The sequence below is a fragment of the Microbacterium sp. EG9 genome, from assembly GCF_059759475.1.
Map to the genome: position 1 here is coordinate 2,985,042 of NZ_CM186217.1, position 113,376 is coordinate 3,098,417.

101 protein-coding genes (1 of these 101 cut by a window edge) are annotated in these 113,376 nt (G+C 68.8%); 45 read left to right on the forward strand and 56 right to left on the reverse strand.

The features are described 5' to 3' along the window. From AC6CQV_RS14050 to AC6CQV_RS14060, 3 genes are all read right to left on the reverse strand, one after another. Window positions 1–701, reverse strand: the 5' portion of a protein-coding gene (locus AC6CQV_RS14050; RefSeq protein WP_498259792.1) for an MFS transporter. 595 nt of this gene lie to the left of the window's left edge; the window shows 701 of its 1,296 coding nt (coding positions 1–701); it begins with the start codon at window positions 699–701; the stop codon falls past the left edge of the window. Further along, window positions 694–1,806 (reverse strand): cytochrome P450, encoded by a 1,113-nt coding sequence (locus AC6CQV_RS14055; protein WP_492492031.1) that lies wholly within the window; start codon window positions 1,804–1,806, stop codon window positions 694–696. Before AC6CQV_RS14055 ends, AC6CQV_RS14050 begins: the two co-directional genes overlap by 8 nt. A 1,386-nt stretch (window positions 1,807–3,192) precedes the next feature. Continuing rightward, window positions 3,193–3,438: a helix-turn-helix transcriptional regulator gene (locus AC6CQV_RS14060; RefSeq protein ID WP_498259793.1), complete on the reverse strand. Its 246-nt coding sequence runs from the start codon at window positions 3,436–3,438 to the stop codon at window positions 3,193–3,195. Between the two features lie 183 nt (window positions 3,439–3,621). Between AC6CQV_RS14060 and AC6CQV_RS14065 the strand changes: the two genes are divergently transcribed. The 4 genes from AC6CQV_RS14065 to AC6CQV_RS14080 all read left to right on the forward strand — a co-directional run bounded on the left by AC6CQV_RS14065 (window position 3,622) and on the right by AC6CQV_RS14080 (window position 7,689). Beyond that, window positions 3,622–4,020 carry a hypothetical protein gene (locus AC6CQV_RS14065; RefSeq protein WP_498259794.1) on the forward strand — a complete coding sequence of 133 codons (399 nt, stop codon included), beginning with the start codon at window positions 3,622–3,624 and terminating at the stop codon, window positions 4,018–4,020. A 2-nt stretch (window positions 4,021–4,022) separates the two neighbouring features. Further along, complete coding sequence (locus AC6CQV_RS14070; RefSeq protein WP_498259795.1) at window positions 4,023–6,749, forward strand: phosphoribosyltransferase-like protein; 2,727 nt, start codon at window positions 4,023–4,025, stop codon at window positions 6,747–6,749. 308 nt (window positions 6,750–7,057) lie between these two features. Beyond that, a complete protein-coding gene (locus AC6CQV_RS14075) occupies window positions 7,058–7,216 on the forward strand; it encodes a hypothetical protein (RefSeq protein WP_498259796.1) in 159 nt (52 codons plus the stop codon). 32 nt (window positions 7,217–7,248) lie between these two features. Continuing rightward, on the forward strand, window positions 7,249–7,689 hold the full coding sequence (locus AC6CQV_RS14080; RefSeq protein WP_498259797.1) for a zinc ABC transporter ATPase: 441 nt from the start codon (window positions 7,249–7,251) through the stop codon (window positions 7,687–7,689). A gap of 112 nt (window positions 7,690–7,801) precedes the next feature. On the opposite strand, the gene AC6CQV_RS14085 is transcribed toward AC6CQV_RS14080, so the two are convergent. Continuing rightward, complete coding sequence (locus tag AC6CQV_RS14085; RefSeq protein ID WP_498259798.1) at window positions 7,802–8,374, reverse strand: TnsA-like heteromeric transposase endonuclease subunit; 573 nt, start codon at window positions 8,372–8,374, stop codon at window positions 7,802–7,804. Window positions 8,375–8,639: 265 nt separating this feature from the next. Between AC6CQV_RS14085 and AC6CQV_RS14090 the strand changes: the two genes are divergently transcribed. After that, window positions 8,640–8,957 carry a hypothetical protein gene (locus AC6CQV_RS14090; RefSeq protein WP_498259799.1) on the forward strand — a complete coding sequence of 106 codons (318 nt, stop codon included), beginning with the start codon at window positions 8,640–8,642 and terminating at the stop codon, window positions 8,955–8,957. A gap of 1 nt (window position 8,958) precedes the next feature. Here the strand turns inward: AC6CQV_RS14090 and AC6CQV_RS14095 are convergent, their stop codons facing one another. The 7 genes from AC6CQV_RS14095 to AC6CQV_RS14125 form a co-directional block, all read right to left on the reverse strand. Then, a complete protein-coding gene (locus AC6CQV_RS14095; protein ID WP_498259800.1) occupies window positions 8,959–12,543 on the reverse strand; it encodes a YobI family P-loop NTPase in 3,585 nt (1,194 codons plus the stop codon). A gap of 284 nt (window positions 12,544–12,827) precedes the next feature. Further along, window positions 12,828–14,357 (reverse strand): multicopper oxidase family protein, encoded by a 1,530-nt coding sequence (locus AC6CQV_RS14100; protein WP_498259801.1) that lies wholly within the window; start codon window positions 14,355–14,357, stop codon window positions 12,828–12,830. Continuing rightward, window positions 14,350–16,950 carry a heavy metal translocating P-type ATPase gene (locus AC6CQV_RS14105; RefSeq protein ID WP_498259802.1) on the reverse strand — a complete coding sequence of 867 codons (2,601 nt, stop codon included), beginning with the start codon at window positions 16,948–16,950 and terminating at the stop codon, window positions 14,350–14,352. The genes AC6CQV_RS14100 and AC6CQV_RS14105 overlap by 8 nt, the downstream gene beginning before the upstream one ends. Next, a complete protein-coding gene (locus tag AC6CQV_RS14110) occupies window positions 16,947–19,400 on the reverse strand; it encodes a phosphoketolase family protein (protein ID WP_498259803.1) in 2,454 nt (817 codons plus the stop codon). The genes AC6CQV_RS14105 and AC6CQV_RS14110 overlap by 4 nt, the downstream gene beginning before the upstream one ends. Before the next feature lie 58 nt (window positions 19,401–19,458). Next, on the reverse strand, window positions 19,459–20,319 hold the full coding sequence (locus AC6CQV_RS14115; protein WP_498259804.1) for a F510_1955 family glycosylhydrolase: 861 nt from the start codon (window positions 20,317–20,319) through the stop codon (window positions 19,459–19,461). Window positions 20,320–20,436: 117 nt separating this feature from the next. Beyond that, window positions 20,437–21,051 carry a DUF305 domain-containing protein gene (locus tag AC6CQV_RS14120; RefSeq protein ID WP_056207384.1) on the reverse strand — a complete coding sequence of 205 codons (615 nt, stop codon included), beginning with the start codon at window positions 21,049–21,051 and terminating at the stop codon, window positions 20,437–20,439. 99 nt (window positions 21,052–21,150) lie between these two features. Further along, window positions 21,151–21,621 carry a DUF6153 family protein gene (locus AC6CQV_RS14125; RefSeq protein WP_498259805.1) on the reverse strand — a complete coding sequence of 157 codons (471 nt, stop codon included), beginning with the start codon at window positions 21,619–21,621 and terminating at the stop codon, window positions 21,151–21,153. Window positions 21,622–21,785: 164 nt separating this feature from the next. Between AC6CQV_RS14125 and AC6CQV_RS14130 the strand changes: the two genes are divergently transcribed. The 9 genes from AC6CQV_RS14130 (at window position 21,786) to AC6CQV_RS14170 (ending at window position 30,093) form a co-directional block, all read left to right on the forward strand. After that, window positions 21,786–22,241, forward strand: a complete 456-nt coding sequence (locus AC6CQV_RS14130) for a DUF6153 family protein (protein ID WP_498259806.1) — start codon at window positions 21,786–21,788, stop codon at window positions 22,239–22,241. A 394-nt stretch (window positions 22,242–22,635) separates the two neighbouring features. Beyond that, entirely contained in the window at window positions 22,636–23,307 is a 672-nt protein-coding gene (locus AC6CQV_RS14135; RefSeq protein WP_498259807.1) for a M23 family metallopeptidase, read from the forward strand. Continuing rightward, window positions 23,307–24,197, forward strand: coding sequence for a prolipoprotein diacylglyceryl transferase (gene lgt / locus AC6CQV_RS14140; protein ID WP_498259808.1), 891 nt, complete (start codon window positions 23,307–23,309; stop codon window positions 24,195–24,197). The genes AC6CQV_RS14135 and lgt overlap by 1 nt, the downstream gene beginning before the upstream one ends. Continuing rightward, window positions 24,175–25,821: a cytochrome c biogenesis protein ResB gene (resB, locus tag AC6CQV_RS14145; RefSeq protein ID WP_498259809.1), complete on the forward strand. Its 1,647-nt coding sequence runs from the start codon at window positions 24,175–24,177 to the stop codon at window positions 25,819–25,821. Before lgt ends, resB begins: the two co-directional genes overlap by 23 nt. Then, window positions 25,805–26,803 (forward strand): c-type cytochrome biogenesis protein CcsB, encoded by a 999-nt coding sequence (gene ccsB, locus AC6CQV_RS14150; protein WP_005049590.1) that lies wholly within the window; start codon window positions 25,805–25,807, stop codon window positions 26,801–26,803. Before resB ends, ccsB begins: the two co-directional genes overlap by 17 nt. Before the next feature lie 27 nt (window positions 26,804–26,830). Further along, entirely contained in the window at window positions 26,831–27,106 is a 276-nt protein-coding gene (locus AC6CQV_RS14155) for a hypothetical protein (protein WP_498259810.1), read from the forward strand. Window positions 27,107–27,125: 19 nt separating this feature from the next. Beyond that, window positions 27,126–27,755, forward strand: coding sequence for a TlpA family protein disulfide reductase (locus AC6CQV_RS14160; protein ID WP_036286053.1), 630 nt, complete (start codon window positions 27,126–27,128; stop codon window positions 27,753–27,755). Next, on the forward strand, window positions 27,755–28,483 hold the full coding sequence (locus tag AC6CQV_RS14165; protein WP_045245724.1) for a cytochrome c biogenesis CcdA family protein: 729 nt from the start codon (window positions 27,755–27,757) through the stop codon (window positions 28,481–28,483). Before AC6CQV_RS14160 ends, AC6CQV_RS14165 begins: the two co-directional genes overlap by 1 nt. A gap of 326 nt (window positions 28,484–28,809) precedes the next feature. Further along, window positions 28,810–30,093: a hypothetical protein gene (locus tag AC6CQV_RS14170; RefSeq protein ID WP_498259811.1), complete on the forward strand. Its 1,284-nt coding sequence runs from the start codon at window positions 28,810–28,812 to the stop codon at window positions 30,091–30,093. Between the two features lie 183 nt (window positions 30,094–30,276). On the opposite strand, the gene AC6CQV_RS14175 is transcribed toward AC6CQV_RS14170, so the two are convergent. Further along, window positions 30,277–32,190 (reverse strand): multicopper oxidase domain-containing protein, encoded by a 1,914-nt coding sequence (locus tag AC6CQV_RS14175; RefSeq protein WP_060960784.1) that lies wholly within the window; start codon window positions 32,188–32,190, stop codon window positions 30,277–30,279. 424 nt (window positions 32,191–32,614) lie between these two features. Here AC6CQV_RS14175 and AC6CQV_RS14180 point away from each other — a divergent pair, with 424 nt between their 5' ends. The 3 genes from AC6CQV_RS14180 to lnt all read left to right on the forward strand — a co-directional run bounded on the left by AC6CQV_RS14180 (window position 32,615) and on the right by lnt (window position 35,953). Continuing rightward, entirely contained in the window at window positions 32,615–33,061 is a 447-nt protein-coding gene (locus tag AC6CQV_RS14180; RefSeq protein WP_036286063.1) for a hypothetical protein, read from the forward strand. A gap of 268 nt (window positions 33,062–33,329) precedes the next feature. Continuing rightward, entirely contained in the window at window positions 33,330–34,349 is a 1,020-nt protein-coding gene (locus AC6CQV_RS14185) for a flavin-containing monooxygenase (RefSeq protein WP_498259812.1), read from the forward strand. Next, on the forward strand, window positions 34,346–35,953 hold the full coding sequence (lnt, locus tag AC6CQV_RS14190; RefSeq protein ID WP_498259813.1) for an apolipoprotein N-acyltransferase: 1,608 nt from the start codon (window positions 34,346–34,348) through the stop codon (window positions 35,951–35,953). The genes AC6CQV_RS14185 and lnt overlap by 4 nt, the downstream gene beginning before the upstream one ends. 28 nt (window positions 35,954–35,981) lie before the next feature. Here the strand turns inward: lnt and AC6CQV_RS14195 are convergent, their stop codons facing one another. The 6 genes from AC6CQV_RS14195 to AC6CQV_RS14220 all read right to left on the reverse strand — a co-directional run bounded on the left by AC6CQV_RS14195 (window position 35,982) and on the right by AC6CQV_RS14220 (window position 40,752). Next, a complete protein-coding gene (locus AC6CQV_RS14195; protein WP_498259814.1) occupies window positions 35,982–36,389 on the reverse strand; it encodes a hypothetical protein in 408 nt (135 codons plus the stop codon). Window positions 36,390–36,834: 445 nt separating this feature from the next. Next, window positions 36,835–37,452, reverse strand: a complete 618-nt coding sequence (locus tag AC6CQV_RS14200; protein WP_498259815.1) for a hypothetical protein — start codon at window positions 37,450–37,452, stop codon at window positions 36,835–36,837. Between the two features lie 30 nt (window positions 37,453–37,482). Further along, window positions 37,483–37,761, reverse strand: a complete 279-nt coding sequence (locus AC6CQV_RS14205) for a YHS domain-containing protein (RefSeq protein WP_005049577.1) — start codon at window positions 37,759–37,761, stop codon at window positions 37,483–37,485. A gap of 25 nt (window positions 37,762–37,786) precedes the next feature. Next, window positions 37,787–40,075, reverse strand: a complete 2,289-nt coding sequence (locus AC6CQV_RS14210; protein ID WP_344227050.1) for a heavy metal translocating P-type ATPase — start codon at window positions 40,073–40,075, stop codon at window positions 37,787–37,789. After that, on the reverse strand, window positions 40,072–40,422 hold the full coding sequence (locus tag AC6CQV_RS14215; protein ID WP_498259816.1) for a heavy-metal-associated domain-containing protein: 351 nt from the start codon (window positions 40,420–40,422) through the stop codon (window positions 40,072–40,074). Before AC6CQV_RS14215 ends, AC6CQV_RS14210 begins: the two co-directional genes overlap by 4 nt. 45 nt (window positions 40,423–40,467) lie before the next feature. Beyond that, window positions 40,468–40,752 carry a metal-sensitive transcriptional regulator gene (locus AC6CQV_RS14220; protein ID WP_363566410.1) on the reverse strand — a complete coding sequence of 95 codons (285 nt, stop codon included), beginning with the start codon at window positions 40,750–40,752 and terminating at the stop codon, window positions 40,468–40,470. A 60-nt stretch (window positions 40,753–40,812) separates the two neighbouring features. Between AC6CQV_RS14220 and AC6CQV_RS14225 the strand changes: the two genes are divergently transcribed. From AC6CQV_RS14225 to AC6CQV_RS14245, 5 genes are read left to right on the forward strand one after another with little or no spacing between them, the layout of a single operon-like run. Then, window positions 40,813–41,400: an AAA family ATPase gene (locus AC6CQV_RS14225; RefSeq protein WP_036286077.1), complete on the forward strand. Its 588-nt coding sequence runs from the start codon at window positions 40,813–40,815 to the stop codon at window positions 41,398–41,400. Continuing rightward, window positions 41,400–43,055 (forward strand): ABC1 kinase family protein, encoded by a 1,656-nt coding sequence (locus tag AC6CQV_RS14230; protein WP_498259817.1) that lies wholly within the window; start codon window positions 41,400–41,402, stop codon window positions 43,053–43,055. The genes AC6CQV_RS14225 and AC6CQV_RS14230 overlap by 1 nt, the downstream gene beginning before the upstream one ends. A gap of 39 nt (window positions 43,056–43,094) precedes the next feature. Further along, complete coding sequence (locus AC6CQV_RS14235) at window positions 43,095–44,138, forward strand: type II glyceraldehyde-3-phosphate dehydrogenase (RefSeq protein ID WP_498259818.1); 1,044 nt, start codon at window positions 43,095–43,097, stop codon at window positions 44,136–44,138. Beyond that, complete coding sequence (locus AC6CQV_RS14240) at window positions 44,135–44,401, forward strand: DUF2933 domain-containing protein (RefSeq protein ID WP_375236790.1); 267 nt, start codon at window positions 44,135–44,137, stop codon at window positions 44,399–44,401. The genes AC6CQV_RS14235 and AC6CQV_RS14240 overlap by 4 nt, the downstream gene beginning before the upstream one ends. Further along, window positions 44,398–45,306: a DMT family transporter gene (locus AC6CQV_RS14245; RefSeq protein WP_498259819.1), complete on the forward strand. Its 909-nt coding sequence runs from the start codon at window positions 44,398–44,400 to the stop codon at window positions 45,304–45,306. The genes AC6CQV_RS14240 and AC6CQV_RS14245 overlap by 4 nt, the downstream gene beginning before the upstream one ends. 310 nt (window positions 45,307–45,616) lie before the next feature. Here the strand turns inward: AC6CQV_RS14245 and AC6CQV_RS14250 are convergent, their stop codons facing one another. Both AC6CQV_RS14250 and AC6CQV_RS14255 read right to left on the reverse strand, forming a co-directional pair. Beyond that, on the reverse strand, window positions 45,617–46,402 hold the full coding sequence (locus AC6CQV_RS14250) for a TIGR02391 family protein (RefSeq protein WP_412923049.1): 786 nt from the start codon (window positions 46,400–46,402) through the stop codon (window positions 45,617–45,619). A 179-nt stretch (window positions 46,403–46,581) separates the two neighbouring features. Continuing rightward, window positions 46,582–47,571, reverse strand: coding sequence for an Abi family protein (locus AC6CQV_RS14255; protein ID WP_056207437.1), 990 nt, complete (start codon window positions 47,569–47,571; stop codon window positions 46,582–46,584). A 198-nt stretch (window positions 47,572–47,769) separates the two neighbouring features. On the opposite strand from AC6CQV_RS14255, the gene AC6CQV_RS14260 reads away from it, so the two are divergent. Continuing rightward, the gene (locus AC6CQV_RS14260) at window positions 47,770–48,231 is read left to right on the forward strand and encodes a hypothetical protein (RefSeq protein WP_056518829.1); all 462 of its coding nucleotides are present in this window, start codon (window positions 47,770–47,772) and stop codon (window positions 48,229–48,231) included. A gap of 69 nt (window positions 48,232–48,300) precedes the next feature. Here AC6CQV_RS14260 and AC6CQV_RS14265 read toward each other — a convergent pair whose 3' ends face one another. From AC6CQV_RS14265 to AC6CQV_RS14285, 5 genes are read right to left on the reverse strand one after another with little or no spacing between them, the layout of a single operon-like run. Further along, the gene (locus tag AC6CQV_RS14265) at window positions 48,301–48,618 is read right to left on the reverse strand and encodes a hypothetical protein (RefSeq protein ID WP_156454719.1); all 318 of its coding nucleotides are present in this window, start codon (window positions 48,616–48,618) and stop codon (window positions 48,301–48,303) included. A gap of 7 nt (window positions 48,619–48,625) precedes the next feature. Next, a complete protein-coding gene (locus tag AC6CQV_RS14270; RefSeq protein WP_498259820.1) occupies window positions 48,626–50,773 on the reverse strand; it encodes a TniQ family protein in 2,148 nt (715 codons plus the stop codon). Further along, entirely contained in the window at window positions 50,770–51,930 is a 1,161-nt protein-coding gene (locus AC6CQV_RS14275) for an AAA family ATPase (protein WP_498259821.1), read from the reverse strand. Before AC6CQV_RS14275 ends, AC6CQV_RS14270 begins: the two co-directional genes overlap by 4 nt. Beyond that, a complete protein-coding gene (locus AC6CQV_RS14280) occupies window positions 51,927–54,080 on the reverse strand; it encodes a TnsB C-terminal domain-containing protein (RefSeq protein ID WP_056518834.1) in 2,154 nt (717 codons plus the stop codon). The genes AC6CQV_RS14275 and AC6CQV_RS14280 overlap by 4 nt, the downstream gene beginning before the upstream one ends. Further along, on the reverse strand, window positions 54,077–54,820 hold the full coding sequence (locus AC6CQV_RS14285; RefSeq protein ID WP_200934394.1) for a TnsA-like heteromeric transposase endonuclease subunit: 744 nt from the start codon (window positions 54,818–54,820) through the stop codon (window positions 54,077–54,079). Before AC6CQV_RS14285 ends, AC6CQV_RS14280 begins: the two co-directional genes overlap by 4 nt. A gap of 332 nt (window positions 54,821–55,152) precedes the next feature. On the opposite strand from AC6CQV_RS14285, the gene AC6CQV_RS14290 reads away from it, so the two are divergent. Beyond that, entirely contained in the window at window positions 55,153–55,473 is a 321-nt protein-coding gene (locus AC6CQV_RS14290) for a hypothetical protein (RefSeq protein ID WP_156454721.1), read from the forward strand. 213 nt (window positions 55,474–55,686) lie between these two features. Here AC6CQV_RS14290 and AC6CQV_RS14295 read toward each other — a convergent pair whose 3' ends face one another. From AC6CQV_RS14295 to dnaB, 4 genes are all read right to left on the reverse strand, one after another. Beyond that, on the reverse strand, window positions 55,687–57,462 hold the full coding sequence (locus tag AC6CQV_RS14295; RefSeq protein WP_498259822.1) for a ThiF family adenylyltransferase: 1,776 nt from the start codon (window positions 57,460–57,462) through the stop codon (window positions 55,687–55,689). Further along, complete coding sequence (locus tag AC6CQV_RS14300; protein WP_056518837.1) at window positions 57,459–58,451, reverse strand: SMODS domain-containing nucleotidyltransferase; 993 nt, start codon at window positions 58,449–58,451, stop codon at window positions 57,459–57,461. Before AC6CQV_RS14300 ends, AC6CQV_RS14295 begins: the two co-directional genes overlap by 4 nt. Further along, a complete protein-coding gene (locus AC6CQV_RS14305; RefSeq protein ID WP_082486273.1) occupies window positions 58,451–59,488 on the reverse strand; it encodes a CBASS cGAMP-activated phospholipase in 1,038 nt (345 codons plus the stop codon). The genes AC6CQV_RS14300 and AC6CQV_RS14305 overlap by 1 nt, the downstream gene beginning before the upstream one ends. A 306-nt stretch (window positions 59,489–59,794) precedes the next feature. Beyond that, window positions 59,795–61,177: a replicative DNA helicase gene (dnaB, locus tag AC6CQV_RS14310; RefSeq protein ID WP_060960798.1), complete on the reverse strand. Its 1,383-nt coding sequence runs from the start codon at window positions 61,175–61,177 to the stop codon at window positions 59,795–59,797. 480 nt (window positions 61,178–61,657) lie between these two features. On the opposite strand from dnaB, the gene AC6CQV_RS14315 reads away from it, so the two are divergent. Continuing rightward, window positions 61,658–62,611 (forward strand): hypothetical protein, encoded by a 954-nt coding sequence (locus tag AC6CQV_RS14315; protein ID WP_498259823.1) that lies wholly within the window; start codon window positions 61,658–61,660, stop codon window positions 62,609–62,611. Between the two features lie 83 nt (window positions 62,612–62,694). Beyond that, a complete protein-coding gene (locus AC6CQV_RS14320) occupies window positions 62,695–63,834 on the forward strand; it encodes a hypothetical protein (protein ID WP_498259824.1) in 1,140 nt (379 codons plus the stop codon). A 211-nt stretch (window positions 63,835–64,045) separates the two neighbouring features. On the opposite strand, the gene rplI is transcribed toward AC6CQV_RS14320, so the two are convergent. From rplI to rpsF, 4 genes are all read right to left on the reverse strand, one after another. Next, window positions 64,046–64,498, reverse strand: a complete 453-nt coding sequence (gene rplI, locus AC6CQV_RS14325) for a 50S ribosomal protein L9 (protein ID WP_036288929.1) — start codon at window positions 64,496–64,498, stop codon at window positions 64,046–64,048. Between the two features lie 12 nt (window positions 64,499–64,510). After that, window positions 64,511–64,765 carry a 30S ribosomal protein S18 gene (rpsR, locus tag AC6CQV_RS14330; RefSeq protein WP_005054609.1) on the reverse strand — a complete coding sequence of 85 codons (255 nt, stop codon included), beginning with the start codon at window positions 64,763–64,765 and terminating at the stop codon, window positions 64,511–64,513. Between the two features lie 149 nt (window positions 64,766–64,914). After that, window positions 64,915–65,421: a single-stranded DNA-binding protein gene (locus tag AC6CQV_RS14335; RefSeq protein WP_060960800.1), complete on the reverse strand. Its 507-nt coding sequence runs from the start codon at window positions 65,419–65,421 to the stop codon at window positions 64,915–64,917. 5 nt (window positions 65,422–65,426) lie between these two features. Beyond that, a complete protein-coding gene (gene rpsF / locus AC6CQV_RS14340) occupies window positions 65,427–65,765 on the reverse strand; it encodes a 30S ribosomal protein S6 (protein WP_060960846.1) in 339 nt (112 codons plus the stop codon). 196 nt (window positions 65,766–65,961) lie between these two features. Between rpsF and AC6CQV_RS14345 the strand changes: the two genes are divergently transcribed. Then, the gene (locus tag AC6CQV_RS14345; protein ID WP_498259825.1) at window positions 65,962–67,527 is read left to right on the forward strand and encodes an MFS transporter; all 1,566 of its coding nucleotides are present in this window, start codon (window positions 65,962–65,964) and stop codon (window positions 67,525–67,527) included. A gap of 25 nt (window positions 67,528–67,552) precedes the next feature. Next, complete coding sequence (locus tag AC6CQV_RS14350) at window positions 67,553–68,770, forward strand: hypothetical protein (RefSeq protein WP_498259826.1); 1,218 nt, start codon at window positions 67,553–67,555, stop codon at window positions 68,768–68,770. A 52-nt stretch (window positions 68,771–68,822) separates the two neighbouring features. On the opposite strand, the gene AC6CQV_RS14355 is transcribed toward AC6CQV_RS14350, so the two are convergent. The 6 genes from AC6CQV_RS14355 to AC6CQV_RS14380 form a co-directional block, all read right to left on the reverse strand. Then, window positions 68,823–69,221: a VOC family protein gene (locus AC6CQV_RS14355; protein ID WP_498259827.1), complete on the reverse strand. Its 399-nt coding sequence runs from the start codon at window positions 69,219–69,221 to the stop codon at window positions 68,823–68,825. A 191-nt stretch (window positions 69,222–69,412) separates the two neighbouring features. Beyond that, window positions 69,413–71,074, reverse strand: a complete 1,662-nt coding sequence (locus tag AC6CQV_RS14360) for a dipeptide ABC transporter ATP-binding protein (protein WP_498259828.1) — start codon at window positions 71,072–71,074, stop codon at window positions 69,413–69,415. Then, window positions 71,074–72,066 carry an ABC transporter permease gene (locus tag AC6CQV_RS14365; protein ID WP_060960805.1) on the reverse strand — a complete coding sequence of 331 codons (993 nt, stop codon included), beginning with the start codon at window positions 72,064–72,066 and terminating at the stop codon, window positions 71,074–71,076. The genes AC6CQV_RS14360 and AC6CQV_RS14365 overlap by 1 nt, the downstream gene beginning before the upstream one ends. Window positions 72,067–72,080: 14 nt before the next feature. After that, a complete protein-coding gene (locus tag AC6CQV_RS14370; RefSeq protein WP_101305179.1) occupies window positions 72,081–73,172 on the reverse strand; it encodes an ABC transporter permease in 1,092 nt (363 codons plus the stop codon). Between the two features lie 119 nt (window positions 73,173–73,291). After that, a complete protein-coding gene (locus tag AC6CQV_RS14375; protein ID WP_498259829.1) occupies window positions 73,292–74,938 on the reverse strand; it encodes an ABC transporter substrate-binding protein in 1,647 nt (548 codons plus the stop codon). Between the two features lie 151 nt (window positions 74,939–75,089). Continuing rightward, a complete protein-coding gene (locus tag AC6CQV_RS14380) occupies window positions 75,090–75,776 on the reverse strand; it encodes a helix-turn-helix transcriptional regulator (protein WP_191009281.1) in 687 nt (228 codons plus the stop codon). A gap of 146 nt (window positions 75,777–75,922) precedes the next feature. Here AC6CQV_RS14380 and AC6CQV_RS14385 point away from each other — a divergent pair, with 146 nt between their 5' ends. Genes AC6CQV_RS14385 through AC6CQV_RS14400 form a run of 4 tightly spaced genes read left to right on the forward strand, consistent with a single transcriptional unit; the run spans window position 75,923 to window position 79,449 of the window. Then, window positions 75,923–76,828, forward strand: a complete 906-nt coding sequence (locus AC6CQV_RS14385) for an ABC transporter ATP-binding protein (protein WP_101305177.1) — start codon at window positions 75,923–75,925, stop codon at window positions 76,826–76,828. After that, the gene (locus tag AC6CQV_RS14390; protein WP_498259830.1) at window positions 76,825–77,658 is read left to right on the forward strand and encodes an ABC transporter permease; all 834 of its coding nucleotides are present in this window, start codon (window positions 76,825–76,827) and stop codon (window positions 77,656–77,658) included. Before AC6CQV_RS14385 ends, AC6CQV_RS14390 begins: the two co-directional genes overlap by 4 nt. 25 nt (window positions 77,659–77,683) lie before the next feature. Next, window positions 77,684–78,847, forward strand: a complete 1,164-nt coding sequence (locus tag AC6CQV_RS14395; RefSeq protein WP_498259831.1) for a sensor histidine kinase — start codon at window positions 77,684–77,686, stop codon at window positions 78,845–78,847. Continuing rightward, window positions 78,844–79,449 carry a response regulator transcription factor gene (locus AC6CQV_RS14400; RefSeq protein ID WP_498259832.1) on the forward strand — a complete coding sequence of 202 codons (606 nt, stop codon included), beginning with the start codon at window positions 78,844–78,846 and terminating at the stop codon, window positions 79,447–79,449. The genes AC6CQV_RS14395 and AC6CQV_RS14400 overlap by 4 nt, the downstream gene beginning before the upstream one ends. Here the strand turns inward: AC6CQV_RS14400 and AC6CQV_RS14405 are convergent. Next, window positions 79,446–79,889 carry a MarR family winged helix-turn-helix transcriptional regulator gene (locus AC6CQV_RS14405; RefSeq protein ID WP_060960813.1) on the reverse strand — a complete coding sequence of 148 codons (444 nt, stop codon included), beginning with the start codon at window positions 79,887–79,889 and terminating at the stop codon, window positions 79,446–79,448. The two genes, AC6CQV_RS14400 and AC6CQV_RS14405, sit on opposite strands and share 4 nt — an antisense overlap. A gap of 58 nt (window positions 79,890–79,947) precedes the next feature. On the opposite strand from AC6CQV_RS14405, the gene AC6CQV_RS14410 reads away from it, so the two are divergent. Further along, window positions 79,948–80,316 (forward strand): VOC family protein, encoded by a 369-nt coding sequence (locus tag AC6CQV_RS14410; RefSeq protein ID WP_498259833.1) that lies wholly within the window; start codon window positions 79,948–79,950, stop codon window positions 80,314–80,316. Window positions 80,317–80,342: 26 nt separating this feature from the next. On the opposite strand, the gene AC6CQV_RS14415 is transcribed toward AC6CQV_RS14410, so the two are convergent. The 3 genes from AC6CQV_RS14415 to AC6CQV_RS14425 all read right to left on the reverse strand — a co-directional run bounded on the left by AC6CQV_RS14415 (window position 80,343) and on the right by AC6CQV_RS14425 (window position 83,086). Next, window positions 80,343–80,726, reverse strand: a complete 384-nt coding sequence (locus tag AC6CQV_RS14415; protein ID WP_060960814.1) for a DUF779 domain-containing protein — start codon at window positions 80,724–80,726, stop codon at window positions 80,343–80,345. Between the two features lie 83 nt (window positions 80,727–80,809). After that, complete coding sequence (gene exaC, locus AC6CQV_RS14420; RefSeq protein WP_060960815.1) at window positions 80,810–82,357, reverse strand: acetaldehyde dehydrogenase ExaC; 1,548 nt, start codon at window positions 82,355–82,357, stop codon at window positions 80,810–80,812. 237 nt (window positions 82,358–82,594) lie between these two features. Then, the gene (locus AC6CQV_RS14425) at window positions 82,595–83,086 is read right to left on the reverse strand and encodes a MarR family winged helix-turn-helix transcriptional regulator (protein ID WP_498259834.1); all 492 of its coding nucleotides are present in this window, start codon (window positions 83,084–83,086) and stop codon (window positions 82,595–82,597) included. A gap of 55 nt (window positions 83,087–83,141) precedes the next feature. Here AC6CQV_RS14425 and AC6CQV_RS14430 point away from each other — a divergent pair, with 55 nt between their 5' ends. After that, window positions 83,142–84,080, forward strand: a complete 939-nt coding sequence (locus tag AC6CQV_RS14430) for a DMT family transporter (protein ID WP_498259835.1) — start codon at window positions 83,142–83,144, stop codon at window positions 84,078–84,080. On the opposite strand, the gene malQ is transcribed toward AC6CQV_RS14430, so the two are convergent. The 4 genes from malQ to AC6CQV_RS14450 all read right to left on the reverse strand — a co-directional run bounded on the left by malQ (window position 84,052) and on the right by AC6CQV_RS14450 (window position 90,926). Then, a complete protein-coding gene (gene malQ, locus AC6CQV_RS14435) occupies window positions 84,052–86,187 on the reverse strand; it encodes a 4-alpha-glucanotransferase (protein WP_498259836.1) in 2,136 nt (711 codons plus the stop codon). The genes AC6CQV_RS14430 and malQ overlap by 29 nt on opposite strands. Window positions 86,188–86,340: 153 nt before the next feature. Then, complete coding sequence (locus AC6CQV_RS14440) at window positions 86,341–87,672, reverse strand: GAF domain-containing protein (RefSeq protein WP_498259837.1); 1,332 nt, start codon at window positions 87,670–87,672, stop codon at window positions 86,341–86,343. A gap of 183 nt (window positions 87,673–87,855) precedes the next feature. Next, on the reverse strand, window positions 87,856–89,295 hold the full coding sequence (locus AC6CQV_RS14445; RefSeq protein WP_498259838.1) for a CCA tRNA nucleotidyltransferase: 1,440 nt from the start codon (window positions 89,293–89,295) through the stop codon (window positions 87,856–87,858). A gap of 59 nt (window positions 89,296–89,354) precedes the next feature. After that, window positions 89,355–90,926, reverse strand: coding sequence for a DUF7059 domain-containing protein (locus AC6CQV_RS14450; RefSeq protein WP_498259839.1), 1,572 nt, complete (start codon window positions 90,924–90,926; stop codon window positions 89,355–89,357). A 180-nt stretch (window positions 90,927–91,106) separates the two neighbouring features. Between AC6CQV_RS14450 and AC6CQV_RS14455 the strand changes: the two genes are divergently transcribed. The 4 genes from AC6CQV_RS14455 (at window position 91,107) to trxA (ending at window position 96,397) form a co-directional block, all read left to right on the forward strand. Continuing rightward, window positions 91,107–93,296 carry a DUF6049 family protein gene (locus AC6CQV_RS14455; RefSeq protein WP_498259840.1) on the forward strand — a complete coding sequence of 730 codons (2,190 nt, stop codon included), beginning with the start codon at window positions 91,107–91,109 and terminating at the stop codon, window positions 93,294–93,296. Next, a complete protein-coding gene (murJ, locus tag AC6CQV_RS14460) occupies window positions 93,289–94,899 on the forward strand; it encodes a murein biosynthesis integral membrane protein MurJ (protein WP_205281920.1) in 1,611 nt (536 codons plus the stop codon). Before AC6CQV_RS14455 ends, murJ begins: the two co-directional genes overlap by 8 nt. A gap of 103 nt (window positions 94,900–95,002) precedes the next feature. After that, complete coding sequence (gene trxB, locus AC6CQV_RS14465; protein WP_191009270.1) at window positions 95,003–95,983, forward strand: thioredoxin-disulfide reductase; 981 nt, start codon at window positions 95,003–95,005, stop codon at window positions 95,981–95,983. 90 nt (window positions 95,984–96,073) lie between these two features. After that, entirely contained in the window at window positions 96,074–96,397 is a 324-nt protein-coding gene (trxA, locus tag AC6CQV_RS14470) for a thioredoxin (protein WP_498259841.1), read from the forward strand. A 72-nt stretch (window positions 96,398–96,469) separates the two neighbouring features. On the opposite strand, the gene AC6CQV_RS14475 is transcribed toward trxA, so the two are convergent. The 9 genes from AC6CQV_RS14475 to rpmH form a co-directional block, all read right to left on the reverse strand. Then, entirely contained in the window at window positions 96,470–96,811 is a 342-nt protein-coding gene (locus AC6CQV_RS14475) for a hypothetical protein (RefSeq protein ID WP_060960823.1), read from the reverse strand. Between the two features lie 9 nt (window positions 96,812–96,820). Continuing rightward, a complete protein-coding gene (locus tag AC6CQV_RS14480; protein WP_498259842.1) occupies window positions 96,821–97,846 on the reverse strand; it encodes a ParB/RepB/Spo0J family partition protein in 1,026 nt (341 codons plus the stop codon). Continuing rightward, on the reverse strand, window positions 97,846–98,781 hold the full coding sequence (locus AC6CQV_RS14485) for a ParA family protein (protein WP_101307108.1): 936 nt from the start codon (window positions 98,779–98,781) through the stop codon (window positions 97,846–97,848). Before AC6CQV_RS14485 ends, AC6CQV_RS14480 begins: the two co-directional genes overlap by 1 nt. Window positions 98,782–99,781: 1,000 nt before the next feature. Continuing rightward, window positions 99,782–100,435 carry a 16S rRNA (guanine(527)-N(7))-methyltransferase RsmG gene (gene rsmG, locus AC6CQV_RS14490; RefSeq protein WP_498259843.1) on the reverse strand — a complete coding sequence of 218 codons (654 nt, stop codon included), beginning with the start codon at window positions 100,433–100,435 and terminating at the stop codon, window positions 99,782–99,784. 4 nt (window positions 100,436–100,439) lie between these two features. After that, window positions 100,440–100,946 (reverse strand): Jag family protein, encoded by a 507-nt coding sequence (locus tag AC6CQV_RS14495; protein ID WP_060960826.1) that lies wholly within the window; start codon window positions 100,944–100,946, stop codon window positions 100,440–100,442. A gap of 28 nt (window positions 100,947–100,974) precedes the next feature. After that, window positions 100,975–102,096: a membrane protein insertase YidC gene (gene yidC / locus AC6CQV_RS14500; protein ID WP_082734276.1), complete on the reverse strand. Its 1,122-nt coding sequence runs from the start codon at window positions 102,094–102,096 to the stop codon at window positions 100,975–100,977. A 3-nt stretch (window positions 102,097–102,099) separates the two neighbouring features. Next, entirely contained in the window at window positions 102,100–102,486 is a 387-nt protein-coding gene (gene yidD / locus AC6CQV_RS14505; protein WP_240191143.1) for a membrane protein insertion efficiency factor YidD, read from the reverse strand. Then, window positions 102,483–102,821: a ribonuclease P protein component gene (gene rnpA, locus AC6CQV_RS14510; RefSeq protein ID WP_101305164.1), complete on the reverse strand. Its 339-nt coding sequence runs from the start codon at window positions 102,819–102,821 to the stop codon at window positions 102,483–102,485. Before rnpA ends, yidD begins: the two co-directional genes overlap by 4 nt. Before the next feature lie 10 nt (window positions 102,822–102,831). Further along, window positions 102,832–102,969 (reverse strand): 50S ribosomal protein L34, encoded by a 138-nt coding sequence (rpmH, locus tag AC6CQV_RS14515; protein ID WP_005054680.1) that lies wholly within the window; start codon window positions 102,967–102,969, stop codon window positions 102,832–102,834. 327 nt (window positions 102,970–103,296) lie between these two features. Here rpmH and dnaA point away from each other — a divergent pair, with 327 nt between their 5' ends. The 7 genes from dnaA to AC6CQV_RS14550 all read left to right on the forward strand — a co-directional run bounded on the left by dnaA (window position 103,297) and on the right by AC6CQV_RS14550 (window position 113,327). Then, window positions 103,297–104,715, forward strand: a complete 1,419-nt coding sequence (gene dnaA, locus AC6CQV_RS14520; RefSeq protein ID WP_498259844.1) for a chromosomal replication initiator protein DnaA — start codon at window positions 103,297–103,299, stop codon at window positions 104,713–104,715. A 472-nt stretch (window positions 104,716–105,187) separates the two neighbouring features. After that, window positions 105,188–106,330, forward strand: a complete 1,143-nt coding sequence (dnaN, locus tag AC6CQV_RS14525) for a DNA polymerase III subunit beta (protein ID WP_060960830.1) — start codon at window positions 105,188–105,190, stop codon at window positions 106,328–106,330. 49 nt (window positions 106,331–106,379) lie between these two features. Beyond that, a complete protein-coding gene (recF, locus tag AC6CQV_RS14530; protein WP_498259845.1) occupies window positions 106,380–107,576 on the forward strand; it encodes a DNA replication/repair protein RecF in 1,197 nt (398 codons plus the stop codon). Next, the gene (locus tag AC6CQV_RS14535) at window positions 107,569–108,066 is read left to right on the forward strand and encodes a DciA family protein (RefSeq protein ID WP_060960832.1); all 498 of its coding nucleotides are present in this window, start codon (window positions 107,569–107,571) and stop codon (window positions 108,064–108,066) included. Before recF ends, AC6CQV_RS14535 begins: the two co-directional genes overlap by 8 nt. Window positions 108,067–108,189: 123 nt before the next feature. Beyond that, window positions 108,190–110,229 (forward strand): DNA topoisomerase (ATP-hydrolyzing) subunit B, encoded by a 2,040-nt coding sequence (gyrB, locus tag AC6CQV_RS14540; protein WP_060960833.1) that lies wholly within the window; start codon window positions 108,190–108,192, stop codon window positions 110,227–110,229. Window positions 110,230–110,352: 123 nt separating this feature from the next. Beyond that, entirely contained in the window at window positions 110,353–112,929 is a 2,577-nt protein-coding gene (gene gyrA, locus AC6CQV_RS14545) for a DNA gyrase subunit A (RefSeq protein WP_498259846.1), read from the forward strand. Then, complete coding sequence (locus AC6CQV_RS14550; RefSeq protein WP_060960835.1) at window positions 112,926–113,327, forward strand: DUF3566 domain-containing protein; 402 nt, start codon at window positions 112,926–112,928, stop codon at window positions 113,325–113,327. Before gyrA ends, AC6CQV_RS14550 begins: the two co-directional genes overlap by 4 nt. Window positions 113,328–113,376: the final 49 nt, after the last annotated feature.

The following is a 113,376-nucleotide window of genomic DNA, read 5'->3' on the forward strand; positions in this document are numbered from 1 at the left end:
GCCGTGCTGATCACGATGAGTCGGACGGGCCTGTTGCCCAGACTGAATCGCAGTCCGGTACCGAGTGCGCGGTAGTAGGGCTCCGCGCGCTCATCGACACGCTCCGGCAACCCTCGCAGTCTGAAAGCCAGAATGGAGGAGAGCACCCGAGCGACCGACGAGATCAGCAAGACGAAAGGGGCGGCGACCCATCGCAGCACCTGCCCCACGACGAAGGGGGCGACGATGTCGATCGCGGTGGTTGCGCTCTCTTGACGAGAGTAGGCAAGCGCGACGTTGTCGTCATCGACGATGTCTGGCAAGACGCTTCGACTCGCGATGCTGAACAGCATCCCCGCGCATCCCGAGACGAAGGTGACGAGCAGAAGTTGCCAGTACTCAAGGATCCCCAGCATGAACGCAACCGGAATCCACAGCAAGGCAACGGCGGCGAGCAGCTCAGCGAACCCCATGATCGCGCTCTTGCGCATGCGGTCGACGAGCACACCGACCGGAACACTCAGGACGAGATACGACACGGTCCCCACCGCATTGATCAGTCCGACTTCAAATGCGGATGCCTGCAGAGTGATGACCGCGACGAGATCCAGTCCAATACCCGCGGCGCCAGCCGACACCGCACCGAAAGCGGATGCGCCCAGCAGCCGGCGATAGTTCGCGTTCTTGAGCAAGCCCGGGCGTTCCGAGCGTGTCTTACTCACTAGAAGTCCCTCGTTCCCGTCGGGTGATGCGGATACGTCGACGTGGCGGCGCGAACAGTATGTGCGCGCGGGGCAGGGAGCGACGCGCTCCGATATCGATGATGTAGTCGTCGCGGAGAGTGTCGAGCGCCACACAGAGCACATCCAAGGCGAACTGCCTCGCGGGGCAGAGCATCGCTCCTCTCCCGAACGGAAGGAAGTTCGCCGTCGTCGGCGTACTGGGAGACTCCCATCTGCCCGGGAGAAACTCCAGCGGCTTCTCCCAATGCCGACTGCTTCTGTGCACAGCGGACGTCATCAACACAACGTGGCGATAGCTGCCCTCGGCACCCTCGATCGGTTGTTCTCTAATGAGCTTCCACGCCGCTGGCGCGAGGCGCTGACTCTCGTCGACGATTGTTCGGGCAGCGAACTTGTCGAGTGCTCTAGACCCATCCTTCGCTCTCCGCATGCCGAGCGTAACCGCCCACTCAAGCCCGATCCCGGTGAAGCCAACCATCGAGAGCACCATGCGGGAGTAAACCTCCGGGAGCTCTCGGGGTGAGAGACGTCTGCGAACACGAAGTGCCACATCAATCAGATCGTCATGAGTTCCCGGTGACAGATGCAGAATATGGGGCAACATCCTGGCCCATATGTCACCACTCACGCGCGTGCGTTCCTTCTTCCTGAACCCGCGCACACTGGATCCGACGACCACCCGACGGACGTACTCACGCGTCAGCAGTTGCAGGGCAGGGTCTCGTCGCCCGCAGATCAGCGGAAACAGCATCTCAAGAATGGCCTCGACACCCCACCCTTGCGTCCGGAAGGCGCCAGTAGCGAAGCGGGGCGCAGCGATGGCATCCCGCGCCTCCTGACTGTTCACAAGGCGGATGATGCCTCCCCTGAGATCCTTACGCAGATCTTCCGGAAGCGGATCACGCGCGTACGTGCGGAAGAACGCGGTCTGCGGTCTGAACTCGCGGGGATCGGCAGTGGTGACGTCAGCGATATCGACGGAGTCCAGGACGATCGTGGCGCCGCCGTTTTCAAAGGAAGCCGTGTCGCGCTCGGCAATCCGATCGAGCCGTCTCAGGTCGAGATAGAGGTTCTTCTCACGCATGATTCGCACGAACCGGGGGTCGCCTGAACGACCCCCGAACCGGAAGAACTCAGATCCCGTACTTCTGCGCGTACCCAGAGCGGCGGAGGATGGAGCCTGCGATCAGTCGGCGGCGAATCTTTGTGAGCATCAATAGCCTCATTCGTGTGAAATCGATACCTGCTCAGTTGAACAGATGTCGATCACTCTATCGAATTTCGCAGGCGGCACTTTCCGCTTGCGAAATATCTGGTGATCGCCGCCTGGTGCTGGCGCGCACCTCCGACGTAGAGAGCGTCCCGCTACCGTCGTCTGGGAGGTGTTTCCGGCAATAGGCCATCAGTTCCGGAGCCGAACCGCGATGCCATCGATGATGTCGCCCTATCCAGCCTGACTGCAGATCGGGAGGCTGTCTGCGAACGCCTCGTCCGGAGATCTGACCGCCCATCCGACGCTCGCCACCGACGTGCTGCGGAGACTTCTCCTGGCCGACCAGGGCGGCGCGTAGCGGGCTGCGGGGTGCGTCGTCGGACGACGTAACGGAGTGGACCGTAGCCCGCTCGGCATCCGAAAGGTCGGCCTCCGCAGCTACCATCCCCGTTCCGTCGCCAGCATCGCGGTCCGGGATGTGCCGAGGTATCCGCAGGATCGGCCGAAGCCCTGCTCCGACTGTGACCTGGCGTCCTCGATCGTGTGCAGGATCTGTCCACCGGCCAGCTGAGTACCCGAACGATGGACAGGTCGTTCGGGTACGGCCCGACGAGTGGGCGCGCACCATCTGGGCTGACCCCTCAGGCGTACATTCGTGGGCAGGAAGCAGTTCGCGTCAGACCATCGACCCGAATGACGCATCCGCGCCGATCACGCTCCCGAATTGCCGCTTGGACATTCGGTCTGCGAAGTGGAAAAGTCAATCCGGAACCTGCAACAACTTCCCTTAGGCTCACGCGTACTACTGTATGCTCCCGCTCGATATGGCGGGCAATGCCGCGATTCCACGGTTGTTGGCAGTGGTCTCGCGGCCAAGATTCCACGAGAAGTGGCGGATTTCCACACCGTCCACGTTCGGAACTCATCAGTCGTCACCCTTCCCTGCGTGCGCCGAATCAGCTGGCAGGCGCGAGCTCCGACTTGGCGAACGGGGCTCGAACTAGTCACCTCGGCCGAGACGTCGATGTCATTTCGGCGCGGAACCGACGCGTACTGTAGGTTCTCGATGGAGATGGCGGAGGATCCCAGGATTCCAGGATATTTGGCGGTGGTTTCGTGCTTAGGATTCCACGGGAGATGGCGGATTCCTACAGGCAGGCGCTGAGCCAAGCCCAGACTTGAAGGTACGCACTCACCGTCCCTCGCTGCCGGATGCGACGGGTGTGGTTCACCGCGCATGCCGACGACTACCATCCCTCAGGCCGGCGTAGCGCGATTGATATCGACCCCAAGCGCCTTCGCGATCGCTAGCACCGTGAAGTAGCCCGGTTCCACACACTGGCCAGACTCGACGTTGCGCACCGTGTTCAACGACACATCCGCTTCCCGTGCCACCGCCTCCTGCGTCATTCCGGCCCGGGCCCGCGACTCGCGAAGGCTCGTGGCCAGCAACCGCGACTGCGCGATGTACTTGCTTTCCTCTCGGCGGCGACGATTGGGCATGCGCACGAAACTACCAGAGAAGTAGTGCCATAGTTATGGCGAATGTCGTCCGTGGCGGTCTATGATGGGAGGTGACGACGACACTTGGCCGGTTAGTCGTTCCCGGCGAGGCGCGACAATGAGCGTCTCGCGCGCGATATGTTCGCCGCGTCGCGTATGACGCACAACGATCTAGGAGCAGCGATGAGCAAATCCGATCTGACGCTGGACGACTTCATGACCGGCCTGATCGCGGGACTTGCAGAGCTGGACATTGAGGTCGTCAGCATCCGAGGCAACTCCTTCTACCGTGCAGTGATCGAGGCGTTCAACGCGTTCGAGGCCAAAGCGGTGGAGGCGCATGTCCGTCCGCGGTTCTGGCTCACGCTGAACCGTGTCTACGGCGACTCTCCGGACGTGCGTGACGCGCTCACCCGTGCTGTACAGCGAGACCTCGTAAGCCTCGACAATCCCGAGTACCAGGACATGCGCCTGAAGATCAACGCCAGCGAGGCCGAGATGTACTTGGATCACCTCCCCGGCAACCCGGACCTATACGTGAACGCCGCCCGAGCCTTCAGGTCGACGTACGCTGCGGCCTGACCATGAATGCGACCCCGGCCGGGGGATCGGCAACCGTCGAGGATGACGGCCTGGCGCAGTACGTCACGCGCATCGATGCCCTCACCGAGGACCTACTTCGGCCATACCTCGACCGATTGGGCAAATTGCCAGCGCTCGCCATCGCCGGCAAGGAGTTCAACGATGCGGTCTGGGGAACCATCGCGCTGGAGAGCGCTGAAGTCGTGGTGCTGGACAGTCCGATCCTGCAGAGGTTGCGACGGATCCGGCAGTTGGGTGTCGCGCAGCTTGTGTACCCGGGCGCCAACCACACCCGACTTGAGCACAGCCTGGGGGTGACCCACCAGGTCAGCCGTCTCATCGCTGGCGTCAACGCACACCGCGACGAGCCGCACTTCGCCGGGATCACCGAGCCGTGGAAGCACACCTTGCGGATGGCGGCGCTTTGCCACGATGTCGGTCATGGGTTGATGTCGCACGTCGTAGAGAACGCTCTGCGCAGCAACGAAGCCTGCGAGGACGTGATCCTCGCATTCCAGCGTCACCTACAGAAGGACACGGCCTCACAACTGTCCGAGATCGCTGCGTACTACATGGTGCGCAGCCCCGCCTTCCGGGAGTTGCTGGCGCAAGCAAACCGCATCGGCGGCCGTGCAGAGATCACGACCATGGCTGATCGGGTTTCGGAGTGCATCGTCGGCATCTCCACGGACGATGACTATCCGCTGATTCACGAAGCGATCAGCGGACCATTCGACTGCGACAAGCTCGACTACATGACTCGCGATGCGATGATGTGCGGCGTGCCCGTCGTTACCGATGTAACTCGCTTGACGCAGAAGATCCGCGCGGTGTCGCTGCAGACGAACGATCTCCCCGACCAGGTCGCCGACGCCGTGCGTGACACCGGCCGGCCGCACACCATCGTCGCGGTAGCGCGCTCTGGCGCCAGTACCCTGCACGAGGTGTCGCTGGGCCGCAGCCTTATGCACGACAAGATCTACCGGCACCACAAGGTGCGGGCGACCGAAGCCATGGTCGCCGCAGTGATCGCCCAGATGGGATCCGTGGTCGACGCGTACAGCCCAATGATCCCGCTCTCGATGTACGACGACGAGTTCCTCTCGCTCGACGCGGACCGCATGGCCGAGATGGTCGAGCGCAGCGGCACCACCGGCCACGACGAGCAGGAACTTGCCGTGGCCGTCGACATCGCGGGCCGGATCCGCGATCGTGACTTGTTCGTCCGGGCCTTCGCTTTCTCGCAGAAGATGCCATCCGACCCATACAAGAACGATCCGACGCAGCGTCGAGCAATTGAACATCTGATCCGCGACACCGACGACGGCGACACTCGCGCGGAGATCACCAGATCAATCGTGACCCGCATCCAGGAGATGCTCGCCGCACTCGGTCGCGACAGCGAGCTGAACGAGCTCTACCCTGGCGGTGACCCCTTTCCGTACATTCGTATCGACCCGCCGATCGTCAAGAAGACAACGGTCACCGACACCGACCAATCCCGCGCGTACTTGATCAACCACGACCACAAGCTGGTTTCCATGGGCGTGGTCAGCGCGGAGACCCGAGGGTGGGCCGATGCGTATATCAACACCCGCGACGTGGGGTATGTATTCTGCCCGCGAGAGATCACCGCCTTAGTCCACCTCGCCACCGAAGTGGTGTTCCGCGTCGATCACGAAGTGCATGTGAGCCCCACCATGCACTCATACGCCAAAGCCGGCACCGAGGACACCAACGATCTCCGTCGACAGCTGCTCGAGGCCGGCTACTACGACAGCCTGCCCAGTGACCTACGGCCAGTTCCCCCGTTCCTGCAAACCGCGGGCGCGAAATCGCGGATCCAGGAGGCGGCCGCCCGCCTCGCCGGCTACATGGGACCAGTCACGGAAAGCGACCGCGGAAAGTTGCAGGGCGGCGCCATCAACGATGGTCGCATCCGTGACTTCGTCGGACAGTTCAGCGACACGGACCTTGCGCTGAAACTGGTCGAGAACACGCGACTGATCACCCGCGAGGACATCACGGACACCATCCGAGCATTCCTAGAAGCCAATGGCGAAGACTTCACCCAGCCAGCGTTCGTCCCCATCGGCCAGGCGAAGGACGGCTCCTCGATCCTCACCTACTTCAGCGGCGACATCGCGCAACAGTTCGATGCACAGGTGCTGTCCCTTGGCGAGGCAGTCGCCTCAGATCGTCCGCTATTGTTCATCGACGACTTTATCGGCCGCGGAAGCTCCATCGTCAGTGTCTTCCAGTCGTATTTCGGTGCTGACGATACTGAGGGCCTCAACGAGGCCCGTCCACCTGCACTGGCGGCAGACATGCGCGCGTTGCTGCGGGCCCGCACGCTCGGCATCGTCACCGCCGTGGGCAGCGACGCCGGCCGGGCGCACATCCTCGCCAAGCTCGGCGAACTTGATCTGCACCCCACAATCTATTCGCACACAAACCTTGCCGACGCGCCCACCATCCATACAATGCTGGACGGTGAGGACGAGGCTCGCGCGATCGCGTTCCAGACCGAGCTCCGCACCATCGGGCGCGAGCTAATCGGCGGGAACGACCCGCTGAAGGCGGGAAGCCGGGAGCTCGGGTACGGCAACACCGGGCTGCTACTGATCACGCCGTTCAATACCCCGACGATGACAACGACGGCCATGTGGAGGCACGGCAACGATCAGCGCGTATGGCGTCCGCTGTTCCCACGCCGCCCCAAGACCTGAGGAGGAAACAACTACGTGCCACAGTTGCCGACGCGATACGACTCAAGGCGATTGGGGGGCCTGTAGCTGTCGCGACGAGTGCTGAGCAACCACGCAGTCGGATCCGCTCACGTCTTCAAGCTCGTCTCCGAACTGACCCACGCAACACGGCCGGGTGTCCGGTCGAGCCGACAATAGAGTCAGCGGTGCAGTGGGTGTGAAGGTCACCGCTGTCGCGACGGAGGTCAGTCGATGACGAACGCTGTGCAGGCAAGTCGCGGATGGTGACGGCGCTCAGCGAATCTCCCCAGACTTGCTCACCGAAGACCATGGCCGCCCCCTACTCTCCCGAGAAGTCGAAGGCGCTCTTCGGCAACAGTCACATGTCGACCGTCATGCTCGAGATCGTCTCCCTGGGCGGCGACGAGACCTTCTCGGCCAGCTCGCACGGGTTGCCCCATGAGGTAGACGCCGCAATGTCGAGATGAGAGACTTTTCTGTTCTGCTTCGGGAGGTCACCATGGGCGACGATGAATCGGCGGTCGATTGGGAAGGCGTCATCCGTGAGATGATCACGCGTGCGACCGAGACGGCGCCCACCGAACCAGGCGTCTACAAGATGCCGTGCGGTGAGTGTGTGGTCGATTTCTTCATCACCGCTGAGGGCGAGGAGCACTGGCTCGTCGCCGGGGACGAACGCTTCTACGCTCGTGAGACCGTCGCGATCGCGCGTCACGTAGACCACCCGTGGGAGCGGCTCTACACGCTCGCTGACGCGGCCCGTGAAATGGCGAGGCTCGCCGCCGCGAACGGTGGCGACGTCGACCGAGTGCTCGAGGAGCTAGTCGAAGCGATCGATGACCGGGAGGTCGGGCGCGTGGTGCGTGAGCGCGACGGCATGAGCACCGAACCCCTCGAGGATGTCGCGGCGCACTTCGGGGTCGACCTCGATCAGCTCTAGAACCGTCCGAAACTGCGCGTGAGGAACGTGGGATCCATGAGCGAGTATCCATGGTTCGACTTCGACCAGGTCGACTTCATCACCTCGGACCAGCATTTCAGCCACGCCCGGATCAGCGAACTCGCCGAGCGCCCGTTCGCGACAGTGGAAGAGATGAACACGGAGCTGACGCGACAGTTATAGCCGGGAAGTTCCTGGAGGAACGTGTCGAGGGTGCGGAAGAACCTCTCGACGGGGCTCTTGTCAGCGAGTCACGCACCTTCGGGATGGTGAGCTTCGCGGCGGGCTTCACATCCACCACGCATACGGTGTGGTCCGTGTGGACGATCAGATAGTCGGGAATGTGGCGACGGCGCTTGCCCTTGTCCTCCCCCTCGAGGAGAAACGGCTGAGAGAGAACCCAGTCGACGCGAGGGTCGAAGTCGGCCAACAGCAGGTTCGCGTACTCGAGCCGCGACTCGTATCCGACATGCGATTGCATGGTTGCCGACCAGTAGCTGCCCGAAAAGTGCCGCTGCCCCCGGTACCAGCGGAAATCACGCCACGGGACGGCAGCCTCGAACATGCTCAATCGAGCTGACTGCAGCGGAACAACGTCCACCTCGCCACCCGCTTTGCGAACCATCAGCGCGACATCCGCCGGGAAAGCTCCGCCCCGCGTTCCGAGCTGTTCGCGCGCCGTCATGAAGCCAGCGTGAGGGTCGAATCGGTTCGGGAGAATCCACGCTTCCGCCATAGATTCGCGAAATAAGATTCAGGTTCGAGCTCTTGCTTTCACCGGCTAATTCGGTATATGCGAGTTCCGAATACAAGTGAATGTGACATTCACTGTAGTGCACGTCACATAGATAATAGTCACCGTCAGGGATACAAATATAGAGACCACAAAATCAACGCCCGACGGTCCCCAGCGAAGCCCCGCGTCGGGCCCGTATGCGACACTCAAGGACATGAGCATGTTGGAGCCCATCGCGCCGGAAGAATCCCGGCTCGTCTTCGGCAACAGCTACATGTACAGCGTCATGGTCGAGATCGCCGGTCTTCGCGGCGAGAAGTTCTCATCGAAGACGATCACCGACGCAACGAGACTCTCCCCTGGCATCGTGCACCCACTGATCCAGAAGCTCCGCCGCGCGAACTTCATCGAGTTCGTCGAGCGCGTGCCCGGAGAGCGCACCATCCTGTACCGGGTCCGCGAGAATCCCTGGTGGAATGCGGCGAGCCAGTACGTCGAAGAGGATCGCGCTAGCGAGCGCTCCGCATCGTAGGTTAGTCACCGTTGGGTCTCGGGCGGTGGCGATATACGCGCATGACACCGTCGACTTCATTGAAGGATGAGACGGCGGTGTCCGAGTCCTTGAGCAGCTCCAGGAACGGGGTCGGATCTGGGACGAGCGGAAGATCGACATACGTGTTCGCGGGCTGAAGAACCTCGGCGTACGCACCGCCGAGTTGAGCCGCGTATTGCGGGACGAGGTCGGGCGCGGTCGCCACGGATGCGCTGAGCGCAGCGACCTTTGAGCTGGTCGACGCTCCTGACATCTGCACCATCTGCAACGTTTCGGCGGAGAGGGGCTCGCGGGTCGCCTCCGCCCACGCGCCAATCGCCTCAAGCACGTCGGTTGATCGCCAAGCGGCGTTTCGAGGAATCGCATCAGCAAGCAGGGTCTTGATCCGGGGTGAAACATCGGGATTGCGAAGGAGCGACGCCACCAGTGTCGCCGACGCGTTCGACGAGATGATCCAGTCTGGCGCCGTCTGAGACTCCACGACAAATGCTTCCTGTGCGTGCGCCGTGGCGAGAGCTTGGAAGGTGCTAGCGCTGTCGTCGAGCATTCCTGCGTTCATGAGTGCCGTGACAAGATCCGGCTCATCACCCATCGATCGTGATGCGGGGACCGTCTCTACGAGCTGTCCGGCAAGCGTGACACGAGCGGCGACATCGAGCTCACCCTCAGCGACGAGGCTCGCGGCGAGGCTGCGCCGCGCGGTCACGTCGGTCTCTGGCGGCACGGCGAGGTTGGGCGAAGCAGCGAGGTACTCGATCAGAGGAGCGTCCAGGGAGCGTACGGCGACGTAGTTAGTGACGTTCGCGAAGGTGAGGGGGAATCGGTGCGTTTCAGCAAGAACGGGAAGCAGCGTCGCCGGCACTTCATTGATGTCTCGGATGAGCATCTCCGCGGGCATTCGCCGCGCGATCTCGGTTGCCGCGCCGGCCCTTGAAAGCTCCGCGGCCTCCATCACATCCACTGCCATGTCAACGTTGGTGATACTCGGGCGGTGGGACGCGTCGATGCTTGACAGGTACGCCTCGAAGTGCCCGAGAACGTGGTCGAACGTTGGATCCTCGAGTTGCATGATCGCGTCGAGCGTGATGTCGCCCCCGCCGACTGCCACCTCGAGGTTCGGCGCATTTACTTCGTAACGGCGCGCGACCACGACCGACCGCTGCGCGGCCGGTGAGAGCGCTCGGATATCTGCGAGACTGACGCCGAGTTGGGTAAGCGCAGCAGTCGCTCGCTGGGGCGGAACGTCAGCAGTCAGTTCCGTAAGGCGCCATGGGTTCTCAGCGAGAAGTCGCTTGACGTCGTCGGGTACCGCGTACTCCAGCTCTGGATTCAAGGACTCGAATGCGGCGACGACGAGATCGAGCTGGCCCGCCGGTACGGCGGGTCCTTCAGTATCGATGAACTCGAAGACCCCATCCCACTGCGCTGCGACGCGACCGATGAGCTTCGCAGGCAGCCGTCCACGCTGCAAGTAACTGCGGATGAAGCCGACGGCGGCGGGGTCAGCGACGGCGAGAGCGGCGATGTTGTTGGCCAATCGGCCGTCTTCGCGCGCCAGCAGCTGGTCGTAGATCGCGATGTTGAACAAGCCGATCGATTCGAACACGCGCGGGCCGCCGAGTTCGAGCACCGCATCGACGTCCTTCTCGCCGAGCGGGTAGTCGTGATCCGGGGTGTCTGCTTGCAGATGTTGGATCACGTAGGTCATCGCGGCTGCAGAGGCGATGACCCCGTAGAACTCAGAAGCGTACAGAGCGAAGTTCCTATCGATCAGCCCTTCTGCGAGGAGGTCGTGCAATAGCGGGTCGACGGTGCCGCGGATGAGTCTCGATGAAGAGTCTCTCATCTGACGCATCAGCAACTGTTGGAAGTCGGCGGTGCGGTACCACTGCAGTTCAGCGCGCGCATCCTCAGCTGCCGCCGCGGTATCGGCGACGACCTGGTCACTCCAACGCGCCGGGACGGAAAGGCCCAGATCCGCGGCGATCTCGTCAGCGGGGAGCTCGAAAAGGACCTCTCCATTCGCGACGACCTGCAGAACGTGGCCGGAGTCGATCGCCGCTTCCCAGAAGCTCGCAGTACCGAGCGCGGCGGGTGCCCAGTCGGCTCCACCAATTCGATAGGTCGCAGTGTGCCCGCGCCGATGTACCCGTGGAAGCCAACGTTCGACAAGATCCTGGAGCGCAGCGCCAAGTTGCTCAGCGCGCGCATCAGTCGCTGCTGTCTGCGCGCCCTGCTCCCGGAGCGTAGCGAGCATTGCCGACGTAGCGTCCATCCCGCTCGCGATGATCTCTCGCGAGCGTCGATACAGCACGTCCAGCTCACTTGATCCGACCCGGATCAGCTCAAACTGCTTCATGTGGGTGTTCTTGTAGGCAACAAGCGCGAACAGCCCGCTTGAGGTGAGCCCGCCGAGCTTTCCGTCCGCCAGCACACGAGCGCGGAAGACCCGGAACTCGTTCAGGATGTTGCGCAGAAGCCGCATGTCCGTCACGTGCCTCGCCACCACGCGAACCGCCTCGAAAGTGATCGTCGAGTCAACCTCGGCGGCCAAGTCGAACAATAGGTCCGCAGACGAGCGGTGCGTGATGAACGGCACGATCGGGACAACGAGTTCGAAGAACTTGGTTCGCTGCGTCGCCGCATCCGACAGTCCGCGGTCCGCCTGCCACACGCCCGGCGCCGCGTCAGGGCCATCCGGCGTATCGCGTGGCACCTCAAGGTCTTCGAAGATGCTGTCCCGGACAGCGTAAACGAAGTGGACCGGACGCTTTCGAAGTTGTCGTGATGTGTTGAGCACGGTGTTGAGCTCACGCAGAGAGGCGTAGATCGTCGGGTCCTCGAACCGATCCAGGTCCTCGATGATCACGATGTCCCGACGAGTCTTCTCAAAGAAGTAGACAATCTCGTCGAGGTACTCGTCGAAGTAGCTCCCCCCGTCGGACTCCGCAGTCAGGCTCACGGACGTCGCCGATGTTCCGAGTTTGTCGATTCGGATCCGGTTGTGCAGGAGCGCCATAATCACGTACGCGATCACGCCGGCGATCAACGCTGAAGAAAGCAGCAGAGGGACTCGCATGCCCTCTTCAGCGGGGGCAAGTTGGAACGGTGCTCCCCAACCCGTCAGCCACAAGGTGAGCATGACGAGGACAGCGACCAGCGCGGATGCAAGAAGCGTCCGCCCCACTGGCAGCCTGCTGATCCTCTTGAACCTCGATCCCGGGACGCGGCTGGGCCGCTCACGGTAGAGCAGCTGCTTGACGATCTCCTTCTGGATGTAGTTGTTGAGGTCGTTGCCGCTCTCAACTCCGACGTCGCTGAGCGACGACAGAGAGATCTCAACCACACGCTTGCCGAGCTGGTCCCGCACGCCCGCAAGCACGCTGCTCTTCCCGCTCCCGTAGCCGCCGGTCAACGCGATATTCCAAACGCGCGCGCGTCGCCTGTCGTCGGTGAGCAGGTCGACGAGTTCGTCGCGATAAGTGCCGTGCTGGTCGCTTACGAACCTTGGGACAAGCGACTCGAGCTTCAGCGGAGTGGTCTCCGTCCCGCTGGCATCAGTCACACCGAACCCCCAATCGTCCACAGCAAATGGCAGGGATTCCAAGTCCCTGCCAACTACCCGTGGAATATGTCATTTCGGCGCGGAACCGACACCTACTGTAGGTTCCCGGTCAAGGTGGCGGAGAACTCGGGGATTCCACGCTAATTGGCAGCAGTTTCGTCAGCAGGATTCCGCGCGAAATGGCAGATCCCTACATAAGAGTAGGAAGTCCACTTAGACTTGACGTCCGCCGCCGTCCGATCGCCCGCGCGATCATCCTCCCGTGCTGGGGATGAACGCGCGGTTCATGACTGGTATCCGAGCACCGTGGTCATGCCGGTCTCGGCGTGGTAGATGTTGTGGCAGTGCGCGACCCACTGGCCGGGGTTGTCGGCGTCGAAGTCGACTGTCAGGGTCTGACCCGGGAGGATGATGGAGGTGTCCTTCCGGGGGCCGCCGTTCGCGTGCTGGTAGGTGTGGCCGTGCAGGTGGAACGGATGCCACATCTCGGTGTCATTGCGGATCCGCAACTGCACCCGCTCCCCCATACTGATCGCGTGCGCGTCCCGCAACGGGTCGTTCATGTCGAACCGGCGCCCATTGATCCCCCAGTCGTACGCCTCCATCCCCCCGGTCAGCGCGAGGTGCACGACCCGGTCGGGGGATGCCTGGTGCAGGGTGACGGAGGCGGTCGCGCTCAGTCCGGCAGCGGTGCCGACCCTGCCGGTGCCGAGCTCGGCGACGGGGACGTCGCTGGCCGGAGCCGTGCCAGCGGCGGTGCGAACGAGCGCGAACGCGCGATCCTGCTTGCCTTCCGCGTCGGCGACGACAGGGAACACCCCATCGTCCAGGGTGACCTGCAGGTCGTAGCGTTCGCCCATCCCGATCAGGACACTGTCGACCTCGACAGGATCCACCGGGAACCCGTCGGTGTGGGTGATCGTCAGGGTGTGGCCGCCGATCGCGAACCGGAACGCGGTGTCGCTGCCGGCGTTGATGACACGGATCCGCACCCGGGCACCAGGAGTGCCGGTGAATTGGGCGGGGTCGGCTTTGGGTTTGCCGTTGATGAGGTAGTGCGGGTAGTAGACGTCGCCGGCGTCGCCGCCGAGCAGGTCGGAGGTGGCGCCCATCAGCAGGTTCCCCATCCGCATGAACATGTCGCCCATCCCGCCCATGTCTCCCATGCCCTTCGAGAGGTCGGTGAGGACCTGGTCCGGGGTGGCGGTGACGCCGTCGAGCCAGTCGTCGAGGATCAGCACCCATTCGTCGTCCCACGTCACCTTCTCGTCCGGGTCGTCGATGATGAGCGCACCGTAGAGGCCGTGGTCCAGTTGCGGGCCGACGTGGGGGTGGAACCAGTAGGTGCCCGGATGCGGGGTGACGAACTCGTATGCGAACTGTCCGCCCGGGGCGATGGGGGCTTGGGTTACCGGAGGGACCCCATCCATGTCGTTGCGGAGGGCGAGTCCGTGCCAGTGCACGGAGGTGTCCGCGTCGAGCTGGTTGCGGACGGTCGCTTTCAGCGTGTCGCCTGCGGTGAGCCGGATTACGGGGGCGGGGATACCTCCGAACGCCCAGGTGGCGGCGGAGGTACCGGCCAGGTCGAGCGTGGTGGGGGCGGCGGTGAGGTCGACGGTGGTGACTCGGCCGGTGCCGCCGCGGTTCTTCTCCGCGCCGGACACCGCTGCGCCGGTGGGTGTCACCCATTGCGGCGCGGGGGTGCAGGAGGCGAGCACGGCTGCCGCGACGGCGCCCAGTCCGAGTCCGAGCACACCTCGTCGGGTCAGCAGCATCGGGGAGGACGGTGTGGGAGAGAGCGGACGGTCAGGCATGTTCGGGCTCCTTCTGCATGGTCGTCGCAGCGGGCGCCTGGGCGGGCAGGCGGAGCCGCTTGAGGAGGAGGGCGTTGACGGCGACGATCACGGAGGAACCGGACATCGACAGGGCGGCGATCTCCGGGGACAGCATGATCCCGAACGCCGGGTAGAACACGCCGGCGGCGATGGGGAGGGCGGCGGCGTTGTATCCGATGGCCCAGCCCAGGTTCTGCCGCATCTTTCGCAGTGTGCCCTTGCCGATCTTGAGTGCGATCGCAACATCGAGCGGGTCCGAGCGCATCAGGACCACGTCGGCGGTCTCGATGGCGACGTCGGTGCCGGCGCCGATCGCGATGCCGAGGTCGGCCTGGGCGAGGGCGGGTGCGTCGTTGACGCCGTCGCCGACCATCGCGACCTTCTTGCCCGTCTTCTGCAGCTCGGCGACCTTCGCGGACTTGTCCTCGGGGAGCACATCCGCGATCACGGTGTCGATGCCGAGGAGAGCGGCGATCCGGTCGGCGGTGGGCTTGTTGTCCCCGGTGAGCATTGCGACCTCGACGCCCTGCTCGTGGAGAGCGTCGATCGCGGTCTTCGCGGTGTCCCGGGGTGCGTCGGCGAGACCGATGATCCCGGCGACTTGCCCGTCCACGGCGAACAGGATCGCGGTGCGGCCGGACCCAGCCAGGTCCTGCTGAGCGGCCTGCACCCCGCTGATGTCGATCCCCTCCCCGGTGAGAAGGCGCGGGTTGCCGAGGACGACCTGTCGACCGTCGACGGTGGCGATCGCGCCCTGCCCGGTGACGTTTCGGAACGCGGTCGCGGTGCGACGGGGGATGTCGCGGGCGTCGGCGTAATTCACGATCGCTTTCGCCAGAGGATGCTCGGATTCCCGCTCCAACGCGACCGCGAGGGAGAGAGTCTCGAGGTCGTCGCCGCCGACGGGGATGTAGTCGGTGACCTCCGGCTCCCCCTTGGTGAGGGTGCCGGTCTTGTCGAACACGACCGTGTCGATGCGGGCGGCGGTTTCGATCCCGGATGCGTTCTTGAACAACACGCCCCGTTTCGCGCCGAGCCCGGTGCCGACCATGATCGCGGTCGGCGTCGCCAATCCGAGGGCGTCGGGGCAGGTGATGACGACGACGGTGATGGCGAACAGGATCGCCATCGGGATTGCAGCGCCGGCGAGCAGCCACACCAGGAAGGTGAGGGTGCCGCCGATCAGGGCGACCAGGACCAGCCAGAACGCTGCCCGGTCGGCGAGGCGCTGCCCGGGGGCTTTGGAGTTCTGCGCCTCTTGCACGAGCTTCACGATCTGCGCCAACGCCGTGTCCGAGCCGACTTTGGTGGCTGTGACGCGGAGGGTGCCGACGGTGTTCACGGTCGCTCCGATCACCTCCGACCCGGGCGCTTTGTCCACCGGCATGGACTCGCCGGTGACCATCGACTCGTCCACCTCGGACTCTCCGGATTCCACGACACCGTCGGTGGGGATCTTCGCCCCCGGCCGCACCAGCATCAGATCCCCCGGGACGACCTCGCTGGTGGGGATCTCGACTTCCTGCCCGTAACGGATCACGACCGCCTGCGAGGGTGCGAGCTCCAGGAGGGTGCGGATCGCGTCGTTCGCGCCGCCGCGGGCGCGCATCTCCACCCAGTGCCCCAGCAGCACGAACGTGGCAAGCACCGTGGCGGCTTCGTAGAACACCTCACCGCCGCCGGTGAGGGTGACCGCGAGGGAGTACAGCCAGCCGGCGCCGACACCGACTGCGACGAGCACCATCATGTCGAGAGTCTTCGCTCGTAGGGCACGGTAGGCGCCGTCGAAGAAGATCCACGCCGAGTAGAAGATCACCGGCAGCGACAGGATCAGCATGAACACGTCATCCCGCAACCCGAACGGGGCCGGCACCTCGAACCCGATCACCTCCCGCCCGATCGGAGACCACAGGGTGATCGGGATCGACAGGATCAGCGCGACCAGGAACCGGTTGCGCATGTCGCGGATCATCGCGTCCATCGACATCCCGCCGTGGTGCCCACCGTGGCCCATCATCTCCTGCGCACTGTGCCCCGACGCCGCACCATGATCATGCCCACCCGCGGCCGCGGTGTGACCGGCGTGCTCACCGGCATCCGCCGTCGCCGACGGGGCGTGCGTGTGGTCGTGGCCAGCGGCGTGGTCGTGGACGGGGTCGTCGTGATAGCCCGCAGGACCCTCATGGCCCGCGTGGCTGGCGTGACCCGTGGCATCCGTGTGGCCCTCGTGCGCGTCGTGACTCGCGTGCGGTTCTTGTGCGCCCTCAGCTGCGGGGCCGTGGTGGGCGCTGTGGTCGTGCGCACCCTCGTCGTGCGGGACGTGCGCGGGGTCGCAGATATGGTCGGGGACGGACTGGCCGGCGCAGTGATACCCGCAGTCGATGACCCACTGCTGCAGGTGCGCGACCGAGGTGGTCTCGGGGTCGTAGGTGACGGTCGCGGTCTGCGAGACCGGGTTCGCGTCCACGGCGATCACCCCGGGTTGTCGGCCCAGGTGGGCTTCGGTGACGTTCTTGGAGGTCGCGCGGATCATGCCGCTGACCTGCAGGGTCACGGTTCTGGTGTCACTCATTTCGGTTCCTTCCGGATGGCGGGGTCGGTGGTGTCGGGGTGGGGCCAGTGCCAGTCGGCGACGGCGGGGATGTCGGTGCCGTGCTCACGGGTGTGGGCGCGGGCATGCAGGCGGGCGTCCTGCAGCTCCTGCCGCAGCTCCGCGTGGCGGGCGGCGAGGCCCGGGACGTGGTCGAGGACGTCGATCGCCAGCCGGTACCGGTCGAGGTCGTTGAGCATGACCATGTCGAACGGGGTCGTGGTGGTGCCGCGCTCCTGGAAGCCGTGCACGTGCAGGTTCTGGTGCCCGGCGCGCTTGTAGGTGAGTCGGTGGATCAGCCACGGGTAGCCGTGGTAGGCGAAGATCACCGGCTTGTCGGGGGTGAAGATCGCATCGAACTCCCGGTCCGGCAGCCCGTGCGGGTGCTGATCCTCCGACTGCAGCCGGGTCAGGTCGACCACGTTCACCACCCGCACTCTCAGGTCGGGGACGTGCTCGCGCAGCAGCGCCGCCGCGGCGAGGGTCTCGAGGGTGGGGACGTCGCCGGCGGCGGCGAGCACCACATCCGGCTCCGTGCCCTCGGTTTCCGTGCCCGCCCACGGCAGGATGCCCAGCCCGCGGGTGCAGTGCTCGATCGCCTCGTCCATCGTCAGCCACTGCGGGGCGGGCTGCTTCCCGGCGACGACGACGTTGATGTACCCGGCCGAGCGCAGGCAGTGGTCGTAGGTGGACAGCAGCGTGTTCGCGTCGAACGGCAGGTAGACGCGGACGATGTCGGGGCTCTTGTTCAGGGCGAGGTCGATGAACCCGGGGTCCTGGTGAGAGAACCCGTTGTGGTCCTGCCGCCAGACGTGGCTGGAGAGCAGGTAGTTGAAGCTCGGGATCGGGTCCCGCCACGACACCTCCCGGGCCGCTTCGAGCCATTTGGCGTGCTGGTTGAACATCGAGTCGACGATGTGGGTGAACGCCTCGTAGCAGTTGAACAGCCCATGCCGGCCGGTCAGTACGTAGCCCTCGAGCCAGCCCTGGCACTGGTGCTCGCTGAGCACCTCCATCACCCGCCCAGTCGGGGCCAGGTGCTCGTCGACGGGCTCCACGGCCGCGTTCCACTGCTTGCCCGTCGCCGAGTAGACGGGTGGGGCGAGTCGGTTGGAGGCGGTCTCGTCCGGGCCGAAGATGCGGAAGTTGTCCGGATTGTCCCGGATCACCCCCGCCAGCCAATCCCCCAACGTCCGGGTCGCTTCGCCGGTCGACGCCCCGCGCGCGGCGGGGTCGACGGGGTGGGCGTGCTCGCGGAAGTCCGGGAGCCGCAGCGGGATCGTGAGTTGTCCGCCGTTGCCGGCCGGGTTCGCGCTCATCCGCCGAACCCCCTCCGGCGCGATCGCGACCGTGGCCGGGCGCGGGGCGCCGATCACGTCGAACAGCCCGTGCGGACGGTAGGACGCCAGCCAGTCCTCGAGGATCCGCAGGTGCTCCGGATTGTCGCGGACCTCGGCGAGCGGCACCTGATGGGCCCGCCAGGTGCCCTCCACCGGCAGACCGTCGATGATCTTCGGGCAGGTCCACCCCTTCGGGCTGCGCAGCACGATCGCCGGCCACGCCGGCCGCCCCTCCAACGTCCCCGCCGCCGCGGCGGCCTTGATGTCCGCGATCTCATCCAGCACCGCATCCAGCACCGCCGCGAAGGCCGCGTGGGACTCACGCGGGGTTTCCCCATCGAAGCCGACCGTGACGACGTGGGGGTCGTGGCCGTAGCCGCGCAGCAGCGCGACAAGCTCCTCCTCGGGGATGCGCGACAGCACGGTCGGGTTGGCGATCTTGTACCCGTTCAGATGCAGGATCGGCAGCACCACCCCATCCGCGGCGGGGTTGAGGAACTTGTTACCGTGCCACGCGGTCGCCAACGGCCCGGTCTCCGCCTCCCCGTCACCGATCACGCAGGCGACCAGCAGGTCGGGGTTGTCGAACGCCGCCCCGTAGGCGTGCACCAGGGAGTAGCCCAGCTCCCCGCCCTCGTTGATCGACCCCGGCGTCTCCGGGGACGCGTGCGAGGGGATCCCGCCGGGGAAGGAGAACTGCCGGAACAACGCCCGCAGCCCCTCTTCGGTGCGGTCGATGCCCGGGTAGCGTTCGGTGTAGGTGCCGTCCAGGTAGGCGTTGGCGACCATGCCGGGTCCGCCGTGCCCGGGCCCGGTCACGTACAGGGTGTTCAGGTCGCGGTCGCGGATGGCACGGTTCAGGTGGGCGTAGAGGAAGTTCAGGCCCGGGGTGGTGCCCCAATGCCCCAGCAGCCGCGGCTTGATATCGTCCCGGCTGAGGCGGTGGCGCAGCAGCGGGTTACCCTGCAGGTAGATCTGCCCGATGCTCAGATAGTTCGCCGCCCGCCACCACGCATCCACCGCCGCCAACTGCTCGGCGGTGGCATCAGTGGTGCGGTGCGCCCACGCGGGGGGTGCCGGTGTGGGGGTCATGGTCGGTCTCCTTCCGATCCGCGGCCGCTCGGGTCGCGCCAGGTGCGAATGACGGTGGTCATGGTGTTGCCGCCGGGATGAGAACGGTGGCGGTGGTGTCGCGGATCCAGACCACGCCGCGGTCATCGACCAGGACGATCGCACCGTCCCCGGTGACCCCGAGGGCTTGGACGGTTCCCGTGGTGGTGCCGACGTCCTCCCAACCGGTGCCGACCAGACGTCGCAACATCCCGTCGGTGTCCACTCCGACCACCCCACCGGTTGGGTCGGTCTCCACCAGGTACAGCACTGGCGCGTCCGGCGCCGGGGTGAAGGTGGCGCCACCGTCGGTGCTGTGCTGCAGCCCGTCCTGGGTGGCGGCGTACAGGGTGCCGTCGGTCGCGGCGGCCAGGTCGACGGCGGGCAGCTCGGCACCGTCCGCCCAACTCTGCCCGCCGTCGCTGCTGGTGCGCAGCAGCGGGCGGGAGGATCCGATCCCGTACAGGGTGCCGTCGCCGGTGACGGTGAGGACGTGGAAGTCCTCTTCCCCGGTGAACGCGACCGGTTCCCACGAGGCGCCGGCGTCGAGGCTGCGGATGATGCCGAGGTTGGGGGCGCCGAGCTCCGCCGGGGTGGACGGGCCGGGGTGCCCGGACGCGTAGAGGGTGTCACCGGTAGCGGTCAGTCCCATCGCGTCCAGGTCGATGCCACCGACCGGGCCGGTGACGGTGCCGTCCTCGCCCAGCGTGTACAGGCCGGTGTGGGTGCCCAGCAGCACGGTGCTGTCACCGGCGTCGACGATGCCGTGCACATGCCCGAACCCGGCCGCGGTGCTCGCGGGGGCATCGGGCTCCGCAGGGGTGGTGCTGCAGCCCGTGAGCAGCAGCGCGACGGTGACGGTGGCCGTGATCGCCAGTCTGCGGGTGGTGGGAGAGATCATGAACGGAGGGCCTTTCCGTGCGGGTACGCCGGATACCGGTGACCGCACAGGGGTCGAGGGTGGGGCCTCGGACGGGACCGGCATCGGGAGCGCGGGTCCCGTCCGAGGGGTACCGGGTCAGAGGCTGGCGAGGATGTCCTGCATCGTGGTGATCTCGGCGGTCTGCCCGTCGATGATCTGCTGCGCGAGGGCGGCCACGTCCGGGTTCTGTCCGTCGGTGAGCACCGACTGCGCCATCGTCACGGCGCCCTGGTGGTGAGCGATCATGCCGTTCAGGAACAGGCGGGTCGCCTCGACCCCGGTCGCGGCATCCAGAGCGGCCATGTCGTCCTCCGACATCATCCCGCCGCCCATGTCCATGCCGTCCATCCCGGACATGGAGTCGTCGTACGGGACGCCCCACTCCTCCAGCCAGCCCTTCATGGTCTGGATCTCCGGGTCCTGTGCGGCCTTGATCTGCTCGGCGAGGGAGACGACTCGCTCGTCGATGCCGTCTTTCGCGAGGATCTGATCGGCCATCTCGATGGCCTGCTGGTGGTGCGGGATCATCATGGTCACGAACATCTCGTCCGCGGCGTTGAACGCGGCGGCGGACTGGGAGGGGGCGGTGCTGGTCATCCCCCCGGGTCCGTGGTCCATGCCGGGCATGGTGCCGTCGGTGGGGGCGCAACCGGCGAGCACGAGCACGGTGGCCAGGGCGCCGGCGGTCAGCGTGAGAGTACGAAAACGCATCAGGGGTGTCCTTGTCTAGTCAGTCGGTGAGGGTCTGATCAGTGCCCGGGAGGGCAGGGTGCAGCATCCCCGGCAAGGGTCGCCGGGGTTCAGGCGGAATCAGGTGCGACTGATGGACAGGACAAGCAGTGAAGGCGGGCGGGGATGCGGCAATCCGGCCAGCAGAGTCCGGGTATGGGAGCGCGAGCGGTCTACGGCGTATGTGAGAAGGGCACGGAACGTCGGGGCGAGCAGGACGATCACCGCGGCCAGCAGCGCCAGCACGCACACCATCATCAGCATCGAGTGATCCGGCATCCCCGCAGGGCTGCCGCACCCGTCCTGGCAATGCCCTCCAGCGCCCTCCGCCGCAGCTGCGGTCATCGGCGTATCGTCGGCGGCGGCTGGTGCGGAGCGTACCTGGCTGTGCGTGCTCATCGCGCTGGTCTCTGATGCCAGGGCGGGCTGGTGGGAACCGGTCAGGACGTGCATGGACAGCAGCCCGGTGATGATCGCCAGGGCGATCGGAGCGGCCAGCAGGAGCCGTCGCAACCCGGGGGTCAGACGCGCGTGCGAGCGAATCACGTTCACGACCGACCTCCTTCCCGTCCAGGGTAGCGGTGCCTTGCCTCCGCGACACGGTCAGAACACCACGCACGGGAGCGGGTGCCCCCTACCACTCAGCATATACCCATCCGGGGTATCCAGGATGCGGATCGCTTCGGGGATGGCTACCCGCCCGGGGTATGCTGGGCGTGATCGAGGAAGGGGCGTCGACGGTGAACCAGGTGGTGGCGCGACGGCGGGCACTCGGGTCCCGGCGTGCCCTGTGGTTCTACCTGTCCGCGGTGACCGCGATCATCGCGGGGCTGCTTGCGATGCATTCGCTGAGTCTGGAAGAGGACCAGGCGGGCACTGTCGTGTCCGCCTCCGCAGTCGTTGCGGCCCCCGATGCCGCCGCTGATGTCCTGGTCAGCGGGGTGGTGACGCCCTCGTGCGATGAGACGGTCTGCGGGACGTCTCATGCTTTCGCTGCCGTGACGTGTCTGCTCGCGTTGCTGACCCTGCTCATCCTGGTGCTCCCGGCCCGGGACGGGTGGATGTCGCTGCTGGCGTGGCTGCGATCCCTCCCCGGCAGGTCGGGCTCGTTCACGTCCGGGTCGCCTCTTCTGCGGCCCTCCCTGATCGTGCTGTCGATCAGCCGCACCTGATCAGCACCCCGCCCGCGCCCGCCGCCTGAGCCGCCGCCGGCGCGTGATGTCGCCGACGGTCCACGATGTGCGGCCCGCAGGCGAGCGCGACCCGTCTGCGGCAGCGCCATGGGTGATCCGATCCCGGATTCTCGCCGTGCACTCCGGGCCGCGGCTCCCGGTTGGACCGTGTGACGGCGACCGTGCGCACCTTCATCGTCCCCCTCATCCAGGAAAGTCTTGTATGCCCGAACCCGCCCCCTCCACCCCGACTCCCGGTACCGGGACGCGCCGTGCGGCGAGAGCCGCCCTGTCTTCCCCACCCGTCCAGACGCGACGCGATCGACGCCGTCGGCCCACCCGTGCCGCCCGGACACCTCGACACGCGCCGCGCCGCACGCTCACCCGATCCCGGATGCTCGCCGGCGCGGTGATGCTCACGGTCGCGTCGATCGCCGGACTGCCGTTGCTGATCCCGTTGACGCCGGAGCCGGTGTTCGCCGTCGAGGCGACCCGCACCCCGGTGCGCGCCCAGTCGTTCACCACCCCCGACACCGTCACCGGGACGGTGATGGTGCGCGGGGACTACACGGTGGCGGTGACCGCCCCCGTCGGGACCGAGTCGTACGCGCACACCGCGGACACATTCACCAACGACCCGGCATCGGCGGTGCAGTGGCCGTTCACCGTGGGAGTGCCGATCAGCAGCACGTTCGGGTACCGCACCCCGCCATGCCCGTCCTGCTCAAATTTCCATGCCGGACTGGACATGACCCCCGGGATCGCCACCCCGATCCAGGCGATCGCCGACGGGGTGGTCACCACCGCGACGGAGCAGGGCGGCGCGTACGGGGTGTACGTGGTGATCCGGCACGAGATCGACGGGCAGGTCGTGGAAAGCGCGTACGCGCACATGCGGGAAGGGTCCCTCGCCCTGACCCCGGGACAGACCGTGCGGGTGGGGCAGATGGTCGGCCGGGTCGGGGACAGTGGACGCAGCTTCGGCGCACACCTGCACTTCGAGATCCGCACCGGAGGCGAAGCGGTGGACCCGCTGGCGTGGCTTCAAGCGAGGGTGAGGTCCTGATGGACGCACTCCTCATTGTGGTTCCGGCGCTGATCCCGAGCCCGGGGATCAGCTTCGTGCAGGTCGGGCCGTTCCAGATCCGGTTCTACGCGCTGGCGATCCTGGCCGGGATCGTGCTGGCGGTGCTGATCACCGGCCGTCGGCTGCGGGCGGTCGGGCATCCGGCCGGGGTCGTGGTGGATGTGGCGATGTGGGCGGTGCCGTTCGGGATCCTCGGCGCCCGGATCTACCATGTGCTCACCCATCCGGGCGACTACTTCTTTCCCGGCGCGGACCTGTGGCGGGTGCTCTACATCTGGGAGGGCGGGATCGCGATCTTCGGTGCGATCCTGGGCGGGCTGGTCGGGATCGTGATCGGCACCCGTCGCGCCGGGATCCCGGTGCTGCTGTTCCTGGACGCGCTCGCCCCGGGGATGCTGGTCGCCCAGGCAGTGGGGCGGCTGGGGAACTACTTCAACCAGGAACTGTTCGGCCCACCCACCACCTTACCGTGGGGGTTGCAGATCGACCCCTCAGCCCCCGCGATCCCGCCGGGGACCCCGGCGGGGACCCTGTTTCATCCGCTGTTCCTGTACGAGCTGCTGTGGAACCTGGCCGGTGCCGCCGTGATCGTGCTGCTCGAGCATCACCGCCGCCGGCACGGCCGGATCACGCTGGGCGCCGGGCGGAGTCTGGGCGTGTACCTGCTGTGGTACGGGGCGGGGCGGGCGGTGCTGGAGTCCATCCGGCTGGATCCCACCGAGCTGCTCGCCGGCGGGCTGAAAGCGAACGTGCTCACCGCCCTGGTGGCCGCCGTACTGGGGGTCGGGCTGCTCGCCCACGCCTCCTGGCGCGCCCGCCGCCGCGCACCCGTCCGGGAGAGGGGGGATGCGCGTGTCGATCCGCAGTGAGCAGGCCCCGCAGCTGCCCGCCGATCACGTCGACCGGCCGGTGGACGAGCCCACGAATCCGCGCCTGAGCGTGTCGGGGTGGGCGCGGTGGGCGTGGCGGCAGCTGACCAGCATGCGCACCGCCCTGGTGTTGTTGCTGCTGCTCGCGGTGGCCGCGATCCCCGGGTCGTTGATCCCGCAACGCTCCTCCGACCCGAACGGGGTGATCCAGTTCGACAAGACCAACCCGGGCTGGATGTGGGCGGTGGACCTGCTGCAGCTGCACGACGTGTTCGGGTCGGTGTGGTTCTCCGCGATCTACCTGCTGTTGTTCGCGTCGCTGATCGGCTGCGTCATCCCCCGCATCCGCCACCACCTGACCGCGCTGCTCGCCCCGCCCCCGGCCACCCCCCGCAACCTGTCCCGCCTGCCCGCCCACACCCGCCGCGTCCTCCCCGACACGCCCCCCGGTGCGGTCTTGGACGCGGCCGAGAAGGCGCTGCGCCGGCAGCGGTACCGCACCCGCCGGGTCCGCGGCGACGACGGACGGGACTCGGTCGCAGCCGAGCGCGGCTACCTGCGGGAGACCGGGAACCTGCTGTTCCACGTGGCGCTGCTGGCGGTGCTGGTCGTGGTCGGCGTCGGCGGCGGGTTCCGGTTCACCGGGCAGCGGGTGCTGGTGGAGGGGCAGACGTTCGCGTCCACCCGGATCGCGTACGACTCGTTCACCGCCGGCCGGTTCATCACTGACACGCAGATCCCGACGTTCTCCCTCGCCCTGGACCGGTTCCGCGTCGACTACGTCCTGGACAACGTCAACGCGCTCGGCATGCCGAAGACGTTCGACGCGCAGGTCACGACCACCACTGGCGGCACCCGGCAGGCCTCCAGCATCCGGGTCAACGAGCCGCTGTCGGTGGCTGGCACCGACATCTATCTGCTCGGCAACGGGTACGCCCCCACCCTCACCGTCCGAAACCCGGCCGGGAAGATCGTGTTCCGTGACACGGTCCCGTTCCTGCCGCAGGACGCGAATTTGACCAGCTTGGGCATCGTGAAGGTTCCCGACGGGCTGGCCGAGCAGGTCGGCCTGGTCGGGATGCTGTACCCCACCCGCGCGACCACCGCCTCTGGGGCGTTCGCGTCCAGCTACCCGGACCTGCTGGACCCGGTCGTCACCTTCAACGTGTACGTCGGCGACCTGGGCCTGAACACCGGGGTCCCGGTGTCGGTGTACGCACTGGACACCAGCACCCTCACCCAGATCGCCGGGCGGGGCACCCCCACCCCCGCCCTGCAGTTGGTCCCCGGCACCCCGGTTCCGCTGCCGGACGGGCTGGGCACGATCGAGCTCGGCCCGATCCCCCGGTTCGCGTCGCTGGAGATCGCCGCCGACCCCACCCAAACCCCCACTCTGATCGCCGCGGTCGCCGCGATGGCCGGGTTGGCCCTGTCCCTGTTCGTGCCCCGCCGCCGCCTTTGGGTCCGCGCAACCACCGGCCGGGACGGCGGCACGGTGCTTGAGGTCGCCGGGCTCGCCCGCGGCGACGACCCCCGCCTGCAACCCACCGTCGACACCCTCGCCACCCGCCTCACCCCTTCCCCCGCACCCCTTCGAGGAGGCTCTGATGACCCCGTTCCTTGACGCCCTGTCCCTGCTGCTGGTGTACTCGGCGATCGCGATCTACGCCGCCGCATTCGTCGCCTACACCCTTCACCTCGCCCGCCGCGCCAGCACCCCTGCCGTCCCGGTCACCGTCCGGGTGCCGGTCACCGCCGGCGCCACCAGCACCACCGACCCGGACCTGGCAGGCACACCCACCGCCCCCGCCCCCGACACCGCACCCGGTGCCGCCGCTGCCCCGGGGGGCGGACGGGGGGCGGGGAAGGCGGCGCGGGTCGGGTTCGTGTTGACCGTGCTGGGCTGGGTGTTCCATCTTGCCGGGGTGGTGCTGCGCGGGGTCGCCGCGGACCGGGTGCCGTGGGCGAACATGTTCGAGTTCTCCCTCACCGGCACCGCCCTGATCATCGCCACCTTCCTGGCCGTGTCGCTGCGGGTGCGGTTGGCGTACCTGGGCAGCGCCGTGCTCGGGCTGACCGTGCTGCTGCTCGGCGTCGCGACGGTTAGCTTCTACGTCCCCGTCGTCCCCCTGATGCCCGCCCTGCAGTCCGGGTGGCTGGTCATCCACGTGCTGGTCGCGCTGCTGGCGACCGCGTTCTTCGGGCTCGCGTTCCTCGTCTCCCTCACCTACCTGCTCACCACCCGCCGCCGCGGCCTCCCCTCCCGGCTCACCCGGCTGCGGGACAGTCTGCCCGGGCCGGAGGATCTGGACCGACTCGCATACCGGCTGACGATCGTCGGGTTCATCCTGTGGACCTTCACCCTGATCGCCGGGGCGATCTGGGCCGGCCGCGCCTGGGGCAGGTTCTGGGGGTGGGACGTGAAAGAGGTGTGGACGTTCATCATCTGGGTGCTCTACGCCGGATACCTGCACGCCACCGCCACCCGCGGCTGGGCCGGCACCCGCGCCGCCTGGCTGTGCATCGTCGGCTTCGCCGCCGTGCTGTTCAACTTCGGCGTCGTCAACGTCTTCTTCACCGGGCTGCACTCCTACTCCGGACTGTGACCCGCCCCCTGCGAAAGGACCCCGCTCATGACCCGCACCACCCCCCGACCCGCCCCAGCTGAGGACCCACAACACGCCTGGCGGCGACACCGACTGCTCGTCCGGGTCGGCCAGGCCCTGATGGCCGCCGGCGCGATCGTCGCGATCATCCACTGGCTCGCGCACCTGGAAGTGTTCGGCCCCGGCCAGCCCTCCGGCTGGCTCGACCTGGTCGCCGGGTACCCGACCGGGGCGCTGCTGCTGATCACCGGCGCCATCCTCGCCGGCCGCCGCCGCCCCACCAGCAAGAGCACGAACACCTGACCGACCGGAGTGATCCCGCATGCGCACCCCCACCGCCCTGACACGCCCACCCCGCCGCACGGTCACCGCCGCCGCGGTCGCCGTGTTCGGCGTGCTCGTCCTGCTCCTGGCCGGGTGCACCGCCCAGACGCCCGGCCTGTTGTCCTCCTCCCCGTCCCCGGGGTATCTGTCCGCGGACGAGACCGTGCGGGAGATCCCCGCCGACCAGCGCGACGACCCGGTCACCTTCACCGGCACCACCGACACCGGGGAGCAGGCGGATTCCACCGCGTGGGCGGGCTCGGTCGTCGTGGTGAACTTCTGGTACGCCGCCTGCCCGCCCTGCCGTGCCGAAGCGCCGGACCTGGAAGCCCTCGCCCAGACCTACCAGCCCGACGGTGTCGTGTTCATCGGCGTCAACGTGCGCGACAGCGCCGACACCGCCGCCGCGTTCGAGAACCAGTTCGGCATCACCTACCCGTCGATCCTGGACGCCACCACCGGCACCGTGCAAGCAGCGTTCGCCGGGAAAGCCGCCCCCGGCGCCGTGCCCACCACCATCGTCCTGGACCGCACCGGTCGGATGGCCGCCCGCATCATCGGGCAACTCCCCACCCGCACCACCCTCGCCGCCCTCATCGACACCGTCCTCGCCGAGACGAGCCCCTGATGGGGGAGATCATCACCGCCGGCAGCATCTGGGCCGCCCTCCCCCTCGCCCTCCTCGCCGGGCTGGTGTCCTTCGCCTCCCCCTGCGTGCTCCCCCTCGTGCCCGGCTACCTCGGCTACCTCACCGGCACCACCACCACCGCGGGGGTCTCCCGGTGGCGGGCGCTGGCCGGGACCGGGCTGTTCACCCTCGGCTTCTCCGTCCTGTTCATCGGCTACGGGGCCGCGTTCGGCGCCCTGGGGGCCTGGCTCATCCGCTGGCAAGATCTCCTCACCCGCATCCTCGGGATCGTGGTCCTGCTGATGGGGCTCGTGTTCCTCGGCGTGTTCCGGCTCTTCCAACGCACCGCGAAACCCGCCATCCACCCACCCAGCGGGCTGGCCGGAGCTCCCCTGCTCGGCATCGCGTTCGGGCTCGGCTGGACCCCGTGCCTGGGCCCCACCCTCGCCGCGATCTCCGCCCTCAGCCTCACCACCGGCAACCCCGCCCGCGGCGCCCTCCTCGCCGTCACCTACTGCCTCGGTCTGGGGCTGCCCTTCATCGCCGCTGCGGCCGGCCTGAACTGGGCTACCGGAAGCATCGCGTTCCTGCGCCGCCACATCCGCACCATCAACATCACCGGCGGGGTCCTCATGATCGCCACCGGCATCGCGATGATCAGCGGAGCCTGGTCACTCCTCATCTCCAGCATCCAGAACCTCATCGGAGCCACCGTGCTCCCCCTCTAACACGACCGACCGCCAGGACGGGCACCCCGGGCGGGCACGCCGCCCGGCAACGCCGACCGCAGCGACCGGCTCCCTCCGCATCAGAGAAAGGACAGACCATGCGACCACACGGCACCCGTGACCGCGCCCCCATCCCGTCCGAGCCGGACCCGGCCCGCGGCTCCCCGGCGCTGGGGGGCGGGGGCGTCTGAGTCGCTGCCGCCGCCGCGGCCGCCGGGGTCGGGTCGGCGTACTGGGACGACTCCTGGCACACCACCCTCGGCCGGGACAGCACCTTCATCCCCCCGCACCTGCTGCTGTATGCGTCGATCCTCACCGTCGGGGTCTTGATCGCCGGGTGGGGGTGGCGGCGGCTGGCCGGCACCCCCACCGTGGCCGCCGTGTTCCGCACTCCCGGGTTCGCCCTCGCGGTCGCCGCGGCGGGCACGACCGCGGCGGCCGCGCCCGCCGACGCGTTCTGGCACACCGCGTTCGGGCGTGACGCGGTGCTCTGGTCGCCCCCGCACCTGCTATCGGTGATCGGCACCCTGTGCGTGCTGATCGGCCTGCTCACCGGCACCGACCGGCTCGTGCCCGCTCCGCCGCGGATCGCCCTGGCCGCAGGCGTGCTGGGGGCGGCACTGATCATCGTGATGGAATACGGCACCGACGTGCCCCAGTTCACCGAGACCCTGTACCTGCCGCTGCTGCTGGCGACCACGCCCGGCGCGGCATGGGTGATCACCGCCCTGGTCCCCGGCCGCACCCGCATCGTCCTCGTCGTCGCCGGGTACCTGGTGTTCCGGGTGGTGCTGTGGGTGCTGCTCACCAGCGCGGGGTGGCTCGCCCCCGACCTGCCGGTCGCGGTGGCCGGGCTCTTCCTGCTGGCCTTGCCCGTCCCCCTGTGGCGGTGGCCGGTGGCCGCCCTCGCCGTGACCACCCTGCAACTGCTGGCCTCCGGGACCGGGATCAGCAGCGTCCCACCCACCCCCGTCGCCTGGTCCGCCGTCGGCACCACCACGGTGATCATCGTCAGCATGATCGCCCTCACCGTGCGGCCGGGGACTCGACTCCGATCCGGGGCCGCGGCCGCGGCCCTCACCCTTCTGCTGGTCGCCCTCGCCCCGCCGCCACCCGCGCAGGCGCACGACCCCGGCCAGGGCACCGCCTACGGCACCGCACAGATGACAGTCACCGGCGACGGCACCGGGCAGCTGACCGTCACCATCACCGGCATCCGCCTCACCGACGACACCGACCTCACCCCGACCCGGTTGGTCGCCCGCCGCGCCGGAGAGGACCTCACCGCGCCGCTGCGCGCGCAACCCGGCACCCCGCCTCCCGGCACCTTCACCGGGGAACTGGCGCTGCCGTCACCGGGGCTGTGGTTCGTGTACGCCCAGTTCGCCACCGGCGAACGCACCCTCGAGGTGTGGGTGCCGGTCGGTCAGCAACTCACCGGCCCGCAGAGCCAGCAGCGCAACCTCTACCAGCCCGTCACTGCCGCCACCCCGCCACCGGGGCAGATCCTCCTCGGCGCCGTGCTCCTCGCCGTCTCGGCGGCGCTCACGGTCGCCGCGGCCGTCACCGTCGCCCGCCGCCGACGCGTCCTCCCTCCCGCGACCACCTGACCACGGCGAGGTCACCGCGCCCCGTTGCAGGCGGGCGGGCGATCTCGGCCTCCGGCAACCGAAACGGTCGGGCACGATGAGCTGGGCACCCCTGGCATCCGCCTGCTGTGCTGCCGGAGGGCGCGGACGTGACTCGACGCGGCAACGGCGACCACAACGGCGGCGGTTCTTCGGTTCGTGGGGTTATTCGGTGACGTTGATGATCATGGTCAGGCCGCCAGCGCCGTCGGTTTCGACGTTGTTGTTGGTGGTGTGGTGGTTGATGTGGCAGTGGATGAGCCACTGGCCGGGCTCGAGCGCGTTCCAGAGCACGTCGTAGCGTTGTCCCGGCCCGACGTTGATCGTGTCGGCCTGGAACTGCTGCGCCGTGGTGAGGGCCGCCCCGTCGCGGGCGACGACGGTGAACGGGCCGCCGTGGATGTGCATCGGGTGGATGTCGTTGGTGTTCGAGCCGATGAACCGCACCCGGAGGGTCTCCCCCACCTTCATGTCGATGGTCTCGGTGGCCGGGTACGCCTTCCCGTTGATGGTGAAGTAGTTCGGCATGCCCCCTTCCATCGGCATCGCCGGATAGGTCAGCCCCTCCCGGGACAGCCACTCCTGCAGCTGGATCGTGTACTCGCGATCGGCAGGCGGCTGCAGGCCAGGGTCGGCGGGGTCGATGATCAGCGCCCCGTACAGGCCGAGGGCCTGCTGCCGGTCGGCGTGATCGTGGGAGTGGTAGAAGAACGTGCCCCACTGCTTCACCGTGTACTCGTACCGGTAGGTGTCGCCGGGTTGGATGGGATCCTGGGTGATCCCGGCGGGCCCGTCCATCTCGTTGGGCACGTCCAGGCCGTGCCAGTGCACGGTCGTGGACTCGTCGAGCTCGTTGGTCACGTCGATGCGGATCCGGTCGCCCTGGGTGACCTGCAGCCGAGGCCCCGGGATCTGCCCGTTGTACGCGTACGCGTCGACGGTGACGCCGGGGAGGATCTCCCAGCGGATCTGCGACACGGTCAGCTCGAACACCCTCACCCCGTCCTCGACGCGGGCAGGTTCCAGCACCTCATCACCGCGGGTGTCCACGTCGTACGCGGCGGTCGCGGCCCGCGGGTCGACGGCGGCCATGTCCCGCATCGCCTCGGCGGGGGTGTCACGGGTCATGATCATCCCGGGCGGCATGATCAGCCCACCGACGTCGTGCGCGCTGAGAGTCATGTTGACGGCGTTCGCGGGGGCGACCATCCCGACCACGAGCGCGATCGCGGAGAACGCGCCGACCACGGTCAGCTGCGGCACGGTCACCGCTCCGGCGCCAGAAGGCTGGTGCGCCTCATGCCCCGACCCCGGCGACGACGCACCGCCCGCCGCCTGGTCGTGGCCGGCGTGCGCCTCCGGCCGCGGGCTGTGCTGCGCGTGCGCGTCATGCTCCTGGGGGTGGGTGGCGGGCTGGGGGCGGACGGTCATCAGACCGTGCTTGAGGCCCTTCTTCACCATCCACACGTTCACGGGATAAGCGAGCACGAACCCGACCGCGATCCCGAAACTCATCACCGCCCAGAACAGCAACTCGGTGGGCAGCATGGCCCGCATGTCGCGGCCCATCATCAGCAGCGACATCACCGGCGCCATGCCCGCCATCATCAAGTTCATGCTGATGAACTCGGGCAGGAACGAGCGGCGCACGTTCTGCCAGTAGCTGCCGCCCATCATGTTCTTCATGAACAGGGCCTGGAACACGAACAACCCGAACGCGAACCCGGCGGCGTACTCGATGATCAGATCCAGCCACATCGGCAGGCCCAGCGACGCGACGACGACGGCGGCGACGATGATGCCGGTGGCATCGCCCGCGACGCAGTGGATGGTCGAGCCGATGCCCTGCTTCCACAGCGGCCGGGTGAACTCCTCATGCTCTCCCGGCCGTGGCTCCTTGTCCGCGAGCACATACAGCAGCGCCCCGATCGGCCCCAGGTAGAGGGTGACCAGGATGAAGCCCCACTTCATCACCGCCGGCTCCGGGTTGTGACGGAACTGGTCCACCCCGACCCAGATCGTGCTGATCGCGACCAGCACGAACCAGGCGACCAGGAAATAGTCGATCGGTTGAATCAACCTCGCCCGCCTCTCCCTCGCACACGACTCCCCCACACCTTATACCCCCTATAGGTATTCTTTCAATCGGCGCCGCCTCGGGTGCCGACGGGTGCACGTGCCCGGTGGGGCGAACCTGACGCAGCCGAGACGATCGCGGCGGAGTTCAGCGACCCGTGCCGTCCTCAACGGCGCCGCCGAAGAAGTCCGCACCGGCAGACTCGACCCCGACGGCGTCACGGCGATCCTGCTGCCCGCCTTGACCGACACCACGGCACCCCGAGGGCACTGATCCTTCCGCTCAGGAGACGGACGTCGTTCGCCGATAATCGAGAACGACGTGCCGGTGGACGCGATGTGGCTGCTCTGTCGGCGAAGGCGTGGAAGGCCTGCGGCCGGGCGAGATCCGGGAGACGCAAAGGTCGGATTGGTACAGTGAGGGACTATGCCCCGCGACCCCCGATCCCGGCCCGACCGGGTCATCGCGGCGGGGTGGTGGTCGGGGCGGCTGCTGACCATCCTGGGCCTGGCACTTGTGCTCATCATCGGCGGCTGGACCACCTCCCACACCACGGCTGACGCGCACGCCGACACCAGTGCGGGCTCCCCCGTCGCGACCGGCTCTACCCCAGACTCGGGGGCACCGGTGGAGGGCCGGACGGCGTCGTCCTCTGCGGGGGTGTCCGTCGATGCGTCCGGGGCGTGGGGGTGCCTGATCGGGGTGGTGTGCACGCTGCTGGTACTGGCGGCCGTGACGGCTTCCCGGCTCCAGGGCCGGCTGCGGATACTGCGGGTATCCCGTCCGGTGCGCGCGCCGCTGCTGGTGCCGGTGCCCGTGTCGCGGCGTCCGGCCGCGCCCTCACTGCTGCTGTTGTCGATTTCCCGAACCTGAGATCCGGCATGCCGCCCACCCATGGGCGGCGTCTTCCCGCCCGCCCGTGTGCGGGCGCTGTGTGATGCCGATTTCTAGGTTTGGAGAATGTCTTGACGACCCGTATCACGGCGGCCCCCGTCGCCGGTCCGGTGCCGACGGCTGCGGCCGGTCACCGCCGCCCACCCGGCCCCGCTCGGCCCCGTCCGGCCCCGTCCCGCCGCGGCGCCGGCGCGATCATCCTCCGTCCGTTCCCGCCCCGGCCCTCTTGTGCGGGGAGGGGGTGGTGATGCGGTCGGGGTTGACGCATCGGCGGGCGATCATCGTCGGGGCCGGGCAGGCCGGGCTCGCGGTGGCCGCCGCGCTGATCGGGTTGGGGTTCCGGCCGCAGCAGGAGTTCGTGGTCGTCGACGCCGCCACGGACCGGCAACGCAGTTGGGCGTCCCGGTGGCATTCGATGCGGCTGCTGTCCGACGCCCGCCACAGCACGCTTCCGCTCCGGCCGCTGCCGCTGGACCCGCACGAGCATCCCCGGGCCGATGAGATCGCGAACTACCTGGACCGGGTGCAGCACACCCTGGGGGTGGACCCGTTCTGGGGGTTGCGTGTGGTCGGGGTGGAACGCCGCGGTCACGGGTCGGTGCTGCAGCTGCAGACCGCGGAGGGCGACGTGCAGACCCGCAACGTGGTGTGCGCGACCGGCGCCGCCACCCACCCCCGCATCCCTGCGTGGGCGCAGCAGCTGCGGGTGCCCGGGGTGGTGCTGCACAGTGCCCACTACCAGTTCCCCCGGCAGGTGCCCACCGGGCGGGTGCTGATCGTCGGCGGAGGGAACAGCGGGGTGCAGCTGGCGCGAGAGCTGTCCGCCTCCCACGAGGTCACCCTCGCGGTCCGCACCCGACGGCCGCACCGACCCGCCCGTACCTTCCCCGTCCACGCCCGGGCAGGCTCGTCCTGGCTGGGTCGCCCACCCGCCGTGCAGCCGGTGTTCGGCGACAGCTACCATGCGCTGCGTCACGCGGGTGTGGCGGTCGCCCCGGCGGTGACCGGCGCGGACGGCGGGCAGGTCACGTTCGCCGATGGCAGCACCCTCGCCCCGGACTCGGTAATCCTCGCCACCGGGTACGACCCCGGCGACGACTGGCTCCCCGCCGAGGCGACCGCAGCCCGGTCCCGCCCGGCGATGACCGGGCTGCCGGGCTTGTTCGTCGCCGGGATCCCCGCCCACAGCCGCCCCGGAGCGGACACCCTCGCCGGGGTGTCCCGGGACGCCGCCGTAATCGCCCGCACCATCGCGGACCGGCCATGACCGCCACCCCGACGACCCTCCAGGACCCGCACGGACGCCCCCAACCCACCCCGCCGAACCGCCGCGCCCGGGCGGTGATGCCGTTGGCGATGGCGTTGCCGGTCGCGGCAGCCGCGGCGGTGCTGATGGATCTCGCCTACCCGGAGGTGGGATTCTGGCCGGCCGCGTTCGCCGCGACCGGGCTGCTGCTTCTCGCCCTGATCGGCCGGAGCGTGTGGGGGGCGGTGGCGGCCGGGGCGGTGTTCGGGTTGCTGTTCTTCGGGCTGCTGGTGTCCTGGACGACCCGGTATCTCGGGCCGGTGCCGTGGGCGGCACTGACCGTGGTGGAAGGGACCCTGACCGCGGTCGGGATCATCCCGCTGGCACTCGCCTACCGGTGGGTGCCGCGCGCCGCCCCCGGCCCGGTCGGACGCCTGCTCCTGCTGCCGGGCCTGGTGGCCGCGTTGTGGACGGGCCGGGAGGTGCTGCTGGGCGCCTGGCCGTACGGGGGGCTGCCGTGGGCGCGGCTCGGGATCACCCAAGCCGACAGCCCCCTCGTTCAGACGGTGTCCTGGGTCGGGGTGAGCGGGCTCACCTTCCTGATGGTCTTCACCGTCGCCGCCGCGATCGAAACCATCCGGACCGGCCGGTGGCGTCGCCCGTTCCCCGCCGCCGTACCCGCCGTCACCACCCTGATGCTGGTCCTGGTCCCGGCGTTTCCCACCACACCGGCCGGGACGATGCGGGTCGGGGCGGTGCAAGGCAACGGCCCGTCCGGGTACTTCGACCAGCGCACCGTGGGGGCGATCGCCCGGGCGCAGGGGGACGCGACCGGCCCGGTGCTCGACGCGGATGTGGATCTGGTGGTGTGGCCGGAAGGGCTGGATGCTGACCCGTTCCAGACCCCGTGGCTGGCCGAGTATCTCACCGGCATCAGCACCCGGGCAGGTGCCCCGCTGCTGGCGAACGCGGCCACCACGGCGGGCGGCAACATCTACAACACGTCGTTCCTGTGGGACCCGGCCACCGCCGGTGCCACGCCACGACGGGAGCAGGTGCAGACGCACGCGAAACGCCACCCGGTGCCGTTCGGCGAGTACGTGCCCGACCGCGCGTTCTACACCCTGCTCGCTCCCGACCTGGTCGGGCTGCTGCAACGCGACTACGCGCACGGCACCGACCTGCCCGTGGTCACCGTCGGCGGTGTGCCGGTGGGGTTGGCGATCTGCTTCGACGTGATCTACGACGAAGTCATCGCCGAGAGCGTCACCGCCGGCGCGGAGCTGCTGGTGTTCCAGACCAACAACGCCGACTTCCGCGGCACGGACGAGAACCTGCAGCAGCTCGCGGTCGCCAGAATCCGCGCGGTGGAGACCGGCCGCACTGTGGTGAACGTCTCCACCGTCGGCACCAGCCAGATCATCCGCCCCGACGGCAGCACCCTCACCGGTCTGCCCGCCGGACAGGCCGGGGCGATGATCGCCGACACCGACCTGCGCACCGGGCTCACCCTCGCCGTCCTCATCGGGCAAGGCGTTTCCACTGTCACCCTGTGGGGTGGGCTGGGTGGTCTCGCCCTCACCGGTGCGATCGCCCGGCGGCGACGCACCCCTGCCGTGGCCTGACCAGGCATGCCCGCCAGACAACCCGGGGCTATCCGACGGGCGGGAGGACGAGGCGGCGGATCTCCGCAGCGATCAGGTCCGGTTCTGTGGCGGGGATGTAGTGGCCGGAGCGGGCAGCGACCACGTGCCGGCCCTGCCGGGACCGTGCGGCCCGATACCGCCCGGCGGCGGTCGCGGCATCCCGGACCCGTCGCGGCATCCCGTCCGCGAGACTGCCGGAGATGACGGTGACCGGGACATCGGGCAGCACCGGCGGGTCGCCGCGCCAGGCGTGCAGCTCGGTGAGGAACGTGCGCGCCTGCCGACCCTGGGTGACCACCACCGCGGGCTGGAACGCCTCCCGATGAAGATCCGCCCGCACATCCTCGGGCATCCCCTCCCCGAGGAACCGGAAGAACCGCTCCAGCAACCCCACCCGTGCCAGCACCCACTCCACGGCACGGCGATCACGATCTTCTCCCCGACCCGGAACGGCACACCGAACTGCTGGGTCGCTGCCTCGTCGGTCGGATCCACCAGCACCATCGGGCCGCCCGCGGAATGCCCCACCTGCACGAACCCGCTGCTCGGCTCGAGGCCGTCCAGCAGATCGTTCAGGTAGTCGGTAATCCGGTCCAGGGTGCGCCCTGCACTATCCGGGGCGGACCGGCCCAGCCCTGCCCGGTCATACACCACGGCCCGCGTGAACGCGGCGACCCGGGTCTGCACCGACGCCCAGGTGGAGCGGGTCGCCGCCGATCCCGCCTCGAACACCACCGTCGGCACCCCGGGGGCCCCGGCGGGACCCGGCAGCACCATCGCATACAGGGCGCGCCCGTCACGGGTGCGCACCCACACCGGCTCCCCCTGTGTGTGCACACGCTCCCCCGCCATGACCCGCCCTACCGGTCCGTGCCCTGGCGGGAGGCGCCGGTCGCGGCGCGGTGGGCCTTCTCCCGCAGGGCCAGCAGGGCGAGGGTGTCGTCCTTGATCTGGGTGCGGCCGAGGATGCCCCAGTGCGCGCTCAGGTGGTCTTCGAGGTAGCGCAGCACCCGGGCGAACGGGACGGTGTGCCACGGCGCCCCCACCCCGGGCGGGGAGGTGGGGTTGCCGAACACGACCGTGCGGATCGTGTGCCCTTCCGGCGCCACCGTCCGTCCCGTTTCCAGCAGTTCGGCGACCAGCCGGGCGGCATCGGTCGGGGCGCAGCACCCGAACCGGGTGAACGCGGCTTCCAGCACGGCCGGGTCCCGCATCGCCGGGTTGGGGTGCGGGCGGCCTTCCTTGACCTCGCCGACGATCATGTCCGCTCCGCCCCCGGCACCCAGGGCCGGGTCCAGCGGTGCGTCGACGGTCCCGGACGCTCCCGGTGCGCGGTGCAGCCGTACGGCGAGGATGTCCAGGTCGGTGATGGTGCGGGGACCGCCGGGACCGGTGGCGTCCAGCACGGGGTATTCGGCGACGGTGAAGTAGCCGTTGACCCGCAGGTACGCCTGCACCAGCCCGACCGCCGTGTCCACCCTCTATCTCCGACCGGGTTATCTGGCCGGTCAGGCGGCGTGCGCGTAGCGGGCCGGGTCGGCGTCGAACAGCGGCCCGCACTCGGCGCAGCAGAACCAGTACCGGCTGCCCTGGTAGTCGCGGAACAGGCCGCGCTGCTCGGCCCAGGCCGGGTCGACCTGGTTGCCGGGCATCACCGGACAGGTCACCAGGTTCGTCGCCCCCGCCGGCGGCTCGTGATGGTGATGCTCGTGCGCACCATGCTCGTGTCCTCCATGGTCGTGCCCGTGCGTGTGGTCGTGCCCGGAGTGGTCGTGGTCGTGGGACATGGTGTGTCTCCTTCTCGAGCGATGGTTAGGCCTGGACGGGCGCGGGCTCTCGGGTGGCGGGGGCGCCGGCACGGGTCGGGGTGGGCAGGGGGCGGAAGCGGCGCAGGCGGAGGCTGTTGGTGACGACGAACACGCTGCTGAACGCCATTGCCGCGGCGGCGAGGATGGGGTTGAGCAGGGCGAGCATCGCGACCGGGATCGCGGCGACGTTGTACGCGAACGCCCAGAAAAGGTTCCCCTTGATCGTGCCCAGGGTGCGGCGGGCCAGCCGGATCGCGTCCGGGACCAGCATCAGGTCGCCGGAGACGATGGTCAGGTCCGCGGCGGTGATGGCCGCGTCGGTGCCGGTGCCCATCGCGATCCCGAGGTCGGCGGCGGCGAGGGCTGCGGCGTCGTTGACGCCGTCGCCGACCATCGCGACCACCCGGCCCGCGGCCTGCAGGTCGCGGATGGTGTCGAGCTTGCCCTGTGGGGTGACCCCGGCGCGGACGTCCTCGATCCCGGCCTGGTTGGCGATCGCGCGGGCGGCGCCGGGGTTGTCGCCGGTGAGCAGGATCGGGGTCAACCCGAGCTCTCGGAGCCGGGTGACCGCCTCACGGCTGGTGGGTTTGATGGTGTCGGCGACGCTGATCGCCCCGCGCACCTGCCCGTCCCACGCCACCACCGTGACCGTCGCTCCCGCCGCCTCGTCCGCCGCGATGGTGTCGGCGAGCTCGGCGGGGATGGGGAGCGCCCATTGGGTGGTGATCCAGGAGGCGCGGCCGGCGGCGACCAGGCGGCCGTCGACGATGCCCTGCACGCCCTGCCCGGCCACCGCGGCGAACGATTCCACTGCCGCGAGCGGGCCGCTGGCCGCGTTGGTGATGGCGCGGCCGATGGGGTGTTCGGAGCCGTGCTCGAGCGCCCCGGCGACCTGCACCAGCTCCGTCTCGTCGGTCCCTGCGGCGGGGTGGGTGGCGGTCACGGTCATGGTGCCGGCGGTGATGGTGCCGGTCTTGTCCAGCACCACGGTGTCGATGCGGCGGGTCTGCTCCAGCACCTGCGGTCCGCGGATGAGGATGCCCAGCTGCGCGCCTCGCCCGGTGCCGACCAGCAGCGCGGTCGGGGTCGCGAGCCCGAGCGCGCAGGGGCACGCGATGATCAGCGTCGTCACCGCGGCGGTGAACGCGACCTCCGGGGAGGCGCCGACCAGCAGCCACACCGTGAACGCGACGATGGCGAGGGCGATGACGATGGGGACGAAGATCGCGGAGACCCGGTCGGCGAGGCGCTGCACCTGCGCCTTCCCGGTCTGCGCCTCCTCCACCAGCCTGGCCATCCGGGCCAGCTCCGTGTCCGCGCCGACCCGGGTGAGCTCTACCAGCAGTCGGCCGCCGGTGTTCACGGTCGCTCCGACCACCTTCGAGCCGGGGGCGACTTCGACGGGGACGGACTCGCCGGTCAGCATCGACTCGTCCACCGCGGAGACACCCTCGGTGACGACACCGTCGGCGGGGATCTTCTCCCCGGGCCGCACCACCACGATGTCGCCGGGCACCAGCTGGGCGACGGGGACGCGCTGTTCGCTACCTGTGCGGAGGACGACGGCGTCTTTCGCACCCAGCTCCAGCAGGGCGCGCAGAGCCTCCCCGGATTGCCGCTTCGCGCGGGTCTCCAGGTAGCGGCCGAGGAGGATGAACACCGTCACCAGGGCGGCGACCTCCAGATACACCTCGTGGCCGCCGGACTGCGGGGTGCCGACGAAGGTCACGCTCATCCGCATCCCGGGCATCCCGGCACCGCCGAAGAACAGGGCGTAGAGGGACCAGCCGAACGCGGCCAGCACGCCGAGGCTGATCAGGGTGTCCATCGTCGCCGCACCGTGGCGGGCGTTGATCGCCGCGGCACGGTGGAACGGCCACGCCCCCCACACCACCACCGGCGCCGCAAGGGTCAGGGTCAGCCACTGCCAGTAGGTGAACTGCAGCACCGGGATCATCGACAACACCGCCACCGGCACCGCCAGGACCGTCGAGACGATCAGCCGCTGCCGCAACGACACCAACTCCGCATCCCGCGGCACCGTGGCCTGTTCATCGGGGGCTTCGGTGGCCGGTGGGGCGGGGACGGAGGCCCCGTACCCGGCCTGCTCGACCGCCGAGATCAGCTCCTCCAGCGGCACCGGGGACTCGGCGTGCACGCGGGCTTTCTCGGTGGCGAAGTTGACCGTCGCCGCCACCCCGGGCAACTTGTTCAGCTTCCGTTCTACCCGGGTCGCGCACGACGCGCAGGTCATCCCGCTGATGTCCAGATCGACATCCGTGGTCGTGGTCATGACGCTGAGGCGAGGCTGTAGCCGGCCTCCTCCACCGCCTCCCGCACCCGCGCCGCATCCACCGGCGTCGCGCTGGACACCGTCACCGTGGACACGCCACCGGCGCGCAGATCGACGGCGACGTCGGAGACGCCGTCGATCGCGGAGACCTCCTCGGTCACGCTGCGCACGCAGTGCGAGCAGGTCATCCCCTCCACCAGGAACTGCGCCGACACAACGTCACCCGTCGCCGGGACTGCGGTGGTGTCGGTGGCTGCCGCGCCGTGTGAGGTGGGGCTGCAACACGCGCACCCCGCGCCGGTGCTCGTCGCCTGCAGTCCGAGGTCCTGGAATCCCTGTCCGGTCATGATGTGCTCCCTTCAAGAGCGTTGAACGATGTGAGTGGGGCGAGGTTAGGAGCGCACGAGGCGCGCGATCGCGGCGTTCGCCTCACGGAGCTTCTCCTCCGCGACCGGGCCGCCTTCGGCGGTCGCCTGCGCGACGCAATGCGCGAGGTGGTCTTCCAGCAGCGACAGCGCGACGGACTCCAGCGCCTTCGTCGCCGCCGACACCTGGGTCAGCACGTCGATGCAGTACACGTCCTCGTCGATCATCCGCGCGATCCCGCGCACCTGACCCTCCGCGCGGCTCAGCCGCGCCAGCAGCGCCGGCTTGTTGTCCACATACCCGTGTGCCATCTCGCACCTCCACCCACAATCTACCATACCCTGTAGGGGTACAGGGTGTAGGGTGAGGTCATGACCGGCATCCAGGAGCCGCGGCCCGCACAGACCACCCGTTGGCACGTCGTGACGGGCGGTCCCAGCTCGGGCAAGACCACCACGGTCAACCTGCTGCGGGGCCGCGGGTACACGACCACGATCGAGCACGCCCGCCACTACATCGACCTGCAACGGATCACCGGGCGCAGCACCGCGGAGGTGCGGGCACGGCAGAGCGAGTTCCAGCGCGCCGTCGTCGACATGCAGATCGAGCAGGAACGCTCCCTCGACCCGCAACAGACCGTGTTCCTGGACCGTGCTCTGCCGGACTCGCTCGCCTACTACCGCTTCCTCGGCCTCGCCCCCGGCACCGCCCTGCTGGGCGCGCTGGCCGGCGCCCGGTACGCGACGGTGTTCCTGCTTGACCTGCTCCCGCTGGCGTCCGACTACGCGCGCACCGAGGACCCCGCCGCGCAGCGGCGCATCCACGACCTGCTCGGGCTGGTGTACCAGGAGCTGGGCTTTCCCGTCGTCACCGTCCCCGCACTCGCCCCCGACGCGCGCGTCGACTTCATCCTCGAACGAGCATCGGCCGGCACTCCAGCCGAGAGGGGCGTGAGCTGATGGGCGCGGGGAGTAGCCGGTACCGGCAGATCGGGGCCGTGCTGCGCCGGCACGGACTCGGCGTCCTGGCCGGCGTGCTGGGCCTGGGCGGCTTGGTGCCGTTCCACCGCGGCGCCCTCGGACACGCCCGGCAGGAGGACCCCTACACGAACCCCGAGCATGTGCGGGTCGCGTTGGAGGAGCTCGGGCCGACGTTCGTGAAACTGGGCCAGATCCTCTCCACCCGGCACGATCTGCTCCCCGCGGCATGGGTCGCCGAGTTCGCCAAACTGCAGGACGACGTCGCCGCGGCACCGTGGGAGGGCATTCGGGACGTGCTCCGTGAAGAGCTCGGCGCCGACCCAGAGCACGTGTTCGCCCAGTTCGACCCGGTGCCGCTGGCGGCGGCGTCCATCGGGCAGGCGTACGCGGCAACTCTTCACGACGGCACCGAGGTCGTCGTGAAGGTGCGCCGGCCCGGCGTGGTCGCGCAGGTGCATGAAGACCTGGACATTCTCCGCAACCTCGCCGACCGCGCCGACCGGCGCTGGGATGCCATCCGGCAGTACGACCTGCCCGGGCTGGTGGAGGAGTTCTCCCGCACGCTGCGTGCCGAGCTGGACTACCTGCAGGGGGCCCGCAACGCCGAACGGTTCGCGCAGGAGTTCGCCCACGCGGCGCGGGTGCGGATTCCCCGCGTGCACGGGGAGACCACGACCTCGCGCGTGCTGACCCTGGAGCGGATGAGCGGGGTGCGGATCGACGACCTGGAGGGCCTGGACGCCGCCGGCATCGACCGGGTCGCACTCGCGCGGCTGGGTGCCGACATCGTGCTCACGATGGTGTTCGACAACCGGTTCTTCCATGCCGACCCCCATCCCGGGAACATGTTCGTGCAGCCCGACGGCGCGCTCGCGCTGATCGACTTCGGGATGGTCGGGGAGCTCACCGAACAGACCACGGACGGCCTCGCCGGCATCGTGCTCGCCTTCACCCGCGACGACCCGGACACCCTCACCACCGCCCTGATAGAACTCTCCCGGACCGCCGACGTCGTCGACCGGGCAGGGCTGCGGCAGGCGATCACCGCGTTCACGGCCCGCTACCGGGGCCGTTCGCTGTCGGAGATCAGCCTCGCAATCATGCTCCAGCAGCTGCTCGGCATCCTGCAGCAGCACCAGCTGCACCTTCCGCAGGAGACGGCGCTGCTGTTCAAAGTGCTGATGATGGCCGAAGGGACCGCGGCGCGGCTGGATCCGGACTTCCAGATGCTCGACGCCCTGCAGCCCTACGCTGAGCAGCTCACCCGCGCCCAGCTGTCCCTGCCGGCTCTGGCCCGGCGATGGGCGCGCGCGGGAGCCGACACCGGGGCACTGCTCACCGAGCTGCCCGCCACCCTGAGCCGGCTCCGGCATCTCCTCGAAGACGGCGGGTTCGAGGTGCACCTGCGCGCGACGGAGCTGGAACCTCTCGTCGGGCGCGCCGAACGCGTCGGCAACCGTGTCGTCGCGGGAATGATCGCCGCCGCGCTGATCAGCGGGATCGGCACCCTCGTCGGCGGGAACACGAAATGGCGCTCCCGGGAAGGCGTCCTGATCGGCGCCGGGACCGGCACGATCGGCGCCCTCGGCAGCTATCTGCTGTGGACGCTGCGGCGCCGCCGACCCCGCCCCTGACCCGCGCACGGCTCAAGAACACCACGAAAGGAGACGAAGATGGACAGGATCAGAGTCGGCGTCAACGGGTACGGAGTGATCGGCAAGAGGGTCGCCGACGCCGTCCACGCCCAACCCGACATGCACCTGGTGGGCGTCGCGGACATCGTCACCGACTGGCGAATACAATCCGCCGTCCCGCGGCTGCCCGTATTCGCCGCCACCCCCGACGCGCACAGCGGCATGGTGGACACCGGCATCCGCCCCGAGGGAACCCTCGACGATCTCCTCGCGCAGAGCGACGTGATCGTCGATACGACCCCCAAGCACGTCGCCGCCGGAAACCTGCCCCGCTACCAGGCGGTGGGAGTAAAGGTGATCGTGCAGGGAGGGGAAGCGCACTCGACCACCGGGCACTCCTTCGTCGCCCAGGCCAACTACGCCACCGCGCTCGGCCGGGACCTGACCCGGGTGGTGTCCTGCAACACCACCAGCATCGTCCGCGTCCTCGGCGCGCTCGAAAACGCCGGGCTGCTGCTGCGCGCCCGCGGGGTCCTCATCCGCCGCGCCACCGACCCGTGGGAATCGCACCTGGGCGGCATCATGAACACGATGGTCCCCGAACCGGTCATCCCCTCCCACCAGGGCCCCGACGCGAAGACCGTGCTCCCCGACCTGGACGTGGTCACCATCGCCGCCAAGGGCGCACACACCCAGACCCATAACCACTACTGGACCCTGCAGCTGACCCGCCGCGCATCCCGCGACGAGGTCCTCGACGCACTGCGCGCCGCACCCCGGATCGCGTTCATCCGGATGTCCGACGGGCTGGTCGCCCTCAACTCCACGGTCGAGCTGATGCGCGACCTCGGCCGGCCCCGCGGGGACATGTGGGAGGTCGCGGTCTGGGAAGACCTCGTCACCGTCGACGGCGACGAGGCGTACCTCACCTACCAGGTGTGCAACGAGGCGATCGTCATCCCCGAGACCGTCGACGCGATCCGCGCCCTCACCGGCACCGTCACCGACCCCGCCGCCTCCATCCGGCTCACCGACGCGACCCTCGGCATGAGGCAGGACTTCCTCGCCCCGGAGCGGTCATGACCTCCCCGAACGCCGGGCCGCCCCGTGCCCCCCGCGCTGGACGCGTGTGGATCTGGGTGATCATCGCGCTGGCCGTCGCCGGGATCGTCATCTACCTGATCATCGACCACTGGACCCACCTCGCTGCGGCCGCCCCCTACGCCGGCATCATCGTGATCGCCCTGCTGCACCTGTTCAGCCACCGCGGACACGGAGGCCACGGACGACACCGTGAACAGACCCGTCACGACCACACGAACCCGCCCCCCGACGACGACGCATGAGCACCCCCACCGCGGCCGGCACCGGACGGCGGGCGCCGAGCCCGTGGCGGATGCTGGGGATCACCTTCGCGTGGGGGTCCTGCTTCGTCGCGATCAGCGTCGGGCTGCAAGATGCGCCGCTGCTGTGGCTCGCAGCACTGCGCGCCCTCGTCGCCGGTGCCGCTCTGCTGATCCTCACTGTCATCCGCCGCGCGCCCGTCCCCCGCGAGGTACGCAGTTGGACGCTGATCGGCGTGCTCGGCGTCGTGAACGTCGCCATCGCCTACGCCGCCATGTTCGGCGGCACCATCGGCCTGACAACGGGCGTCGCGTCCGTGCTGGCCAACGTCCAGCCCGTCCTCATCCTGCTGCCCGCCTGGTGGCTCTACCGCGAACGTCCCTCCCTGCGATCGGTGGCCGCGATGCTCACCGGGCTCGCCGGACTCCTGCTCATCGTGCTGCCCGCCGGCGCCGGGACCGGGGCATGGCTGTCCCTCACCGCCGCCGCCGCCGTCACCGCCGGCACCCTCATCAGCCGCGCCGTGCGCGCCGACCCGTTCCTCGTCGCCACCGTGCAGCTGCTGCTCGGCGGCGGGATCCTCCTCGTCGCCGCCGCGATCGTCGAAGGTCCGCCGGTCATTGAATGGACGCCGGGATTCGTGCTCTCCCTGCTGTGGATGTCCCTGGCCGGCACCGCCGCGACCACCGTCGCCTGGTACGCGGAGACGCAACGGTCCCGGCTCGACATCCTCACAACATGGACGATTCTCGTGCCCGTCTTCGGGATCGTCCTGTCCGTCGGGCTCTTGCAGGAGACCCAGAGCCTGCTCGGCTGGACCGGCACCGCCATCGTGATCGGCTCCGTCGCCCTCCTCACCATCCCCGGCAGACACGCTGACCGCGCGTCCCGTCGGCTTGAAGGTTGAGCGCCCGCCTGGTGGCGCCCCGCCACCACCCATCAAACCGACGTCCCAGCCCTGGCCGGGTGATGTAGTCGTCAAGCTGGTCGGACATGCCGGCGACGTGGCCGCAACGAACAGCCCGAGATGCCGGTACACACGACCCATCGGACAAAACGAATAGCCCGTCCGCCCGCCGCCGGTGGAAATTGCAGCTCCTATCGAGAACCCTCACCCTGGCGGTCCGTCGCGCAGAAGGACGGCGCCCGAGAGCTCAGTGTAGGTTCCCGTTGGATTTGGTGAAGAGTTCCGCGATTCCACCGTAGGTGGCAGCGGTTCAGGGTCGTCGAGTGCGGGCCGCGTCGAGACGCCGGTGGATGTACGACAGGGTGGAGAAGACATCGAGTGCGTCCGGCTCGCTGACGGGCCACGCCACCCGGGGTGCGTGCGCGGTCGGGTTGCGGAATGTTCCGATCACCCCTCTGAGGAGGTTCGCGAACCCGGTGTGTTCACTGGCCTCCGACTTCGTCTCCCAGTCGTTGATCGTCACCAGCGGCCGGCCCTTGGACGACGAAAAGCACGCATCGATCAGCTCCGAACCATCCAGGATGAGCCCGGTCATGGTGCGAAGCCGGTCGCACGCACCTTTTACTGCCTCGGAGACGGCGTGGAAGGTCGATTGCCGGATCAGTTCCTCCCGGCAGTATGCGAGGACTTGGTCGTGCACGCCACGACGCTGTGATTCGGCGAGGAGCCGACCCGTGAGCGCGGCGACTTCATCGAATGTTGTCGCCTTGCGTCCGAGACGAGCGACGCGGCCGTCGTCTCGGATACGGAGCCCAGCCAACGACAGTGCCGGGTCTACGACATCCCTCAGTTCCTCGAATCGTTCTTGCCTGCCCAGGTAGCGGCCGATGGACATGGATTCGGCCACGAAGCGGATGATGCCGTTGCTTGCGTTGTCCTTGCGCTGCTGGTTGATCAGCGCGACCGCGAGGCGATGCCGCTTCGTCATGTCGGGGCCGGGATCATCGAAACCCAGCTGCACCAGAATCCTCCCGATCTCCGAGCCCGTCAGCCCGATGCTCGTCTCGCCGAGAGCGTCGGCGATCGCCGTCACCACGCCCTCTGATAGCGGTGCGTGTCGTGTGTTCGGCATGTGCCTAGCTTCGCGAATCCCGCAACCGGGTGCGAAGCACGGGGAGATGTCGCGGCGTGGATGATCGCGCAGCCCGTCTCGTCCTGCGTCCGCGCGTCACCGCTCCGGCAGCGGGAGTGTGAGCGGGCCACCGATGGAGGTCGCTATTCGCGCCAGAGATCCATCTCCGACCATCGCGGGTGCACGCCGAGAGCGTCGACCGAGAAGTTCTTCGCGGCGGGAAAGGTGTCCAGGAGTGTGACCAGTCGCCGCGGCCACCCAGACTTGGCGTCGATCGAACGAAGGAGATAGGCGGTGACGGCCAGGGCGTTGTAGAGGCCGTAGACAGCCTTCGACGACTCCTCGTCACGGAGATGGTCCAGGAGGGGGACCACGCCGACGCCCGGCCGGCTGGGAGCCACCACCAGTTTCCGGTTGAACAATCGCGCATGGTGAGCGGCGACGTTGCGCACATAGTTGAGGCTGGCAATCCAGCTGGCCATCACTCGTTTGGAAGGCACCGCGTACGCGTGCGCGATCTTCGTGGCGCGCGAGTTGCTAAGCCCGCCGTAGAGCCGACCGAGATGACCGAGCTCCAACACCTCGGTCAGCGCCCAGATCGGCATCTGACCGTCGTACTTCTCCCGGAAATGGGCGACGAACGTCTCATCCGACCCGCCCAGCCGACTGTCCACTCGCCGCAACCATTCCCGATGCTTGCTCGTCTCCTCGCCGGTCTCGGGGTCCTCATATAGTTCGGTGAACGAGGAGACGAATGTGTCCGCGTCACGATGCGCGAACGGGGACCCCTCGCCGAGTACGTACCCGATCTCCATCCGGAGGGACACCTCTATTCGCTCGACACCATCCATCACCAGCATCCGCAGTGCGCGGTCGAAGTCGATCAGCTTGGCGGCATGCGCGAGGGAGGTGCCGGGCAGGTACTCGTTGAGCACCCGAACCCGGGATCTTCCGTCGTCGCTCTCGTATCGTTCGGAACGCCGAAACGGGTACAGATAGCCGGTCAACCGGTAGTACCCCACCGCTCGGAGCAGCTTCGTCGCTTCGGTGCGGTCGCCGATTTCGATGCCGCGGCTGACGAGCTTGTCGGTCTGGGCGTCCACCGACAGCCAGGGCTTGGTGTACTCGACCATCATGCCCACGGTACAAAGAAAATCAGCCCGAGCCGTGAGGCGAGCGGGCTGATCGTGATGACTTTAGGGTAGCACGAGCAGGCGACAGCACGTCCGCATACATCCTCGAGTTCGACTCTGCTGCAGTCGCGGTGGAGGGTGTGGACGCGGCCGTGCCCGGGTGACAGACTGCTCTGTTCTGCTTAGGAAGGGTTTCGCATGTCACACGATGATCACGGGGTTGATTGGGAGCAGGCGATCGACGACATGATTCAACGAAACACCGAGTCCGCCCCCACCGAACCAGGCGTCTACCGGATGCCGTGCGGGAACTGCTACGTAGACTTCTTCCTCGCCTCGGACGGCTCCGAACGCTGGCTCGTCCCCGGAGACGAACGCAGCTATACGCGCGACACAATCTCCACCTTTCGGCACGGTGAGCACCCGTGGGAGCGGATGTACACCCTCGCGCACGCCGCCGCCGAGATCCGGCGCCGCGCGACCGCGGAAAGCACGTCAATCGAGGTACTTGTCGGCGACCTGGAGTCGATCGCGGATGCCGAGGATGCAGCGGAGGAAGAAGAGATCGCCCGCATCGTCCGGGAACGTCCCGCCGACAGTGAGGAGATCCCGCTCGCCGAACTTGCCCAGAAGTTCGGGATCGATCTCGACGAACTCTAGCTATGTCTAATCAGGTCTACGGAAACGGTAGACACAGCTAGATTCCGCTAGACACCCGCCCGGCCAGGTTCAGCTCTGGTCCCACGCCTCCACCAGGTACCGAGTTGCGTCTGCGAGGTTCGCTACTTCCTCGTTTCCAGACACAGCGAAATTGATCTTGATGTCGGCGCCGGTCGCGTAGAACACGTACGGGTAGCCGCCGTCGTGGAGAATCTGCGCACGTCCATCTTTCGCTGACTCAAGGAGATGGTCGACCCAGGTCCGGTATGGGACGTACGCGAGTCGGCGGGCGATCACCGCATTCAGGTGGATTGTTCTTTCCTCGTTCGATTCGAGTGCGATCCGACCGATGTCTTCTGCGGAGACACCGGCCGCGATCTCGTACACGTATGCGTCATATCCGAGCATCGGCCGATCCCGTTCCTCGTCGTTGGGATGATGTATGCCGTCCTCCACGTGGTCTGAGGTCGATGCCGGCGGCACGTAGGTGGCGGTTGGCTGTCGTTTCGCTGCATCCAGCGATGCGTGCGATCTGCCCGATGGTGTGCTGATGCGTCTCGTACTGCTCGCGCAACCAGACAGGATCAGGGGTGAAGGTGCGGGGTCGTCCTCGACGGGTTTGGGTGCCCGCGTCGGCGAGTATGCGACTCACGGTCTGCCGGGACACGTTGGCATCTGCAGCGATCTCGGACGTCGACGCTCCTGCCGTGTACGCCCGCACCATGTCGTCTGGCGAGCTGGACTTCATGGCAGCTGTTCGCGCTGGGCGGCTCGGCGGCCACAGGGTTGAGGCGGTTTGCGCGCTTTCCGTCCGGGCCGTGTCGGCGACGGGAGGGCACCACGTGATCGGCTCGTGGATGCCGTTGGCGATGAGGAAGTCGGCGGCGATCTGCTCTAGCCGGAGGCGGCCCTCATGCGGCAGCGCTTTCACGAAGCGGGCGACGGATCGTGTGCTGACTCCCGTAGCTCCCCACTCGGCCGGGAGCGTGCGGAGCGGGTTGCCGGACAGTGTCCGGTACAGGAACGCACGAGCCACCCGCCACCGCCGTCCGCCGCCCGCGGATACGCCCACCGCCCGGCACGATTCCCGCCACTCGGCTTCTGGTAGCAGTCCGGTGTAATCGAGGGAGCGGCGCCGGGTGTAGTCCACGGGCACGTCGTGGGTGTCCAGGAACGCGACCAACCGGAGGATCGCGTGGAGCGTGTGGACGTCGTGGGCGCTGCGGCCGAGGTCACGCATCACGTGCGTGACTTGCCGGACCGGTGCGTCCGGATCGAGCAGAGCGAGGGCTGCGGAGTGTGTGAGCCGTGTGCCGGTGAACACGACAGCCGCCGCCAGTGCTGATGCCGCGATCTCGTTTGTCACGCGGAGCGGCGCGTGGTGGGCGATCCACTCGTCCCACAGCTGTGCGGGTACCGTCCGGGCGCGTTCGGCCGGCCCGATCCCGGAAGGTGGCGCGGACTGCAGGAACACGGTAGGACGGCGGCGTCGCCCCAGCGCGGTGGCGATGAGCGTCTGTAGTTGCGGGGTGTTGGCTGTGTACGACGTGCTCTGCGCGACGCGTCCCCGCAGGAGGGTAGCAACGGTCTCAGGGTTGGCCAATGCCGTCAGCGCGAGGGTGGTACCGGCTGCCGCCCCAACTGCGGACTCCGGTCGCGCCCGGACGGCCGGGGTCCAATCCTCGCTCGCCCGGAACAGCTGGACGGCATCTTCCCCGAGCGCGCCGGTATCGATGCCGTCGTCAGCGACCATCGCGTTCCGTGCGATGCGAGACAGCAGCCGGACGTCTTCCAGCACGGCCACTGCTGGCTGCGGTGCGCCCACGTAGATCCCGAACCGTGCGCTCCCGGTGGAGATGATCCGCATCATCGCCCGCTGCGCTTCCAACACGGCGCGAGGGACGGGAGCGGGTGTCGGGTTGTCGGTGAGGTCTGCCCGGCATCGGTTGGCCTGGGGGCCTCTCTGCGGACCCGGGATCGGGTTGTGGCAGCGGCCGGGAACCGGAACGAGGGCGAGCGGGTGAGCGCGTTGCCGGGCGGGACGATCGCATGCGCGGCATCGATCTACGAGCAGGCGACGATGGCGGGCGCACGCAAACCCGAACGGGAACTGCCACGACATCCGCCATCGCCCACCTGAGTCGACCAGGCACTCGGGGCAGTATCGTCCCGTAGTTCCCGCAGCCGGGCATTGCGCGCTTATCCGCCCCTGCCGGGTGAAACGGATCGCGTGGCGTGCAAACCTCATCCTGGTCATCTCATGGAACTGATCTGTGGGGATGCCCGTCGACGCTTCGAGTCGGGAGGCCTGGTCGGCGGTGAGGGTAGTGGCCCACATGTCCGCCATCCATGCAGTCGCGGAGACCGCCAATCCTTTCTGCTGCTCGATGAGGCCGAGTGCGCAAGCCATCTCGTTCATCGTTGCCCCGTAGGTGGCCGCCATCTTCTCCAGCCAGGAGTCGAACGGCTCATCCGGCAGCGGCCGCACTCGGAACGGCAGTACCCGCACCTGATCCGAGGGCGTTGCCGTCGTCGTGGTCATGCGGTCGCCGCCTCTGCGTCCTGATTCTTGCGGCGGCGGTGTGCTTTCTGGGTTCGCGATTGCTGTTCGAGCTTGGCCTCAAGCTCGCGTCGTTCGGTTTCGGCGCCTTCGTCGATGCGGATGTCGTCGAGCAGTTCGCGGTCGATGGATTCCCGGCCGGTGCGGATTGCGCGAGATGCGCCGCGGCGGATCAGGTCCATCAGGGAGCCGATGTTTCCAGTGGTGCGGGCGAACAGGTACCGCGATAGGTCCACCAGCATCCCAGGGCGAGCGTCGGTGAGGACGAGGGATTGTTCGATGCCGAATAGCAACCGGCCCCATTCCTCCCTGCCGCGTTTGTGGGCGAGAGTGAACGGGCTCAACCCGAGCACCGTCCACCGGCGGAATGTCTGTGCCATCGCCGCTTCCCTCCCGGTCTCACCTTCACCTACCAGGCCGCGGGCGCGCAGGGCGACGCCGGCGAACAGGAAGGTGGCGTTGTACTCGTTGGCGAGCCACTTGAGCTGGTTGGCGACCTCGACTCCGTCACGGGTGCGCATGTTCAGGAAGTGCAGGTCGTCGATGATCACCAGCCGGGTGTCGTGTCGTTCGATGCATTCCGCTGCCGCCCGCGCCAGGTCACGGCCGGCCATCGACCGGTGCAGGATGCCGGCGGTGGCGGGGTGGGCGTAGAAGCCGAGGATCATCATGTGCAGCCCTTTGATCGTCAGCCGCCCAGTCAACGTGACGTGGCACACCGGCAAGTGCCGAATATCCCTGTCCGGGTCCAACCAGTCCCCGACCTCCGCGTTCCGCTGCTGATGGAACATCCGGCCGAAGTTGTTCACCACGGTCGACTTCCCCAACGCTGGCGGCGCGTCAATCGCTGCGGCGGACTTGACCCGGTCGGAGTCCTGCAGGTTCGAGTCGAGGATGTCCGCCAATTGCACCTCGATGTCCTCCACCTGCCGGGTGCGCAGCAGGATGTTCGCATGCCAAACTCGCCGCTCCAGGTCGTACGCCGCGCGTTCGCGAGCCGGCAACGAATCCAGCTGTAAGCGGGTGAGCTTCTTGGGGCGAGTGCGGGGTGGACGGTCAGCGAAGTCCGTCCAGCCCTCGTAGGTGGACAGGCTGCGCTGACGGGGCGGCAGCTGCGTCTGCGCACTTGGGGACGTCATCGGAGCATCTCCATCGGTTCGAAGTGATAATCGGCGCGGATGGTTGGTTCGTCGATGTCGTCCTCATCGTCGTCATCGCCGGTGTCCGGCGAGGCCACCCGACGACCGGGGTCCTGCATGGGGCCGCTGAGCTCGGTGGCGAGATCAGATGAGCTCGACAGTTCCGCGTCCAGCAGCCGCTGGACCGTGCGCAGCGACCACACCCCGTCTGGGTCGGGCTCCCGCTCATTCAGCTGGGCGGCCATCCGGGCGCTCATACGCCGCTCCGAAGGGGTCAACCCACGCCCGGCGCCCCAGTCCTCCAGCAGCTGCGCCGCGACATCGTCGACCCGTGAGGGACGACCCTGGCGAACCGCGATCTTCTTCGCGTACTCCAAAGCGTCAAGGCTGAAGGGCGTGTCGAAGCTGCCTTTATGCTCCCACTCGAGGGTGTGCCAGGTGTGATCCTCCGGGTCGTGAAAGTAGATCTTGGTGAGGTCGTCCGGGTTCACCACGAACGGCCACTCCGTGCCCTTGTCACGGTGGATCGACCGGGCACGGTTGCGGTACTTCGCGACGGAATCACCGGTGTAGCGCAGCTTGTGGATCTCTACCCCGTAGTGATTGAACTGCCGCTTCACCACCGGCAACAGTTCCAGGAGCACGTTCCGGTCTGCCGGCATCCGCAGCGCCCCCGCCACCGCGAGGCCCTGGTCGTACCGTTGTGCAGGGCTCATCTTCACACCGGGCAACCCAGGGTCGACGAGGGAATCGTGCGGCCGGAGGTGATAAACCGTCGCGATCCACTCGCGGATGATCTGCTCCAACTGCGGGACCGTGTACACCGCCTCAGCCTCGATGTCGTCGCCGCGACCGGACACGTCAGCGCCCTTGTAGCCAGGGAGCTCTTGGAGGAGTGAGTCGAGGGTGCGGAAGAACCGTTCGACCGGGCTCTTGTCGGTCGGCTGGTAGATGCGGGCGGGCTGGATCGAGATTCCTAGCCGAGCGCATGCCGTGGTGACGTGTTCGGACAGGAACGGGCGGCCGTGATCGATCACGATCGTTTCCGGCAGGATGCCCGCCCGAGTGAACCGGGCAACACCGGTGCGGGCGGGGTCGACGAGCACCGTGTCGGGGAGCCCGTGGTACGGCCAACGAGCTGGCGTGCCCCAGCTCTTCGGGATCTCGAAGGGCTGCATAGCTTCGGCGAGGACGCCGGACACGTCGATGGACTTCGTGGAACCCGGCGTGAGTCTCAGTCCGAGGATGCACCTCGAGTAGAGGTCGATCGCGACGGTGAGGTCCGCGCACACCCACTTTCCGGTGACCGGTGCGACGGCGAACACGTTCAGCGGGGTGGTGTCCAGAAGGACGAACTCGCCCGGGCGGGTCGCTGTCAGGCGGCCGTAGGGGGCGGAGGGCCGGTTCGCTATTGATCGTTTGGCTTTCGTGGACCCGGAGAACGTTGCTCGGCCTCGGGAGAGCTCGTCCAATGCCCGGTATCCGCTGGCGGTCGACGGGAGGGTGACGACCTCGGGTCCGTGGACGCGCTCGACGCGGGCGGCGATGCGGGCGAGGATGATCTTCTTCTGCACCTTGGACTGGTTGCCCTGTTCATCGATCACGGTCCGGGCGGCGTCGACCCAGCGCGGATCGAAGTTCGTCAGGGCCGCGCCCGTCCGAGACCTGCGGGTGTCGATCAGGCCCGCCTCGCCGGTGTCGCGGTAGCGGGATACCCAGCGTTCCAGTGTCCGCGTCCCGATGCCGAGCTCCTTGGCCTTCGCGGTCTGCCGTTCTCCCAATGAACGTTGTGGGTGGTACTCAAAGCGCGGTTCTCCCTCACGGGCGATCTCTCGACTTCCCGATCTGTATCCGGTGAGTACCTCGCGGACATGATCGGCGCGCTCATGGGCGGCCGCCTGGGCGGACTCGGTCGCATCAGACCAGACGAGCATCAACGGCTGCGACTCTTCGTCATCGGGAAGTCTTCCCGGGACGTGCGCGGTACCGCCCTCCGAAGCAGGCCGCAGCACGTCGAGCATCCGCAGCCGGCGAGTACTCCCGTCCGCGGTGCGGACGATGACCGCTCCATCCCCGATCTCCGCGACGGTGCACATTTCGCCGTCGTAGACGAGCTGTGCGCCCGGGGCAACCGTCCATGTCTTCTTCATCCCGACTGGTCCTCTCTGGAAGATGGCGTCAAAAGGCTGGCGGTCGACAGGGGCCGAGTCAGGTCGGCGTTCAGATGCCGCACCCACAGCAGATGCAAGACGAGGGAACGCGCGAACCTGATGTCACCCTCTATAGGAGCTACGGCTCGCACCGCCTCTCCAAGGGTGAGAGGAGTGTGGAGAGTGCCGGTCGCGGCGGCAACCTCGGCGTCCGGAAACTGGAATCGGCGCCGGTAGCCCGCGAGGAACTGCACGTTGGCAAGCATCACGGGGTTGGGTTCGGATTGCACCCGGTATTCCCAGCCGTGCCCCTCGATGACTCGCCGGGACCACGCCAACGAGTTGTGAACCTTTGGTCGCGACAGCTTCTCGGCGGGCTTCACGTCGACCACGCACGCCGAGTCATCGGCGTGAATAAGCAGGTAATCCGGAACGTGCCTCCGCGCCGTGCCTCGGTCATCTCCGTCGACCAAGAATGGCTGTGACAAGATCCACACCACCCGCGGGTCGAAGTCCGCCAACAAGAGGTTCGCGTACTCGAGCCGCGATTCGTACCCGACCGGCGCCTCCATCGTCGCCGACCAGTAGGAGCCAGAGAAGTGCCGTTGCTTGCGGTACCAGCGAAACTCCCGCCACGGCACCGCCGTGTCGAACTGACGAACACGAAGATCACGCAGGTCACTGACGTCGACGCGATCGTCGGACCTGCGGATCCGAATGGTTGCCTCTGCCCCCGTCACGAGCCGAGGACTACCCGGCGCGAGACCTCACCCGAACTACCACTCGCGGGAGACCGATCTGTGGACATACGGCCATCCTGGAGGCCTATCGACACAAGCAACCATGAACGAATCCCACGCAATTACGTAAGTCACGTCGTACCGAATCGCACTTGTGGCAACGGCGTTTACGTAGTACGTGACATACGTTTCAGTGAATGTCACATTCACTGTACGCTCGAAACCAGCGGAGTCAAGTTGTGTAGGTCAGGTAGACAACACCGGAAGGAGAATGCCTCAGAATCACCTTCGCGTAGGTGCCGGGCGTCGGCGACCTATGCGAAACTCGGGGCATGACGATAGTGGAGCCGATCGCACCGGAGGAGTCCCGTCTGTTCTTCGGCAACAGCTACATGAACGCCGTCGTCATCGAGATCGCCGCACTCGAAGGCGAAACCTTCTCACCCAAGCAGATCGTCGAAGCGACCGGGTTGCTGGGGAGCATCGTTCACCCGCTGATCCACAAGCTCCGCGACGCACACTTCCTCGAATTCGTTGGCCGCGTTCCGGGGGAGCGGACCCTGCTCTACCGGATCCGCGACAACTACTGGTGGGAAGCGGCACGACGCTACGCCGCGGATCGACAGGCGACAACGGAGCGCGCGGCCTCCTAAGCGTCCGCCGCCCGCCGTCCGCATGTCGCGGCGCCGCCCCTCGTTGCCGTAAGAGCGTCGGCAACCCCAACGCCGCAACACGAAAGCCCACGACCTCGGGCCCTAGTCATCCACGCCCGCGCAAACATCGCCGGTGCGATCGGTGCAGATGGATCTCCGACAGGAGAGTCATCCGCGCCGACGCGGCAAAACGCAACCTGAGACTAGCTCCGGTCAGGCAGCGAGCCCCTCGCTGATGTCCGCGGCAGTCACGGGGACGAAATGATGTCGGGGTCCTGCTGAGGCGTGCGGCAACGCGATCAGGTGTGCGCCGGCGGTGGAGGAGTCTGCGGCGAGGTGTGTGCCGATCAGGCTGGTGAGGACTCCGGCCACGGCGGCCAAGTCCGCAGCGGAACCATGAAAGGTCGGCACCGAACATCCCCGGGTGGGGACGATCTCATCACCGGCCAGAGGGTCCCGCCACAACCCGTGGTACAGCTCGAGCGCCGGATCGGCGCCCACGACCCGACCCACCCGGTCGTCCACAGACGACGGCGACCCAGCGCGGGACGGGCAGATCGTGACCAACCCAAGGGTGCCGGACGCGACATCGGTGGCGACTTGGGCGATCACCGCCCGACGGTCCGGCACCTCTGCGGTGGCGTCCAGGAGGGTCGTCACGGCGTTGCTGACCGTCGCGTCGATGACGATGTCCGCGTCGAGCGCGGCGCTGAGGTCTTCGGGGATCGCGCCGGCGGCGACATGGACGACGATGTCGTCACGAAGCGACCGCAGCCGTGTGGCGAGAGCTTGGGCCTTGGTCTCGCCGATGCTCGTCTCGGTGTAGTTCTGCCGTACCAGCAACCCACCGGTCACGACACCCGGGTCGCAAATCGTGATCTCTCGGGCCCCTGCCCGGACGACGAACTCGGCGATCCAGGATCCGAGACCTCCGCACCCCCACACGTGCACGGACTTTCCTGCGAACCCGTTGACGGGACGGTCCACGTCGCGTCGCGTGGTGACGGCTTCTCGTTCATCAGACATGTTGCACCATTCGATCGGCACCTCGACGTCGAGGAGGGTGGGATTCAGGTCCAGCGCCGTGCCCCGCGTCCGGCCGACTTTGCGCAGCGCGTTCGCGACAGCGGGTGTGAGCCGGCCGCAGAGCAGATGCGGTGGCCCGCCCGCACCGTGCGGGACGGCGAGGACGAAGTACTGAGGCGAATCCGCGGGGCTGCGCAGAGCGGCGGCGATCAGCATCGTCGTGAACGCCGGACCGAGCGGGGCATGGCGGCGCACCGGTCCGAACGCGCGGGGTGTCGCGACGTCCGCGGTCGGGTAGTCAATCAGGTATAGCAACGGCACCAACGACTCGGTCGCACCAAACGGCAGGTCGGAGAGCAGTCGCACCACCGGCACGATCATCTCGCCACGGTTACGCCAGGTGAGATCCAACCGTGCGTCGGTTCGTCGGTGCAGCGTCGCGGTCGTCACGCGCAGCGCCGGGAGATCCTCGCGGGCGACGATCGTCGGTGTGCCCTGGGTGCGGTGCAGCACCCCGCCAACGGCGTGGTACATGGCCGTGGACGGATCGAACAGTGCCGCGGCGGCCTCGGCAAGCCACCCCCAGAGCCGGTTCAAGGTCGCGCTGACCCCGCTCTGTGGGTGCCACTCGCGGGACGGGTCCAGGTAGATGCACAGTCGACGCCCCTGCAACACGTGCGGGAACCCGAGGAAGCGGGTATGGGTGACTTCCACGGTCGGGGGGGAGAAGGGGCTGGTCGGGATGCGCAGCACGAAAGGCTCCCAGCCATGCAGCTGCAACCCGTTCGCGGCGTGCTCGATCGTGTCGGTGTTCAGCTCGATCGGGACGCAGGCATCACCTTCAGGTCCCTCGCTCGCCGCACCGCAGCGCAACTCGTGCGGGCGTGCTCTGGCGAGTGCCCGTAGTTCCTGCAGCTGGGTCACCTGCCAGGGCGCGAAGGTCGGCTGCTTTCGCTTGGTCATCCCGCGCGCCCCGACCTCCCCGTTGTGGTCTCCTTCGTCGGGGCGGCCGGGGCGAACTTCGCAGGGCCGCTGCCGGCTGGTGCCTTGAAGCCGTCGCCGAACAGCGCCTGCCACTTCTGGACGCTGCGGTCCTTGTCCGGCTCGGCGTAGGCGTCCTCGATCTCGGCCGCGTGGACGTGGATGCGGTCCCGGAAGTACGAGTACGTCTCATCGGACCACCGGTGGTCGAAAGTGACTCCTGATCCTGACGGGTCGGCGATTGACGGCCGGTTAGGTCGAGCCTGCAGCCACTCGTCAAGATCCGTGACGATCGTGCGCAGCGCGGTGGGGAGGTTGCTGTAGCAGGACGGGTCGCTCATCTTGCTGAGCTCGCTGACCCGCTCTCCGAGGAGTGTGGTGAGCAGGATCGATCGGGTGCCGGTGAAGGAGTTCTTGTGATCGCGGAGGAACTTGATGAGGCGGATGACGCGGCGCAGGTTGCCGCCGGCGATCTGGTCCTGTTTCTTCATCCAGTCCGTGAACCCCTGCGGGTTGGTGTCTTCCCAGATGTTCTCGTCGCGGTTCACGATCACCTCCCGCCAGCCGGAGAGGATGACGTGCGGGACGATGTCGACATGCATGTCGTTCGCGTACGAGACCCGCACGCACCGGCACTTGCGGGCTAGGGGCATCTGCCCGTACTTCGGATGCCGCTTCAGGGCGTAGTAGACCTCGTCGATGTACGTCTTCGGGCTGGTGGACCAGTCCGGGTTCTCCTCCATGTCGAGCATGAAGTCGGCGTCGAACTCCTTCCCCTTCTGGGGCTGGATGATCGTGCGATGTGCCCACGATCCCTGCGGGGTCTTCCCCAGGATCATCGCCCCGATCGTCGCATCCGCGGCGATCGCCGCGTAGATCGCGTCCACCCTCGTCTCGAGAGTCTCCAGCTTGAACTGGCTGAGGTTGACGGTGTCCTTTAGAAGGACATCGAAGTGGTCGGCGAGCTGCATCAGTGGGCCTCCGGTTGATTCTCGGATGTCGATCCCGTTCGGGTAGGGATCGAGAAGGCAGGTGTGTAAGCCGCGGCGCGGTGCGCGGCGAACTGCGCCTGGTACGTCGGGCTGAGAATCCGGCTGGCCGACGCCGCCAACCCGACCACGTCGTCGCGGTCCACCGCGTCAAGCGCGAACGCACCCCTCGGAGTCGGGGCGTCGAAGCGTACGTAGTTCTGCTTACCGACGAGGTGTTCGGCGATCCCTTGACCGCCCCGGCTGCTCGCGTTCAAGATCATGGACGCGGCCGGCTTCGCCCACCCGAGCAGACCAGCCTCGTCGAGATGCTTCCCGTGTGAGGCATCCGGCTCCATCGTGCCGACGTTGAGAACACGGACGTTGCCGATCGACGCGCCGAGCATGCTCGTCGCTTCCGCGATCGCAACCACCGACGGGTTGTTCGCCCACACGCCACCATCGATCAAACGCAGCCCACCCACCCGCGCAGCCGGGAAGTACAGCGGGGCCGCAGCGGTCGCGTTCGCGACATCCACCATCGAAGTCCGCCAATCGCGTCGGAGCCGATCATGGTGCGGCGTCTTGAAGACGTGCACACCTCCCCACTGCACATCCCACGACGGCACCACCAGGCGCTTCCCGCTGTCGCCGACCCGAAGATCGCCGAACACTCCGGCCAGAGCGGCGCGCAGCGCGTCGGCGTCGTACACCGGCCGGAACAACTGACGGCCGCGACGCCACACACGGCGACGCGAATGCGGGAAGACCCGTTCGATCAGCAGCTCGTAGTGCTCGACGATCTCCGCGGGACGAAGCCCGGCGCCTAGTGCGAGCGCGATGATTCCACCCGCAGACGTACCGGCGATCAGGTCGAACGAGTCCGCAACAACAACACCGAGGTCCTCCTCGAGCTGGGCCAACACGTGGGCAGTGAACAACGCCTTCGCGCCGCCACCGTCCAAGGCGAGGACCTGCAGGCGACCGGCCCAAACCACGTCAGCCCCACGCCCAGCCGCATCAGAAGAGCCATCAGTCATCTCGTTCACCGCCGGCGTGGTGTTGGTGGAATTACATACGTGTAATTATGATACGCCGTTCCACCGACACTCACTCGGTTCGCGAGAACCAGGCGATCGAATCGTCGCCCCCCGTGACGTCGCGAAATTCGCAACTCGCTCGACGGACGTCGCGGAGTTTGCGGGGCCAATCGAGGACCGAAACCTCCGCCCGGCACATACGGCGCCTCGCGTCCGTCTACAGACGTCGTTCTCAAGAACATGACGGATCCGCCACTTGTCCGCCACTTCATCTGAGAATCCGCCATCTTCGCCGAGAACCTACACCTACCCGAAGTCCCCCGGGGCCATGTCCGTGAAGCGGGAGAAGTGGCCCTGGAAGGCGACGGTGATCGTATCCGTCGGGCCGTTGCGGTGCTTGGCGACGATCAGGTCGGCCTCGCCGGCGCGGGGGCTGTCCTTCTCGTAGGCGGCCTCGCGGTGCAGCAGCACCACCATGTCGGCATCCTGCTCGATCGAGCCCGACTCACGCAGGTCGCTCAGGGCGGGCTTCTTGTCGGCGCGCTGCTCGGGACCACGGTTCAGCTGCGACAGCGCGATCACCGGCACCTGAAGCTCCTTGGCCAGAAGCTTCAGCGCACGCGAGAACTCCGAGACCTCCTGCTGGCGGCTCTCGACGCGCTTTCCCGAGGTCATGAGCTGCAGGTAGTCGATGACCACCATCTTCAGGCCCACTCGCTGCTTGAGCTTGCGGCACTTCGCGCGGATCTCAACGAGCGTCATGTTGGGACTGTCGTCGATGTACAGCGGCGCGTCGTTGATGCGGCCGCGGGTGGCTGCGATCGTCGTCCAGTCGCGGGAGTCGAGCGTGCCCTTGCGCATGCTCTGGAGCGGAATCGCACCCTCGGCGCTCATCAGACGCATGGCGATCTCACTGCGACCCATTTCGAGCGAGAAGACGATCGTCGGCTGCTGCGCCTTGATCGCCGCCGCGCGGGCGAAGTCCAGCGCCAGCGTCGACTTACCCATGGCGGGGCGCGCCGCGATGATGATCATCTGACCCGGATGCAGACCGTTGGTCAGCTGGTCCAGCCCGGCGAATCCGGTGGGGATGCCGGTCATCTGACCGTCGCGCCCGCGCGCGGCCTCGATCTCCTCGACGGCCGCGTTGACGGCGACCTCGAGCGGGACGTAGTCCTCGGCCTGCTCGGCACCGGTGACCGAGTAGATCTCCGCCTGCGCGTTGTTGACCAGGTCGAGCGCATCGCCCTGGCCGTTGTAGCCCATCTGCACGATGCGCGTGCCGGCCTCGACGAGCCGTCGCAGCAGCGCGCGCTCGCGCACGATCGACGCGTAGTACGCGGCGTTGGCCGCGGTCGGCACGATCGAGGTCAGCGAGTGCAGGTAGTCGGCGCCGCCGGAGCGCTGCAGGTCACCCGTCTTGATGAGCTCGTCGGTGACGGCGACCACATCGGTGGGCTCGCCGTGCGAGTAGAGCGAGAGGATCGCCTCGAAGATCAGCTCGTGCTTCGGCACGTAGAAGTCGGTGCCGCGCAGCGCCTCGATCACATCGGCGACGGCGTCGCTCGACAGCAGCATGCCGCCGAGGGTGCTCTGCTCGGCGAGGAGGTCGTGCGGCGGCGTGCGCTCGGGTCCGCGGCTCTCGAGGGGTCCACCGAAACGATCCTCGGAGATGTCCGCGATCGACATGCAGTCCCCTTCACACGCTCGATGACCGGTCCCGCCGCGAGACCACACGCCACGTTAGGGACGGGGTCCGACAGTCGCAAACAGGCCTGTGGATAACTCTGTGGATGATCTGCGTGAAACGCCGGACACCCTGTGCACAGTGCCTGTGGAAACACGCCGTGGCATCCAAAGATTCTCCGCGGAAAATGCAACCTGACCTGGTATTCGCTGATTCACACCCTGTGGATTCACAATGTGGTTGAAGTGCCGGTTGAAGGTTCGGCCTGTGCGTGAGGGTTGGGGACAACCATGGGGATGAATGCGTCGTTGTCAAGTCGAGGGGTCGGCTCGCGCGCGTCGGTCGGGCGTGTCCCGCGCGAAGACGCCGCGCGTCCGAGGGGTCTAGACACAAGTGATATATCGGCGTATCTTCACGTATCCAGGCACTCCATGGGCGTCGGCTCGCGCCGGCATCCCGACACATCGTCGTGGGAGGTGAACATGGTGACGATCGCAGTCCCCCCGCTGCGCCGCGGACGTTCGACCACAGAGTCGACACGGCGATGGGCGATGCTGGGCGCCCTCGGTGTCGGCGCCGCGTTCGCCTGGTTCGCCCTCACCCTGTTCTCCGGTCCGTCGGCCCATGCCGCCGATGACACCGACAATCCTCTCGGCTCCCTCGTCGGCGGCGTCTCCAGCACGCTGTCGACGGTCACGACCCCCGTGCTCGACCCGGTCGCAGAGATCCTCTCTCCCGTCGCCGAGACCGTCGCTCCCGTGGTCGAGACCGTGGCACCTCCGGTCGGCGATATCGTCACCTCCGTGGCTCCGGCGCTCGAGCCCCTCACGCCCGTCGGCGAGGTCGTCGCCCCGATCGGCTCGGCGGTCGGCGAGATCGTGAGCCCCCTCGCACCTGTCCTCGCACCCGTGACCGGCGCGGTCGCGCCCCTCGTGGATGCCGCGGCCCCCGTGACCGACGCGGTGACATCGCTCCCCGTCGTCGGAAGCCTCGTGACCCCCCTCACGAGCGCGGTCCCCCCTGCCGGGGGCGCGGCATCCCCCACCGACCCGTCCGCGGGCTCGCCGGCCTCCACCGAGGCCGCGCTCGCGGTGCTCACGGCGGCCTGGGATCAGGCGACGGCCGGGCTCGGAGCCACGCTGAACACCGCGCTCGTCTCGCTCGAGACGGCGGTGACCTCGTTCGTTCCCGGTGCCGCCGTGCTGACCCCGGCATCCGTGCTGCCCGCATCACCGACGGGGGGATGGGCCCCGCCCGGGTCCGCCCTCGAGGCGACCTCGTTCTTCTCCAGCGCGGCTGGATTCTCCTTCGGCGCGAGCGCCGTGCTCGCCTTCGGTCTGTTCGCAGCGCACCGTGCCCGGATGCTGCGACGCGCACCGGGCGACGAGTACGCCCTGCCCGCGCCGGTGTTCGACACCGACGTCTCACCTGACTGACGGGGGGTTCGGCCGCCTTCTGAGCGGCACGATCCCGCGCGCTCTCGCGCACACCCCATCAACACTTTCAGGAGAGACACATCATGAACACCACCATCAAGCGCGCCCTGTGGGGCACGCTCCTGGCCGGAGGCATCACGCTCTTCGGCGCGACGGTCGCACAGGCGGCCGAGACCACGGGCGACGACGGTCTGCTGTCGGGAACCCAGGGGCTCATCTCCGTGGCGGTGCCCGTCACGGTCGCCGGCAACGGCATCTCGGTGCTGGGCGACGCCACGAGCACCGAGGCGCAGACCTCGGCACCGTCGGTGTCGATCGGCGGCGGAGACGCCTCCACGGGCGGCTCCGACGGCGTCGGCTCCGGCACACAGGCCGTCATCGACGTCGTCGTGCCGGTGACACTCGGCGGCAACGCCATCTCGGTGCTCGGCGACGCCGACAGCACGGGTGCGGCCACCACGGCCCCGACCGGCGCCCCCGCCGGAACGACCGACGGCGCGACCACCGACGGCACGGACGGCATCCTCGGCGGCACCCAGGTGCTCGCCCCGATCACCGCACCGGTGACCGCCGGCGGCAACGCCATCTCCGTGCTCGGCGACGCCGACAGCGCGGATGCCACCACCACCGCCCCGGCCGGAAGCACGGGCGGCGCGACCGGAGGTGCGACCACCAGCGGCACCGACGGCATCCTCGGCGGCACCCAGGTGCTCGCCCCGATCACCGCACCGGTGACCGCCGGCGGCAACGCCATCTCCGTGCTCGGCGACGCCGACAGCACGGATGCCACGACCACCGCCCCGGCGGGAAGCACGGGCGGCGCGACCGGAGGTGCGACCACCAGCGGCACCGACGGCATCCTCGGCGGCACGCAGCTGGGCCTGCCGATCACGGCGCCGATCACGCTCGGCGGCAACGCGATCGCCGTGGTCGGTGACGCCACCACGACGGCGCCGACCACCGGCCCGACGACGCCCACGACGCCGACCACGCCCACCACGCCCACGACCCCGACGACGCCCACCACGCCGACCACGCCGACCACATCCGGCACGTCGACCACGGGCGGCACCGCTGTCACGGGCGTGCTGGCCGCGAGCGGCGCCGTGAAGACGCTCGCTCAGACCGGCGGCGTCCTCACCCTGCTGCCGCTGCTGGCGGGGCTGGCCGCGCTCGCTCTGGGGGTGATGCTCACCGCACGCCGCCGTGCACGCACCGAATGACCCCCGGCGGGAGGAGCCGGCGACCGTGCCTGGCACCGGCTCCTCCACCGTCCGGCGGAAACGACGGATGCCGTGACCTCACCTTGGGGGAGGTCACGGCATCCGTGCGGCGTTTCGACTCGGCGCTCGCGCGCCCCGCTCAACGACCGTTTCTCGACGCTGCATCGCGGCGCTCGCGCGCCTCGCTCAACGACCGGGAATCCGGCGGGACTTACTTGGCGGCGACCACCTGAAGGGTGATCACAGCGGTGAGGTCGTCGCGCAGACGCACGGTCGCCTCGTGCTCACCGACGGCCTTGATGGGCGCGGTGATGTGGATCTTGCGCTTGTCGAGCTCGCCGAGACCGGCGGCCTTGACGGCGTCGGCCACGTCGGCGGTCTTGACCGACCCGAAGAGGCGGCCTTCCTTGCCGGCCTTGACCGACAGCTTGACCTTGTTCGACTCGAGGGTGTCCTTGAGCGCGACGGCCTCTTCGTGGTCGTGGATCGCACGGGCGTCACGGGCGGCGCGGATGGACGCCACCTGCTTCTCGCCACCGCGGGTCCACGCCACAGCGAAGCCCTGAGGGATGAGGTAGTTGCGGGCGTACCCGTTCTTGACCTCGATGACGTCGCCGGCGCTTCCGAGCCCGGCAACCTCGTTCGTGAGAATCAGCTTTGCCATGATGGGTGCTCCTTAGCGGCCAGCGCCGGCGTAAGGCAGGAGCGCCATTTCGCGCGCGTTCTTGATCGCCTTGGCGATCAGACGCTGCTCCTGCACCGAGACACCGGTGATACGACGGGCGCGGATCTTGCCGCGCTCCGAGATGAACTTGCGAAGCGTTGCGACGTCCTTGTAGTCGATGACGCCGACGCGGATCGCCTTCGCGGGAGCGGCGTTCTTCGCGCCCTTCCGCGGCTTACGGCGATCGCCGGTAGCCTTTCCAGCCATTGTTTTCCTTAGGTGTGTGCGGATGCCGAGGCATCCAGAATTCGAGAATCTTGCGACGGATCCCGGGTTTCGACTCGGCCCTGCGGGCCTCGCTCAACCGTGAGTCGATCTCGCGTCAGTGTCGCTTCGCGACAGTGACCCGAGCCGACTCAAAACGGAGTGTCGTCGCCGTAGGCGCCGGGTGCGCTCCAGGCGTCGGGTGCGGCAGAGCCCGGGGTCGCCCACGGCTCCTCCTGCTGCACCTGCTGCTGCGGACGCGACTGCTGGCCGCCTCCGTAGTTGCCTCCGCCGGATGCGGCACGCGTGACCTGAGCCGTGGCATACCGCAGCGAGGGGCCGATCTCGTCGACCTCCAGCTCGATCGCGGTCCGGTTGTTGCCCTCGCGGTCCTGGTAGGAGCGCTGCTTCAACCGACCGGTCGCGATGACACGGGAACCCTTCGTCAGCGAACCGGCGACGTGCTCGGCGAACTCGCGCCACACCGACGCGCGGAGGAACAGCGCTTCGCCGTCCTTCCACTCGTTGGCCTGACGGTCGAAGTTGCGGGGCGTCGACGCGATCGTGAAGTTCGCGACGGGCAGGCCGTTCTGCGTGTACCGCAGCTCGGGGTCTGCCGTGAGGTTTCCCACGACGGTGATGACGGTCTCGCCGGCCATCGTCGTTACGCCTTCGCTGCCTTGCGGGCGGCCTTGGCCTCGGCGCGCTCCTTCTCGGCGGCGACCTGGGCGATCGCCTCCTCGGCACGCAGGACCTTGGTACGCATGATCTGCTCGTTCAGCTTGAGCTGACGGTCGAGCTCCTGCGTGGCCTCGCTCGTGGCGGTGAAGTTGACGACGGCGTAGATGCCCTCGTTCTTCTTCTGGATCTCGTACGCCAGGCGACGCTTGCCCCAGATGTCGACGTTCTCGATGGTGCCACCGTCGCCGGTGATGACCTTGAGGAACCCGTCGAGCTTGGGGGCGACCTGACGCTCGTCGATCTCGGGGTCGAGGATGACCATGAGCTCGTACTGGTGTGAGTGCGTCACTAACCCACCTCCTTCGGACTAGAACGGATGCCGGGCATTTCCCGGCATCAGGAGGGTTGATGCACGTGCCCGCGCGGATTCCGGAACGGAACGCAGACGGGCAACCACAACAGTCTACCCGACGAGCGCTACGCTCAGGGACGACGACGGGACGACGGAAGGACGGCGGATGCCGAGCACGCACGTTCCGGCGCGTTCCGGCGCCGTGCTGACGGCACTGCTGCTGGCCGCCGCGGTCTGCAACCTCACCACCGGCGGCGCGACCGTCGCCCTCCCCGACATCGCCGCAACCTTCGACGCCTCGCAGACCACCCTCAACCTCGTCGCCCTCGGCACGGGCCTCGGCCTGGCCATGACCGTGCTGTACGCCGGCGCCATCGGCGACCGCCACGGCCGGGTCCGGGTGCTCTGCATCGGACTCGTGGGGCTGCTCGTCGCCGGCACGGCCGCGAGCCTCGCCCCCTCGATCGGGTTCCTCATGGCGGCGCGCGTGCTCACGGGGATCGCCGCCGGATTCGCGTTCCCGACGACGCTCGCCCTGATCACCGCACTGTGGGGCGAGGGGCCCGCCCGCGTCCGCGCGATCGCGCTGTGGACCGCGACGGGCGCGGTCGCGACGGTCGGGGGATCGGTGCTGTCGGGGGCCCTCGTCGTCGCCTTCGGGTGGCGCATCGCCCTGCTGCTGCCCGTCCCCGTCGCCGTCGCCGCGCTGCTGATCGCCGCGCGCGCGATCCCGCGCGGTGTCGCCGAGTCGGACGAACCGGTCGACCACCTCGGCGGGGTTCTGTCGGTGCTCGCCGTCGCCGCACTGGTCCTGGGTCTCGGCATCGTGTTCGCGCCGGGAGATGCGAGGGCCGGCCTGACGCTCCTGGTCGCGGCGGCGGCGCTGATCGCGGCCTTCGTCGCGCGCCAGCTGCGCGTCGCGGCGCCCCTGTACGACCTTCGGGTCGCCCGGCGACGCCTCTTCTGGGTGCCGGCGGTCGCGGGAACACTCGCGTTCGGGTCGCTCGTCGGCGCCATGTTCGTCGGTCAGCAGTACCTGCAGAACATCCTCGGCTACGACGCCCTGCAGGCCGGCGTCGCCCTCATCCCGGCCGCGATCGCCCTGCTCGCCTGCGCGCCGTTCGCCGCCGTCCTGGTCGAGCGCGGCACCCGGATCGCGATGATCGTCGGCTATGTCGTGCTCATCGGCGCCTTCGGCACGATGCTCGCGTGGAACGAGGACACCACGCCGGTGGTGGTCGCCGCCGCGTTCGCCCTCGTCGGGGGAGGAGCGTCGTTCGTGATGACCGCGGCATCCCGCTCGCTCACCAGCAGCACGCCGGTGCGCAAAGCGGGCATGGCCTCGGCGACGAGCGACCTGCAGAGCGATCTCGGCGGGGCGGTGCTGCAGGCGCTGCTCGGTGCCGTGCTCGCCGGCGGGTTCGCGCACGTGTTCGCGGGGCTGATCGCCGCCTCTCCGGATGCCGCGGCCCTCTCCGACGACGTGACGCGCGCACTGCAGGCCTCGTTCGCCTCCGCCGCCCACGTCGCGGCGGAGAACCCGGCATACGCGACGCAGATCCTCGAGGCCGCGCGCCTCAGCTTCGTCGACGGCGCCTGGGCGGCGTATCTCGTGGGGGCCGTCGCGCTGGTGCTGGGGCTGCTGGTGGTCGCGGTCGGGCTGCCGACGGCATCCGTCGAAAAAGAGTTGCGCGCCCGTTATCGTGACGAGGACGCGCGGACGGCGCCCTGAAAGCTCGGCCCGGTAGCGTGACGACATGAGCACGCCTGCGGCATCCTCGCCCTTCGACGCGCGACCGCTCATCGAGCCCGCCGATCGCGCGGCGGTGCGCGCCTACGTCCGCGAGCTGCGCGCCGGCGGACGCGCACCGGCCGCCGCGCCGGGCGCGCGCGTCGTCATGGCCGTGATCGTCGGCGTGGTCTTCGCGATCGTCTTCGGGTCGACGATCCTGGGCGTGCTCGCCGGAGCGATGAGCGCCGCATCCGCGGCCGTCTCCGGAGACGGCTTCACGGTGCTGGCCTTCGCGCCGGTGGTCATGCTCGTGGCCGTCGTCGCGGTCCTCGCGGTCGGCATCGCGCGGGCGTTCGGCGCCCGGACGGGGGAGCGCTGGTGGCGCCTCGACCGCTTCGCGCGCGCCAACGCGATGACCTGGTACCCGTCGGTGCCCGCGCCGCCGCTTCCGGGGATGGTTTTCGGCCTCGGGCACGGCCGCGAAGCCACCGACGTGGTCCGCGGCGAGAGCCCGCGCTTCGTGGAGTTCGGCAACTACGTCTACCGCACCGGCTCGGGCAAGAACGAATCCACCCATCGGTGGGGCTACGTCGCGGTGAAGCTCGCGACGCCCCTGCCGAACATCGTGCTGGATGCCCTGGGCAACAACGGACTGTTCGGCTCCACCCTGCCGGCCGCCTTCGACGGGGCGCAGCGGCTCAGCCTCGAGGGCGACTTCGACCGCTACTTCACCCTCTACTGCCCGTCCGGCTACGAGGCCGACGCCCTGTACCTCTTCACGCCCGACATCATGGCGCGATTCGTCGATCACGCGGCCGCCCTCGACGTGGAGATCGTCGACGACTGGCTGTTCCTCTACACGCAGCGCGAGGCTTCCACCCTCGATCCGGCGACCTGGGCCTGGCTGTTCTCCGTCGTGGCGGCACTGCTCGACAAGCTCGCCCAGTGGGAGCGCTGGCGCGACGACCGGCTCGCTCCGCCCGCAACGGCGGTGACGACGCATCACGCGACAGGGGACGCCACGACAGGGGATGCCGCGCCGGCGGAGCCCGCGTGGGCGGCGCTGCCGTTCGGGGCGCCCACGGCATCCCTGCGGCCACCGCCCGGCGTCGCGCCGGCGGGCCGCCGCCTCCGCCGACGCGTTCCGTGGGCCGCCATCATCATCATCGGCACCGTGCTGCTGCTGATGCTGTTCGGCCCGCTCGGCGTGTTCGCCTCGCTCATCGAGAACCTGTCGAACTGACACCCGCGTTGCACGTGAAACGGTGGGCGGCGCCGGTCGCGCGACAACGAGTTCAGGCGGCCGGCAAGGGCGCGAACAGGTCGACGGCGTTGCCGTCGGGGTCGAGCACGGTCGCGTAGCGCTGCCCCCAGAAGGCGTCGAACGGCGCGACGTGACCGTCGTGCCCCGCCGCCACGAGAGCGGCGTAGACGGCATCCACCTCGGCGGGGCTGTCCTGCACGAACGCGAGCGCGATGCGATGGCCCCCCGACGCCGGCTCGTAGCCGGCGTCGAAGCTGCGGATCGTCTCGACCGTGTCCCAGGCGAGGGCGACGCCGCCGTCCAGCACCGCGTCCACGTGCGGCGCATCGTCTTGGCCGTCGGCGATCGAAACGCCGAGCGCGCGGTAGAACGCGAGGGATGCCGCCATGTCGCGCACGACGATGCCGATGAAGCCGAGTTTCACTGTCATCCCGTCAGGCTATGGCAGGCCGGAGACACTCGCCCTCGCGCGCCCCGCGTGCACAACTCCGCCTGAACCGCGCGCGCCCGAGCCGCATGCCCGCGCCGGTGCCATCCAGCTGGAGTTACGCACGCCGCGCGGGGGCCCCAGGGCCGCAGGCCCCAGGCCCGGGGGCAGCAGGGCACGCGGGTGCCGCGGCTTCAGCCGCGAGCGGCGCGCCACGCCTCCCGGCGCGCGGCCTGCTCGACGGGGTCGGGCACAGGCAGCGACGCGATCAGCTTGCGCGTGTAGTCGTCCTGCGGGTCGCCGAGCACCTGCGCGGTCGGGCCGGTCTCGGCGATGGTGCCCTTGTGGAGCACGACGACGCGGTGCGCGAGCATGTCGACGACGGCGAGGTCGTGGGTGATGAACAGGGTCGCGAACCCGAAGCGCTCCTGCAGCTCGCCGAACAGCTCGAGCACACGCGCCTGCACCGACACGTCGAGCGCACTGGTCGGCTCATCGGCGATGAGCAGCTTCGGGTCGAGGGCGAGACCGCGCGCGAGCGACGCCCGCTGGCGCTGGCCGCCCGACAGCTCGTGCGGGAAGCGGTCGCCGAACGCCTTGGGAAGCTGCACGGCCTCCAGCAGCTCGTCGACGCGGTCGCGCGCATCGGCGGCATCCCGCGCACCGCCGTGCACGATGAGCGGCTCGGCGACGTTCTGCGCGATCGTCAGCAGCGGGTTGAAGCTCGTCGCCGGGTCTTGGAAGACGAAGCCGAGGTCCTTGCGGTGGCGACGGAACGTGCGCTCCTTCACGCCGTTCATCTCCACATCGAGCACTCGCAGCGACCCTCCGGTCACGGGCGTGAGCCCCGCGATCGCCCGACCGATGGTGGTCTTGCCCGATCCGCTCTCGCCCACCAGTCCCACGACCTCGCCGGGGGCGATCGTGAAGCTCACCCGGTCGACCGCGCGGAAGCCGGCGCGGCGCAGGCGTCCGGCGTACTCGATGACGAGATCCTCGGCCGCGACCACCGGCACCGCCTCCGCGGCACCCGCCGGCGGCTGACGATCGACGATCTCCAGTCGCGGCACGGCCGCCAGCAGACGCCGGGTGTACGCGTCGCGGGGCGCGGCGAACAGCTCGGCGACCGGGGCGGTCTCGACGACCTCGCCGTTGAGCATGACCGCGACGCGATCGGCGAGATCGGCGACGACGCCCATGTTGTGGGTGATGAGCACGATCGCCGTGCCGTCCTCGTCGCGGAGCCGACGCAGCAGATCGAGGATCTCCGCCTGCACGGTCACGTCGAGCGCGGTCGTCGGCTCGTCGGCGATGATCACGGTCGGGTCGAGCGCGAGCGCCGTCGCGATGACGATGCGCTGCTTCTGACCGCCCGAGAACTGGTGGGGATAGTCGTCGACGCGTCGTTCGGGGTCGGGGATGCCGACGCGGCCCAGCATCTCGATGGCGCGGGCACGGGCCTGCTTCTTCGTGTACTTCCCGTGCGCCCGCAGGCCCTCCGCGAGCTGCCAGCCGACGGTGAACACCGGATTGAGCGACGTCGACGGCTCCTGGAAGATCATCGCGGCCGTGGTCCCGCGCAGGCGCCGCAGCGACTCGCGATCGAGCCCCACCACGTCGGTGCCGTCGAGCACGACCGCGCCCTGCGTCAGCGCCGTCTCGGGCAGGAGTCCCAGGATCGTGCGCGCCGTGACGGTCTTGCCGCTGCCCGACTCGCCCACGATCGCGAGCACCTCGCCGGGCCGCACGTCGAGACTCACGCCGCGGACGGCGTGGACGTCGCCGCCGTCGGTCGCGAATGTGACGTCGAGCCCGCGGATGTCGACGGCGGACGCGTCGGAGGATGCCGTGGCCATCACTCCACCTCTCCCATGAACTCGCGCGAGGCCGGCTGCGTGGCGGCGACGGCGTCGGCCGGCGTCTGCGCCTTCGCGCGGCGGCGGGCCCGCAGGCGCGGGTCGGCCAGGTCGTTCAGGCTCTCGCCGATGAGGGTGATGCCCAGCACCGTCAGCACGATCGCGACGCCCGGCGGGATCGCGGTCCACCAGATGCCGGCGGCCACGTCGCTGATCGACTTGTTGAGGTCGTAGCCCCACTCGGCGGCGGCCGTCGGCTCGATGCCGAAACCGAGGAAGCCGAGGGCGGCGAGGGTCGAGATCGCCTCCGACGCGTTGAGCGTCACGATGAGCGGCAGCGTCCGGGTGGCGTTGCGCAGCACGTGGCGGAACATGATGCGCGGCGTGGAGGCGCCGATCACCTTGGCCGACTCGACGAACGCCTCCGCCTTGATGCGCACGACCTCGGCGCGCACGACGCGGAAGTACTGCGGGATGAAGACGACGGTGATGGATGCCGCGGCGGCCAGGATGCCGGGCCACAGCCCCGACTGGCCACCGCTGATGGCGATCGCGACCACGATCGCGAGCAGCAGGGTCGGGAAGGCGTAGATCGCATCCGCCACGACGACGAGGGTGCGATCGACCCAGCCGCCGAGGTAGCCGGAGACGAGGCCCAGCAGGATGCCGATGAACACCGAGAGCACGATCGCCACGATGACGACGTAGAGCGCCGTCTGGGCACCCCAGATCACGCGGGAGAGCACGTCGTACCCACCGACGGTGGTGCCGAGCAGATGCTCCGCGCTGGGCGGCTGCTGCGCCCCGAAGTTGCCGTCGGGGCCACTCAGCTGCGCGAACCCGTAGGGCGCGATGAGGGGGGCGAGGATCGCGCAGAGCACGAAGATGCCGGTGAGCACGAGACCGGCGACGAGCATGCCGCGCTGGAGGCCCACGCTCTGGCGGAGTTGATGGACGACCGGCATCCGGTCGATGAGGCGGGGCTTGGTCATGTCCGCATCCCTCTTCAGTACCGGACCCGCGGGTCGATGAACGCGGCGATGATGTCGACGGCGAAGTTCGTGAGCGCGACGATGATCGCGATCATGGCGACGATGCCCTGCACGGCGACGAAGTCGCGGGATGCCAGGTACGCGGCCAGCTGGAAGCCCAGCCCCTTCCACTCGAAGGTCGTCTCGGTGAGCACCGCACCGCCGAGCATGAGGGCGATCTGCAGACCGATCACCGTGATGATCGGGATCAGGGCCGGCTTGTACGCGTGCGTGCGGACCAGACGGCCCTCGCGGACGCCGCGGGAGCGGGCGGCGTCGATGTAGGGCATGTTGAACGTGCCGATGACGTTCGTGCGCACCAGGCGCAGGAAGATGCCCGCCGTCAGCAGGCCCAGGGTGAGCGCGGGGAGCACCGCGTGCAGCAGCACGTCCTGGATGTAGGCGGGGTTCCCGGTCGCGATCGCGTCGATGAGGTAGATGCCGGTCCCACCGTTGCGGCCGATGGCCAGCTCGGTGCGCACGCTCGCCCGGCCCGAGACGGGCAGCCAGCCCAGCCAGACACCGAAGATCAGCTTGGCGACGAGGCCCGCGAAGAACACCGGCGTCGCGTAGAAGAGGATGGCGCTCACGCGCAGCAGCGCGTCGGGCCAGCGGTCGCGCAGCGCCGCGGCGACGAGGCCCAGCGGGATGCCGACGAGGAAGGCCACCACGAGCGAGTACAGCACGAGCTCGAGGGTCGCGGTGCCGTACGTGACGATGACCTGCACGACCGGCTGGTTGTCGGTGATGGTCGTGCCGAAGTCGAAGGTGAGGATGCGCCCGAGGTACTCGACGTACTGCACGAAGATCGGGCGGTCGTAGCCCGCCTCGTGGATGCGCTCGGCCAGCTGGTCGGCCGGCAGCCGTCCGCCCAGCGCCGCCGTGATCGGGTCGCCCGTCAGGCGGATGAGGAAGAAGACCAGCGTCACCAGGATGAGCACGGTCGGGAAGATCAGCAGGAACCGGATGAGGATGTACCGGCCCAGCGTCGACCCCGAACGACTCTTCGTCACCTCGAGCGCGGGTGGCGGCTCGGCGATGGAGGATGCCGCGACGTTGCTGGTCATGGATGCCTACTCTACGGATGATGGGCGTTTCGACTCGCTGCGCTCGCTCAACGACCGGGGGTGTGATCCCCCGGTCGTTGAGCGAGGAGCGCAGCGACGAGTCGAAACGCCCGCGGCGGTTACTTCGTGATCGGCGCGAACCGGAGCTTGAACGACGCGTCGAGCGTCACTCCCTTCACGTCCGCACCGGTGACCGCGACCTGGGCGCCCTGCAGCAGCGGGACGGTGGACAGATCCTTCGCGACGAGCTCCTGGATCTTCTCGATGTCGGACGTGCGCGTGGCGGCATCCGGCTCCACGGCCTGCTTGAGGATCAGGTCGTTGACCTCCTGGTTGACGTAGTGGTTGCCCAGGAAGTTCTTCTCGAGGAAGAACGGCGTCAGGTAGTTGTCGGCGTCGGAGTAGTCCGGGAACCAGCCCAGCTGGTAGGCGGGGTAGACGTCGGCGGTGCGGTCCTTGGAGTACTGCACCCACTCGGTCGACTGCAGGTTGACCGTGAAGAGACCGTCCTTCTCGAGCTGCTGCTTGACCAGCGCGTACTCGTCACCCGAGGAGGGGCCGTAGTGGTCCGGGCTGTACTGCAGGCTCAGGGTGACGGGCGTCGTGATGCCGGCCGCGGTGAGCGTCGCCTTCGCCTTGTCGGCGTCCGGACCACCGTTGCCGTCGCCGTACAGGCCCTTCAGCGCATCCGTCGCACCCGCGAAGCCGGCCGGGACGTAGGAGTACAGCGGGGTGTACGTGCCCTTGTAGACCTGCTCCGAGATGGTCTCGCGGTCGATGAGGTCGGCCACCGCCTGGCGGACGGCGAGCGCCTTGGCCGGGTCGGCCTCGGCGGTCGTGGCGCCGAACGGCTGCGTGTTGAAGTTGAACACGATGTAGCGGATCTCGCCGCCGGGGCCCTCGACGACCTTGACCTTGTCGTTGCCCGACAGGTCGGACACGTCGGTGGCCGACAGGCTGCGGTAGGCCACGTCGACGTCGCCCTGCTGCACGGCGAGCTTCAGGTTCGACGACTCGGCGAAGTAGCTGAGGATGACGCCCGAGTTGGTCGCGGCGGGCAGCAGTCCCTTGTAGTTGGCGTTCGGGGTGAACTCGACGGTCTTGTTGAAGTCCCACTTCGTGATCGAGTAGGGCCCGCCGAAGGCGTCGGCCGAGACGATGTCCTGGTCGGGCGTGATCGCGTCGGCCGAGAACACCTCCTCGTCGACGATCGCGCCGGGGAACGAGGTGAGGATGAAGGGGAAGACCTGGTCGTTGTCGGTCTTGAGCTTGAAGACCACCGTCGTGGCGTCGGGGGTCTCGACGCTGTCGAGGTTGTAGAGCAGGCTCGACGCCCCGTTCGGGTCGGCGATCTTCAGGTTGCGGTCGAAGGAGAACTTCACGTCCGAGGAGGTGAGGTCGTGGCCGTTGGCCCACTTCAGACCGGCCGGCAGCGTGACGGTGTACTCGTTGGGGGCGGTGAACTCGGCCGACTCCGCGAGGTCGGGCACGACCTCGGTCGAGTTGTAGTCCGTGTTCACGAGATACGGGAAGACCTGCGTCTGCACGGCGAGCGAGCCGTTGTCGTACGAGCCGGCCGGGTCGAGGGTGGTCACCTTGTCGGTGGTGCCGACGATGACGGGGCCTCCGGCGGCGCCGTCGGTCGAGCCACCGGTCGAGCCGCCGCCGGCGCAGCCGGCGAGCAGGAGCGCGGAGACGGCGAGTGCCCCGGCGGCCAGGCCGATGCGGCCTCGACCAGTCCCCGGGGAAGTGAAGTGCAGTGCCATATGAACTACCTCTGCTGTGTGTCGGTCGACCCCGCCGGGGAGGCGGAGTCCAGACCGCTATCTTGACCCCGGCATCCGGAATTCACCCCGTCATCGCCTTTTTTGTAACGAGAATGAAACCCGGGACCAGCGATCGTGGATCGCCGTTCCGTCACGAGACGCCGCGGTCGCCGTCCGTCCCGGTGAGCAGCCCGTCGGCGCGCGCGACCCGCGCGATCTCGACCTTCGTGTGCACCGGGCGACCCACCGCCGCGTACTTCGCCTTGACGCGATTGAGGTACTTGCGGGCGGTGTCCTCCCGCACACCGATGCGTTCGGCGACCTCTCCGATCGTGTGGCCGGCGCCGTAGAGCACGACGAGCCGCTCCTCCTGGGGACTCAGCGCGGGCCGCACGGGCAGCGCCGCGAGAACCGCGCGTGCGCGGGGGGACCAGGCGCGTGCGCGGCGGCGCACGGCGTCGATGACGGCGAGCACGACCCGCTCAGATTCGAGGGAGGACACGATGCCGTCCACCCCGGCATCCCTCAGCACGCACATCGTGCGATCGCCCGCGCCCGGCACCAGGGCGACCACGCGCAGCCCGGCGGCGCGACAGGCGGCGAGCGCTTCGAGTTCCGGTCCGTCGGCCAGCGACGCCGAGACGAGCAGGATCATCTGAGCCCGTGCCGCCCGATCGGTGCCCCGCAGCCGCATCGCGAGGTCGTGCAGCGAGGCCGACTCGTCCACGACGCTCATGCCGAGACGCCGCGTCAGCAGCTCGCGAGCACGCCCGCGGCGCGCGCTCGACGCATCGACGATGGCGGCGCGCCGCAGCGCTCCCCCTCCCGGCTGGACCATCCCGACTCCTCTCCTCCCGTAAGTGAGAGTCCGAAACCACCGATCTGTGACGCGGTTCGGCCAGATTCCTGCCGTGACGAATGTCATGGCGCGGTCGTGACGCCCGTGTGCGGCACGTCGCACCGGGCCGCGGCAGAGTCGGAGACATGGATCAGAACGAGGGAGTGCTCGCGGTGGATGCCGCGGGCCTGCGCAAGAGCTTCGGCAGCGTCCGAGCGGTGGAGAGCGTCGATCTGCGGGTACGCCCGGGTGAGATCGTCGCCTTCCTGGGCCCGAACGGCGCGGGAAAGACGACGACGATCGACATGCTGCTGGGGCTCTCCGACCCCGACGGCGGCGCGGTGCGGGTGTTCGGTGAGAGCCCGCGGGCGGCGATCTCGCACGGACTGGTGTCGGCGGTGCTGCAGACCGGCGGCCTGCTGAAGGACATCACGGTGCGCGAGACGCTCGCTCTCACGGCGAGCCTGTTCGCCGACACGCGTCCGATCGAGGAGGTCATGCAGCGTGCGGGCATCAGTGAGCTCGGGAGTCGACGGGTCGGCCTGTGCTCGGGCGGCCAGCAGCAGCGGCTGCGCTTCGCCATGGCGCTGCTCAGCGACCCCGGACTGCTGATCCTCGACGAGCCGACCACCGGCATGGACGTCGAGGGGCGTCGCGCGTTCTGGAGCGCGATCCGCTCCGACGCCGCCCGCGGCCGCACGGTGCTGTTCGCGACCCACTACCTCGACGAGGCCGACGAGTACGCCGACCGCATCGTGCTCATGAGTCGCGGCCGCATCGTGGCCGACGGCTCCACCGCCGAGATCAAGAACCTCGTGTCGGGACGCATCGTGCGTGCCACCCTGCCGGGCGCCGACCCGGCGCGCCTCGCCGCCCTTCCCGCCGTCGACGACGTCGAGTTCGCCGGCGACCGCATCAGCATCCACACGAAGGACTCGGATGCCGTCGCCCGCCACCTCCTCACCGAGACGGCGGCCCGCGACATCGAGATCACGTCCCAGAACCTCGAGAGCGTCTTCCTCGCGCTCACCTCCGAAGGAGCCCCCGCATGAGCACCGCATCCACCGCGCCGACCGCATTGTCGGCCGATCGCGTCACCCTCGACCGGCGGGTGCCGCCGCTCGGCGGCTTCAACCTGACCTATCTGGGCATCGAGCTGAAGCGCCGCCTGCGCAATCGCCGGACGCTCTTCTTCACGATCGCGTTCCCCGTCGTGATGTACGTCATCATCGGCCTGCGGCTGCGCGACGAACAGCTGACGGCGACGCCCGTCGCCGACGGCGGTGTCTCCGTCGCGGCCTACATCATGGTGTCGATGGCGATGTACGGCGCCATGATGTCGGCCACGCAGACGGGCGCCGCCGTCGCGCTCGAGCGCACGCAGGGGTGGAGCCGCCAGCTGCGCCTCACCCCGCTGAACCCGCTCGTCAACATCATCATCAAGATGATCGCGGGCATGGTGCTGGGCCTGCTCGCCGTGGTCGCGACCTACGCGGCCGGCGCGATCAGCGGCATCCAGCTCAGCGCCGGGCAGTGGATCGGCACGGGCCTGGTGGGCTGGGTGCTCGCGAGCGCCGTGTTCACGACGCTCGGCCTCTTCGTCGGCTACCTCATGCCGAGCGAGAACGCCGCCCAGGTGACGAGCCTGATCGTCGTCTTCCTGTCGTTCCTCGGAGGCCTGTTCTACCCGCTGAGCAGCATGCCCGACTTCATGCAGACGATCGCGAAGTTCACACCGGTGTACGGCATCGGAGAGCTCGCCCGCTCGCCTCTGACCGGGGAGAGCTTCGACGCGATGTGGCTCATCAACGCCTTGGTGTGGCTGGTCGTGTTCGTCGCCGGGACGACGTGGGCGTTCCGGCGCGACACCAAGCGCGTCTGAGTCGGCGCGCCCTACAGTGAAGTCCGTGAGCGCGACGCGAGACGATCTCGACGGGACCGGGTGGGACGTTCCCCCGGTCCCCGCCTCGTCGGCCGCACCGACGCCCCGTGAGATCTTGACCGCCCGCGCCGCCCGCGGCTGGTACGTCGGTGCGTCGATCTCGCTCATCTGGTTGTTCATCGTGGCCACCGAGGCCGTCGCGGCGGCCGACACGGCCGTGTCGAGCGCCGTCGTGATCGCCCTGCTGGTGTGCTTCGCGGCATCCTTCCTGATCGCCGTCCCCGTCTCGCGCCTTCTGCCCCTGCGCCTTCGGCTGCTTCCGGCGGCCTGGCTGTTCGTGCTCTCCTTCAGCCTGTTCCCCTGGATCGGGTGGGATGTCCGCGGCGTCTGGAGCTACGTGGGCGTCGCGATCGGCATGGCCGTGGTCCGCCTGCGCACGACCTGGCTGCTGCTGCTCGCGCTCGGAGCGGCATCCCTGGTCGTCGGGGTGATCTCCGACGGCTGGACCGAGGGCGTGCTGTTCCTGCCCGCGATCATCGTCTCGGTCTCCGCGATGATGGCCGCCTTCGGACGCAACATCGCGGCCATGAACGCCCTCCGGGCGACCCGCGACCAGATGGCGGAGATGGCCGTGGAACGCGAACGCAGCCGCGTCGCGCGCGACCTGCACGACATCCTCGGCCACTCGCTCACGGTCATCACGGTGAAATCCGAGCTCGCCGGACGCCTGATCGACGTCGATCCGGCACGGGCGCGGGGGGAGATCGGCGAAGTCGAGGCCCTCGCCCGCGGGGCTCTCGCCGATGTGCGCACCACCGTCGCCGGCTACCGCGGGGTCAGCGTCGCGGGCGAGCTCGCCGCGGCGCGGGCGGCGCTGGATGCCGCGGGCATCGCGGCCGAGCTGCCCACCGCCACCGAGAACGTCCCTGCCGAGCGCCGCGAACTGGCCGGCTGGATCGTGCGCGAAGGTGTGACCAACGTGATCCGCCATGCGCAGGCGTCGCGGTGCCGCGTGCGCCTGAGCGCGCGTAGCGTCAGCATCGAGGACGACGGGGTGGGCCCGACATCCGCAGCGACCACCGCCGGCACCGGGCTGATCGGCCTGCGCGAACGGGTGGAGGCCGCCGGCGGACGCCTCGCACTCGGACGCAGCGACCTCGGCGGGTTCCTCCTGCGGGTGACGCTGTGATCCGGCTGCTCATCGCCGATGACCAGGCGCTCGTGCGCGGCGCGCTCTCCGCCCTGCTCGGACTCGAGCCCGACATCGAGGTGGTCGCCGAGGTGGGGCGCGGCGACGAGGTGGTGGATGCCGCGGTGCGCACGGCCGCCGACGTCGCGCTGCTGGACATCGAGATGCCCGGGATGGACGGGATCGCGGCGGCATCCGCGCTGCGCAGCGCACGACCCGCGTGCCGGGCGCTCATCGTGACCACCTTCGGGCGACCGGGGTACCTGACGCGCGCGATGCGGGCGGGAGCGGCCGGCTTCGTGGTCAAGGACACACCGGCCGCACAGCTCGCCGACGCCGTGCGCCGCGTGTCGCAGGGGCTGCGGGTGGTCGACCCGGCCCTCGCCGCCGACTCGCTCGCGCAGGGGGAGTCGCCGCTCACGAGCCGAGAGACCGACGTGCTCTCCGTCGCGCGTACCGGCGGCTCGATCGCCGACATCGCGCAGATGCTGCACCTGAGCGAGGGCACCGTCCGCAATCACCTCTCCAGCGCGATCGGCAAGACGGAGGCCCGCAACCGCGCCGATGCCGTGCGGATCGCCGACGAGAACGGCTGGCTCTAGCCGCGCAGCGAACGGATCATCGCGGCGAGCAGCCGCAGCGCCTCATCGCGGTCGTCCGCGTCGAGACCGTCCAGCATGCGGTCCTCCACCGAGCGCACGGCGGTGCTGGCGGCGGCCAGCGCGGTGCGGCCGCGATCGGTGATCGTCGCGGGAAGCACCTTGCCGCTGACGGGGGTGTCGGGCCGCGAGATCTCACCGTCGCGCTCGAGCTTCTGCAGCAGCACGTTCATGGTCTGGCGGGTGACGAATGTGCCGCGGGCCAGATCAGAGTTCGACAGGCCGGGGCGCTGTGCCAGCAGCTCGAGGCACGCGTAGTGGGTGACGTTCATCCCGAGCGGTCGCAGAACGTCCTCCATCGCGGCCCGGAGGGCGCTGGCTGCCTCTTTGAGGCGATAGCCGACGGAGGTCGGCAGATCGATGGCGGGAAGGCGTTGACTCATGTCAGTATCCTGACATACAGTTGCATGTCAGATAACTGACACACGAGAGGACGATCCCATGCCCGCCACCGGCCCCGACTTCATTTCCCTGCAGGTTCGCGACCTCGCCGCATCCCAGGCGTTCTACGAGAGCTTCCTCGGCCTCGTGCGGTCACCGGCAGGACCGCCCCACGCCGTCGTGTTCACGACGACGCCGATCGCGTTCGCCGTGCGCGACATCGTCGATGACGCCGTCCGGGATGCCGCCACCCCGCCGGGGGCGGGCATCGCCCTCTGGCTGCACGCGACCGACGTACAGCAGATCCACGACGCCCTGGTCGCCGCCGGCCACGAGATCGTCGCGGCGCCGATCGACGGTCCGTTCGGCCGCACCTTCACGTTCGTCGACCCGGACGGTTACCGCATCACGCTGCACGACCGCGCCTGACCGGCGAGGCCGCGGGGATGCCGCCGTCAGCGCAGTCCGAAGTGGTCGAGCTCGGCGTCGTCCAGCATCCGCGAGCGGATGAGGAAGCGCATCCCCGTCGGACCCTCGACGCTGAAGCCGGCCCCGCGGCCCGGGACGACGTCGATCGTGAGGTGCGTGTACTTCCAGTACGCGAACTGCGCCTCGGACATGAACACCTCGATCGGATCGTCCAGTCCCACGTCGAGGTCGCCGAGCCTGATGTCCGACGGCCCCGTCAAGAACATGCCGACGGGGTAGCACATCGGTGCACTGCCGTCGCAGCATCCGCCGGACTGGTGGAACATGAGCTTCCCGTGCTGCGCCGTCAGCCGGCGCAGCAGTGCCGCCGCGGCATCCGTGACCGCGACGCGACTGACAGTGGTGGTCATCGCTCGACCTTTCCCTCCGGAGATGATCCGGCGCCCGAGACGCGCGTGCGTCCCGTGCGCCGGATCGTCTTCGGCGACGCGGCTCAGAAGAAGCCCATCGCTCCTTCGGCGTACGACACCAGCAGGTTCTTGGTCTGCTGGTAGTGATCGAGCATCTTGAGGTGGTTCTCGCGACCGATGCCCGACTGCTTGTACCCGCCGAACGCGGCGTGCGCCGGGTACTGGTGGTAGGTGTTCGTCCAGACGCGACCCGCCTCGATGCTGCGCCCCGCGCGGTACATCGTGTCGGCCGAGCGGCTCCACACCCCCGCGCCGAGGCCGTAGAGGGTGTCGTTGGCGGTGTGGATGGCGTCGTCGAACCCGTCGAAGCTGGTCACCGAGACGACGGGGCCGAAGATCTCCTCCTGGAAGATGCGCATGCTGTTCTGGCCCTCGAACACCGTCGGCGCCACGTAGTAGCCCCCGCTGAGCTCGCCGCCGAGGTCCACCCGCTCGCCGCCGGCGAGGAGCTTCGCGCCCTCCGCCTTGCCGATCTCGATGTAGCTGAGGATCTTCTCGAGCTGGTCGTTGGAGGCCTGCGCGCCGATCATGGTGGCCGGATCCAGCGGGTTTCCCTGGATGATCTTGCCGACGCGCTCCAGGCCGTCGCCGAGGAACTGGTCGTAGATCGAGCGCTGGATGAGCGCGCGCGACGGGCACGTGCACACCTCGCCCTGGTTGAGCGCGAAGAACGTGAAGCCCTCCAGCGCCTTGTCGTAGTAGGCGTCCTTCTGCCGCGCGACGTCTTCGAAGAAGATGTTCGCGCTCTTGCCGCCGAGCTCCAGGGTGACCGGGATGAGGTTCTGCGACGCGTACTGCATGATGAGACGGCCCGTGGTGGTCTCGCCCGTGAACGCGACCTTGCGGATGCGCTTGTGCTGCGCGAGCGGTGCGCCCGCCTCGATGCCGAACCCGTTGACGATGTTCACGACGCCCGCCGGCAGCAGGTCGCCGATGATGTCGAACAGGAACAGGATGGATGCCGGGGTCTGCTCGGCCGGCTTGAGGACGACGCAGTTGCCGGCGGCGAGCGCGGGGGCGAGCTTCCACGTGGCCATCAGCAGCGGGAAGTTCCACGGGATGATCTGGCCCACCACACCCAGCGGCTCGTGGAAGTGGTACGCGACGGTGTCCTCGTCGATCTGGCTGAGCGTGCCCTCCTGGGCGCGCAGGACGCCGGCGAAGTAGCGGAAGTGGTCGATCGCCAGCGGGATGTCGGCGGCCAGCGTCTCGCGCACCGGCTTGCCGTTCTCCCACGTCTCGGCGACGGCGATCTTCTCGAGGTTCGCCTCGATGCGGTCGGCGATCTTGTTGAGGATGTTCGCGCGGTCGGCGGGCGTCGTCTTCTTCCACGACTCGAACGCCTTCCACGCGACGTCGACGGCGCGGTCGATGTCTTCCGCGGTGCCGCGCCCGACCTCGGTGAACGGCTTGCCGGTGACCGGCGTGATGTTCTCGAAGTACTGGCCCTTGATCGGCTCGACGAACTCGCCGCCGATGTAGTGCCCGTACCGCGGACGGTACTCGGCGATCGCGCCGCGCTGGCCCGGAGCGGCGTAGACGCTCGAGACGCCCTCTTCGACGATGGTCATGATGTCTCCTTCGACAGTGCATGGTCCGCGGCATCCCTCGCCGCGTTCGGATGCGCTGACGCTACGCACCGCAACGTTGCATCGCGTTGCGCCGCGGCCTGCGCCGCGGCATCCGTCGCGAGACGCACCTTGCGCATCGAGAAACCGCTGCGTGAGGTGTTTCTCACTGTGCGAGTGGTTTCTCGCGGCAGCGGGGCGGGCGGCGGGCGAGCGGGGGGCGGGGCGGGATGCCGGGGGTCAGTCGTGGGCGAGGGCGGCGAGCCAGCGGCGGGAGGCGTCGCGCAGGGCGTCGGCGTCGCCCGCGGGCAGGAGCGCGACCAGGCGGTGCTCGTTGGCGAGGTGCGCCGTCAACGCGCGGTCGATGAGATCGACGCCCTCGGGGGTGAGGCGCACGAGGCGCCGTCGGCGATCGTCGTCGGCATCCGTGCGGACGACGAGGCCGCGGTCGATCAGGCGGTCGACGCGCTTGGTGAGCCCGCCGGTGGTGACCATCGTGTGGTCGGCCAGTTCGCCTGCCGGCAGCTCGTACGGCGCACCGGCGCGGCGAAGGGATGCCAGGAGGTCGAACTCCGCCTCGCTCAGTCCGAACTGCGCGTAGACGGCGGTCAGCTCCGCCGTCAGCGCCGCGGCCAGACGATGGAGGCGGCCGATCACACCCTGCGGCGACGGATCGAGATCGGGGCGTTCGCGGCGCCACTGCTCCTGGACGAGGTCGACGTGATCCTGCACGCCGTCGACTTTACCTTCCGCGGAAGCTATATTCTCTTCCGTGGAAGATAAAAGGATGCGATGGGTTCTCGTGACGGCGATCGCCCCCGTCGCCTGGGGGAGCACCTACTTCGTGACGCGTCATCTGCTGCCGCCCGACGCGGCGCTGTGGGGCGCCGTGATCCGGTGCCTGCCGGCCGGGGTGCTGGTGCTCCTGGTCACCCGGCGACTGCCGCGCGGGGCGTGGTGGTGGCGGTCGGTCGTGCTCGGCGCGCTCACGGTCGGCGGGCTGAACGTCCTCGTCTACGTCGCCGCGCAGCGCCTGGCGACGAGCCTCGCGGCCACGATCATGTCGACGTCGGCCGCCGCGCTGATCGTGCTGAGCTGGATCGTCCTCGGCCAGCGCCCCGCCCTGCGCGCCGCCGCCGGAGCGGTGCTCGGCATCCTCGGCGTCGTCGTCATGCTGCAGCCGGGCGGCGGCGAGGCCGACGGCTGGGGCATCGCGGCATCCGTGCTGGCCATGCTCTCCTCGTCGCTGGGATTCGTCCTCACGCGCCGCTGGGGTGCCGACATCCCGCCGCTGACGATGACGGCGTGGCAGCTCATCGCCGGCTCCCTCGTCGTCGCGCCCCTCGCGATCGCGGTCGAGGGCGCACCGCCCGCCCTGGACGGGCCGGCGCTGCTCGGGTTCGCGTACGTCATCCTCGTGGCCACGGCGATCGCCTACGCGGCGTGGTTCACGGGCCTCGCCCGCCTTCCCGGTGCGGTCGTCGGGGTGATCGGACTGCTCAACCCCGTCACCGGCGTGCTGCTCGGCGTGTGGCTCGCGCACGAACCGTTCGGACCCGCGCAGATGGTCGGTCTCGCGCTCGTCGTGGTGGGCGTGCTCGCCGGCACGCTGACGCGACCACGCACGGCGGCGATCGAGCCCGCGGAACCCACCGGACCCGCCTCACCCGGCCCCGCCTCACCCGCCGCCGCGGAGCTCAGAGCCGAGAATCGACCGCGCGGGTGAGAGCGACGAAACGGCCGTGCTCGCGCAGGTCGTCCAGCAGCACGGCGCGGCCGTCCGGTCCCGCGAGCGGGATCTGCCAGTTGGGATACTCGCGGTCGGTCCCGGGCTGGTTCTGCGCGCGGCGCTCGCCGACGGCATCCACCAGCGCCACCCCGAGCAGCTGCGAAGGGGATGCCGTGATCAGCGCGTTCAGGGCCTCGATCACCTCCGCCTCCGACGGGTCGGCGCCCAGCAGTCCGCGGTCGCGCAGCAGCGCCAGCATGGTCGCCCGCTCGGCATCCGCGTCGGCCAGCTCCTCCTCGACCGGACGCGTCAGCAGACCGAGCCGCGCGCGGAGGGCGACGTGCTCGTCGGCCAGATACCCCGCGGTCGGGGGCAGGTCGTGCGTGTTCACGGTGGCCAGCAGCGAGCGGCGGTACTGCTCCGGCGGACGGAAGCCGTCGCCCTCGCGCTCGAACCACAGCACCGAGGTGCCCAGCACGCCGCGCGCCGCCAGGTACTCGCGCACCCACGGCTCGACGTTGCCGAGATCCTCGCCGATGAGCACCGCTCCGGCGCGGTGGGCCTCGAGCAGCAGCACGCCGATCATCGCCTCGTGGTCGTAGCGGACGTACGTGCCGGCGGCGGGACTCAGCCCTTCGGGGATCCACCACAGGCGGAACAGCCCGATCACGTGGTCGATGCGCAGGGCGCCGGCGTGGCGCAGCAGGGTGCGGATCATGTCGCGCAGCGGGGCGTACCCGGCCTCGGCGAGCGCGCGCGGCAGCCACGGCGGCTGGTTCCAGGTCTGGCCCTGCTGGTTGTACATGTCCGGCGGCGCGCCGACCGCCATGCCGGTGGCGTACATCTCCCGCAGCGACCACGCATCCGACCCCTGGGGGTGCACGCCGACCGCGAGGTCGTGCATGACACCGATCGTCATGCCCGCCGCCGTCGCCGCGGCCTGCGCATGGGCCACCTGCTGATCGGCGATCCACTGCAGCCACACGTGGAACGCGACGCGGTCGGCCAGGCGCGTGCGCAGCTCGGCGACCAGCGGGGAGCGGATGTCGTCGACCTCGACGGGCCGCTCGCGACCGAGGTAGTGCTCCTCGAGCGCGCACCACAGGGCGAAGTCCTGCAGCGGCTGCCCCTCGCGCGCGGCGAACGCATCGAGCTCGGCGCGGCGCGACGGCGTCAGCGGCACCGCGAAGATCGCGTCGAGGCCGAGCCGTTTGGCGGCCCAGACCGCGTCGCGATCGATGCGGTCCGCGTCGTCGTCCATCGCCGCGACGGGACCGCGGGCGGCCTCGACGACGGCACGCTCGGTGGGTGTCAGGTAGGCGACCTCCCGGATGTCCTCGGGGCGCACGTACAGCGGCGCCAGGAAGCGGCGGGTCGCGGGGCGGTACGGCGACGGTTCGATCGGACTGGTCACCTCGGCCGCGTGCACGGGGTTGATCAGCAGGAAGTCGGCGCCGCGCTCGCCCGCGATCGCCGCGAGATCGGCGAGATCGGCGAAGTCGCCGAGGCCCCACGATGCCCGTGAGCGGACGGAGTACAGCTGCGCCATGAGGCCCCAGCCGCGTGTACGCCCGGGACGGGCGGGCGGGTCGCCGAGGCGACCGGGCGTGATCACGAACGGGGCGGATGCCGTGCGGTCGGCGTCGGCGCCGCCGAACGGGCGCTGCTCCGCGCGCACGGTGTGCCACCCCAGCGGCAGGTCGTCGGGCACCGGAATCTCGACCCGCCACCGCAGGATGCCGTCCACCAGACGCGCGGCCGGCCGCTGCTCGGGGATCGTGAGCACGCGCACCGCCCCGTCCTCGAGAGCCACCGTCACGGTCACGTCGTGCCCGTCGAAGACGTGCAGCCACAGCACGCCGACCCCGGCGCGCGTCACGAACGAGGCGGGCAGCAGCTCGCGCCACACCCGCTCCTCCTCGGCGATGAGGGATGCCGTGACCGCAGCATCCGACGAGGCGTCGACGCGCATGGCCGCGAGCACCGCGCGGAGGGTGGATGCCGGGACCTGCACCCGGTCGCCGAAGAACGACCAGTACTCGGTCGCGATGCCGTGCACGGCGGCGAGCCGCACGAGGTCGGGGGTGGGCGCGTCGTCGGTCATGTCGATCCTCCCTCGGCGCCGGTGACGGCGTCTGCGCCCATCCTGGCATCCTCGCCGGGGGAGCATGCACAGCTCCGCCTCCGTGGGCCGTCGTCGGCGTGAAGACCTCGGAAACAGCAGCTCCGGCGGAGTTGTGCACGCCGGGCCGGGGGCTCACGCCTCGAGCTTCTCGATCCGTGCGACGAGCCCGGCGCGGCGGGGAGACCGGGCCGGCAGCATCTCGAGGGCCAGGCGCAGGACCTCGACGTCCTCGGCGCCGTCGTCGGTGTCGGCGTACGCGATCAGGACATCCACGGACGCCTCCGTCATCAGGGCGTCGCGCAGCGCGAGCCGAACCGAGTCGCGGAACTCCTCCACCCCGGGCGCGACCGAATCGGGAAGCACCCGCCCGCGATAGGCGGCGAGCGCCACCCGGTGCGCGCCCCGGCCGAGCAGCGCGACGACCTGATGCGCATCGGTGTGCAGCTCCGCGGTGAGGCGGTAGGGCCGGGATGCCGGGACCAGCTGCGGCGCAACCCGCTCCAGCACCTTGCGCAGCCGGACGAGTTCCGGCCTCAGCGTCCCCTCCGCGGCATCCTCGCCGTAGACGAGCTGCCCGAGGCGCTCGGCCGACAAGCCCTCACGGTGCACCGCGAGCATGAGGAGGATCTCGGCGTGCCGCGCCGACAGCTCGGTCACCGTCGCGCTGTCGGGGCCGGCGACATCGAGGAGCGCCTTGTCCCGCCCGAGGACGCGGAGCATCGTCGTCGCCGCCCGCGGAGCCGGTGCCGCGCGGCGGATACGGCTCGGTGCGGGAGCCTGAGCCCGCGCTCTGAGCCGCCCGACGAGGAGTTCGGCTTCCACCGCGCGGGCGGTCGCGTCGACGAGGAGCTGCGCCTGCGGCGTGGCGGCATCGCTGTCGCCGGTGACGTCGATCACCCCGAGCACGCGGCGCGTATCGGGGTCGTAGACGGGCGCGGCCGTGCAGGACCACGGCTGGACGAGCCGGTTGTAGTGCTCGGCTCCGTGGATCTGCACCGATCGCCCCAGCGCGAGCGCCGTGCCGGGTGCGGAGGTGCCGACCGCCTCCTCCGACCAGTTCGCGCCGGCCACGAAACCCATGTCGCCGGTGAGCGACCGCACACGCCGGTCTCCCTCGACCCACAGGAGTCGTCCCACGGCGTCGCCCACGGCGACGACGACGCCCGAGTCGCTGTCCTCGCCGCCGGGCAGCAGCAGGGAGCGGATCATGTCCATGGCGGCGGCGAGCGGGTGCGCCCGCCGGTAGGCCTCGAGCTCGTCGTCACCCAGATCGAGCGGGGGCAGCCCTTCGGCCCCCACCAGGTGCGCCAGCGACCGGCGCCAGGAATCCTGCACGAGCGGGCGGATCTGACCCAGCCGCGGATCGCCGACGTTACCGCCCACGAGCTCGTCGTGCGCGCGCTCGATGAGCAGACGCGACGTCTCGGGCGAGACCTCGCGGCGCGATGACCACGGCGAGGGCACGGCGACTCCGTTCACCAATGAGGAGGTGTCGTCAGTCTAAGTCGCGAACCGCCAAGATTCGGCCGAGCCGCCAAGATTCGGCCGGCCCGCCGGATAGCGGCTCGGCCGAGGAGTGGCGGCTCGGCGACCGCGGCGCGGCGCGGGCGCGGGCGCGGGGCGGGCGCGCGGCGGGCGCGGGGTGGGTCAGCGGGTGGACCACCAGGCGCGCAGGCGCTGCTCGGCGGCATCCGCGCCGATCGGACCCTCGTCCAGGCGCACCTCCAGCAGGAAGCGGTACGCCTCCCCGACCTCGCGTCCGGGCGGGATGCCGAGGATCTCCTGGATCCGGTTGCCGTCGAGCTCGGGGCGGATGGCGGCGAGCTCCTCCTGCGAGGCGAGCTCGTCGATGCGCCACTCGATGTCGTCGTACGCGCGGCGCAGGCGCGTCGCCTTCTTCGCGTTGCGGGTGGTGACGTCGGCGCGGGTGAGGATGTGGAGCCGCTCGAGCTGATCACCGGCATCCCGCACGTAGCGCCGCACCGCGGAGTCGGTCCACGCGCCCTCGGCGTAGCCGAAGAAGCGCAGGTGCTGCTCGATGAGCTGCGTGACCGCGGCGATGGTGTCGCCGTCGAAGCGCAGCGCCTGCAGGCGCTTGCGGGCCAGACGCGCACCCTTGACGTCGTGGTGGTGGAAGCTCACGCCGCCGCCCGGCTCGAGCTTGCGCGTCGCGGGCTTGCCGATGTCGTGCAGCAGTGCGGCCAGGCGCAGCGTCGTGTCGGGCGCCGCCCCCGGATGCCGGGCGTGCTCCAGCTCGATGGCCTGGCGCAGCACCGTGAGCGAGTGCTCGTAGACGTCCTTGTGGTGGTGGTGCTCGTCGACCTCGAGCCGCAGCGCCGGCACCTCGGGCAGGATCTCGCCCATCAGCCCGGTCTCGACGAGGATCCGGATGCCGCGCACCGGGTCGTCCGTCGCGAGCAGCTTGACCAGCTCGGCCTGCACCCGCTCGGGGCTGACGATCTCGATCGTCTCCCGCAGGCGCTCCATCGCGTCCAGCGTGGTCGGGGCGACGTCGAACTCGAGCTGGCTGGCGAAGCGGGCGGCCCGCAGCATGCGCAGCGGGTCGTCGCCGAAGCTGACGTCGGGGTCGCCCGGCGTGCGCAGCACGCCCGCGAGCAGGTCCTCGACACCCCCGGTCGGGTCGACGAGCGCCGGCACGGGCAGGCGCAGCGCCATGGCGCCCACGGTGAAGTCGCGGCGGGCGAGGTCGTCCTCCAGGCGGTCTCCGAAGGCGACCGTGGGCTTGCGCGTGACCCCGTCGTAGCTGTCGGCGCGGTACGTCGTGATCTCGACCTGCTCGGACGTCCCGCTCGGGCCGGTGATCTTCGCACCGATGGTGCCGAACGCGCGCCCGATGTCCCACGTCGCGGTCGCGAGCGGCTTCACGATGCGAAGGATGTCGTCGGGGCGCGCGTTCGTCGTGAGATCGAGGTCGTGGGTGGGGCGGCCGAGCAGCGCGTCGCGCACCGGACCGCCGACGATCGCCAGCTCGAACCCCGCCTGGGCGAACGCCGCACCGAGGGAGGCCATGATCGGAGAGGTCGCGAGCGACCCCAGCCGGTCGAGGCCTTCGGCCATGTTGAGCATGGTCTCCAGACTACCGGCGCGCCTTCCGTCGCCCCCGCCCGCGACCGTCGTGCGACCCCTCACGCCAGCCGCAGCATCCCGGTGAAGACGAGCTCGCGCACGCGCGGCAGCAGGTCGGCGCGGAGGGCGCCGGCATCCACCTCGAGCAGCTCGGCGATCGCGTCGGAGAGCTGTCCGACGGTGAGCTCGCCGTCGGAGGCGCCGACGAGGGCGGCCAGGGCGGGGTCGACCTCGACGGTGCGGGCGAGCCCGCCGCCCTGGCGCAGCTGGATCACGCTCGGGGCCTCGGCGCCCGGCAGATGATGACGGGCCTCGGTGACGTCGGCGGCCACCACGGTGTGCGCGCGGGCCAGGGCGTCGTCGTCGAGCAGTTCCAGTGCGTCGAAGGCCTGCAGCGCGGCGGACAGGTGCCGGCCGAGTCCTCCCGAGGTCTCCGGCAGGGCGTGGGTGATGCGTTCGTAGCGCGCCAGCGCGGCGACCCCGGATGCCGGTCGTCGCAGCAGGATGTAGCCGAACCCGATCGCCTCCACGCCGCGCGCGGCGAAGTCGTCCAGCCAGGCATCGACGAGGGCCGCGTAGCCGGGGGTGCCGGGGGCGGTGCCGCCGTCGCGGACCCACAGTTCCGCGTACGCGAGGGGGTCGAGCCGCTCCCGCTCGATCACCCAGGCCTCGAGGGGCACGGGCGAGGCGGCCACCCAGGCGCGGACGCGCTCGAGGCCGTCGCCGCCGTCGCGATACTCCCAGTTGCCCAGCAGCTGCGCCGTCCCCTGCGGAGCGAGCACCTCGCCCACCCCTCGGACGAACGCCGCGACGAGGTCGTCCCCCGCGAACCCCGCGTCGCGGTACTCGTACTCGGGAACGCCGGCGACGCGCGGGGTGATGACGAACGGCGGGTTCGACACGACACGGTCGAACCGTTCGCCCGCGACGGGGTCGAAGAGGCTGCCGTGCCGGGTCTCGATCCCCCCGACGCCGTTCAGGAGCGCGTTGAGCGTCGTGAACGCCAGTGCCCGGGGCGACACGTCCGTCGCGACGATGACGCTGTCGGCGTCTGCATCGGCGGAGGCATCCGCGGACGCCGTCAGGGCGCGCTGCGCCCGCAGCGCCTGGATGCCGCAGCCCGTGCCGACGTCGAGCACCCGTCGCGCGGGCGTCGCGAGCTGCAGGCCGGCGAGGGTGAGGGAGGCGCCGCCGACACCCAGCACGTGGCCGGTCGGCAGTGGTCCGCCGAGCGCCGCCTCGTCGAGATCGCTCGCGATCCACCAGTGTCCGGCGCCGTCCGCGTCGGCGAAGCCCTGCGGTCGCACGAGCGCGAGCGGTGTCACCTCGGCATCGTCGATGCGGGCCAGACCGAGCGTCGCCAGTCCGCCGGCGCCGAGGTGGGGCAGCGCGCGGTCGACGGCGTCCCGCGGCGTGCGGACACCGAGGAACAGCAGCCGCGCCAACGTCGCCGATGCGTCGTCCCGTGTCCCCAGGGCGGCGAGCGCGGGTCCGTGCAGGCCGTGCCCGACGGCGTCGTCGGCGAGAGGGCCCCACCCGGTCCGCACGGCGTCTGCGGTGTAGCCGGCGGCCGCCAGATCGCGGCGGAGGTCGGCCACGAGGGCGGGATCGGGGTTCAGGGGATGGTCCACAGCATCCCATCCTCACGCACGCAGGGCCGTGCCGGCGGTGCGGGACCGAGACGGGACCGACGGATGCCGCCGCGCGCGGATACCGGCGCCCGCGGCCCGTCACGGGTCGCGCACAGGGCGGGGACCCTAGAATCTGACCTGATCGTGCGGTCAGGGATCGCACAGGAGCCGATTCCCGACATGACCTTTCCTCTTTCCCGTCCCGCGCGCCGGACTCCCGACGGAGTCGGGACGAGGCGCCGTCGCCGCGCGCGCTGGCGGAGCGCCGTCGCCGTCGCGATGGCCCTCGTCGTGGCCGCGCCCGTCGCCGGCACCGCGGTCGCCGCGACCGAGGCGCCGGCCGAGAGCGGGAGGCTCACCGTCGCGGTGTCGCCGTCGGGCAACGGGGTCATCGGCGCGTCGGTGTTCTCCGTCACGTTCTCGGTGACCAACACCGGCGATGCGCCCGCTGCCGGCGGCGCGGTCAGCGTGGCGCTCACCCGGTCGCCCTTGACCACCGCCGCCGAGGTGACGGCGTGGCTGGACTCCGACGCGCGCGCCGACACCGAGGTCGCGACGGCGGCCGTGACAGCCGTCGCCGCCCGCGGGACGGCGACCTCGACGACCGCGATCGACCTGGCCGCCACCGGCGGCGACCTCGCCCCCGGTGTCTACCCCGTGAGCGCCGCGTTCCCTTCCACCCAGGGCGATCTCGTCGCACACACGGTGATCGTGGTCCCGGATGCCGCCTCCTCCGGCGGAGGCGTCGCCGTCGTCGTGCCGCTGACGGCGCCTCCCACCACCACGGGGCTGCTCACGTCGGACGACCTCGCCACGCTCACCGCCGCCGACGGGGCGCTCCGCATCCAGCTCGACGCGGTGACCGGCACCACCGCGATCCTCGCCGTGGACCCCGCCATCGTCGCGGCGATCCGTGTGCTGGGTACGGCGGCGCCCGCATCGGCTCAGCAGTGGCTGTCCGACCTGCTCGCGCTGCCGAACTCACGTTTCGCGCTCCAGTTCGGCGATGCCGATCTCGCCACCCAGTTCGCCGCGGGGCAGGACGAGCCGCTCTCCGTCTCGAGTCTCGACCCGTACATGTCGGCACGGAACTTCGCGACGACCGGCACGCCGCTCCCGGCATCCTCCGAATCGCCGAGTGCATCGTCGACACCCACGCCGGCGGCCGGTCGCACGCTGCCGAGCCTCTCCGAGCTCCTCGACATCGGCGCGACGCGCACCGGGGTGTTCTGGCCCGCGACCGGGTCGGCGACGGCGGGGCTCGTCTCCGCCCTCGCGACCGGCACCTCCACCGGCACCTCCGAGAGCGAGACGCCGCTCACCCTCGTGTCATCGAACACCCTCACGGGCGCGGTGGGGGCGCGAGCGGATGCCGAGGGCGCGGCGATCCTCTCCTACGACGCGGACGTCTCCGCGGCGCTGCGGACGACGTCGCTCGCGTCGGACGGCGTCCACCAGGGCGCGGGGCTCGCCGCGGCATCCGCCTACGCGAGCCTCGCCGTTCAGGGCGCCTCCGCCTCGGCGCCGCTGCTGGTCGTGATCGACCGGGCCAGCGGCCGATCGTCCACCGGTCTGCGGGCGGCGATCACCGCGGCATCCTCGCTCGCCGGTCGCACCGCGATCGATCTGTCGGCGGTCGTCGCTGCGCCCGCGGCGGCCGTCACAGTCACCGGTGGCGCCGCACCCGACTCCGCACGCGTCGACGCCCTCCACGGCCTGCTCGACGACGAGACCGCCCTCTCCGCGTTCGCGACCGTGCTGAGCGACCCCACCCTCCTGACAGCCCCCGAACGCGCCAAGATCCTGCAGCTGCTCGCCAACGTCTGGCTCGCGGTGCCCGATCAGTTCGCCACGGCCGTGAGCGATCACCGCGACGCCACCGCGAAGACCATGGGCGCCGTCGCCATCGTTCCGCCCAGCGACATCACCCTGCTCGCCTCGTCGGCGCCGCTCACCTTCTCTGTGCGCAACGATCTGCCCTGGCCGGTGACCCTCACGCTCTCGGCGAACCCCAACGACCCGCGCCTGATCGTGCAGAAGACCGCAGAGGTCTCGGCCGGCTCCGCGCAGAGCACGCGAGTGCAGGTGCCCGTGCAGGCGCGCGTCGGCAGCGGCGAGTCCACCCTCGACCTGCAGCTGCGCAGCACCGCGGGCGTGCCGATCGGATCGGAGGTCCGCGTCGCGGTGACCGTGCGCGCCGAGTGGGAGTCGGTGGGCATCGTTCTCATGGTGGTGCTGATCGGAGCGATGCTCGTGCTGGGACTGATCCGCACCGTCCGCAAGCTGCGTCGGCGCGGCGCGGCCGCCGAAGACGAGCACGGCGAAGCGTCGCAGAAGGAAGCCCCGCAGAAAGAGGATGTCGATGGCTAGTCTCGGTCGCGCGAGCGCCATCATCGGAGCGGGCACGCTCTTCTCGCGGGTCACCGGTCTGGTGCGCTCGGTCGTCCTCGTCGCCGTCATCGGTTCGTTCGGCAGCAAGGCCGCCGACGCCTTCAGCGTCGCGGCCATGCTGCCCACCAACGTGTACGAGCTGCTCGCCGCCGGCGTGATCACCGGCATCCTCGTGCCGCAGATCGTCAAGGCGGCCGCGCACACCGACGGCGGTTCGCGGTACGTGTCGAAGCTCCTCACGCTCGGTGCGGTCGTCCTCGTCGCCGCGACAGCGCTGATGATGGCGCTCGCGCCGGTGCTGATCTGGCTCTACGCGGCCAGCTGGGGGCCCGAGCAGAAGGCGCTGGCCACCGCCTTCGCCTACTGGCTGCTGCCCCAGCTGCTGTTCTACGGCCTGTTCGCCCTCCTGGGCGAGGTGCTCAACGCGCGCAAGGTCTTCGGCCCGTACAGCTGGGCGCCGACGGTCAACAACGTCGTATCGATCGCGGGATTCGGGGTGTTCCTGGTCGTCTTCGGCGGCCCGTTCACCGCGATCGGCGACTGGGATGCCGGGATGATCGCCCTCCTCGGCGGCACCGCCACCCTCGGCATCGCGATGCAGACGGTCGTGCTGCTCTTCTTCTGGAAGCGCACCCGCCTGCACATCCGCCCCGACTTCGGCTGGCGCGGCATCGGCCTGCGTCACGTCGGCACCCTGGCCTGGTGGACGTTCCTCGCCGTCGTCGTCGGTCAGCTCGCCGGCATCGTCCAGTCGCTGGTCGTCACCCAGGCCTCCGGCGAGGCGAGCGTCACCGTGATGGTGTACGCGTGGCTGATCTTCATGCTTCCCCACTCGATCGTCGCCATGTCGATCTCGACGACGTACTTCACCCGCCTCGCCGAGGAGATCACCGCGGGCCGCCTCGACCGGGTCGCGCCGAACCTCGACGAGTCGATCCGCGCGATCGCGCTGTTCGGTTTCGGTTTCACGGCGGCCATCGCCGCGGCATCCGTCGCCGTCTCGCGGGTGTTCACCACCAGCACCGACGGCGCGGTCGCGATGGCCTGGGTGCTGTGCGGGTACCTGATCGCCCTCGTCCCCTTCGGCGTGCTGGTGATCATTCGCCGGGCGTTCTTCGCCTTCCAGGACACGCGGACGCCGTTCGTCTTCTCCCTCGTCCAGGCGTCGCTGGCCGCCCTCGGCGCCGTCATCGCCGTGGCCGCCGTCGGCATGGGCCTGCTGCCGCTCGGGTTCCTCGCCGCCGCCGTCGCCCTCACCCAGTCGCTCTCCACGTACGTCCAGCTGCCCGTCGCCCTGCGTCTGCTGCGTCGTCACACCGACACGGCGCCGCTGCGCGCCACCTGGCGGTCGCTCGGGCGGTTCACGGTCGCCGCCGTCCCCGCCTTCGCCGCCGGGTGGCTGTTCTTCCTGCTCCTCGGCGGCGCGGACGGATGGCCCGCGTCGGACCGTCTGCTCGGTGCGGTGGCCGGAGCACTCGTGGGCGGCGTCGCCCTGCTGGTGTACGTCGCCGCCCTCGCGTTGCTGCGGGCTCCCGAGCTCGCCATCGGCGGGCGGATGCTGCGGCGCCTCATCGGGCGCTGACGAGCGCACCGCGCGGTGCACCGTCTGCTCGGAATGCCTCGCGGTTAGCATTGGTTGCACGCACTGGAGCCCGTCAGGGGCTCGTGCGGAAAGGGAAGAGCACGTGCGACAGGTCATCATCATCGGTTCCGGTCCGGCCGGATTCACCGCCGCCATCTACGCGGCGCGGGCGAACCTCTCGCCGCTGCTCATCGCGAGCTCGGTGGAGGCGGGCGGCGAGCTGATGAACACCACCGAGGTGGAGAACTTCCCCGGTTTCCCCGAGGGCATCATGGGACCCGACCTCATGGCGAAGATGCAGGAGCAGGCCGAGAAGTTCGGCACCGAGGTCGTCTACGACGACGTCGTGAAGCTCGAGCTGACCGGCGACGTGAAGAAGGTCGTCCTCGGCAGCGGCACGGAGCACGAGGCCGAGAGCGTCGTCTTCGCCACCGGCTCGGCACCGCGCAAGATGGGCATCGAGGGCGAGTCACGCCTGTCCGGACACGGCGTCTCCTACTGCGCGACGTGCGACGGGTTCTTCTTCCGCGAGCAGGCCATCGCCGTCGTCGGTGGCGGCGACTCCGCGATGGAGGAGGCCACGTTCCTCACCAAGTTCGCGTCGAAGGTGTACATCATCCACCGCCGCGACCAGCTGCGCGCCTCCAAGATCATGCAGGAGCGCGCCTTCGCGAACGAGAAGATCGAGTTCGTGTGGAACAGCGAGGTCGTCGACGTGCTCGGCGGTGACGCCGTGACGGGTCTGCTGCTGCGCGACACCGTCGATGGTTCGACGCGAGAACTGCCTGTGACCGGGGTTTTCGTCGCGATCGGCAACGACCCGCGTACGCACCTCGTGCACGACTCGCTGAAGCTCACCGAGCACGGCACCGTGTGGGTCGACGGCCGCTCGTCGCGTACGTCGGTTCCCGGCGTCTTCGCGGCCGGTGACGTCGTCGACCCCATCTACCGCCAGGCGGTGACGGCGGCCGGCAGCGGTACGACGGCCGCCCTCGACGTGGAGCACTACCTCGCCGCGCGCGGCGACGCCGGTGCGCCCGAGGTGGATGCCGCCGAGATCGACGGGCTCGAGCCCGTCGCCTGAGCCCCGCACGGGTCGGGGAACATCTCCGGCATCCGTCGCGTTTGATACCCCAGAGCCGCACGATGGCGGCTCGCAACGAAGGAGACAGACATGACCGCCAAGGCCACGAGCGAGAGCACCTGGCAGCAGGACGTCATCGACGCCGAAGGACCCGTGCTGGTCGACTTCTGGGCCGCGTGGTGTGGTCCGTGCCGCATGGTCGGACCCATCCTCGACGAGATCCAGTCGGAGAACGGCGACAAGATCACGGTGCTCAAGCTCAACGTCGATGAGAACCCCAACCTCGCGATGGAGTATCAGATCACCTCGATCCCCGCGATGAAGGTGTTCAACAAGGGCGCGGTCGAGAAGACGATCATCGGCGCCAAGCCGAAGTTCGCGCTCGAGCAGGACCTCGCCGCCTACCTCCGCTGACGACCCTCCTGCGTGACACCGCCTCGTGCGGCCCCTCGCAGATTCACGGCAGACTCACCGCACCGGCGTTGATCAGGATGCCTCGGCTCGCACCGAGGCGTCCCAGCGCCGGTGCGGTTCGCTTCCCAGCAGACGCCACACGGCACGCGTGAGCGGCGGGTAGTCGAACGCGATCTGGCGAAGCACGCGATAGTTCCTCGCCGCCGTGGGCTTGTTGCCGCCGTCCGACGCGATGTTCTCCGCGCGCAGCGTGAGGACCACCAGCTCGTCGACGGAGGGCAAATCCTCCATGAAGTCCCAGGGATCTTCACCGTCGCGGATGCGCTCCTCGATCAGCACCGACAGTTCGTCGGATGCCTCCGCGCGCAGCAGCTCCAGACTGGCGCGCCGGGGAAGGTGAGGACGATCGGTCACCCTGCCAGCCTACGCGCCGGCTCCGACGCCGTACTCGGTCTCCCCCAGTTCCCCCAGGATGCGGTTGAGATCCTGGATCGTGGCGAAATCAATGTTGATCTGGCCTTTTCTCGCACTCAAAGTGATCTTCACCTTGGTGTTGAGGCGGTCACCGAGTCGCTCGGCGACGTCATCGAGGTGGGCCCGACGGGCGCCGGCCTTGGGTGCCGGACGCCGTGCGCCCAGCTCCGCCGCTCCCTTCGCCGCAGCCTCCGCGGCGCGCACCGAGAGGTCTTCGTTGACGATCTTGTCAGCGAGCCGCTGCATCGCATCGGAGTCGTCCAGCGAGAGGATCGCGCGTGCGTGCCCGGCACTGATGACACCAGCCGCGACGCGCTGCTGCACCGGCATCGGGAGCTTGAGCAGGCGGATCGTGTTGCTGATCTGGGGCCGCGACCGGCCGATGCGCGACGCGAGCTGCTCCTGAGTGATGCCGAAGTCCTCGAGGAGCTGCAGATACGCCGACGCCTCCTCGAGTGGGTTCAGCTGCGACCGGTGGAGGTTCTCGAGAAGGGCGTCACGCAGGAGATCCTCGTCGGCCGTGTCGCGGACGATCGCCGGAATGGAGGTGAGACCCGCCTCGCGCGAGGCGCGGGTGCGGCGCTCACCCATGATGAGCTCGTAGGCGCCGTCCTCGTTCAGGCGCACGACCACCGGCTGCAGCACCCCGAACTCCCGAACGCTGTGCACGAGCTCGGCCAGGTCGTCGGCGTCGAAGTTGGTCCGCGGCTGGCGGGGGTTGGGGACGATGTCGTTCGGATCGAGGGAGATCAGGCGCGCACCGGGCACCGCGACGAGGTCGCCGGGGGTGTCATCGGGCGTGGATGCCGCGGCATCCGCCTGTCCCTCGGCATCCGTTGCATCGGCGGCATCCGGCGTCGGTACGGTCGCGAGGGGCGCACCCGGGAAGAAGACGTCGACGGGCCGCGCCTCCGCGCTGTCGGCGGTGGGGATGAGGGCGCCGATTCCGCGGCCCAGACCGGTGCGTTTGGCCATCAGGAGTTCTCCTCGTTCGTGGTGGTGCGCTGTCCGCGTTGGACGAGTTCGACCGCTGCCTCGCGGTAGGAGACGGCGCCGGCGGACTGTCCGTCGTACGCGATGACGGTCTGGCCGAAGCTCGGCGCCTCGGACACGCGGACCGAGCGCGGGATGACCGTGTGGAGCACCTCGCGAGCGAAGTGCTGGCGAACCTCGTCGGCCACCTGCTGCGCCAGTCGGGTGCGTCCGTCGTACATCGTGAGCAGGATCGTCGAGAGGTGCAGCCGCGGGTTGAGGTGCTTCTGGATCATCCGGACGCTCCCCAGCAGCTGGCTGAGGCCTTCCAGCGCGTAGTACTCGCACTGGATCGGGATCAGGAGCTCCCCGGCGGCCGTGAACGCGTTGATGGTGAGCAGTCCCAGCGAGGGCGGGCAGTCGATGAGGATGAAGTCGAGGCGCTCGTCGGCCTGTGCCAGATAGTCCTCGATGGCCGTCCGAAGGCGATGCTCGCGGGCCACCTGCGACACCAGCTCGATCTCGGCGCCGGCGAGGTGGATGGTGCTGGGCGCGCACAGGAGGTTCGGCGACTCGGGGCTCGTCTGAATGATCTCGGCGAGGGGGAACTCGTCGATCAGCACGTCGTAGACGCTGGGGATGTCGGCCGAGTGCGGCACCCCCAAGGCCGTGGATGCGTTGCCCTGCGGGTCGAGATCGATCACCAGGACGCGAGCACCGAGAGAAGCGAGGGCCGCGGCGATGTTGACGGTGGTCGTGGTCTTGCCGACCCCGCCCTTCTGGTTCGACACGGTGAGGATGCGTGTCTCGCCGTGGAAGTCGACCGTGACGGCATCCAGCGCTCGGCGGCGGGATGTGAGATCCGCGAGCTCCCGCGCGATGGGGCTGTCGTCGATGGAGAAGGGTGCGGGTGCGGTCGCGTTCTCCGGTTCCGGCACCATCAACTCCTGTCTTTTCGGGACTCTTCTACTGTAGTCGAGGGGTCCCACACCCCGGTCATCGAGAGCCACCGCTACGGGTGTTTCACGTGAAACCCTTTGCGGGGCGGGTGGGCGTGTTGGTTCACTCCCGGTCGTTGAGCGAGGCGCACAGCGCCGAGTCGAAACGCCCCCACGCGCGTTTCACGTGAAACAGGTACCCGCGTGCTTGCCACGTTTCGACTCGCTCCGCTCGCTCAACGGCCGGTAGTCACGCTGCCCAACTCCCGGTCGTTGAGCGAGGCGCGCACAGCGCCGAGTCGAAACGCCCCCACTCCCCGTTTCACGTGAGACATGTGCCTGCGTCCTTCCCGCGTTTCGCTCGCTCAACGGCCGGAGCTCGCGCTGGGCCACTCCCGGTCGTTGAGCGAGGCGCGCAGCGCCGAGCCGAAACGCCCCCACGTTCCGTTTCACGTGAAACATGTCCTGGCATCTGTGGGAAAGCTGCGTTTCGACTCGCTTCGCTCGCTCAACGGCCGGAGCTAGCTCTGCCCGATGCCGGTCGTTGAGCGAGGCGCGCAGCGCCGAGTCGAACCCCCCCACGTACGTTTCACGTGAAGCATCTGTCGGCGTCGGTCCGAGGGCGGCGTGTTCATTCACTCCCGGCCGTTGAGCGAGGCGCGCAGTGCCGAGTCGAAACGCCCCACGTCGCGTTTCACGTGAAACATGTCCTGGCATCTGTGGGAAAGCCGCGTTTCGACTCGCTTCGCTCGCTCAACGACCGGAGGTAGCTCTGCCCCATGCCGGCCGTTGAGCGAGGCGCACAGCGCCGAGTCGAAACGCCCTCACGTGCGTTTCACGTGAAACATGTGCCCGCGTCCTCGCCACGTTTCGACTCGCTTCGCTCGCTCAACGGCCGGTGGGTTGCGCTATCCAACTCCCGTTCGTTGAGCGAGGCGCGCAGCGCCGAGTCGAAACGCCCTCACGTGCGTTTCACGTGAAACATCTGGCGGCGGGGCGGTCAGGCGGAACGGGTGGCGCGGAGAACGCGGGTCGGCTCCGAGATGACGCCCTCACCGACGACCTCGACGCGCACATCGCTCAGCTTGTACTTGCGGATGGCCTTCTCCGCCGCGGCGATCTCATTCTCGGCGTTGACGCCCTTGAGGAGGATCAGCTCTCCTCCCGGTCGCAGCAGGGGAACGGTCAGGGGGATGAGGGTGCGCAGGGCGCTCACGGCGCGCGCGGTCACGGCATCCAGCACCGCACCCTCTTTCCACTCCTCACCCCGAGCGCGCACGACTGCGACGTTGTCGAGCCCGAGCTCGTCCTTCTGCTCCTGCAACCAGGCGACGCGACGCTCCATCGGCTCGATGAGCACCCACTCGACGTCGGGGCGGGCGATCGCGAGCACGAGCCCGGGAAGACCCGCGCCCGAGCCGACATCTCCGACACGGGCTCCCGTAGTAAAGAGGGGAGCGGCGATCGCGGAGTTGAGGATGTGACGGTTCCAGAGACGGGGCGGCTCGAGCGGGCCGATCAGTCCGCGTTCCTCACCGTACGCGCCCAGCGCGGCAGTGAAGCGACGCGCGAGGTCGATGCGGTCACCGAAGAGGGATGCCGCGACGGCCGGCTCTTCTTCGATCACCGGTGTTTCACGTGAAACATCGTCCATCGGATCAGGAGCGGCGGATGACGGTGTGACGGTCGGCGCCCTCACCGTAGGACTCGGACACGAGACCCCGGTCCGCGACGATGTCATGGACGAGCTTGCGCTCGTAGCTCGTCATCGAGGGGAGCGAGGCCTGCGTCGCCCCTTCGTCCAGGCGTGCGATCGCACGATCCACCAGCTTCTCCAGCTGGCGCTGCCGCGCATCGCGCGAACCGCCCACGTCGAGGATGAGGCGGGAGAAGCGTCCGGTCTTCGTCTGCACCGCGATGCGCGTCAGCTCCTGCAGAGCCTGAACGGTGTCGGGCTCGGCGAGCAGACGAAGTGATGCCGGGTCATCGTTCTCCACCGAGACGTACGCTCGGCCGCTGCGGACGTCGAGGGCGAGGTCGCCGTCGATGTCCGCGATGTCCAGCAGCACCTCGAGGTAGTCGGCGGCGATGTCGCCCTCCTGCTCGAGCTGCTCGATCGTGGCCGCGGGGCGCTCGGCCGCGTCGTGGTCGGAAGTGGTGCTCATGACTGTTCCTCGAGAGACGTCGACCCGGTCACGAGTCGGTGTTGGGCTTGGTGTTCTTCGACTGCTTCTTGGCGCGCTGCTTGCTCACCGGCTGCTGACGCTTGGGAGCCTGCGCCTTCGCCTTCTGCGCCTCTTCGTACAGACGCTGCTGCTCGGCCTGGTACTTCTCGAGCGGAACGATCTTGCCGTTCGCGTCGATCGCCTTGCCCTTGCGCGCCAGCCTCTCCTCACGTGCCTTCGCCGCCTCGGAACCGGGCGTGGGCAGGTTACGGATGACGAGGAACTGCTGCACCATCGTCCAGATGTTGGACGTGAACCAGTAGAGGACCACACCCAGCGGGAAGAACACACCGGAGAAGATGAAGGCCAGCGGGAGGATGTACAGCATGATGCGCTGCATCTGGTAGGCCTGGCCGGTCTTGGCCTCGGGGGAGAGGTTCTTCGAGATGATCTGCAGCTGGGTGATGAACTGCGACGCGATCATCAGGATGACCAGGACCACGAGGATCGCGACGGTGGCCTCCCAGCCGTCGGGCTTCTGGTTGAACGCCTCGATGAGACTCGTGTGCAGGGGAGCGACGCCGAACAGCTTCGCCTCGTAGAACTGCCACGTCAGGTCTTTGCTCAGCAGACCGACGCCACCCACGCCCCACTCCGCGTGCTTCTTGACGTCGCTCAAGGTGTAGAACATGCCCAGCAGGATGGGCATCTGCACGAGGAGCGGCAGACAGCTGGAGACCGGTGTGGTGCCGTGCTTCTTGTACAGCGCCATGGTCTCGCGACTCATGGCCTCACGGGAGAGCTGATCCTTCTTCCCGCGGTACTTCTCCTGAACTTTCCGCAGTTCAGGAGCGATTTCCATCATCTTCCGCTGGCTCTTGATCTGCCGCACGAAGAGGGGGATCAGGGCACTGCGCACCACGATGACGAGCCCCATGATCGACAGGACCCAGGTGAGTCCGGCATCGGCCGGCAGGCCCACCGAGGTGAAGATCCAGTGCCAGAACACGAGGATCGCCTCGACGATCCACTTGAACGGCCACATGATGGTGCTGAAGAAGTCGAGGCTGCTCGACGGCGCGGGCGTCGTCGGCGTCGGCACGACCGGGGTCGGCGTCGCAGCGGCGGCGGCATACAGAAGATCCAGCACGGATCAGTCCTTTCTCGGCGAGGAGTCCGCGGACCCGTCGTCTGTGGATGGCACGACGAACCCATGACGGGTCAGCTCGTGTCGGAAGTGCGCGTGCGGGGGCACGTCATCGATTCCACCACGGGCCCAGGGGTGGCATCGCGCGAGGCGAGCTGCGGTGAGCGCCGATCCCTTGAGGAGACCGTGCTGCTGCACAGCGCCGACCGAGTACGCCGAGCACGACGGGTAGTACTTGCAGACGTCGCCGTAGAGATGGGAGATCGTCGCACGGTACGCGTGCAGGAGGACGAGCCCGGCGTTGCGGGGAACCAGCGGCACCGCACGCAGCGCCGACGTCGGCGAGAGCCGGCCGGAGCCGAGCGCGTAGGAGGGAAGTGTCGAGGTGCTCACGCCGCGGCCCGTCGGGCGAGGCAGCGCGTGACCTCCGCGCGCAGCTGTGCGAAGTCGGCGGATGCCGCGGACGGAAGTGCCCGGATGACGACATCCGCTCCACGGCCGACGCCGGGAAGGGCTTCGGCGCAGACGGCCTTCAGCCGACGTCGCACGGTGTTGCGCGTGACGGCGCCGCCGACCTGCTTGCTGACGATGAAGCCGAACCGCGCGGGGCGGTCTTCGGCGGACGCGATGACGTAGGTCACCGTGTGCGGCGCGGCACAGCGGACGCCCCTGCGGACGACGGTCTTGTACTCCGCCCCGCGGGTGATGCGGTTCCCGCGCGCCAGCACTTTCGTCGGATCAGGCGGACAGCTCGGTGCGACCCTTGGCGCGGCGCGCCGACAGGATCGAACGGCCGGCACGCGTGCGCATGCGGGCGCGGAAGCCGTGCTTCTTGGCGCGACGACGGTTGTTGGGCTGGAACGTACGCTTGCTCATGAGGATCACTCCGGATCGGCGGTCACCCGAACGCTCTAGACCGGGGACACGGGGTACAGGGACTGTCCGGGGGCGTCCGAGGGCACCCCAGGGCATAAGTCAACCGACTAAGGCTACGTCGAGAGCGACGAGAACTCAAACCGGCCGAGCCGGACGGCACATTATCCACGGACTGTGGATAGCGTCTGGTGAAGACACGCGGGGCGGATCTACAGTGGATTTTGCTCTTCACAGGGTCGCTGACTACCGTGACTGCGGTAGTTATCCACAGGCTCGATCGTCGTTCACGATCGCCTGTGCCGCACCGATCGCACCCCCGGAGGGGACATGTCACAGCACGATATTCCGGATGTCCCCGTCTGGACCGCAGTGCTGCAGGAGCTGTCCGGCGACGAACGGGTGACCCCCCAGCTGCAGGGATTCATCAGTCTCGCCGTCGCGCAGGGCGTGATGAGCGGCACCCTGTACCTCGACGTGCCGAACGACCTGACGGCCGCACAGCTGAACAAGCGGCTGCGCGCACCGATCATGGAGGCGCTCGCGCGCGTCGACGCCGAGCCGGCCGCATCCTCGTTCCGCGTCGTGGTGAACCCGGAGCTCGCCGACGCCCACCTCACCGTGCCCGTCCCGGTGCAGTCGGCATCCGCTCCCGTGCCGATCGCGCGGCCTGCGGCGGACGACTACGTGGAGACCGCGGCCGCGCCGTCGCGCAGCGACACGCGACTGAACCCCAAGTACAGCTTCGACAACTTCGTCATCGGCCAGTCCAACCGCTTCGCCCACGCGGCAGCCGTCGCCGTGGCCGAGGCGCCGGCGAAGGCATACAACCCGCTGTTCATCTACGGCGACTCGGGTCTGGGCAAGACCCACCTGCTGCATGCGATCGGCGATTACGCGCTCAGTCTGTATGCGGGCATCCGCGTCCGGTACGTCTCGAGCGAGGAGTTCACGAACGACTTCATCAACTCGATCGCCAATAACCGCGGATCCGCCTTCCAGGCGCGCTACCGCGACGTCGACATCCTTCTCATCGACGACATCCAGTTCCTCCAGGGCAAAGCCGAGACCCAGGAGGCCTTCTTCCACACCTTCAACACGCTGCACGACCACGACAAGCAGGTCGTGATCACCAGCGACGTCCCCCCGCGTCACCTGACCGGGTTCGAGGACCGCATGCGGAGCCGGTTCGAATGGGGCCTCATCACCGACGTCCAAGCCCCCGACCTCGAGACCCGCATCGCGATCCTCCGCAAGAAGGCACAGTCCGAGCGGCTGCTCGTCCCCGACGAGGTGCTCGAGTACATCGCCACCAAGGTGTCGAGCAACATCCGCGAGCTCGAGGGCGCGCTGATCCGGGTGTCGGCCTTCGCGAGCCTGAACCGCTCCAATCTCGACATCTCCCTCGCCCAGACGGTGCTGCGCGACATCGTCGACACCGACGACGCCAACGTCATCTCGCCGACCGACATCATCACGGCGACGGCGCAGTACTTCCGCCTGTCGGTCGACGACCTCTACGGATCCAGCCGGTCGCAGTCGATCGCCACGGCCCGTCAGATCGCGATGTACCTGTGCCGCGAGCGCACGAGTCTCTCCCTGCCGAAGATCGGCCAGCTGTTCGGCAATCGCGATCACACCACGGTCATGTACGCGTACAAGAAGATCAGCGAGCTCATGAAGGAGCGCCGCTCGATCTACAACCAGGTCTCCGAGATCACCACGCAGCTCGGCCGCGTCGGACGCTGACGGCTCTCGCCCGCGGCATCCCGCGCCCCTCGAGACCCCCGGCCACGAAACCGGGGGTCTTCTGCGTACGGAGTGCTTGACATCGGCGCACGGGCGCCGCCAATATACGCGTTCTGCACAGTGTGGACAGGCTGTGGATAACTCCACTTCCCCGTGGACTCTTGTGAGTCGATGGCCCGAAGCTGTGGATGACAAGAATGTCTCGACCGGGATGCACGATGGCGTCCGCACCGGCTCTCCGCATCGCGCCCACAACTTACACGCGTGTGGTTTCCCTGTCGCGACTGGGATCGGCGGAGTTGTCCACAGTTTCCACAGCCGTTAACACCATGACAGAGACCTTCCTTAGAGAATCCGATTCGATCACCTCTGCGGTGCGAGGCGTCGGAGCCGGTCGACGGGATGCCGGGACAATCCGTTCCGGTCGGGGCACTAGCATGGGAGGGCCCTACTCGACGTCAAGGGAGCGCCAGTGAAGTTCCACGTGAATCGCGATGTGTTCAGCGAGGCCGTGTCATTCGTCGTCAAGCTCCTGCCGCAGCGGAACCCGCAGCCGATCCTGGCGGGTGTGCTGATCGAAGCATCCGACGAGGGGCTGTCGCTCGCGGCGTTCGACTACGAGGCCTCGGCGCGCACGACCATCGAAGCGACCGTCGACGAGCCCGGCACGATCCTCGTCCACGGCCGACTCCTGTCGGAGATCGCCAGCCGTCTGCCGAATGCGCCGATCCAGATCGAGGTCGGTGAGGACGACGGCATCGTCCTCAGCTGCGGCTCCGCCCGCTTCACCCTCGCCTCGATGCCGGTGCAGGAATATCCCGCGATCCCCGAGGTCTCGGGCGAGTCGGGTCTGGTCCCCGCGGAGGATTTCGCCACCGCGATCGCCCAGGTCGCCTTCGCCGCGTCCCGCGACGACGTCACCCCGGTGCTCACGGGTGTGCAGCTCGAGGTCGCCGGCACACAGCTGAGCCTCGTCGCGACCGACCGCTACCGCGTCGCCCTGCGCGACGTCGCCTGGGACGGCGGCGGTGTCGCCGGCGACGAGTCGACGACCGCGCTCGTCCCCGCGCGCACGCTCACCGAGGTCGGCAAGACCTTCGCCCACTCGGGTGACATCCAGGTCGCGTTCTCCGGCTCGGGAGATCGGGAGATCATCGCGTTCACCGCCGGCAACAAGACCGTGACGTCGCTGCTCATCAAGGGCAACTTCCCGCCCGTGCGCCGACTGTTCCCCGAGCAGACCGACCACTACGCCGTCGTGAACACCGCCGAGCTCGCCGAGGCGGTGCGCCGCGTCGCCCTCGTGCTCGACCGTTCCGCTCCGCTGCGCTTCACCTTCACCGAGGACGGCGTGTCGATGGATGCGTCCGGCACCGAGCAGGCGCGGGCGACCGAGTCCGTCGATGCGACCCTCGCGGGCGAGGAGGTCACGCTCGGGTTGAACCCGCAGTACCTGCTCGAAGCGCTCGGCGCCGTCAAGAGCGAGTTCGCGCGCATCACGTTCACCTCGAGCGACAACGCGAACAAGCTCAGCCCGGTGCTCATCACGCCGCAGACCTCCGGCACCCCGGAGAGCTTCAAGTACCTGCTGCAGCCGAATCTCCTGCTGCGCTGACGATCCTCGCGTTCCGACCGGCGTCGGCGCTGCCGCATAGGCTGGATCGGTGATCGTGGAACAGCTGAGCCTCGTCGACTTCCGCAACTATGCGGCCGCCGATGTGACTCTGGCGGCGGGAGCCAACGTGTTCGTCGGTCGCAACGGTCAGGGCAAGACCAATCTCGCCGAGGCCATCGGCTATTTCGCCACACTCGGTTCCCACCGGGTCTCGCAGGATGCCCCGATGGTGCGCGACGGGGCGGATGCCGCGATCGTCCGCATGCGTCTCGCCTACGGTGACCGTCGTGTGCTGCTCGAGGCCCAGCTCAACCGGTCGGGCAGCAACAAGGCCCGGGTCAACGGCTCGGCCGTCCGCACCGCCGAGCTCCCGCGCTACGCACAGGTCGTCCTCTTCGCGCCGGAGGATCTCCAGATCGTCCGCTCCGACCCCTCCGCGCGTCGCCGCTTCGCCGATCAGCTCCTCATCCAGCGCGCTCCGCGGATGGCGGGCGTCCTGGCGGACTACGACCGCGTGCTCAAGCAGCGCAACGCGCTGTTGAAGTCCGCGCGCGCCCGCGGCATCCGCGCGGATGCACTGACGACGCTCGACGTCTGGGACGACAAGCTGGTGCAGCTGGGCACCGACGTCATCCGCGCCCGCTCGGTGCTCGCCGACGACCTCGCCGGCCCGGTCGCCGAGGCGTACCGGGCAATCGCCGGCGAGGATCACCGGCCGGAGCTGGAGTGGATGCTGTCGATCGGGGGCGCGGACCCCGACGTCGACGACGACGAGGCCGACCAGGCGGGCGACCGCACAGCGGTGACCGGACTCAGCGCGGAGGAGGTCCGCGAGAACTTCCGCGATGCGCTCGCCGCGCGCCGCTCCTCCGAGCTCGAACGCGGGCTCACTCTCGTCGGACCCCACCGCGACGACCTCCTGCTGCGCGTGCGGGGCCTGCCGGTGAAGGGCTACGCATCGCACGGCGAATCGTGGTCGGTGGCCCTCGCCCTGCGTCTGGCGTCTGCGCAGCTGCTGCGCGCCCAGTCGCAGCTGGGCGATCCGGTCCTCATCCTCGATGACGTGTTCGCCGAGCTCGACACGGATCGCCGCGCCCGGTTGGCGGGCCTGGTCGAGGGATACGAGCAGGTGGTGGTGACCGCGGCGGTGGAGGAAGATGTGCCGAGCGCGCTGCGCGCGCGCACCGTGCGGGTCGTCGCGGGGACGATCATCGAACCCGCCGCGACGGGAGGCGTCGATGAGTGACGAGGTGCCGGGGATGGTGCCGGAGACGATCGGCACGTATCTGCGCCTGCGCGGTCTCGAGCCCTCGCCGCGGACCGCGCGACGGCGCAAGAGACGTGCGGCCGAGGACGACGACAAGCAGCCGTTCGCGCCCGGGCGCGATCCCAAGGGCGTGGCCGACGTACTGGCGGATCTGACACGTCAGTCGGGGTGGGACACCCAGCTGGCGCGGGAGGACCTCGTGCTGCAGTGGACGGACGTGACCGGCGAGGAGACGGCGCGTCACGCCCATCCGGTGGCGCTGTCCGACGGGCTGCTCACCGTGCAGTGCGACTCCACCGCGTGGGCGAAGAACCTCCAGCTGATGCGGGCCGAGATCGTCACTCAGCTGATGAGACGGTTCCCGGATGCCGGTGTGCAGAACGTCCGATTCGTCGGGCCGGACGTCCCCTCGTGGAAATGGGGCCCCAGAGCCGTTCCAGGGCGGGGTCCTCGCGATACCTACGGCTGAGGAGGGTCCGACGGCATCCGGAACGATTTCAGGGCGCCACAGGGGCTTTCTGCGGGCTTTCGAGGGGTGACTGGGGGTAGAATGAGACGTCTTTGATCGACCATTCAGGAGCGCTCGAAACCTATGACGTCCGACACCCCCGACAGCGTTCCCCAGGAACTTCCGCCGAAGCAGTCCCAGAAGGTCGAGAACGAGTACGGGGCCGACGCCATCCAGGTGCTCGAGGGCCTCGAGGCGGTGCGCAAGCGCCCCGGCATGTACATCGGCTCGACGGGTGAGCGCGGCCTGCACCACCTCGTGTACGAGATCGTCGACAACTCCGTCGACGAAGCCCTCGCCGGCTACTGCGACACGATCACGGTGACGATCCTCGAGGACGGAGCGATCCGTGTCGTCGACAACGGTCGCGGCATTCCGGTCGACATGCACAAGACCGAGGGGAAGTCGACCGTCGAGGTCGTGCTGACCGTGCTCCACGCCGGCGGCAAGTTCGGCGGCGGCGGGTACGCGGTCTCCGGCGGTCTGCACGGCGTCGGCTCGTCGGTGGTGAACGCGCTGTCCACCCGCCTCGACGTCGAGGTGCGCCGGCAGGGGCACGTCTGGCGCCAGTCGTTCCGCGACGGCGGCGTGCCGCAGGCTCCGCTGAGCGAGGACGAGGCGACGGAGGAGACCGGCACGACCATCACGTTCTGGCCCGACGCCTCGATCTTCGAGACCACCGACTTCGACTACGACACGCTGCGCACCCGTTTCCAGCAGACGGCGTTCCTGAACAAGGGTCTGCGGATCACGCTCAGCGACCTGCGCGCCTCCTCGGCCTACGTCGTCGACGGCGAAGACGGGCAGGCCGTCGAGAAGCAGCCGTTCGACGATTTCCACTACGAGCGCGGACTGGTCGACTACGTCGAGTACCTCAACAAGATCCGCAAGGCCGAGGTCGTCAACGACGAGATCATCGAGGTCGAGTCGGAAGACACCGAGCGCCACATCTCCCTCGAGCTGGCGATGCAGTGGACGACGAGCTACACGGAGAACGTCTTCACCTTCGCCAACACGATCAACACGCACGAGGGCGGAACCCACGAAGAGGGCTTCCGCGCCGCGATGACGACGTACATCAACAAGTACGCGCGCGAGAAGGGCCTGCTCAAGGAGAAGGACGACAACCTCACCGGTGAGGACATCCGAGAGGGTCTGACCGCGGTCATCTCCGTCAAGCTGTCCGAGCCGCAGTTCGAGGGTCAGACCAAGACGAAGCTCGGCAATACCGAGGCCAAGGCGTTCGTGCAGAAGGTCGTGGGCGACCAGCTCACCGACTGGCTCGACCGCAACCCCGCGCAGGCCAAGCGGGTCATCATGAAGGCGATCGACGCCGCGACCGCGCGCCTCGCGGCCCGCAAGGCGCGGGAGACGGCGCGGCGCAAGAGCGTGTTCGAGTCGGCATCCATGCCCGACAAGCTCAAGGACTGCACGAGCAAAGACCCCTCGATCAGCGAGATCTTCCTCGTCGAGGGCGACTCGGCCGGCGGCTCGGCCGTGCGCGGCCGCGACCCCGAGACCCAGGCCATCCTGTCGCTGCGCGGCAAGGTGCTCAACGTCGAGAAGGCGCGGCTCGACCGCGCGCTCGGCAACAACGAGATCCAGGCGATCATCTCGGCGTTCGGCTGCGGGATCGGCGAGGACTTCGATGTCGCGAAGGCCCGCTATCACAAGATCGTGCTGATGGCCGATGCCGACGTCGACGGCCAGCACATCACGACGCTGCTGCTGACGCTGCTGTTCCGCTACATGCGCGGACTCATCGAGGCCGGCTTCGTCTATCTCGCCATGCCGCCGCTGTTCCGGCTGAAGTGGTCCAACGCCGAGCACGAGTACGTGTTCAGCGACCGGGAGCGCGATGCGCTGCTGGCCGACGGTCTGGCCAACGGCAAGCGGATGCCGAAGGACTCCGGCATCCAGCGCTACAAGGGTCTGGGCGAGATGAACCCGAAGGAGCTGTGGGAGACGACGATGGACCACAACACCCGCACCCTCCGCCAGGTCACGATCGACGACGCGGCCGCGGCGGACGAGATCTTCTCGGTGCTGATGGGCGAGGACGTCGAGTCGCGCCGGAGCTTCATCCAGCGCAACGCCAAGGACGTCCGCTTCCTCGACATCTGATGCGTTTCGACTCGCTGCGCTCGCTCAACGACCGGTCGGGTTCGATCCGGTCGTCGAGCGAGGAGCGCAGCGACGAGTCGAAACGCGACACACGCACCCCGACCCATGTGAGAACGAGAAGACATGACTGACGAAGAACGCCCCGACCCGAACGCCGGGCACAACCACGGCAACATCGACCAGGTCGATCTCCAGGTCGAGATGCAGCGCAGCTACCTCGACTACGCCATGAGCGTCATCGTCGGCCGCGCGCTGCCGCGCGTCGAAGACGGTCTGAAGCCGGTGCACCGCCGCGTCATCTACGGGATGTACGACGGCGGGTACCGTCCCGACAAGAGCTTCAACAAGTGCGCCCGCGTCGTCGGCGAGGTCATGGGCCAGTACCACCCGCACGGTGACAGCGCGATCTACGACGCACTCGTGCGCCTCGTGCAGCCGTGGTCGCTGCGCTACCCGCTCGCCGACGGACAGGGAAACTTCGGCTCTCCCGGCAACCAGGGCGCCGCCGCCCCGCGGTACACCGAGACCAAGATGGCCGCGCTCGCGATGGAGATGGTCCGCGACATCGACGAGGACACCGTCGATTTTGAGGACAACTACGACGGGAAGACCCAGGAGCCCGTCGTCCTGCCCTCGCGCTTCCCCAACCTCCTCGTCAACGGCTCGGTCGGCATCGCGGTCGGCATGGCCACCAACATCCCGCCCCACAACCTGCGCGAGGTCGCCGACGGAGCGCTGTGGGCGCTGGAGAACCCGGATGCCACCCGCGAGGAGCTGCTCGAAGCTCTCATGGGCCGCATCCACGGTCCCGACTTCCCGACGGGCGCCCAGATCCTGGGCACGAAGGGCATTCGCGAGGCTCAGCGCACGGGCCGCGGGTCGATCACGATGCGCGCCGTGGTCAACGTCGAGGAGATCCAGGGCCGCACCTGCCTGGTCATCACCGAGCTGCCCTACCAGGTGAACCCCGACAACGTCGCGCTGAAGATCCGTGACCTCGCCCGCGACGGGCGTATCACCGGCATCGCCGACATCCGCGACGAGACCAGCGACCGCACGGGCCAGCGGCTCGTGATCGTGCTGAAGCGGGATGCCGTCGCGAAGGTGGTCCTCAACAACCTGTACAAGCACACGCAGCTGCAGGAGAACTTCGGCGCCAACATGCTGGCGATCGTCGACGGCGTGCCGCGCACGCTCGCCCTCGACGGCTTCATCTCCTACTGGATCGACCATCAGGTCGAGGTCATCGTGCGGCGCACGCGCTTCCGCCTCCGCAAGGCCGAAGAGCGCATGCACATCCTGCGCGCGTACCTGAAGGCGCTGGATGCGCTGGACGAGGTCATCGCGCTCATCCGCCGCTCGCCCACGGTCGACGAGGCGCGCGAGGGTCTGAAGTCGCTGCTCGCGATCGACGACGTGCAGGCCGATGCGATCCTCGCGATGCAGCTGCGCCGCCTGGCGGCTCTCGAGCGCCAGAAGATCATCGACGAGGCGACCGAGCTCGAGGCGCAGATCGCCGACCTGAACGACATCCTCGTCACGCCGGGCCGTCAGCGCACGATCATCGCCGAAGAGCTCACGGGCATCGTCGACAAGTTCGGAGACGAGCGGCGCACGACGATCCTGCACGGCTTCGACGGCGACATGTCGATGGAGGACCTGATCCCCGAGGAGGAGATGGTCATCACCGTCACGCGCGACGGCTACATCAAGCGCACGCGCAGCGACAACTACCGCTCGCAGCACCGTGGCGGCAAGGGCGTCAAGGGTGCCCAGCTGCGCGCCGACGACGTCGTCGAGCACTTCTTCGTGACGACGACGCACCACTGGCTCCTCTTCTTCACGACGAAGGGCCGCGTCTACCGGTCCAAGGCGTACGAGGTGCCCGAGGCCGGCCGCGATGCGAAGGGTCAGCACGTCGCGAACCTGCTCGCGCTGCAGCCGGGCGAGGAGATCGCGCAGATCCTCGACATCCGCGACTACAAGGTCGCGCAGTACCTCGTGCTCGCGACCCGCGACGGCAAGGTGAAGAAGACCTTCCTCAGCGAGTACGACACCAACCGTCAGGGCGGGATCATCGCGATCCGCCTGCGCGGTGAGGACGAGGAGGACGGCGACGAGGTCGTCAGCGCACTGCTGGTCGACGACACCGACGACATCCTCCTCATCTCCCGCCAGGGCATGTCGCTGCGCTTCACGGCCACCGACGAGTCGCTGCGGCCGATGGGACGCTCGACCGAAGGCGTGAAGGGAATGTCCTTCCGTGAGGACGACATGCTGCTGTCGGCATCCGTCGCGAAGGACGACGCGTACGTGTTCGTCGTGACCGAAGGCGGCTACGCGAAGCGCACCGCGGTAGACCAGTACCGGCTCCAGGGCCGCGGCGGATTGGGCATCAAGGTGGCCAAACTGAACGAGGATCGGGGCGTTCTCGCGGGCGGTCTGATCGTGGGTGAGGACGACGAGGTCTTGGTGGTTCTTGCCAGCGGCAAGGTGGTACGCTCTGCCGTGGCCGAGGTGCCTGCGAAGGGTCGCGACACCATGGGAGTGGTTTTCGCCCGTCCCGATGACGACGACCGCATCCTCGCGATCGCCCGTAATTCGGAGCGAGCTCTCCGTCAGGAGCATGACTCGGCCGAGACGGCAGACGCCGAAGAACCCCCCGCTTCACGCCCCGAAGGAAGTGACACTGACGCATGAGCACGGTAGCCGACAAGCTCGCCAAGAAGTCATCGAGCAAGACCAGCGCCAAGCAGGTGCGCCTGCGCCTCGTTTACGTCGACTTCTGGTCCGCCGTGAAGCTGTCGTTCCTCGCGGCGGTCGCCCTGGCGATCGTCACGGTGGTGGCGAGCTTCCTCGTGTACATGGTGCTGAGCACCACGGGTCTGATCGGCAAGCTCGACGAGCTGTTCACGGCGTTCGACGACAACTTCAAGCTGAGCGACGTCATCAACCTCCCGCAGGTGATGGCGTTCTCCGCGGTCGTCGCGATCCTGAACCTCATCGTGCTCACCGTGCTGGGCGCCGTCATCGCGGGGATCTACAACCTGATGGTCAAGGTGACCGGCGGCCTGCTCGTCGGGTTCACCTCCAACTGACCGATTTTTGGTTTGCCCGCTCGTCGGGTAAAGTCTTGGAGGTTGACGG

What these genes read in the sequence shown, in the direction of transcription:
- AC6CQV_RS14300 (WP_056518837.1), bottom strand. Translation starts at nt 58,451, where the DNA reads ATGCAGCTCGCCGACCACTTCGATGTCCTTCTAAAGGACACCGTCAAC.
- AC6CQV_RS14205 (WP_005049577.1), bottom strand. Translation starts at nt 37,761, where the DNA reads ATGTCCCACGACCACGACCACTCCGGGCACGACCACACGCACGGGCAC.
- dnaA (WP_498259844.1), top strand. Translation starts at nt 103,297, where the DNA reads ATGTCACAGCACGATATTCCGGATGTCCCCGTCTGGACCGCAGTGCTG.
- AC6CQV_RS14135 (WP_498259807.1), top strand. Translation starts at nt 22,636, where the DNA reads ATGCTCGCCGGCGCGGTGATGCTCACGGTCGCGTCGATCGCCGGACTG.
- AC6CQV_RS14240 (WP_375236790.1), top strand. Translation starts at nt 44,135, where the DNA reads ATGACCTCCCCGAACGCCGGGCCGCCCCGTGCCCCCCGCGCTGGACGC.
- lnt (WP_498259813.1), top strand. Translation starts at nt 34,346, where the DNA reads ATGACCGCCACCCCGACGACCCTCCAGGACCCGCACGGACGCCCCCAA.
- AC6CQV_RS14380 (WP_191009281.1), bottom strand. Translation starts at nt 75,776, where the DNA reads ATGGTCCAGCCGGGAGGGGGAGCGCTGCGGCGCGCCGCCATCGTCGAT.
- AC6CQV_RS14360 (WP_498259828.1), bottom strand. Translation starts at nt 71,074, where the DNA reads ATGGCCACGGCATCCTCCGACGCGTCCGCCGTCGACATCCGCGGGCTC.
- AC6CQV_RS14215 (WP_498259816.1), bottom strand. Translation starts at nt 40,422, where the DNA reads ATGACCGGACAGGGATTCCAGGACCTCGGACTGCAGGCGACGAGCACC.
- AC6CQV_RS14065 (WP_498259794.1), top strand. Translation starts at nt 3,622, where the DNA reads ATGAGCAAATCCGATCTGACGCTGGACGACTTCATGACCGGCCTGATC.
- AC6CQV_RS14405 (WP_060960813.1), bottom strand. Translation starts at nt 79,889, where the DNA reads ATGAGTCAACGCCTTCCCGCCATCGATCTGCCGACCTCCGTCGGCTAT.
- AC6CQV_RS14305 (WP_082486273.1), bottom strand. Translation starts at nt 59,488, where the DNA reads ATGACTGATGGCTCTTCTGATGCGGCTGGGCGTGGGGCTGACGTGGTT.
- AC6CQV_RS14185 (WP_498259812.1), top strand. Translation starts at nt 33,330, where the DNA reads ATGCGGTCGGGGTTGACGCATCGGCGGGCGATCATCGTCGGGGCCGGG.
- rsmG (WP_498259843.1), bottom strand. Translation starts at nt 100,435, where the DNA reads ATGGACGATGTTTCACGTGAAACACCGGTGATCGAAGAAGAGCCGGCC.
- AC6CQV_RS14495 (WP_060960826.1), bottom strand. Translation starts at nt 100,946, where the DNA reads ATGAGCACCACTTCCGACCACGACGCGGCCGAGCGCCCCGCGGCCACG.
- AC6CQV_RS14315 (WP_498259823.1), top strand. Translation starts at nt 61,658, where the DNA reads ATGGTGACGATCGCAGTCCCCCCGCTGCGCCGCGGACGTTCGACCACA.
- exaC (WP_060960815.1), bottom strand. Translation starts at nt 82,357, where the DNA reads ATGACCATCGTCGAAGAGGGCGTCTCGAGCGTCTACGCCGCTCCGGGC.
- rpmH (WP_005054680.1), bottom strand. Translation starts at nt 102,969, where the DNA reads ATGAGCAAGCGTACGTTCCAGCCCAACAACCGTCGTCGCGCCAAGAAG.
- lgt (WP_498259808.1), top strand. Translation starts at nt 23,307, where the DNA reads ATGGACGCACTCCTCATTGTGGTTCCGGCGCTGATCCCGAGCCCGGGG.
- AC6CQV_RS14480 (WP_498259842.1), bottom strand. Translation starts at nt 97,846, where the DNA reads ATGGCCAAACGCACCGGTCTGGGCCGCGGAATCGGCGCCCTCATCCCC.
- AC6CQV_RS14320 (WP_498259824.1), top strand. Translation starts at nt 62,695, where the DNA reads ATGAACACCACCATCAAGCGCGCCCTGTGGGGCACGCTCCTGGCCGGA.
- AC6CQV_RS14290 (WP_156454721.1), top strand. Translation starts at nt 55,153, where the DNA reads ATGACGATAGTGGAGCCGATCGCACCGGAGGAGTCCCGTCTGTTCTTC.
- AC6CQV_RS14410 (WP_498259833.1), top strand. Translation starts at nt 79,948, where the DNA reads ATGCCCGCCACCGGCCCCGACTTCATTTCCCTGCAGGTTCGCGACCTC.
- AC6CQV_RS14225 (WP_036286077.1), top strand. Translation starts at nt 40,813, where the DNA reads ATGACCGGCATCCAGGAGCCGCGGCCCGCACAGACCACCCGTTGGCAC.
- AC6CQV_RS14350 (WP_498259826.1), top strand. Translation starts at nt 67,553, where the DNA reads ATGAGCACGCCTGCGGCATCCTCGCCCTTCGACGCGCGACCGCTCATC.
- AC6CQV_RS14430 (WP_498259835.1), top strand. Translation starts at nt 83,142, where the DNA reads ATGCGATGGGTTCTCGTGACGGCGATCGCCCCCGTCGCCTGGGGGAGC.
- AC6CQV_RS14070 (WP_498259795.1), top strand. Translation starts at nt 4,023, where the DNA reads ATGAATGCGACCCCGGCCGGGGGATCGGCAACCGTCGAGGATGACGGC.
- AC6CQV_RS14550 (WP_060960835.1), top strand. Translation starts at nt 112,926, where the DNA reads ATGAGCACGGTAGCCGACAAGCTCGCCAAGAAGTCATCGAGCAAGACC.
- AC6CQV_RS14365 (WP_060960805.1), bottom strand. Translation starts at nt 72,066, where the DNA reads ATGACCAAGCCCCGCCTCATCGACCGGATGCCGGTCGTCCATCAACTC.
- AC6CQV_RS14275 (WP_498259821.1), bottom strand. Translation starts at nt 51,930, where the DNA reads ATGACGTCCCCAAGTGCGCAGACGCAGCTGCCGCCCCGTCAGCGCAGC.
- AC6CQV_RS14390 (WP_498259830.1), top strand. Translation starts at nt 76,825, where the DNA reads ATGAGCACCGCATCCACCGCGCCGACCGCATTGTCGGCCGATCGCGTC.
- resB (WP_498259809.1), top strand. Translation starts at nt 24,175, where the DNA reads ATGCGCGTGTCGATCCGCAGTGAGCAGGCCCCGCAGCTGCCCGCCGAT.
- AC6CQV_RS14245 (WP_498259819.1), top strand. Translation starts at nt 44,398, where the DNA reads ATGAGCACCCCCACCGCGGCCGGCACCGGACGGCGGGCGCCGAGCCCG.
- AC6CQV_RS14100 (WP_498259801.1), bottom strand. Translation starts at nt 14,357, where the DNA reads ATGCCTGACCGTCCGCTCTCTCCCACACCGTCCTCCCCGATGCTGCTG.
- AC6CQV_RS14110 (WP_498259803.1), bottom strand. Translation starts at nt 19,400, where the DNA reads ATGACCCCCACACCGGCACCCCCCGCGTGGGCGCACCGCACCACTGAT.
- AC6CQV_RS14255 (WP_056207437.1), bottom strand. Translation starts at nt 47,571, where the DNA reads ATGGTCGAGTACACCAAGCCCTGGCTGTCGGTGGACGCCCAGACCGAC.
- AC6CQV_RS14295 (WP_498259822.1), bottom strand. Translation starts at nt 57,462, where the DNA reads ATGACCAAGCGAAAGCAGCCGACCTTCGCGCCCTGGCAGGTGACCCAG.
- AC6CQV_RS14075 (WP_498259796.1), top strand. Translation starts at nt 7,058, where the DNA reads ATGGCCGCCCCCTACTCTCCCGAGAAGTCGAAGGCGCTCTTCGGCAAC.
- AC6CQV_RS14455 (WP_498259840.1), top strand. Translation starts at nt 91,107, where the DNA reads ATGACCTTTCCTCTTTCCCGTCCCGCGCGCCGGACTCCCGACGGAGTC.
- AC6CQV_RS14355 (WP_498259827.1), bottom strand. Translation starts at nt 69,221, where the DNA reads ATGACAGTGAAACTCGGCTTCATCGGCATCGTCGTGCGCGACATGGCG.
- AC6CQV_RS14160 (WP_036286053.1), top strand. Translation starts at nt 27,126, where the DNA reads ATGCGCACCCCCACCGCCCTGACACGCCCACCCCGCCGCACGGTCACC.
- gyrB (WP_060960833.1), top strand. Translation starts at nt 108,190, where the DNA reads ATGACGTCCGACACCCCCGACAGCGTTCCCCAGGAACTTCCGCCGAAG.
- AC6CQV_RS14385 (WP_101305177.1), top strand. Translation starts at nt 75,923, where the DNA reads ATGGATCAGAACGAGGGAGTGCTCGCGGTGGATGCCGCGGGCCTGCGC.
- AC6CQV_RS14415 (WP_060960814.1), bottom strand. Translation starts at nt 80,726, where the DNA reads ATGACCACCACTGTCAGTCGCGTCGCGGTCACGGATGCCGCGGCGGCA.
- AC6CQV_RS14535 (WP_060960832.1), top strand. Translation starts at nt 107,569, where the DNA reads ATGAGTGACGAGGTGCCGGGGATGGTGCCGGAGACGATCGGCACGTAT.
- rpsF (WP_060960846.1), bottom strand. Translation starts at nt 65,765, where the DNA reads ATGGTCATCCTCGACCCCGAGATCGACGAGCGTCAGGTCGCCCCCAAG.
- AC6CQV_RS14055 (WP_492492031.1), bottom strand. Translation starts at nt 1,806, where the DNA reads ATGCGTGAGAAGAACCTCTATCTCGACCTGAGACGGCTCGATCGGATT.
- AC6CQV_RS14155 (WP_498259810.1), top strand. Translation starts at nt 26,831, where the DNA reads ATGACCCGCACCACCCCCCGACCCGCCCCAGCTGAGGACCCACAACAC.
- AC6CQV_RS14230 (WP_498259817.1), top strand. Translation starts at nt 41,400, where the DNA reads ATGGGCGCGGGGAGTAGCCGGTACCGGCAGATCGGGGCCGTGCTGCGC.
- AC6CQV_RS14235 (WP_498259818.1), top strand. Translation starts at nt 43,095, where the DNA reads ATGGACAGGATCAGAGTCGGCGTCAACGGGTACGGAGTGATCGGCAAG.
- AC6CQV_RS14120 (WP_056207384.1), bottom strand. Translation starts at nt 21,051, where the DNA reads ATGCGTTTTCGTACTCTCACGCTGACCGCCGGCGCCCTGGCCACCGTG.
- AC6CQV_RS14335 (WP_060960800.1), bottom strand. Translation starts at nt 65,421, where the DNA reads ATGGCCGGCGAGACCGTCATCACCGTCGTGGGAAACCTCACGGCAGAC.
- rplI (WP_036288929.1), bottom strand. Translation starts at nt 64,498, where the DNA reads ATGGCAAAGCTGATTCTCACGAACGAGGTTGCCGGGCTCGGAAGCGCC.
- AC6CQV_RS14085 (WP_498259798.1), bottom strand. Translation starts at nt 8,374, where the DNA reads ATGACGGCGCGCGAACAGCTCGGAACGCGGGGCGGAGCTTTCCCGGCG.
- malQ (WP_498259836.1), bottom strand. Translation starts at nt 86,187, where the DNA reads ATGACCGACGACGCGCCCACCCCCGACCTCGTGCGGCTCGCCGCCGTG.
- AC6CQV_RS14345 (WP_498259825.1), top strand. Translation starts at nt 65,962, where the DNA reads ATGCCGAGCACGCACGTTCCGGCGCGTTCCGGCGCCGTGCTGACGGCA.
- AC6CQV_RS14375 (WP_498259829.1), bottom strand. Translation starts at nt 74,938, where the DNA reads ATGGCACTGCACTTCACTTCCCCGGGGACTGGTCGAGGCCGCATCGGC.
- AC6CQV_RS14260 (WP_056518829.1), top strand. Translation starts at nt 47,770, where the DNA reads ATGTCACACGATGATCACGGGGTTGATTGGGAGCAGGCGATCGACGAC.
- AC6CQV_RS14060 (WP_498259793.1), bottom strand. Translation starts at nt 3,438, where the DNA reads ATGCCCAATCGTCGCCGCCGAGAGGAAAGCAAGTACATCGCGCAGTCG.
- AC6CQV_RS14180 (WP_036286063.1), top strand. Translation starts at nt 32,615, where the DNA reads ATGCCCCGCGACCCCCGATCCCGGCCCGACCGGGTCATCGCGGCGGGG.
- AC6CQV_RS14080 (WP_498259797.1), top strand. Translation starts at nt 7,249, where the DNA reads ATGGGCGACGATGAATCGGCGGTCGATTGGGAAGGCGTCATCCGTGAG.
- gyrA (WP_498259846.1), top strand. Translation starts at nt 110,353, where the DNA reads ATGACTGACGAAGAACGCCCCGACCCGAACGCCGGGCACAACCACGGC.
- dnaB (WP_060960798.1), bottom strand. Translation starts at nt 61,177, where the DNA reads ATGTCGATCGCGGACATCTCCGAGGATCGTTTCGGTGGACCCCTCGAG.
- trxA (WP_498259841.1), top strand. Translation starts at nt 96,074, where the DNA reads ATGACCGCCAAGGCCACGAGCGAGAGCACCTGGCAGCAGGACGTCATC.
- AC6CQV_RS14370 (WP_101305179.1), bottom strand. Translation starts at nt 73,172, where the DNA reads ATGACCAGCAACGTCGCGGCATCCTCCATCGCCGAGCCGCCACCCGCG.
- ccsB (WP_005049590.1), top strand. Translation starts at nt 25,805, where the DNA reads ATGACCCCGTTCCTTGACGCCCTGTCCCTGCTGCTGGTGTACTCGGCG.
- AC6CQV_RS14280 (WP_056518834.1), bottom strand. Translation starts at nt 54,080, where the DNA reads ATGAAGAAGACATGGACGGTTGCCCCGGGCGCACAGCTCGTCTACGAC.
- AC6CQV_RS14115 (WP_498259804.1), bottom strand. Translation starts at nt 20,319, where the DNA reads ATGATCTCTCCCACCACCCGCAGACTGGCGATCACGGCCACCGTCACC.
- AC6CQV_RS14165 (WP_045245724.1), top strand. Translation starts at nt 27,755, where the DNA reads ATGGGGGAGATCATCACCGCCGGCAGCATCTGGGCCGCCCTCCCCCTC.
- rpsR (WP_005054609.1), bottom strand. Translation starts at nt 64,765, where the DNA reads ATGGCTGGAAAGGCTACCGGCGATCGCCGTAAGCCGCGGAAGGGCGCG.
- murJ (WP_205281920.1), top strand. Translation starts at nt 93,289, where the DNA reads ATGGCTAGTCTCGGTCGCGCGAGCGCCATCATCGGAGCGGGCACGCTC.
- AC6CQV_RS14220 (WP_363566410.1), bottom strand. Translation starts at nt 40,752, where the DNA reads ATGGCACACGGGTATGTGGACAACAAGCCGGCGCTGCTGGCGCGGCTG.
- AC6CQV_RS14105 (WP_498259802.1), bottom strand. Translation starts at nt 16,950, where the DNA reads ATGAGTGACACCAGAACCGTGACCCTGCAGGTCAGCGGCATGATCCGC.
- AC6CQV_RS14210 (WP_344227050.1), bottom strand. Translation starts at nt 40,075, where the DNA reads ATGACCACGACCACGGATGTCGATCTGGACATCAGCGGGATGACCTGC.
- AC6CQV_RS14270 (WP_498259820.1), bottom strand. Translation starts at nt 50,773, where the DNA reads ATGACCACGACGACGGCAACGCCCTCGGATCAGGTGCGGGTACTGCCG.
- AC6CQV_RS14090 (WP_498259799.1), top strand. Translation starts at nt 8,640, where the DNA reads ATGAGCATGTTGGAGCCCATCGCGCCGGAAGAATCCCGGCTCGTCTTC.
- AC6CQV_RS14445 (WP_498259838.1), bottom strand. Translation starts at nt 89,295, where the DNA reads ATGCTCAACATGGCCGAAGGCCTCGACCGGCTGGGGTCGCTCGCGACC.